The sequence below is a fragment of the Terrabacter sp. GCM10028922 genome (assembly GCF_042666095.1).
Taxonomy (GTDB): domain Bacteria; phylum Actinomycetota; class Actinomycetes; order Actinomycetales; family Dermatophilaceae; genus Terrabacter.
This window is the reverse complement of the sequence record NZ_JBHTFG010000007.1, coordinates 1-113815: the sequence shown is the minus strand read 5'-3', so window position 1 is coordinate 113815 and position 113815 is coordinate 1. Positions and strand designations below refer to the sequence as shown.

Genomic DNA, 113815 nt, shown 5'->3' with positions numbered 1-113815 from the left:
GAGCGGCAGTGCGGTGAGACGACGCAGACGGCGTACGACGTCGCCGAGCTCGTGCAGGCGGTGGAGTGCCTCGTCGCTGATGCGCGTGCCGTCGCGTCCGACCCAGCCGGGTCGTGGCAGGTCGTCGAGCGCCTCCACGAGGGTGGCCGTGTCGGCGCTGTCGGCGGCGAGGTCGCTGCCGCGCCGGTCGGCGGCCGCCGCCTGGTCCCCCACATGCCCGGCCTCACCGGCCGAGGGCGCCGCGCCCTGCTCGGACATCGCTGGTTCCGGCTCGTCGAAGCCCAGCTCTGCCTGGGTCGAGGGCGGGGCCCCGACCCGCCACGGCCGGGAGTGCAGCTCGCGCGCCCACGACCACAGGCCGGCGAGGTCGGCAGCGCCGAGGCGCACGACCGGCCCGGTGAGCAGGCGCATGAGCTGGTCACCCCGGGTGGGGTCCTGCACGACCCAGAGCGCGGCCACGAGGTCGCTCACCTCCGGTGTGACGAGCAGGCCGCCGAGGCCGACGACCTCGACGGGCAGCCCGCGGCGACGCAGCGCCTCGAGGACGAGAGCGAAGGACGAGCGGCGCCGGCAGAGCACGGCAGCCGAACGACCCGTGCGTCGACCGCTCGGGCTGAACCAGTGCGCGGCGACCCAGCCGGCGAGGTGGTCGGCTTCGTCCTCGGCGGTCTCGAGCCGCGCCACGTCGATCGCCCCCACCCCTGCACCCGGCCGCGGGCGCAACGGCTGCACGTGCGCGGTGGCCAGCGGTGCGGCCACGGCGTTGGCGGCCTGGAGGATGAGCGCGTCGTTGCGCCAGCTCGTGGAGAGCGGCAGCACGTCGGCGGGCCCGTCGTCGCCGGCGAACTCCCCCGGGAATCGCAGCAGCGTCGTCGCACTCGCCCCGCGCCAGCCGTAGATCGACTGGTTGGGATCGCCCACGGCCGTGAGCGCGACACCACGATGATGAAAGAGCGAGCGGAGCAGCTCGAGCTGCGCCTCGGACGTGTCCTGGAACTCGTCGAGCAGCACCGCCCGGAACCGCTCGCGCTCGATCTGCCCCACTGCGGGCACAGAACGCGTCAGCCGGGCGGCGACGGCCATCTGGTCGGCGAAGTCGAGGGACTCGCGCTCGCGCTTGAGGTCGAGGAACCGCTCGACGATCGGGAGCACCGTGCGTCGCTCGCGCAGCACCGTGATCGCGTCGCGCGCCGCCGTGAGCGAACCGCGGCCCTCCCCGTCGGGCAGGGCGTCAAGCCGAGCAAGGACCGAGTCGAGGTGGTCCATGACCTCGGCCGGCGTGCGGACGTGCTCGGCCATCTCGCCGGCGAGCGCCATCACGGCCTGGATGACCGTGGCCTCGCTCTTGACGACGTCGTCCATCGGGCCGTCCCAGCGCGACACCGCCTCGGCCGCGAGCTGCCAGGCCCCCGCCTCGGTGAGGACGCGGAACTCCGGCTCGATGCCCACCCGGAGGGCGTGCTCGCGGACGAGGCGACCGGCATACGCGTGGTAGGTCGACACGGTCGGAGTGCCGCCGAGCACCTCGGCGCCCGTGCCGTCGTCGGCGGCGGGTGTCCAGATGCCGGCCCGCTCGAGACCTCGCAGGCGCTTGCCGATGCGCTGCGACAGCTCAGCGGCGGCCTTGCGGGTGAACGTCAGGCCCAGCACCTGGTCGGGGTCGACGAGGCCGTTGGCGACCAGCCACACGACGCGCGCGGCCATCGTCTCCGTCTTGCCGGAGCCGGCGCCCGCGACGACGAGCAGCGGCCGCGCGCCCGCCTCGATGACGGCCGCCTGCTCGGGCGTGGGCGGCGGCATCTCCAGCGCGGTCGCGATGTCGAGCGCGCTGTGCCGCACCCCGAGGGCGGGGCGGGTGTCGGTGGCAGTCACAACGCGTCGCCCTCCGGCTGGACGGGACATGACGACCGCACGGGGCAGGTCTCGCAGGCCTTGCCCTGGGCCGCGCGGAACTCGGCCGCGCCCATGCCCTCGGCGGTGGCCTCGACGAGCGAGCGCGCCCACGTCGGGTCGTCGCTGCTCGAGAGCGGCTCCTGGGTCAGGACGCTCGGCTTGAGCCCGGTCAGCCCTCCCTTGCCGATGAAGACGAGCGCGGCCCCGGCGCTGCGGTCTCCGAGGTCGGGGAAGCCACCCTCCTCGACGGCGACCTGGTACGCGCCGAGCTGGCCGTGCCCGGCGAGCTCGGCGCGCGTCGGCTTCGACTTGCCGGTCTTGAGGTCGACGATGCGCACCCGCCCCTCGGCGTCGCGCTCGATGCGGTCGACGCGGCCGGCCACCACGGCGCGCCCGACGGGCACCCGGAAGTCGGTCTCGATGCCCACGCGCCGCCAGTCCTTCTCGGCGCCGTCGCGGTATGCCGTGAAGCGGGCGACCATGTCGTGAGCCTCCTTGCGGGTGCGCTCGGTGACCCACCCCGGCGCCAGGCCCAGACGCCCCCAGCGCTCGTCGACCTCGAGGCGAAGCTCCTCGAGCGGGGCGTCGGGCAGCTCGGCGACGATGTCGTGGACGAACGTGCCCACCGAGGCGGCGCCCAGCGACACGCCCTCCCCGCCGACGGACGTGAGGAACCAACGCAGGCCGCACTCGGCGAAGTAGGTCACCTTCGACGGCGACACGGGAACCGGCTCGTCCGGCCGCCGGACGGGCCGGTCGCTCGTCACCGGCCGCAGCGCCCACCAGGTCCGCGGGTCGGCTCCGCGCACACCCGCACGGGCTGCAGCAGCCAGGAGGTTGAGCGCGGGCTCGGCGACACCCGGGTCGGCGCTCACCACGTCGCGCCGCAGCTCGCCGACGAGCCCAGGCAGGGTCAAGGTCCGGGCCACCTCCGTGTGCGGGCGCACCTCGTCGGCCAGGCGCATCGTCTCGGGAGGGTCGACCAGGTCGAGGTAGACCGACGGTTGCTCGTCCTCGTTGCCGACCGCCGTGACGAGGAGCCGCTCGGTGGCGCGAGTGACCGCGACGAGGAAGAGTCGCGTCTCGTCGTAGCGCACGGCCGCCTGCGCTGCGCGGAAGCCCAGCGGGCGCTGTGCGACGACGTCGACGAGGTCCTCGGAGCCGAGGACCGAGCCGCGCAGCCGCAGATCGGGCCAGACGCCCTCCTGGACGCCGGCGACCACGACGATGCGCCACTGACGGCCGGCCGCCGTCTGCGGCGTGAGCAGCGAGACCCGGCCGCCGGCCTGTCCACCCACGAGAAGGGTGTCACCCGGCACGTCCTGGCCCTGGATGTGCTCGAGGAACGTGTCGGGACCGGCGGTCGGCAGGCGGTCGACGAACGCACCGGCGGCGTCGAAGAGCGCGAGGACTGCGTCGAGGTCGCGGTCGGCACGCTCGCCGGACGCACCCCCGCTGAGCGCCGTGCGGCGCCAGCCCTCGGCGACGCCGGCCCCCTGCCAGATCGCCCACAGCACGGACTCTGCCGTGACCCCGCGAGCCCAGCGTGCGTCGTCGCCGATACGCGCGGCTGCCACACCCGCCGCCAGCGCCGCGGCGATGCGCGCCGCGGGGCGGGCCGTCGAGCCGAGCAGCGTGGCCCTCGGTGCCTCCTGCAGCAGGTCGGCGAGCAGCTCGTCGCTGGATCGCTCCCCGCCCGAGGCGAGCTCGTCCTGGCGCAGCAGGCGCCTCAGCCGTCGCAGGCTCACGGTGTCCGAGCCACCGATGGGCGAGAGCACGAGGTCGGCGGCACGGACCGGGTCGATGACGTGCTGCTGACCGTGGTGCTCGGCTCGGGCCACCGCGAGGCTCTCCTCGAGGAGGTGGAGCAGCGGTCTCACGGCGCTCTCGTCACGGACCGGTGTCTCTGCAGTGCCCGCCTGGATGGGAACCCCCGCCTGCCCGAGGAGCCGTCGCATGGTGTCGGCGCGGCCCGACCCGCGGACGATGACGGCCATGTCGGTCCACGGCACGCCCTCGACGAGGTGCGCCCTGCGCAGCAGGGCCGCCACGTGCGCGGTCTCCTGGGCAGCGGACCGCAGCAGTGCGACCTCGACCGTGCCCCGCTGCGGCGCGGATGCCGCGGAGGTGAACCGACGCTGCTCTCCCCCACCGAGCGCGCCGATGCGACGGGCGACGCGGTCGGCGGCGGCTGCGAGGGCCGGCCCGAGCCGGTGGGAGCGGTCGAGGACGACGGTCTCGCTCGCGGCCGGTGACACGACCGGCGGCGCGAGCTCGAGCAGGGACGGCGCGGCGCGGACGGCATACGGCCCGGGCGAGCTGTCGGCGAGGTCGGCCCACCCGTCGGCGAGGAAGCGTGGATCGGCCCCGCGGAAGGCCTGGACGGCGACGTCGGGGTCTCCGAGGAGGACGACGCGCGGGCCGCCGCCGCCGGCGACGACACGCAGCAGGCGGGCCGCCGCGGACGTCAGCTCCTGGGCCTCGTCGACGACGACGAGCCGGATGCGCTCGTGGAGCCGGTCGAGTGCCGAGTGGTCGTCCTCGAGGAGCTCGGCGGCGGCCGTGAGCACCCAGGCGGGGTCGTAGGAACCGTGCCGGCTGAACGAGGTGACCTGGTCGTACTCACGCAGCACGTGCGCGGCCGCCACCCACTCGGGCCGCTCGTGCTGGGCGCCGAGGTGCGCCAGGTCGTCGGGCCCGAGGCCGTGCTCGACGGTGCGCATGAGCAGGTCGCGCAGCTCGTTGCGGAAGCCTCGGGTGCGGAGCGCCTCGCTCAGGCCGTCGGGCCAGGTCGGCCCCGGGACCTCGCCGGACGCGTGCCCGGCGAGCAGGTCACGCAGGATGACGTCCTGCTCGGGGCCGTTGAGCAGACGCGGCGCCGGGCGCCCCCGCAGCGCAGCCTCGGCGCGCAGGACCCCGAAACCGAACGCCTGCCACGTGCGGGCCAGCGACTCGGTGGAGGTGCCGTCGAGGCGGGCCGTGACCTGCTGCCGCAGCCGCGCCGCAGCACTGCGGCTCGACGTGACCATGAGGCAGGCGTCGGCGCGCAGGCCGTGCGTGCGCACGGCGTCGACGACGAGCTCGACGGCCAGGGTCGACTTGCCCGTGCCCGGCCCGCCGAGGACGCGCAGGACTCGAGCGGTCGAGTCGAGCGCGGCCTGCTGACGCTGGTCGAGCCGCACCGCCGCCGAGGTGAGGGCGGGAGCGCGACGCAGGATGACCACCGGAGGATTCCATCACGTCGGACCGACACCCGCGCGACCGGAGACGGCGAGGGGCCCGGGCGGCTCGATCGCCGGCCCGGGCCCCTCATGCGTCGGTCAACGCGTCACGTCAACCGTCACGTCCAACATCACGTCAACGTGTCACTTCACGTCGAAGCGGTCCGCCTCCATGACCTGCGACCACGCGGCGACGAAGTCACGGACGAACTTCTCCTTCGCGTCGTCGCTGGCGTAGACCTCCGCGAGCGCGCGCAGCTCGGAGTTCGAGCCGAAGACGAGGTCGACGCGGCTACCGGTCCACGTCTGCTGGCCCGCGGCGTTCGTCGCCGTGAACTCGTCGGCGGCCTCGGACCTCGGCGTCCACGTCGTGCCGAGCTCGAGCAGGTTGACGAAGAAGTCGTTCGTCAGGGTGCCGGGCCGGTCGGTCAGCACGCCGACGGTCGAGCCGCCCGTGTTGGCGCCGAGAACGCGCAGGCCTCCGACGAGGACGGTCAGCTGCGGGGCCGAGAGCCCGAGCAGGTTCGCCTTGTCGACGAGGAGGAACTCCGCGGGGACGTTGCTGCCCTTGCCGAGGTAGTTCCGGAAGCCGTCGGCGCGCGGCTCGAGGTAGCCGAACGACTCGACGTCGGTCTGCTCCTGCGACGCGTCGACGCGACCCGGACGGAACGGCACCTCGACGGTCACGCCACCGGCCGCGGCCGCCTGCTCGACCGCGACGTTGCCGCCGAGGACGATGAGGTCCGCGAGCGACACCTTGCGGGTCGACTGGCCGTTGAAGTCGGCCTGGACACCCTCGAGGGCGCGCAGCACCGTAGCGAGCTCCGCCGGGTCGTTGACGTCCCAGCCGGCCTGCGGCTCGAGGCGCACCCGTGCACCGTTGGCACCGCCACGCTTGTCGCTGCTGCGGAAGGTCGAGGCCGAGGCCCAGGCGGCCTTGACGAGCTGCGTGACGCTGAGGCCGGTGTCGGCGATCCGCTGCTTGAGCGCGGCGACGTCCTCGGCGGTGACGGGCTCGCCCTGCGCCTCCGGCAGGGGGTCCTGCCAGAGCAGCTCCTCCTGCGGCACCTCGGGACCGAGGTAGCGCGCCACGGGGCCCATGTCGCGGTGCGTCAGCTTGAACCAGGCCCGCGCGAACGCGTCGGCGAACTCGGCGGGGTTCTCGTGGAAGCGGCGAGAGATCCGCTCGTATGCCGGGTCGACCCGGAGTGCCAGGTCGGTCGTCAGCATCGTGGGCAGACGCTTCGCACCGCCCTCGTCGGGTGCCGGGATGATCGCCTCGGCGTCCTTGGCGACCCACTGGTGTGCGCCGGCAGGGCTCTTGGAGAGCTCCCACTCGAAGCCGAAGAGCACGTCGAAGAACGTGTTGTCCCACTGGGTCGGCGTGGGCGTCCAGGTCACCTCGAGGCCCGAGGTGATGGCGTCCTTGCCCTTGCCGGTGCCGTAGGACTGCTTCCAGCCCAGGCCCTGCTCCTCGAGCGGGGCGCCCTCGGGCTCGGTGCCGACGTACTTCAGCGGGTCGGCCGCGCCGTGTGTCTTGCCGAAGGTGTGGCCTCCGGCGATGAGGGCGACGGTCTCCTCGTCGTTCATCGCCATGCGGCCGAACGTCTCGCGGATGTCGCGGGCCGAGGAGAGCGGGTCGGGGTTGCCGTTGGGGCCCTCGGGGTTGACGTAGATGAGGCCCATCTGGACCGCGGCGAGCGGGTTCTCGAGGTCACGCTCGCCCGTGTAGCGCTCGTCGCCCAGCCACTCGGTCTCGGAGCCCCAGTACACGTCGTCGTCGGGCTCCCAGACGTCCTCGCGGCCGCCGCCGAAGCCGAAGGGCGTGAACCCCATCGACTCGAGGGCGACGTTGCCGGTGAGGACCATGAGGTCGGCCCACGAGATGCTCTGGCCGTACTTCTTCTTGACCGGCCACAGCAGGCGGCGGGCCTTGTCGAGGTTGCCGTTGTCGGGCCAGCTGTTGAGCGGGGCGAACCGCTGCTGGCCGGCGCCCGCACCGCCGCGCCCGTCCTGGACGCGGTACGTGCCGGCGCTGTGCCACGCCATGCGGATCATGAACGGGCCGTAGTGGCCGAAGTCGGCGGGCCACCAGTCCTGCGAGTCGGTCATGACGGCGGCGATGTCGGCCTTGACCTCGGCGAGGTCGAGGCCGTTGAACGCGGCGGCGTAGTCGAACTCCTCGCCGAGGGGGTTCGCGACGGCGGGGTTCTTCGCGAGGACCTTGAGGTTGAGGCGGTTGGGCCACCACTCACGGTTGCCCGTGCCGGCGGGCCGGGTGGTGCGGTCCCCGCCGAAGGGGCACTTGGCCGCCTCCGGCTCGTTCATCTCGCCGACCTCGGCGTTGGGGTGGTGCAGCTCAGACACGGGAACGTCCTTCTTTTCGTGGATGGGCAACTTCAGGAGGCGACCGTGGTGGCGCACTGCGGGCACGTGCCCCAGTACGTCACCTCGGCCTGGTCGATCACGAATCCGTGGTCGTCGGATGCCGTGAGACAGGGGGTGTGGCCGACGGCGCAGTCGACGTCGGCGATGGAGCCGCACGAGCGGCACACGACGTGGTGGTGGTTGTCGCCGACGCGCACCTCGTAGCGCGCGACGGACCCGGCCGGCTGGATGCGGCGCACGAGGCCCACCGCCGTCAGGGCACGCAGGACGTCGTAGACGGCCTGGTGCGAGACGTCTCCGACGGCCTCGCGGACGCGCTGGATGATCGAGTCGGTGTCGGCGTGGGGGTGGTCGCTGAGGACCGTGAGGACTGCGACGCGGGGGCGTGTGACGCGCAGGGCCGAGCGCCGTAGCAACGCTTCGACATCGATCCCGGCCATGCGGCGAGTGTGGCGCGTTATCTTGAACAAATCAAGTCTTGACTCGCCCCTCGAAACCGCGAACTCGCGGCCGGCCCCCTCACCCCGCGACGAGCTCGACCTCGAAGCCTTCGCCGCTCTCGAGGTAGGCCGCGTAGTGCTGCGGTCCACCGGCATACGGGTGCGTGTCGGCGAACATGAGCGTCCACCCACCCTCGCCACAGGCATTCGCGACGGCATCGACCTCCGCACGGGAACCGCCATGGAACGCAAGGTGGTTCAGTCCCGCACGCTTCCGCTCGTGCCGGCCCTTGACGACGTCGGGACCCGACTCGATGACGACATAGAGCGAACCGAGCTCCCACGCCTGCCCGTGGCCCCAGTCGTCGCCGAGGTGGTAGCCGAGCCGAGCGAGCAGCCAGCCCCACTCACGGCCGGCCGAGACGATGTCGTCGACCCAGATCTCGACGTGGTGCAGCCCGCCGCGGGACCCGGCACTCCTTGTGGCGGCGGATCCCCCGAAGTCCCACCGTGCTCGCCCCATGTCGGCGCGGCCGCCGTCGACGAGCCCGCGCACCATCGGCGTGCCCTCGGCGCGCCAGTGCTCGACGGCCTCGTCCTCGAGCCCCTGCGGCGGCCTGCCGTCGGAACGGATGACGCGCCACCAGGGCACGTCGGAGCCATACCTGCTCATCACGGTCCCGACCGTGCGCGCCCCCATGCCACCGAGGCGCTTGGCGATGTCGCCGTAGGCCAGAACCCGCCCCTCGGGGATCGTCGCGACGAGGTCGAGGACGCGCTCGGCGTGGTCCTCCAGCGACACGGGCGTCCTCTCACAGTCGTCCTCGTCGGTACGCAGCCGGCTCAGTACTCCGGCTGGGTCGGGTCGATCTCCCGCAGGTACGCGAGTATGCCGCCCTCGACGTTCGCGACGTCGGTGAGCCCCGCCCGCAGGGCCAGTCGCGTCGCCTCGGCCGAGCGAGCGCCCACCTTGCAGTGGATCAGAACCCTTCTGTCCGAAGGCAGCTCGTCGAACGCCTCACCAGACCGGAAGCGGTCGAGGTGGATCGGGACGGCGCCGGGGATGGATGCGATGGCGCGCTCCTCCTCGCCACGCACGTCCACGAGAAGCGGCGGGTCGGTGGCCGCGAGCTCGTCGGCCATCTCGCGCACCGTCACCGTCGGCAGGTCACCCTCGTCGTGCGCCGCCGCGCCGGGCACGCCGCAGAACTCGACATAGTCGATGAGCTCGGTGACCGTCGGGTCGTCACCGCACACAGGGCACTCGGGATCCGCGCGCACCGTCAGGGTGTCCCACGTCTGGCGCAGCGCGTCATGGACCATGAGCCGGCCGACGAGCGGCTCGCCGATGCCGAGAAGCAGCTTGATCGCCTCGGTCGACTGGACCGAGCCGATGGCTGCACAGAGCACCCCGAGCACCCCACCCTCGGCGCACGACGGCACGGACCCGGGCGGTGGCGGGTCGGGGAAGACGCATCGGTAGCAGGGCCCGTGCCCGGCCCACCACACCGAGACCTGCCCGTCGAAGCGCAGGATCGAGCCCCAGACGTGGGGCTTGCCGAGCATCACGCACGCGTCGTTGACGAGGTAGCGCGTCGGGAAGTTGTCGGTGCCGTCGACGACGAGGTCGTAGCCGCCGATGATCTCGAGGGCGTTGGAGGAGTCGAGGGCGACGTCGTGGCGCACGACGGCGACGTGCGGGTTGACGAGGCGCACCGCCGCCTCGGCCGACTCCGTCTTGGGACGGCCGATGTCGGCGTCGGAGTGGATCACCTGGCGGTGCAGGTTCGTCAGGTCCACGACGTCGGCGTCGGCCACGCCGATCGTGCCGACTCCGGCCGCCGCGAGGTAGAGCAGGGCAGGCGATCCGAGGCCGCCCGCACCGACGACGAGGACCCGCGCGGCCGCGAGCCGCTCCTGGCCGTCACGGCCCACGTCGGGCAGCAGGACGTGACGCGCATACCTCGTCGTCTCGGCCTTGCTGAGGGCCCGACCCGTCTTGACCAGCGGATCCGTCGACATGCCCACACCGTACTGCTCGGTATGGTGAGAAACGACAGGGTCGTCCCGCGGGGGCGGGCGCCGAGCACCGACGAGAGACGCGTGGGCCCAGCAGGCCACACGCAGAGGATCCGCATGGCAGACGAGACCATCGCCACCGGCCGCGGCCAGCGGCTGCCCCGATCGGAGCGGCGTGCCCAGCTGCTCGACGCCGCCCTCGGCGTCTTCGTCGAGAACGGCTACCACGCGGCCGCCATGGACGACATCGCGGCGCGGGCCGGGGTCTCCAAACCGGTCCTCTACCAGCACTTCCCGGGCAAGCTCGAGCTCTATCTCGCCCTCATCGACCAGCACACGGGGGAGCTGGAGCAGCTCGTCCGTGACGCGCTGACGCTCCCGGACAACAAGGCGCGCATCAACACGATGACTCGCGCCTACTTCGACTTCGTCGGTCAGGAGGGCGCCGCCTTCCGCCTCATCTTCGAGTCCGACCTCGCCAACGAGCCCGAGGTCCGCAAGCGCCTCGACCAGATCGACCTCACGTGCGCCGAGGCGATGGCGGAGATCATCCGCAGCGAGACCTCGATGGACCAGGAGGAGGCCGTCCTCGTCGGCGTCGCCTTCGTCGGCCTCGCCCAGACGTCGGCGCGGCACTGGCTGACCCACGAGGCGACCTTGTCCAAGGAGACCGCCGTCCGCATCACGGCCGCGCTCATCCGCCGCGGCTTCGGCGCCTTCCCGGCTGTCGGCAAGACCGACAGGACCGACGGCGAGAGGGCCGGCGAGGCGACCCGGGAATCCGTCGGCACCGGCGCTGGTTAAGGTGACGACTGGACGCGGCCGACCGCGTCCACCCGAACTGAGAAAGCAGGTTTGACGTGGAGGTCCGCATCGGCGTGCAGAACGTGGCACGCGAGATAACCTTCGAGACGACGCAGACGACCGACGAGATCTTCGCGGCAGTCAGGGCAGCTCTCGGGTCCGACGCCCTCGAGCTGACCGACGACAAGGGCGGACGCGTCATCGTCCCGTCCGCCTCGATCGGCTACGTCACGACGGGTGCCGAGCGCAAGGCCGGCGTCGGATTCGGCGCCCACTGACGGCATACGAGGAGCACACTCCCGCAAGCGAACCCGCCCCAGCACGCGGTACGCCACGGGTCATCCAGGCCGCCGACCGGTTCCGGTCGGCGGCCTCGTGCATGCCGCGCCGTCGTGTCGACCGGTCGACGGCCGAACGCCCGGCCGTCCGGGCGTGGGACATCCGTGCGCGGCGGGTACGTGTCGTCTGAGAACGAGCCGGGACCACCGGATCGTCGCCGCCCGCCCGCCGGGCTTCGAAGGAGGAAGCGAAGACATGATCGGAACCATCCTGATGGCCCTCGTCGCGGGAGCGATCGTGGGACCGCTCGCCCGACTCGTGCTCCCCGGCAGGCAGGACATGAGCGTGCTGCTGACGGTGATCCTCGGCGCCATCGGTTCGCTCATCGGCGCCTTCATCTACTACAAGGCCACCGGGGTCGACGACACCAAGGGCATCGACTGGATCTCCGGCCTCATCGGCGTCGTCGTGGCGGCCGCGCTCATCGTCGGCTACGGCATGGTGACGGGCAACCGCCAGACCCGCTGACCCCGGCCGGTGCCAGACCGTCCCACCGCTGGGGTGTGCTCGCCGGAAATGGCGGGGCCACATCCACCACTCCAGCCCCAAGCAATGGCACATTGAAGATGTAGGAAGTGATGTCCGCCACCCCTTGCGGACCGAGCGGTCGCCAACCGCGACCAGAAGGAGCGTCACATGATCGGAACCATCATCGGGGCTATCGTCGTGGGTGCCATCATCGGTGCCCTCGGTCGACTGCTCGTGCCCGGCAAGCAGGACATCTCGCTCGTCGTGACGATCCTCATCGGCATCGTCGCCAACGTCCTCGTGACCCTCATCGTGCGGCAGTTGGGCTACTCCAACCAGAGTGGCATCGCCTGGATCCCGCTGATCCTCGGCGCGGTCGTCGCCGCCGTGATCATCGTCATCTACGGACGTATGACCAACAAGGCCGTCTGACCCACTGGATCACGAGCGAAGGGCCCGGCCGCCGGTCGGGCCCTTCGTCGTTCGCCAGGGCAGGACGAATGCGGTCCGCCCGGTCGGGCCCGCCGGCGGCCGCCGCGGGACGGCCGGGTCAGGCGGACAGCCCGAGACGTTCCATCCGTCGGGAGTGCTCGTCGGTGAGCCGGGCGAACATCCGGCCGAGCTCGGCCAGGTCGGCCCCGGCCCGGCCGGGGGCACCGACGAGGATGCTCGCGAGCGCGTCGCGTTCGACGCCGACCCGCTGGGCCTGGGTGATCGCCTCGCCCACGAGACGACGACCCCACAGGGCGAGCCGGCCGGCGACGCGGGCGTCGGCGGTGATCGCCTCACGCACGACCGTGACGGCGAAGTCGGCCTGCCCGGTGTCCTCGAGCACGCTGACGACGAGGTCACGGGTGTCGTCGTCGACGTAGCGCGCGATCTCGCGGTAGAAGTCCTGGGCGATGCCCTCGCCGACGTAGGCCTTGACGAGGCCCTCGAGCCAGTCGTTGGCGCTCGTGCGCTCGTGGAAGGCGTCGACCGCGGGCACGAAGGGCTCCATCGCCGCCTCGGGCTCGACCCCCAGCGACCGGAGGCGCTCGGTGAGCACGGTGTAGTTCTTCAGCTCGTGCGCCGCGAGCAGCGCCACTGCCGACTTGTGGCGCAGCGTGGGCGCGAGCTCCGCATCCTTGGCCAGCTGGCTGAAGGCTCGCAGCTCGCCGTACGCGAGCGCTCCGAGGAGGTCGGTCACCGCGGCGAGGTAGCCGGGCTCGTCGGTCGGTTCGGGCGTCGCGTCGTCGCTCATGCGCCCAATCTAGTGATTGGTTTCAGGCCTTCTGCCCGCTTGCCGGTAGAGTGGGCTTGACAACTCGGTGCCCGGTCGGCCCGATGGTTTGCCCAGATGGTGCTCGCGGACTCCCCGCGCACCGGTGGAGCCCGCACCGCGAGAGCCACCCACCGTCCCTGACAGTCTCCGATCGGCCCGTCACGCGCCACTGAGCTCCCGCTAACACCCGGGGTGCTCGTGCCGATCGAGAGATACCCATGACCCAGCCCCATGAGACCCCCGCCGAAGCAGGGGTCGCCACGGACGCGCCCGAGCCCACCGTCAGTGAGACCGTCACCGACACGGTCAGCGACACGGGAGCCGAGACTCCTGCCGACGTGCTCGACGTGGAGGACGATGCCGACGAGAGCGCTGCTGGCCTGCCGCCGGAGCCTCCTGCCGAGCCCGTCGTTCCCGCCCCGACCTTCGCCGACTTCGACGTCCACCCGGACATCGTCGCCGCCCTGGCCGAGGCCGGCATCGTCACGCCGTTCCCGATCCAGGCGATGACGCTCCCAGTAGCCCTCGGGGGCCACGACATCATCGGCCAGGCCAAGACCGGAACGGGCAAGACGCTCGGCTTCGGCGTGCCGATCCTCAACCGCGTCGTCGCCCCGGGCGACGACGCCTTCGAGTCGCTGACGCGCCCCGGCAAGCCGCAGGCGCTCGCCGTCGCACCGACGCGCGAGCTCGCCGTCCAGGTCTCGGGCGACCTCGAGCGAGCCGGCCGCAAGCGCGGCATCCGTGTGCTGACGGTCTACGGCGGCCGCGCGTACGAGCCCCAGATCGAGGCCCTCAAGACCGGGGTCGAGGTCGTCGTCGGCACCCCCGGGCGCCTCATCGACCTGGCCAAGCAGGGCCACCTGGACCTGTCGCAGGCCCGCACCGTCGTGCTCGACGAGGCCGACGAGATGCTCGACCTCGGCTTCCTGCCCGACGTCGAGACCCTCATGTCGCTCACCCCGGGCTCGCGCCAGACGATGCTCTTCTCCGCGACGATGCCGGGCGCGATCGTCGCCCTCGCGCGCCGCTACATGTCGCAGCCCACCCACATCCGCGCCATGGGCGACGACACCGAGAACGCCCACACCGTCAAGGCCGTCGAGCAGTTCGTCTACCGCGCGCACGCGATGGACAAGGTGGAGATGCTCTCGCGCATGCTGCAGGCCAACGGCCGCGGACTGACGATCATCTTCAGCCGCACCAAGCGTACGGCCGCCAAGGTCGCCGACGAGCTCGTGGAGCGTGGCTTCGCGGCCGCGGCGATCCACGGCGACCTTGGCCAGGGCGCGCGTGAGCAGGCGCTGCGCGCCTTCCGCAACGGCAAGGTCGACATCCTCGTCGCCACTGACGTCGCAGCCCGCGGCATCGACGTCGAGAACGTCACGCACGTCATCAACTTCCAGTGCCCCGAGGACGAGAAGACCTACCTGCACCGCATCGGTCGCACGGCCCGCGCCGGCAACACCGGTGTCGCGGTGACGTTCGTCGACTGGGACGACCTGCACCGCTGGGCGCTCATCAACAAGACGCTCGACCTCGGCATCCCAGACCCGCAGGAGACGTACTCGAGCTCGGACCACCTCTTCTCCGACCTCGACATCCCGACTGACGCCAAGGGCCACCTGCGCAGGTCGCAGCAGAAGCTCGCCGGCCTCGGGGCCGAGGAGATCGAGGACCTCGGCGAGACGGGCAAGCGCCACGGCCGAGGTGCCGGGCGCGGCGCGACCGGCCGCGGCGGGCAGCGCGACGGCGGCCAGCGCGATGGTGGCCACCGCGACGGGGGTCACCGCGAGGGTGGCCACCGCGATGGTGGCCGCTCACGCTCGGCTGAGCACGGTCCTGCCGAGGGTGACGCGTCCCCCGAGTCCGACGAGAGCCGTCCGCGCCGGAGCCGCAACCGCCGGCGTACGCGTGGCGCCGGCGCCGCCGCTGCGGGGGCCGCGGGCGAGGGCACGCCGGGTGACGAGTCGTCGGCCCCCGCGGGTGCGAGCTCCGACGACGGCGAGGGCCAGTCCCGTCCGCCTCGCCGGCGTCGCCGGCGTGGCGGAGCCGGCCGCGGGGAGTCCGCTGCGGCGACCAGCTCGGCGGAATGACACTCGGCTCGCCGCTGAGGTGAGCACGTGACGGGCCCGGGCCGGCCGCGCACCTCTGGGTGCGCGGCCCCCGGGCCCTCGCACGTCCCGGCCGGGTCGAGCCCCGTCGACCGGTCCACGGTGCGGTCGGCGCCGTGGCTGGATGGCGCGGTGCTCCTACGCTGACGGGGACGAGCACCCGAGGCACACCGGGGAGGCACCGAGATGAAGCTCCACGAACGCATCGACGGGCGACTGCGCGCCTTCATCGAGGCGCAGCACCTGTTCTTCGTCGCGACCGCGCCACTATCTGCCGACGGACACGTCAACGTCTCGCCCAAGGGCCTCGACACGTTCCGGGTCCTCGGTGAGCACGCGGTCGCATACCTCGACCTCACCGGCAGCGGCTCGGAGACGGTCGCGCACCTGCGCGAGAACGGTCGCGTCACGATCATGTTCTGTGCGTTCGAGGGCCCGCCCAACATCGTGCGGCTGCATGGCAGTGGCCGCTACGTGGCCTTGGAAGACGCCGAGTTCGACTCGTACCGAACGCTCTTCACTCACCACCCCGGCGCGCGTGGCGTCGTCGTCGTCGAGGTGGAGCGGGTCTCCGACTCCTGCGGCTACGCCGTCCCGTTGATGAGCCATGACGGGGACCGCGACCTGCTGACCCGCTGGTCCGAGAACCGCGGCGACGACGGCCTCGCCGCCTACCGCGCGACCAAGAACGCGGCATCCATCGACGGTCTCCCCGCCCTCGGCTGAGCGCCCGCGGCTGAGAGCCCTCGGCTGAGACCGCCTTCCCTCGAAACACACCGAGAAACACGCAACACCCCGGGTCCAGGACCCGGGGTGTCGGCAGCTATTCGGTGTGTTGCGCAGGAGTGCGTCGAGAACGTCGATCAGGCGGGTCACAACCGTGCGAGCAGTGAGGCGGCGACGTCGCGGTAGGCCTGGGCGCCCTTCGACGTGCGGGCCGTGGAGAGGATCGAGCGGCCCACCGCCGGGGCCTCGGCGAAACGCACCGTCTTGGGGATGGGCGGTTCGATCACGGGCAGGTCGTAGCGCTCGCCCACGTCGGCCAGCACCTCGCGCGCGTGGTTGCTCCGACCGTCGAAGAGCGTCGGCAGGATGCCCCAGACCTCGAGGTCGCGGTTGAGGATCTTCTGCACGTCGGCAACGGTGTCGAGCAGCTGCCCGACACCGCGGTGGCTGAGCATCTCGCAAGGCATCGGAATGATGACCCCGTCGGCCGCTGTGAGGGCGTTGAGGGTCAGCACTCCGAGGCTTGGCGAGCAGTCGAGCAGGACGACGTCGTATGCCGTGTCGGCCCCTTCGAGGGCCGAGCGCAGGACGTACTCGCGTCCGGGTCGTGGCAGCAGCATGGCCTCTGCGCCGGCGAGGTCGATGGCGGACGGGACGAGGTCGACGCCCTCGTCGCAGGTCAGGACGACCTCGTCGACGGCGGCGGCGCCGGTCAGGACGTCGTGGATGGACCGCTCCACGGTGTCGGGGTCGACGCCGAGCGAGAAGGTGAGGCACGCCTGCGGGTCGAGGTCGACGAGCAGGACCTTCAGCCCGTGCTCGGCGAGGGCGGCTCCGAGACTCGCGACCGAGGTCGTCTTGGCGACACCACCTTTCTGGTTGGCGAGCGCGATCGTCGTCGGTGCGCGACCGTCTGGGCGGGGCGCGGCGGGCGCGCTCTTCGGGGGGCGTGGCACCATGCGGCCCAGTCTGTCAGGCACTCGTGACGGGGACGAACAGGACGTCCGTCGTCCGCGTGAGCGTCCGGACGTCGAGGGAAGCCCCCGCGAGGTCACGGGTCTCGTAGCCGAGGTCGATGAGCCGGTCGAACACGACGAGCTGCTCGCTCCACGCCGGGTGGGTCGGGCCCCACCCGATCTCGCAGAGGATGAGCGGACGGCGCGACCACAGGTGGATCGATGGCAGCAGGCCACGCAGCACCCGGTACTCCGCGCCCTCGACGTCGATCTTCACAAGGTCCGGCACTGCGTCCAGGCCGAGATCGCTGTAGCGCACCACGTCGATCTCGAGGGCGGCCATCGTGGCCGGGTGGGCCTTCTCCGCGACGAGGGTGTTCCACCCGAGGTTGCCGTCGCCGGCGACGAAGATCCGTGCCGTGCCGGTCTCGTCGCCGAGCGCCACCCGGTGCACCACGGCTGTGCACGGCAGGGTGCGGGCCGTCTGCGCGCAGAGGTCGGCCAGGTTGGGGACGGGCTCGAAGAGGTGGACGGTGCCGCGGAACCCGGCGCGCTCGGTCAGCACCACCGTGAAGAACCCGATGTTGGCTCCCACGTCGAGCACCACGCCGTCGCGGGGCAGGTAGCCGGCGACGGCGTCGACGAGCGCCTCGTAGGTCGGCCGCCTCGCGTCGAACCAGGCCCGGGCCGTCGCCAGGTCGACCATCATGGGAGAAGCCACCGCGCGCGACGAGGACGTGGAGGCCGCACGCGCGCCCGACACAGCGCTGGCACCGCCGCGCCGTCTGTTCACCCGGCGGCGCCACCACCTCCGCCCCGCATGCAGCACACCCCGCAGGCCCCGACGCGCGTAAACGTCTCGGATCGCCGCCAGGCTGGGCACCTGCCCACCGTAGTGGTCGGTGGGGCGGGCGTGGCGCGTTCCGGCGGGTACTGGTGCGCTGGCGATGCGTTCAGAAGGCGGAGATCGAGCCGGCGGACCGCTCCGACCGGGTCAGTGCGGACACGACTGCGCCCTGGCCGTGGCGCCGGACCGCGAGCCCGGTGAGGAGCCTGAGTACGGGCTCGAGCACGGAGTCGGGCAGGGGCGGCGACTCGAAGCCGACGCTCGCCGCCACATCCTCGCCGTGCACGACGACCTCCATCATCCGTCCGGTGAGGAAGTCGTCGCGTCGCAGCGCCCAGCCTGCCCACGGGATGAGCACTGCCCGCTCGGCCGGCTGCGACGCGAGCAGCTCGGGCAGCACCTCGCGCGCCGCCAGCACGCCGGCGAGCACCTCGTCGCGGCCGAGAGCCGCCTGCTCGTCACCTCCCGCCCGGATCGACACGTTGACCTCGTCGTCGAGGGCGGCCGAGACCCACGCGGACCTGGCGTAGTGCTCGCTGAGGGCAATCGCGTCGGTCGCCGGCTCCGCCCTGAGGAGCCGCACCGCTGTGGCCGGCTGGCTCGCGAGGTGCGCGACGAGCCCGCCGACGCTCCACTCGGGCAGGGCACTCGGCTGGTCCCACGCTGCGGCGACGTCGTCGCGGGAGACGATCGCGACGACGTGGTCGGTGGCCGCGAGGAAGGCAGCCCGCACGTCCCGGACGTCGGGCGCGGTTGCGGTCGCGTCGAGGTCAGGCATCGTCACGCTCCTGTGGAGTGGCATCCGGGGTGGCGTCGTAGCCGGCGGGTTCGAGCCCGGCCCAGTCAGACTTCTCGGGTCCCATCCGCTGACCCTCGGGACAGTGGGCGCGGAAGTCGCACCACGAACAGATCGCGGACGTGCGGGCCTCGAAGCGCGCCGACTCGACCCCCACGTCCTTGAAGTCGGCGTCGGCTCGACGCAGGTCGGAGGCGATCGACTCGGCCTCGGCGACCTTGCGGGCCAAGGACTCGTCGGTGTGCTCGTGCACGGCGACGGTGCCGCTCGGCACGTGGTGGAGCTCGACCCGATGGCACGGACGTCTGAACATCCGCGAGGACGCGACGGCATACAGCGCGAGTGGCAGTGAGGTGCGTGCGTCGTCGTCGGTGGGCACCTGCCGACCGGTCTTGTAGTCGACGACGACGAGCTCACCGTCACGGTCGTCGAGGCGGTCGACGCGTCCCGTGACGGCGATCTCGTCGGTCTTGAGCGACACGCTGCGCTCGATGCCGACGGGCTGGCGCTCGCGGTCGCTGCGGCGGAGGTACTCCGTGACGGCGTCACGCACCCGCAGGCGCCAGGCCGCGGACTGCTCGGGGTCGCGGAAACCGACGTCGATCCACGACGTGCGCACGAGCTCCGCGACCCCGGCCGGCGTGCGCTGGGACGCCGGGAGGTCCCAGAAGTCACGCAGGACGTTGTGGGTCGCGATGCCGACCGAGGTGTGCGCCCGCTGCGCACGAGCCTGCGGACGGGGCCGGTCGAGGTACTGCATGCGGTATCGCCGTGGGCAGTCGAGCCAGGCGAGCAGTCGCGACGGGGAACCCGAGTAGAGCGGCGTGGGCATGCCCGCGAAGCTCGTCTGCTCGGCCGGCGCGTTCCTCACGCGGCCACCCTACGTCGGAGCGGCGACACGCCGACGGACCCGTGCACAGGCGTCACGGCCCGATCGCCGGACCCGCAGCGCGGGAAGAGCGGGCGCCTCGTCGGTGTCAGCTCTGTCCGGAGACGAACGCCCGAACCGAGTCGGCCACCATCTGCACGGCGATGGCCGAGAGCAGCAGACCGGCGATGCGGGTCAGCAGCATCGTGCCGCTCTCGCGGAGCAGCCCGCGCACCTGTCCCGCGAAGCGCAGGACCAGGTAGACGAGGAGCATCGCGGCCACCAGCGCGGCTGCGACGGCGACGTACTCGCTTGCGGCGTCAGACCGCTGGACGGCGAGCATCGTCGCGACGATGGCGCCGGGGCCGGCCAGCAACGGCGTGCCGAGCGGCACGAGCGCGACGTTCACACCGGCATCCGCGAGGGAGTCGGACTCCTTGCCGGTCAGCAGCTCGAGCGCGACGAGCAGCAGGAGCAGCCCGCCGGCGCCCTGGAGGGCGGCGATGGAGATGTGCAGGTAGTCGAGGATGCTCTGGCCGAAGAGCGCGAACATCGCGATGACGAACACCGCGACGAGCGAGGCGCGCCGGGCTGCGACGTTGCGCTGCGTCTTCGTCAGCGACCCGGTCAGTGCGAGGAAGATCGGTACGGCACCCGGCGGGTCGAGGATCACGGTGAGCGTGATGAACGTGCTGACGAAGATCGTCATGTCGAACCAGCTCACGGGCTCAGCACCTCCGTGACCCCGCTGGAGGCGGCCACCACCGCATCGAGGACCTCTGGGCGAGTCGTGTTCTCCGCGAGTCGGTTTCGCTTGCCCTTGCCGTGGTAGTCGCTCGATCCCGTGAGCAGCAGGCCGAACCGGTCCGCGAGCCCGGTGGCCCGAGCGACCTCCGCCTGCCCGTGGTCACGGTGGTAGGCCTCGAGCCCCGCGAGCCCCGCCTCGCACATCCGCTCGACGAGGGTGTCGTCCAGCCCGCCCGACCGCGTTCGCGTGAAGGGGTGGGCGATGACCGGCACGCCGCCTGCGGCGCGGACGAGCTCGACGGCCCGGACTGGTTCGGGCGCGTAGTGGCCGACGTAGTAGCGCGAGTCGTCACCGAGCCACTCGCGGAACGCCTCGTCGCGGTGCCGGATGGTGCCGTTGGCGATGAGTGCGTCGGCGATGTGCGGCCGCCCGGGAGTCGCGCCCGGCGCGACCTGCGCGAGCACCTCCGCGTAGGTCAGGGGTATGCCGTCCGCCGCCATGAGCGAGACCATCCGCGCCAGGCGCGTGGACCGTGAGCTGCGAGCCCGGGCCAGCTCGGCCATGAGCGGCGGGTCGTCCGGATCGGTGAGGTAGCCGAGCAGGTGGATCGAGGAATGTCGCCACGCGCAGGAGATCTCGATGCCACGCACCAGCGCCACGCCATGCCGCGCGGCGGCCTCGGCGGCCTCGTCCCAGCCGGCGACCGTGTCGTGGTCGGTGATGGCGAGCACCTCGACACCCGCAGCGGCCGCGGCCGCGACGAGCTCAGCGGGCGTGTCGGTGCCGTCGCTGGCCGATGAGTGCGTGTGCAGGTCGATGACCGGTCTCGCGCCGGCATCGGCCGGCCTCCCCGTCGGTGTCACGCCCCAAGCGTAGGGGCGTGAGGTGCCTGTGCCCGCCACCGACGACACCGCGCCCAGAACCCCGCAACACACCGAGCAACCACCAGCGCACCGGGATCGGATGCCGGTGCGCTGGATGTTGCTCGGTGTGTTGCGATGAACCGCGTGTCACGAGCCGCTCAGGCGGCCGGTGAGGCGGTCGGTCAGGCGGTCGGTCAGGCGGTCGGTCAGGCGGTCGTTCAGGCGGTCGGGCGGTGGCTGGCGCGGACGGTGGTGGCGCTCGCGGCGCGGATGCGGGCGCCGATCAGGCCCGGTCGGGCGAGCTCGCTCCACACCACGCGTTCGAAGGGATGGCCCAGGCGACGCACGCGGTCCTCGCGGAGCTTCTCGAGCCAGAGGACCTCGGACGGGTCGGTCGCGGCCTCGTCCTGCTCGTCCCTCGCCCTCTCGTACTTCAGGCGCCCGTCGAACTCGAGCACGACCCCGTTGACGAGGAAGTCGACCCGCGCGACGAACCGCCCGTCCGGATCGGTGATGACGACCTGGCTCTCGTGCGCCAGTCCGAGGTCGTCGAGCACGAGCCGGGTCCGGGACTCCCCCACCGACTCGGCGCGCCCGTCCATGCTGAGCACGGCCTCCAATGCGCGCCGACGCCCCTCGTGCGGCGACACGCGCGCCACCTCCGCCAACAGCTCCGCACGGTCCACCAGCCCTCGATGCAGGGCTGCATCACCAGCAACCACGGCGCAGTCACGACCCATCGTGAGCGCCGACCGGACGACCGCCCTCGCCGGCGACACGACCGCGAGGCCACCGACGTCCTCCCCCGTCGTCCCCGACGCCGGATGGACCCAGACCGCACCTCGACGCACCGCCTGTCGCACCGACGACAGAAGGTCGATGCGGCCGGAGTCGTGGTCCCACAACGGCAGCCCGTGCACGGCCAGGGCGGCGTGGTGGCTCAACACGTCACCGGGTCGCGACCTGGCGACGGCGAGACACGTCAGGCGGTACCTCTCGTCTGTGTCGGCGTCCGCCCAGACACGGGCCGCGACGTACGCCCCGCGCCTGACCCGGACGAGCTCGCCGACCCGGACCGACCGGTGCAGGTCACGCTCGTCACAGCCGATCGAGAGGGCCTCGCCCGCCGAGAACGCGCCGGACTGCCGGCCGGCCAGAGCCTGAAGTCGCTCGTCCATGGCGCCAGCGTCGACGGCATACCCGGGGCTTGCCGCGCCCACGCTGGACCTGTGGACAGGCCAGGCCACCCGACAAGGGCTGTGGACGACCGCAACACACCGAGCAACCCGCTACACACCCGGGTCCGATCGCGGTGGGTTGCGGGTTGCTCGGTGTGTTGCGGGGTCAGGGGTTGCGGGGTCAGGGGTTGCGGGGTCGGGGTGGCGGGGATCAGGGCTAGGTGGGGTCAGGGCTCGGTGGGGGCACCCGGTGTGGCGGCGGGGCCGGGCCAGTTCCGGTCCGGCACGGGGGTCGGGCGGCCGGGCTGCTCGCCTCCCCGGGCCTCGAGGTAGCTCGACTTCGGCACCATGACCTTGCGCCGGAAGATGCACACGACGGTGCCGTCCTGCTTGTAGCCGATCGTCTCGACGTGCACGACGCCACGGTCGTCCTTCGAGGTCGACTCCCACTTGTCGAGCACGGTCGTCTCGCCGTAGATCGTGTCGCCGTGGAAGGTCGGCGCGACGTGCCGCAGCGACTCGATCTCGAGGTTCGCGATGGCCTTGCCCGACACGTCCGGCACCGACATGCCGAGCAGCAGCGAGTAGACGTAGTTGCCGACGACGACGTTCGCGCCGAACTGCGTCGTCTCGGTCGCGTAGTTGACGTCGAGGTGCAGCGGGTGGTGGTTCATCGTCAGCAGGCAGAAGAGGTGGTCGTCGTACTCGGTGACCGTCTTGCCCGGCCAGTGCTTGTAGACGGCCCCGACCTCGAACTCCTCGTAGCTGCGCCCGAACTGCATGTCCACTCCTCACCCACGGAAAGCCAACGGCCCCTAGCCTGCCCGAGCGCACGGCATACGAACACAGCCGTATGCCGTGTGCTTGCTCACGGTCGCTCGGTGGCCCCCGGCTCGGGCTCGGAGGACGCCACGACCCCGGTCAGGTCACCGGTGTCCGAGAGCACGGGCGCGGTGCTGACTCCGGCGACGGGCTCGGGGTCGACGAGCAGGGTCGCGCCGGCGGCGGGGCGGGGCCGCACGCCGTGGCGCTTCGCGACGAGGAGTCCGGCGAAGTAGGTGCCGAGCGAGACGCCGGCGGCGAGGCCGAGGCCGAGGCCGAAGGCCTGGACGAGGCTCGGGACCCCGACCGCGAAGCCGTTGCCGTCGGGGTCGGTGACGACCTGCGAGATGCCCACGTAGGCCATCCGCCCCGGCAGCAGCGGCACGATCGCGGCGGTCGTGACGGCCAGCGCGGAGATGGTGAGCCGTCGCGCGACGAGCCGGGCCGTGAAGCCGACGACCAGCGCGGCGGTCGCCGACCCCGTCACGGCGCCGAGCTGGAGCACCCGCTCCGCGAACGCGAGGATGGCCCAGCCGAGGCCACCGGCCACTCCGGCGACCACGACGGCCCTGCCGCTCGAGTAGGACATGACGGCGAAGGCGACGGCGATGACGACCGCGCAGCCGATCTGGATGCCGATGTCGTCGGTGAGCAGGGTCTGCGAGCTGATCGCGATCGGGTAGTCGAGCCGTTTGCCGAGCGACAGCACGATCGAGATGCCGACGGCGATGCCCAGCGACAGGACGACGACCTCGAAGGCCCGCGCCCCGGCCGTGACGTAGTAGCCGGCGAGGGCGTCCTCGGCCGCACCGACGACGGAGAGCCCGGACAGGAGCAGCACGATGCCCGACGCGACGACGAGCGAGGGTGAGACGTCCCCGAAGACGGTGACGCCGGCGGACTGCGCCACGACGACGAGGGTCGCGACCGCGGTCGGGATCGCCGCGCCGACGATCTGGGCGAAGAAGGCCGCGACGCCTGCGCCGGTGAGCCACGTCAGCACCCGGCCGACGACGGTCGCCGTGACGAAGCTGAGCGCCACGATGAAGACACCGGCCCCGACGAGCGCCGCCGCCCCGGCGGCGAGGACACCGCCGGCCACGGTGACGAGCCAGCGCCGGTACGGGTGGGGTGCGGTGATGACGGAGTCGAACCGCACCCGTGCCTCGTCGACCGCGACGGGGTCCTGGGACAGGTCGACGATGAGGCTGCGCAGCCGTTCGAGCCGGGTGTAGTCCTGGACGCGGAAGCGGACGATGCGCAGGACGGTGATCGGGTCGGCGTTGGGTCCGCGGTGGTACGACACCGTGACCGAGGTGTACGTGACGTCGACGTGAACCGAGCTGAGACCGTACGCCTTCGTCAGCGTCAGCACGGTCGCCGTGACGTCGGCCGCGGCGGCACCGGTCGCGATCATCGCGACCCCGGCCCGCATCGCGAGGTCGATGACGGCGAGCGCCGTGTGCGCGTCGACGCCGTCGGGGCTGGTCCAGATCGGGATCTCGTCGGTGGGGGGCCCGCTCGGTCTCATCGCCCGCCTCGTGCTCGCCCGCAGCGACGGCAGGCTGCGGTGGGCGGTCGTCGGCCGGGACGTTCGGTCGATGGTGGCCACCCCCAGACTGTATGCCGCGCGCCTTCCCGCGCCGGTACCCCCACGGGGTGCCGGGGCACCGGTCTCCAGCAGTCACGCACCGTTGGGAGCGACCGAAAACCGGGTGCGGCGGCTCTTCGGCTTCGTGACACGATGTCGGGGTGATGAGTGAAGACCAGAAGAGCTCTCCGAGCCGCAAGCGCCCGACGACCGAGGAGTTCCGGGCGTTCGTCGCGAGCGGCTGGGCGCCTCGCAGCACCGAGGTGACCCCTCGGGCCGAGGTCGCCGACCACGCAGCGCGTCGCCGTGACGCCGTGAGCGCCGCCTTTCCGGGCGAGCGCATCGTCGTCCCGGCCGGTGGCCTCAAGGTGCGCAGCAACGACACCGACTACGTGTTCCGGCCGCACAGCGCGTTCGCGCACCTGACCGGCCTGGGCAGTGACCGCGAGCCCGACGCCGTCCTCGTCCTCGAGCCGCGCGACAGCAACGGCGAGGGCACGGGCGGCGCCGATGGCAGCGGCGGCACCGGTGGGCACGAGGCGATCCTCTACTTCCGCCCGCTCGCCGACCGCGACACCGAGGAGTTCTTCGGCAACTCCCGCTACGGCGAGTTCTGGGTCGGGGCACGCACGACGCTCGCCGACATCGAGTCCGAGCTCGGCGTCACGGCCCGCCACATCGACGAGTTCGACGACGCCGTCGGCAAGGACGCCGGCGCGGTCACGGTCCGCGTCGTGCGCGACGCCGACGTCGACATCGCGGCCCAGGTCGACCGGGCCCGCGATGCGGCCGCGCAGACGGAGGGGTCCGCGGAGTCCGAGGCCCGCGTCGACCGCGAGCGCGAGGCCGACGAGCAGCTCGCCCACTTCCTGTCGACGTTGCGCTTCGTCAAGGACGAGTGGGAGGTCGAGCAGATGCGCGACGCCGTCGACGGCACCCACAAGGGTTTCGACGCCGTCATCGCCGACCTGCCCGAGGCGGTCCGGCGCGGCCGCGGCGAGCGCTGGGTCGAGGGCGTCTTCGGTCTGCACGCCCGTCACCACGGCAACGGCGTCGGTTACGACTCCATCTGCGCGAGCGGCGACCACGCCAACACGCTCCACTGGATCAAGAACACCGGTGACATCAAGGACGGCGACCTGCTGCTCCTCGACGCCGGGGTCGAGGTCGACTCGCTGTTCACCGCCGACATCACCCGCACGCTGCCCGTCGGCGGCACGTTCACCGACGCGCAGCGCACGATCTACGACGCCGTGTACGCCGCCCAGGAGGCGGGGATCGCCGCCTGCAAGCCCGGCAACATGTTCAGCGACGTCCACGCAGCAGCCATCCGTGTCATCGCCGAGCACCTGCACGAGTGGGGCCTGCTGCCCGAGGGCGTCGACGTCGAGGGCACGCTCGACCAGGACCACGGGCAGTACCACCGGCGCTGGATGGTCCACGGCACGAGCCACCACCTCGGCCTCGACGTCCACGACTGCGCTCTCGCCACCCGCGAGGAGTACTCCGACGCCGAGCTCGTGCCCGGCATGATCCTCACCGTCGAGCCGGGTCTCTACTTCAAGGCGGACGACGAGCTGGTCCCCGCCGAGTTCCGCGGGATTGGCGTGCGCATCGAGGACGACGTTCTCATCACCGAGGACGGCTGCGAGAACCTCTCGGCCGCCATGCCGCGCAGCAGCGCCGACGTCGAGCAGTGGATCGCCGGCATCTGGTCGGCCTCCGCGCAGGGCTGACCACAGACCCGAACGCCGCGTTCGGTGCGTCAGGGGGCGGGCGGTCAGCGCGTCATGGGGACGTCGCTCGGTGGTGCCGGTTCCATGCCGGGGTTGCCGCCCGTGCCGCCGCCCGTCGAGCCGGGCGCCTCGGTCGTGGCGTCGGGAGCGCCCGGGGCCCCGGGAACCACCGAGCCGTCGGACGAGACGGAGCCGTTCGGGTCGGGTCCGGGGATCGGCGGGCTCCACTGCTCGACGAGCTCCACGAGGTCGCCCGCGTCGACGCTCTCGAGGTTCGAACCGAGGACCGCGGGGTCACACTCGGGGTCGACGTTGATGCGCACGGCCGGCCCGACGGCATACGTGAGCACGAGCGAGAAGCGGGAGTCCGTGGCCTTGCCCGAGCCCTCGCAGGTCTGGCCCGTCGGACGCGTGGCGAGCGCGCGCAGCGCGTTGACGACCTCGGCCGACTGCGAGCCGTCGAGCTGGGTCGCCTTCGTCGCGCCGCTGGCCGACGTGCGGCAGACCGTCACCCGGGGGTCGCCGTCGGGGGCGAGGGATCGGTCGTCGCCGAGCCGGCCCCACGACCAGGTGTTGCACGCACCCGCGACCTCGGACGGTGGGCGCCGCGCCCCGAACATCCCGTCGAGCGTGACGCCGAGCGGAGCGCCCGACGTGAAGTCGCCGTTGGTGGACGTGGAGCAGGAGTTCGCGTCGGCCTTCGCCGCCACCCACACGATCGCGTCGCCGTACGCGACCCCGACGAGGTATGCCGTCTCGTTGCCGGCCATCGCCGTGCACGCGCGGGGCAGCTTGTTCCACCGCGGGGCCCAGGTCAGCGCGTCGACGACCTCGGCGCGCTGGGCCTCGGTGGCGACCGTTCGCTTCTGGAGCCTGAAGGGGGCGGCGAGGGGCCTGGTCGCCATGACGTCCATGACGGGATAGCCACAGACGACCAAGGACTGCGGCTTGCGGTCGGGCAGCAGCCGCGCGGAGCCGTCGACGCCCTGGGGCTTCTCCGGGACCGTCATCCCTTCTGCCGACGCGAGCGAGGCGGGACAGTCGAGGGCGCCGTCCGGGCCCATCGGCTGGGTCGTCATCGGACGAAGCGTCCCGACGGCGTCCCCGGTCGCGCCGGGAGTGGGGGTCGATCCGCACGCCGTGAGGGCGAGGACGCTGACCGCCGCACCTGTCACGAGGACGTGGCGCACGGCATACGGCGTGGAGCTGCGGGACTGCATCGGGGACTCCTTCGTCGGGGATCCGTCACCCAGAAGGACACACGAGGTGCCCGGTTCGTTGCAGCCGCACCGAGCGGGGCGGCGGCCCGTGCGGGCTTCAGCCGGCCGGCGGCGGACCCGGCTCGTCGGTGCGCGTGGCGGGCGGCGTGACGGGCGGCGTCACGGGAGCGGTGCGGAAGCTCGCACCGCCGCCGACGGCGATACCGGCGTCGGCCAGGATCTGCCGGCCCTGCTGGGCGAACTTGTGCTCGACGAAGACCTCGTAGCGCGTCGCGACGACCTGGCTGACCGACGCGAAGTCACGCGCGCCACGGGTGAAGGCGTAGCCGACGACCGACCAGACGAGGCCGAAGACGGCGCCGTAGAGGGCCGTGAAGAGCAGCAGCGTGACCGGACTGGTCGGGCGGGAGAACAGCGAGAGGATGAGCCCGACGAACAGGCCCAGCCACACCCCCGACAGCGCACCGCCGAGGGCGACGCGACCCCAGGTGAGGCGCGCCGTGACCCGCTCGAGCTGCTTCAGGTCGGTACCGACGATGAGGCAGTTCTCCACCGGGAACTGGTTGTCGGAGAGGGTGTCGACAGCGCGTTGCGCCTCCTCGTACTTCTCGAAGACCCCCAGCGACATGGGGTACTCCAGGGACAGCGTCGCGAATCCCTGCCGTCCCCCCGGACCCTTCGGTTGCAGGCTCATGCATCCATCCTCGCACTCCGCCCGGCGCGCAGAGGGGACCCTCAGGACTTGAGCTTGTAGTCCTCGACGAGGCGTCGGCCGATGATCATCCGCTGGATGTCGGCCGTGCCCTCGCCGATGAGCAGCATCGGCGCCTCGCGGTAGAGGCGCTCGATCTCGTACTCCTTCGAGTAGCCGTAGCCGCCGTGGATGCGGAAGCTGTCCTCGACGACCTGCGAGCAGTACTCGGACGCAAGATACTTCGCCATGCCGGCCTCGAGGTCGTTGCGCTGACCCGAGTCCTTCTTGCGCGCGGCCTTGACCATCATCTCGTGCGCCGCCTCGACCTTGACGGCCATGTCGGCGAGGCGGAAGAGGACGGCCTGGTGGTCGACGATCTTCTTGCCGAAGGTCTCGCGCTGCTGCGCGTAGGACACACCGAGCTCGAATGCCCTTCTCGCGACACCACATCCGCGGGCGGCGACGTTGACGCGGCCGACCTCGACGCCGTCCATCATCTGGTAGAAGCCCTTGCCCGGCTCACCGCCGAGGATCTGCGCGTCGCTCGTGCGGTGACCGTCGAAGATGAGCTCGGTCGTGTCGACACCCTTGTAGCCCATCTTGTCGATCTTCCCGGGCACGGTGACGCCCTGGGCCGTCTCGCCGAAGCCGGCCTCCTTGTCGATGAGGAAGGTCGTCATGTTCTTGTAGACGGAGTCGGCGCCGGTGTCGGTCTTGACGAGGACGGCGACGAGGTTGGCCGAGCCGCCGTTGGTCAGCCACATCTTCTGGCCGTTGATGGTCCATTCTCCGTCGCCGCCCCTGACGGCCTTGGTCTTGATCGCCGAGACGTCGGAGCCGCAGCCGGGCTCGCTCATCGAGAAGGCCCCGCGGATCTCGCCCGTCGCCATCTTGGGCAGGTAGTGCTGCTTCTGCTCGTCGGTGCCGTGCTGGAGCACCATGTACGCGACGATGAAGTGGGTGTTGATGATGCCGCTGACGCTCATCCAGCCACGGGCGATCTCCTCGACGCAGAGCGCGTAGGTGAGGAGCGACTCGCCGAGGCCGCCGTACTCCTCGGGGATCATCAGCCCGAAGATCCCCATCTGCTTCATCTGCTCGACGATGGACATGGGGTACTCGTCCTTGTGCTCGAGCTCCGTCGCGACGGGGATGATCTGCTCGTCGACGAACTCGCGGACGAGCTTGAGCAGCTCCGTCTGCTCCTCGGAGAGGCCGTCGGTCTGCTGGAGTCGGGACATGCGCGGATCGCCACCTTGCGTCTGGGCCGTGCGTCGGGCTTCGGTCAACTGCGACCGAGTATGCCGCCGCGCCGCCCACGCGGTCAGCGCGCTCGCGTGTGAGTACCGACACCTGTGTCGTCGCTCACCGGGGTCGGGACCCCGGCCGGCTACCAGGGCTGGCCGAACCCGACCTTCTTCGACTTGACCGGGCCCTCGAGCGTCGAGCGCTGGCTGAAGTCGCCGTTCTTGAGTCCGGTGGTGACGGTACGCAGCAGCTCGGTGCGGGTCGCCGTCGGCGAGTCCTTCATGGCCTTGAGGAAGAGGTAGGTGAACGCGCCGTTGGAGCGGCCGTCGAAGGTCGCGTCCGACGCCGTCTGGTCGGGCTTGCAGGCGGCGAAGAGCACCGGCTTCGAGGCCGTCGACCGGCTCCTCACGAGCTCGACGAGGGCCTTGCGGTCGACGGTGCGCACCGGCGTTGCCGCTCGGAGCGAGCGGGTGCGCTCCAGCCCCCGACGGGTCGGCGCGGGCAGGAAGCGGGGCCGGCGGCCGAGCAGCTGCGCCTGGAGGATCTCCTCGAGGTCCTTCAGGCCCGTGCCGCTGTGGCAGGTGTCGAGGAGCACCTCGAGCAGCACGCCCGACGGAACGCGAGCGAAGAGGTCGCGCAGCTCGTCGTCGACGATGACCGTGTCTCGGTCCCATTGGTCGCCCTTCTGGCGGATGTCGTAGCAGGCGAAGGCCTCGTCGAGGTCGTCCGCCTCCTGGTCGCCGCCGGGCTCGTTGGGCACCTGGGTGCCGTGGCTCGACAGCGTGAAGACGAGGTGGTCACCGGGCTTCGCCGACCCGACGAGCTTCTCGAGGGCGGCCATGACGTTGCGCCGGGTGGCGTCGGCATCGGTGAGAACCGTCGTCGAGCGAGCGGTGAAGCCGAGCGGTCTCAGCGCCTTCACGATGTCGTTGGCGTCGTTGACACAGCCGGCGAGCCAGCTGGTGTGCGGTAGTGACTCGAACTCGTTGATCCCCACGCACAAGGCCCTGCGTGCCATGACCGTTCCTTTCCTGGGTACAGAACCCCTCGGGTGAGTGGGTTCGACTGCGTCGTAGCGGGTCACACCGCCCGGAGGACGGCGTCGGGTCTCGCGTAGACGACGTAGGCCAGCCACGTCGGGTCGTCGGCGTCACGCGCGGCGGCCCGCGCCAGGGCGCTCGCGCGCGACATCGGCGTCCCCTTGAGCAGCTCCTCGTAGAGCGTCTCGACGAAGACCCGGGCGGGCTCCTCCTGCACGGACCACAGGCAGGACACGAAGGCGGAGGCGCCGGCGTCGAGGAACGCCTTGGCGAAGCCGCCCACGGTCGTGAAGAGCTCACCCGAGCGGCCGGTCTGGCAGGCGTTGAGCACGACGAGCGGGCCGGGCACGCCTGGGTCGGTCCAGTCGACGTTCTGCGAGACGTCGGTCGAGCTGAGGAACTGCTCGCGCACCGTCGAGCCGCGCCGTTGGCCCCTGAGCAGCACCTTCGCGTCGGCGATGGCGTCGCTGCGGGCCGCACCGTGGCCGGAGAAGTGCAGCAGGTCGAAGCCGCCACCGCGCAGGAGGCGTTCGACACCGCGGGGTGTCGCCGTGACCGGCTTGGCACCGAAGCGCTCACGGAGGTAGCCGGCCTCGGCGACGCCGACGTCGTTCTTGAACATCGGGTTCGCGTAGACGGGGCAGATCGAGCGAGCCCTGCCGCGCCGGACGTGAACCTCGCGGGGCGGGAAGCTGCCCAGCTGCCACCGCACGAGACCACCGGAGGCGAGAAAGCGCGGCTTGGTGCCGCGCTTGCCACGCGGGGGCTTGAGGTGCACCAGCTCCCACGGCACGAACGGCTCGTCGGTGTAGACGATGAGGTCGTGCACGCGGTCGCGGTGCTTCCAGAGGTAGGCCTGCATGTCCTCGGGGAAGAACTGGTCGAAGAGCAGCGTGCCGGTGTTCTGCAGCTGGGTGAGTCGCTGCCGTGCCGTGAGGTCCGGGTCCTTGATGACCCGTTCGACCTCGCCGATCCGGTCGCGCACGAAGTCGTCCCGGCCGACGATCGGCGCGGACTCGAAGACCCGTTCCGGCTCGCCTGGGACGAGGCGAAGGGCGTAGCTGTACACCCGCTCCCCCGTGACCCGGCGACCCTCGACGATGTCGAGGCAGGCGAGCCCGTCGAGCTCCGGGGCGTCGATGCCGGTGTGCACTGCAGCCGTGGCAGGTGCCGGTGCGAGCATGCCGGCCGCAGCAGCCGTCGCCTCGAGAGCCACCGTCGCGACGGGCACCCAGCCCTGGCGCAGCACGATCGACACGCGTATCGGCCCGGCGGCCAGCGCCCGTGCCCGGAAGGTCAGCTCGCTCGCCCAGTCGCCGCTCGGCAGCCCGAAGACCTTCGCGTCGGTGTCGAGGACCGTGACGTTGTCCTTGGCGTAGACCTGCACGCTGATCGGCCGTTCGGCGACGACGTGGACCGTCTCCGCCACGTGGACGGTGCCCTCCGTCGGCGCGAGCTGGGTCCGGGCGAGGCGTACGCGCACGGTGAAGTCCGCGCCCGGCGTCACGGTGGAGGGCATCTCGGCCGCGAGCTCGGCCGGAGTCGTCACCTCCGCCCGGGCCGCCCCCACTCCTTCGACACCGGCGGCCGCAGGGCTGGTCTTCTTGGCCGTCGCCTTCGTGGCGGTGGCCTTCTTGGCGGTCGTCTTCTTCGCCGTCGGCCGCCGTGCCGCGGTGGGAGGTCGCGGCGGCGCGTCGCCTGACGGCGGGGCGGACGGCGGCGGAGGTGGCGGCAGCGCCGGTGGCAGCTCCGGTGGCTGCTCCGGCATCGCGCCGAGCTCGTCCCCGCCACCGTCAGCCATCTCGAGCCCGCGGTCGCCTCCGGCTTCCGCGCCGAGGACCGGGCCGGCGGTCATCCAGTCTGGCAGGACCGCCTCGGCGTCGGACGCGCCGAGCCCGAGCGGCAGCCACTGCGAGATGGCCCCGATCACCGACAGCTGCGAGAAGTAGTTGACGTGGTGCACGACGTCGTTGGTGCCGAGCGAGAACGTGTCGCGCACGTAGCCGCCGGACGGACCTCCGATGGCCGCCATGGCGTCGGTGTCGACGACGAGGTCGTTGCCGCCGCGGAACAGCCCGTCGACGAAGCCCTCGGCGAGGCGCACGGCCAGCTCTCGCGGGAACTCCGGGGGGTTGTGGTGGTCGTCGAAGAGGGACACGTGGAAGTCGGACGAGACGACGAACCAGTTCGTCCCAGGTCCCGGCTGTCCCTGCTGGTCCTCGTTGAGCTGGGACACGAAGGGCCCGTCCGGCCTCATCGCGGCCAGGCCGGGCACGCCGTCCCCGTCGGCGGCATACGACACGAGGTACTTCACGAGTGCGCCGATACCACGCACGACGCCGCTGACGATGGCCGCGAAAGGAGCGCCACCGGGCACGAGCGACAACCCGGCCGAGGTCGCCATGACGAGGTTCGTGTAGAGGTCGACGAGGTCGTGCCAGCGGGCCGGGTCGGCCAGGTGGGTGCCGCCGTTGGTGGAGGCCACGAACACGATCGAGTCGACGGTGGCCCGCAGGCCGGACCCGGGCAGCACCGTCTCGACGAAGGACCGTGTGACGAGCCCGCCGCGGCTGTGGGTGATGACGTCGATGACGAGCTCGCCGTCGTGCGGCTCGAGCAGCGCCAGGAGGTCGCGCGCGTTGCGCTCGGGGTCGACGCTCAGGGTCCTGTGGTCGAACCCGAGCACTGCGTCGTACGCCGACACGACGGTGTCGACGAAGCCTTCCGCCCCAGGGGTCACCGCGAGTGCACCGAAGGCCCCGGTCGTCGAGGAGAACGTGCCGTGCACGAGGAGCAGGACGCGCGCGGCGCGGTCGGTCGGCAGGCCCACCTGCCCGATGTCCTGGACCGGTCGCCAGGCCTGGAGCGTCCCGCCGGTGACGTGCACGAGGCCGGTACGGACGTTCGACTCCAGTCGCTCGACGACCTTTCCGACGATGACGGGTGCCGCGAAGCGCAGGACGATGGCCTGCACTGCGCCGTGGGCGAGGTCGCCGAGGAGGCCACGGTCCGCACCGGCGCCCGGCGCCCGGCGCGTGCGGGGTCGACGCGTAGGTCGAGCCGGAGGCTCCGGCTGCACGGAGAGCGAGAACGAGACGGTCCGCGGGCCGGGGTCGAGGGAGCGGGTGCGCTCCTGTGCGTCGACGGGCAGGTGCCATGAGTAGACGCCATCACGCTCGAGGAGCACGACCGCGTCGTTGCCGGCGGGGACGTCGACGTCGAGCGAGACGGTGCCTCGCCGGTTGGGCGGTGCCGGCTCGTCGAGGCCGCGGGTTCGCTGTGGTGTCACGTCGATCCGGTCGACCACGACGAAGTCCTCTGTCCTCAGGGCCTCGACGAGCGCCGACCGCTCGGCGGCCCGCAGGTCGCCCGGCGACAGGTCCCGGTCGGAGCGGTCGGTCGCCGCCGTGGCGTCGTAACCGTGCGGCGTACGGACGCGCACCGCTCCCCCACCGAAGGACGCGGACGGCATACGTGGCTCCCCTCCGAGCTCGACCAGAGACGTGGACCTCCCGTCACCGTAGAGCCGTGAGAGCGGCCCGTGATACCGATCCGGCCAAATCGGTACCGCGTAATTGCGTTGCGCCCGCCGACGCCGGTGCGGGACCCTCGGTGTCGACCGCGACGGTGGACGACCGACGCACCGACCCAAGGAGGGTGACATGTCGATGACGGCCCCGGGCATGCCTGCCCACATCACTTCTTCCTTGGAGTCACGTTGTCATTCAATGCTTTTCACGAAGACGAGTACGAGGTCTACGACGCCCGACTGACCGACGGGCGGCTGGCGGACCTCGACCTCGAGCAGTACGCGGTCGACACGCAGCCCGACGCCCCTCCGGAGGGCGAGCGGTGGTCGAGCTGGGACGGTGCCACGCACGGCCCGAAGCCGCGACCAGACTGGGTCATCACCGACCTGGGTGCGGTCGAGGCGGACCTCGGGGTCCTCAAGACCGGCAAGGAGGCCGACGTCCACCTCGTGCGCAGGTGGGTGCCCGGTTCCCCCGACCGGGACGTGCTCATGGCCGGCAAGCGCTACCGGTCGAGCAAGCACCGCCTGTTCCACCGCGACTCGGGCTACCTCGAGGGACGGCGCGTGCGGAAGTCGCGCGAGACGCGGGCCATGCGGACCCGAACCTCGTTCGGCAAGGAGCTCATCAGCGGCCTCTGGGCCTTCGCGGAGTTCCAGACGCTGGTCAGGCTCTGGGGCGAGGGTCTGCCTGTGCCCTACCCGGTGCAGATGTCCGACGACGAGATGCTGATGGAGTTCATCGGCACCCCCGACGGACAGGCCGCACCGCGTCTCGCCCAGTCCAGGCCCGACCCCGAGCTGCTGCCCGGGCTCTTCGAGCAGCTCCGCGAGGCGATGCTCCGGCTCGCCGAGCTGGGGTGGGCGCACGGCGACCTGTCGCCGTACAACGTGCTCCTCGCCGGCGAGGGAGACGACACGCGGCTCGTCATCATCGACTGGCCGCAGGTCGTCGACGTCATCGGCAACCCGCACGGCCCCGAGTTCCTCGAACGTGACACGCGCAACATGTGTGAGTGGTTCACTCGCCGTGGGTACGTGGTGGACGAAGGTCTGCTCTTCGGTGACCTCGTCGCCGCGGCCACGTCGCGCTGGTGAGCAGCGAGGCCGAGGAGTTTGCAGGCGTGACGGAGGCCACCCGTTCGTGGGGTGGCCTCCGTCCGCGTGCCGGGCCGGCTTCCTCGCGCGGTAGGCCAGGGCCTGAGGTGTGTTGACTCAGTCGGTGAGGAAGTCCGCAGGATGGCCGAACTTGCCCGAGTGGACGAACGCCTCGAGCGTCAGGCGGGAACGTGGGAGACGGGCACGGGTGCGCACCCAGTCGGGCATCTCCGCGTCCCCGTCGGGACCGGCCGGCAGGCCGAGCGCGATGCCGGTCGTCACGGCCCAGTGCGGCGGCACGGCGAACGCCTCGGTCGCGGCGCGGTGGTCGAAGCCACCGAACTGGCGCACCTGCAGGCCCATCGACCGGGCCTGCACGGTGATGTGGGCGACGGCCTGTCCGAGGTCGAACATGGCGTAGTCGCTGTAGGCGATCTCGTGGTCCTCGTCGGTCGCCACCTGGTGGAGCGTGAGGATGATGGCCGACGCCGACGGGGCCCACACCTGGTTGGCCGACGACAGCACCTCGACCATCGCCGCGTGGGTGTCGTCGCCGCGCAGCCCCACGATGAAGCCCCACGGCTGGGAGTTGCCCGCCGACGGTGACCAGCGCGCCGCCTCGAGGATGGCGCGCAGGGCGTCCGGACCGATGGTGTGCGTGCGGTCGTAGACCATGACGCTCTCGCGGTCGCGCAGCAGGGGCGTCAGGATCTCCGGCTGCGCCTCCCGGGCCGGCTCGTGCGGGCTCGCCGTCATCAGTACGCCCTCCCCACGACCGCGAGGACACCGTCGTCGGACTCCGAGGCGGGCACGGACCCGTCCGGCATGGTCAGGCAGCGCACCGTCACGGCGGACTCGGCGAGCAGCGCCTCCCCCTCCGGCCCGATCGTCGACCAGGGCACCGTCGCCCACCCGGTGCGGGCCGCCTCGGCGGCCTCCTCGAGGGTCGTGGCCTCGGAGGTGTGGGCGTCGCGGTGGGCCAGCGCGGCGGCATACAACGCCTCGTGGTCGTCGACGAGCGCCCCTTCGACCGCCTCGGCGACACGGGCGAGCTGGACGGCTGACTTGCCCCCCGCGATGCGCCGGGCGACCGTCACGCTCCCCTCGGCGAGGTCGCGGGGCCCCATCTCGACGCGGATCGGGATGCCCTTGAGCTCCGCGTCGACCACGCGACGGCCGAAGGGCGTGTCGAGCCGCGCATCGAGCTCGGCCCGGACTCCACGCGCCACGAGGTCCGCGAGGACCTGCTGCGCCGCCTGGAGGACTCCCTCGCCGTCCTTGACGACCATGACGAGTGCCTGGACCGGCGCGAGCCGGGGCGGAACGCGCAGGCCGTCGTCGTCGCCGTGACACATGATGAGGCCGCCGAGCATGCGGGTCGAGGTGCCCCACGACGTGGTCCAGCACAGCTCGTGGTTGCCCTGCTCGGAGAGGTACGAGATGTCGAAGACCTTCGCGAAGTTCTGGCCGAGCTCATGGCTCGTGCCCATCTGAAGGGCCTTGCCGTCGCGCATCATCGCTTCCAGGGCAAGGGTGTTCGTCGCGCCGGCGAAGCGCTCTCGCGCCGTCTTGCGACCGAGGACGACCGGCATCGCGAGCATCTCCCGCATGAACGTCGCGTAGACGTCCTTGTGGATGTGCGTGGCGTAGCGGCGCGCGTCCTCCTCCGTGGCATGCGCCGTATGCCCCTCCTGCCAGAGGAACTCGCTCGTGCGCAGGAAGATCCGCGGACGCAGCTCCCACCGGACGACGTTGGCCCACTGGTTGAGCAGCAGGGGCAGGTCACTGTAGCTCTGCGTCCACTTCGCCATGAACTCGCCGATCACGGTCTCGGACGTCGGGCGCACGACCACCGGCTCCTCGAGCTCCTTGCCGCCGGCGTGCGTGACCACGGCGAGCTCGGGGCTGAAGCCCTCGACGTGCTCGGCCTCACGGGTGAGGTACGACTCGGGGATGAACAGCGGGAAGTACGCGTTGCGCGCGCCGGCGTCCTTGATGCGCCGATCCAGGTCGGCCTGCATGCGCTCCCAGATCGCGTAGCCGTACGGGCGGATCACCATGGTGCCGCGCACCGGGCCGTTGTCGGCGAGCTCGGCCTTGGCGACGACGTCCTGGTACCAGCGAGGGAAGTCCTCGGTCTGGGGCGTGAGCACGGGCTGGGCCATGGCCTCGATCCTACGGTCGGCACCCGCCGGTCCCGACCGGCGTGACCCGGTTCACGTCTGCCTACACACGCTCCATCGTCGCCACCATGAACGCCTGCCACGCCTCGCGGGACTCGGCGAGCTCGCCCGGCCCGCCGACCTGCTCGAGGATGCGGGTCGTCGCATCACGCGTCACGTCGTCGAAGTCGCCCGTGATCTCGACGTCGGTGCGCCCCCACACGTGTCGGCACATGGCCTGCACGGCCTGGACCTGCGCGTTGGAGCGGCGGATGAGGCGAGGCTGCTCCGGACCGAAACGCCCGATGTCGACGTGGATGTGGTTGGCGTGCGCACCGTCGAAGAGATACGTCAGCACGTCGGCGAACTCGTGGTGCAGCCCGGCAGCCGTGCCCCAGTAGAGCCGGAGACGCCGGCGCAGCTCGCTCGCGGGTGCGTCGCGCCACTGGTCGTAGCGCAGCGACGTCAGGTCGCGTCCGGCGGCGCGCAGCCGCGCGATGTCGATCGCCTCGCCCGAGCTGTGCCACGACGTCGAGGAGCCGCGCACCCACGCGCCGAACGACCGGATCTGGTCGGGCGCCTGCCCCACGTGCCGCCGGTGCAGGGCGAGCCACCGGTCGAGCCGGGCCCCGAAGGGCTCCGTGACGTAGTAGGTCGCATGACGCCCGTTCACCTCGTAGACGTATGCCGCCTCGCCGATGCGTCGGCGGGCCTGCAGGTCCGTGAAGTCGACGGGCTGCGGGTCGATGCGCAGCTCACGCGGTGGCGGCTCGCCCAGACCCGGGATCAGCGGGACGGACGGGAGGCCGGGACCGCGCGACACGGCATACACCCCGCCGGCGGCGACCGCGCCGACGGCGCCGAGCGTCAGGAGGCGGCGGCGCGTCAGGCCCGTGCGTTGTCCCGGGGGGCCGCCTGCGTCATCGACGGACCGGGCCGGCGACGCGGGCGCAGCGGGCTCCCCCGGCCTCGTGACCTGCCTCATGTCTGGTCCAACGCACGAGGGAGCCAGAGGTATCCCGCACGGTCGAACCGATGGGGCAGACTCGCAGGGAGCGACCAGTCCCACGTGGTGACCTCGTGGGGCATCGGGCCGCGACCGATCCGAGGAGGGTTGACCATGGCCGAGCAGAGGAGACGCCTGATCCCGATGGTGCCGGTGCGCCCCACTCCGGCGCCGACGCGTGACGTCGACCCTACGGAAATCGAGCGGTCACGGCTGCGTTCGAAGGCGGGCGGCCTTCCCGCCATCGCCGTCACGGCCCAACGCGGCATGGAGCAGATGGGCGCCCGTCGCTCGTTCGCGACGCTGCGCCGGATCAACCAGGCCGACGGCTTCGACTGCATGGGCTGCGCGTGGCCCGACCCACACCCGGAGGAGCGCAGCGTCGCGGAGTTCTGCGAGAACGGCGCCAAGGCGGTCGCGGAGGAGGCGACGCTGCGCCGGGTCGACCCGGAGTTCTTCGCCAGGCACTCCGTCACCGAGCTCGCGGGCTGGACCGACTACCTGCTCGGGCAGCAGGGCCGGCTCACGCACCCGATGGTGCTGCGCGAGGGAGGCAGCCACTATGAGCCGATCTCGTGGGACGACGCGTTCGCGCTCATCGCTGACCGGCTGCGCGGTCTCGCGAGCCCCGACGAGGCGGTCTTCTACACGAGCGGGCGCGCGTCCAACGAGGCGGCGTTCGCGTACCAGCTCTTCGCCCGCGCCTTCGGCACGAACAACCTGCCCGACTGCTCGAACATGTGCCACGAGTCGACGTCGGTGGCGCTCGCCGAGGTCATCGGCATCGGCAAGGGGTCGGTGACCCTCGAGGACCTCTACGAGGCCGAGCTCATCGTCATCGCCGGGCAGAACCCCGGGACGAACCACCCCCGCATGCTCACCGCCCTCGAGAAGGCCAAGCGCGGCGGTGCGACGATTGTCGCCGTCAACCCGCTCCCGGAGACCGGGCTGCGTGGCTTCGACAACCCCCAGACCGTCCGGGGCCTGACGGGCGTCGGCACCGAGCTCGCCGACGAGTTCCTCGCGATCCGCCTCGGCGGCGACCTCGCGCTGTTCCAGGCGATCGGCTCACTGCTCGTCGCGCGCCACGACGCCGGTGAGGACGTGCTCGACCGCGACTTCATCGAGCGGCACACCGCCGGCTTCGAGGAGTGGGCCCAGCACGTCCGCGAGCTCGACTGGGACCTCGTCGCCGAGGCCACCTCGCTCGACCGGGCCCAGATCGAGAGGGTCGCCGAGCTCTTCGCGCGCTCGCGTCGCACCGTGCTGTGCTGGGCGATGGGCGTCACGCAGCACCGGCACGCCGTCGCGACGATCAAGGAGATGGCCAACGTCGCGCTCGTCCAGGGCAACCTCGGCAAGCCCGGCGCTGGGCTGTGCCCGGTCCGCGGGCACTCGAACGTCCAGGGCGACCGCACGATGGGGATCTGGGAGAAGCTGCCGCCACACTTCGGCGACGCGCTCGATGCGGAGTTCGGCATCACCGTGCCGCGTGAGCGAGGTCTCGACGTCGTCAACGCGATCCGGGCGATGCGCGACCACGAGGCGAAGGTGCTCATCGGGCTCGGCGGCAACTTCGCTGCGGCGACGCCCGACACGGAAGTCACCCACGAGGCCCTGCGCACCGTCGGACTCGTCGTCAACATCTCGACGAAGCTCAACCGCTCCCACGTCGTCGTCGGCCACACCTCGCTGATCCTGCCGACGCTCGGCCGCACCGAGCGCGACGAGCAGCGCAGCGGCCTGCAGGGCGTCACCGTCGAGGACAGCATGTCCAGCGTCCACCTCTCGCGCGGCCGGCTCGAGCCCGCGAGCCCGCACCTGCGCTCGGAGGTGTCGATCGTCTGCGGCATCGCGGCGGCGACCCTCACCGGGCCGGGCGCCGCGGGCGAGATCGACTGGGCCGCAATGGCCGATGACTACTCCGTCATCCGCCGGCACATCGAGCGGGTCGTGCCCGGCTGCGCAGCCTACGACGAGAAGGTCCACCGGCCGGGCGGCTTCGTGCTCCCCCACCCGCCGCGTGACTCGAGGATCTTCGAGACGCCCTCCGGAAGGGCACTGCTGACGGTGAGCCCGCTCGAGATGGTGTCAGCCCCGGAGGGGCACCTCGTGCTCCAGTCGCTCCGGAGCCACGACCAGTTCAACACGACGATCTACGGGCACGACGACCGCTACCGGGGCATCTCCGGTGGGCGCGAGATCGTCATGGTCCACCCCGACGACCTCGCCACGCTCGGGTTCTCCGACGGCGACCGCGTCGACGTCGTCGCACCGTGGCCCGACGGGACCCAGCGCGTCGTGCGCAACTTCCGGGTCGTGGCCTACCCCACGGTCCGTGGCTGCGTCGCCGCCTACTACCCCGAGGTCAACCCGCTCGTCGCGCTCGAGTCGACGGCTGTCGGCAGCAACTGTCCCGTGTCCAAGGCGGTCATCGTGCGGCTCGTGCCGGCAGGCTCGGCCGACCAGCACTCGGCCTCCGACGACCTCGATGCCGGCGACGACTCGGAGAAGCGCAGCGACGTCACGCCGCACCACCTCAGCTGAGCCCGCACCACGTGGCGCGGGGTTCGTGGCACGGGCTGCGTGGCACGGGCTGCGTGGCACGGGCTGCGTGGCACGGGCTGCGTCTCGGCCGACGGGCGACGGTTCGCCATGCAGTCCGTGGCCCGAAACGCAGGTCGTGCCCCAGACGGGCAATCTCCCGGGGGCCACCGAAGGTGACGGCGGCGGCGATGTCACACCTGAGGCGGTTCGCGTGTCCACCTCCTGACGGCGCCGACCACCTGGCGCCCACCACCACGGAGGAGACCGAGATGAGCACTCGCCCAGCCGCCCCCATCGCCCCCATCGAACGCACGAGCTCGGCCCGGATCCCGCTCGAGCACCGCCAGACGCTCTTCGTCCGGCTGGTGTCCGGGTGGAGCCGGCGCCGCTACGGCGCCGTCCTCGAACCGGGACTCGCGATGCTGCACAACCGACGCGTGCTGGTGTCGGTGTCGCGCTTCGAGATGGCCGTCGAGAAGTGGTCGAGCGTCGACCAGGGGCTCAAGGACCTCGCGTGCGCTGCGGTCGCGGCCCAGATCGGCTGCAGCTGGTGCATGGACTTCGGCTGGTACGTCTCCCGAGACAAGGGGCTCGATGTCGCCAAGCTCGAGCACCTCTCCGACTGGCGCGAGGCCGACGTCTACACGCGCCTCGAGCGGTCGGTGCTCGCGTACGCCGAGGCGATGACCGCGACACCGCCGGAGGTGACGGACGAGCTCGTCGCCGACCTGCGCGAGCAGCTGACCGACGAGCAGCTCGTCGAGCTCACTGAGATGATCTCGTTGGAGAACCTCCGCTCCCGCACGAACTCGGCCCTGGGCCTCACGAGCCAGGGCTTCAAGGACCACTGTGAGGTGCCGGCACCGTGAACCGTCCAACCGCTGACGAGCAGACCGCGCTCTTCGAGGAGCACCGACGCCTCCTCGTCGGCGCGGCCTACCGCCTGCTGAGCAGCCACTCCGACGCCGAGGACGTCGTGCAGGAGGCGTGGATCCGATGGAGCGGCGTCGACCCGGAGACCATCGACGAGCCACGTGCGTACCTCCTCACGATCACGACGCGTCTGGCCCTGAACCGCTTGCGGCAGCTGCGAACTCGTCGTGAGAGCTACATCGGGCCGTGGCTGCCCGAACCGGTCTCGAGCGATCCTCGAGGCGACGGCGCCGCCGCGGCGGAGCTCGCCGACGACGTGTCGATGGCGATGCTCATCGTGCTCGAGTCGCTGAGCCCGCTGGAACGTGCCGCGTTCGTGCTCTCCGACGTCTTCGGTATGCCGTCCGGCGAGGTCGCGGGCGCGCTCGACCGCTCACCCGCCGCCGTCCGCCAGCTCGTCCACCGTGCCCGCTCGCACGTCGAGGCGCGGCAGCCGCGGTCGGTCGTGGACGCCGCGCGGCACCGCGAGGTGACGGAGCGGTTCATGGCCGCGGCGGCGACCGGTGACCTCGACGGTCTCATGGAGGTCCTCTCGCCCGACGTCGCGCTGGTCACCGACGGCGGCGGGGTGCGCAAGGCCGCCCTGCGGCCGATCCACGGCGCAGAGAAGGTGATCCGTTGGCTGCTCGGCGTGCTCGGGCGCCCCGATGTGGAGGGCCTGGCGCCGCACCTGCGCACCGTCAACGGCGAGCTCGCGATCGTGACGACGTCGGTCGAAGGCGTCGACTCGGTCCTCTTCCTGACCGTCGAGGACGACCACATCACGGCTCTCCACGCCATCCGCAACCCCGACAAGCTCGGCGCCGTCACCTGACGGCGGTTTGAGGCGTCGGTCGCGCTCAGCAGCGCCGGAGTACTCCGGCGTCGCTGAGCGGGAGCCCTCCCGATCGGCGACGTCCGGGTCCTCAGGACAGTGCGGCGATGGCCTCGGCCGTGGCGAGCACCTTGTGGGCCGAGTCGACGTGGAGGTTCTCGATGAGCCGGCCGCCCAGAGTCGCGACGCCCCTGCCCTCGGCCTGGGCGGCCTCGAAGGCCGCGATGACGGCCCGGGCCTCCTCGACCTGGGCGGCGCTCGGGGCGAAGACCTCGTTGCACGGCTCGACCTGACCCGGGTGGATGAGGGTCTTGCCGTCGAAGCCCATCTCGCGACCCTGCCGGGCCTCGGCGAGGAAGCCGTCGGCGTCCTTGACGTCGTTGTAGACACCGTCGACGACCGCGACGCCCGCCGCCCGTGCAGCGAGCAGCACGAGCTGGAGGCTGGTCGCGATGGCAGCACGTCCGGCGGCGAACGTCGCGCCGAGCTCCTTGTAGAGGTCGTTCGTGCCGAGGACGAGACAGGCCAGCCGGTCCGAGGCCCGCGCGATCTCCTCGGCGTGCAGCACCGCGAGCGGCGTCTCGACCATGGCCCACAGGCGCGTGTGCTCTGGGGCGCCCGCCCCTTCCATGGCAGCCACGAGCCGGCGCACCTCGTCGGCCGAGCCCACCTTCGGTACGACGATGGCGTCGGGGCCGGCGGTGCTGGCTGCCGCGACGTCTGCCTCGTGCCACTGCGAGCCGAGCCCGTTGACGCGAATCGTCAGCTCGCGGCGGCCGAAGTCGCCGGACTGCACTGCGGCACAAGCGTTCTCACGTGCCGCGTCCTTGGCGTCGGGCGCCACGGCGTCCTCGAGGTCGAGGATGAGCGCGTCGACGGGCAACGTCTTCGCCTTCTCCAGGGCGCGCTCGTTGGAGCTCGGCAGGTAGAGCACCGAGCGTCGCGGCCGGTAGGCCGCCCCGTTGACGGCATTCGTCGGCTCCGGCACGGGATCAGCCTTCCTGCGGGGCGGGCTTGGCGGCATACAGCTCGGCGAGCGCCGGGTCGGACTTCGAGAGGCGCTCGGCCAGCTCGACGATGACGAGGCACTGTTTGAGGCTGGCGTCGTCCTCCATCTTGCCGTCGAGCATGACGGCCGCGCTGCCGTCGCCCATGGCGGCGACGACCCGTCGGGCGTGCGCGACGTCCTCGGCCGAGGGGCTGAAGACGCGCTTGGCGATCTCGATCTGCACCGGGTGCAGCGACCACGTGCCGACGCATCCGAGCAGGAACGCGTTGCGGAACTGGTCCTCGCACGCGACGACGTCCGCGATGTCGCCGAACGGGCCGTAGTACGGGTAGATGCCGTGCATCGCGCAGGCGTCGACCATGCGCGCGATCGTGTAGTGCCAGAGGTCCTGCTGGGCTGTGGCGCGCGCACCCGTGATGTCGCCGCCGACCGCGTCGGCGCGCACGAGGTAGCCGGGGTGTCCCCCGCCGACGCGCGTCGTCTTCATCCGGCGGTCGGCGGCGAGGTCGGCGGGCCCGAGCGAGAGGCCCTGCATGCGCGGGGAGGCCCCGCAGATCTCCTCGACGTTGACCATGCCGCGGGCCGTCTCGAGGATCGCGTGCACGAGGATGGGGCGGGTCAGACCCGCTCTCGCCTCGAGCTGGGCGAGCAGGCGGTCGACGTAGTGGATGTCCTCGGCCCCCTGCACCTTCGGCACCATGACGACGTCGAGCTTGTCGCCGATCTCGGTGACGAGCGTCGTCAGGTCGTCGAGGGCCCACGGGCTGTCGAGGGCGTTGATGCGAGTCCAGAGCTGGGTGTCGTCGCCGAAGTCGGTCGCCTTGGCGATCTCGACCAGGCCGGCGCGCGCTGCCTCCTTGCGATCGGCCCTCACAGCGTCCTCGAGGTTGCCGAGCAGCACGTCGACGGTCCCGACGAGGTCGGGCACCTTGGCCGCCATCCTGGGGTTGCTGGGGTCGAAGAAGTGGATGACCCGGCTGGGGCGGGCCGGCACCTGGGTCAGAGGGGCCGGCGCGCCGACCGCGAGGGGACGGAAGAAGTCCTTGGCGCTGCGCATGGGCGTCAACGTAGCAACGCCCTCTTGCGCCGCGTTATGACGACAGTCACGCGTGCCACCGATGAGGGCGGGATCACTATGGTGGCCGTGTGACCGAGCCCCGGACCGAGTCCCCGAGCGACTCTCAGAGCGAGTCTCAGAGCGAGTCTCCGAGCGAGCCGTCGAGCGAACCCTCGAACGAGCCCTCCCGCCAGCCGGAGGCAGCGACGGCCGCCGCCCTGCTCGGCGAGGCAATGACCAAGTCCGGCCTGCTCTGGATCGAGGTCGCCGGCGACCGCACCTGGCCCGCGTGGCACGTCTGGGACGACGGCGCAGCTCTTGTCGTCAGTGGCCCGGGCGAGCAGCCGCTGCCGTGGCTGCCGAAGGAGGTCCGGCTCATCCTGCGCAGCAAGGACACGGGGGGCCGGCTGCTCACGGTGCGCGCGCACGTGCACGTCCTCGAGCCCGGAACGCCTGAGTGGCAGCGCGCCGCCGACCTGCTCAAGGCCTCGCGCCTCAACTCCGTCGACGACTCCCTAGCCCGCTGGGCCGCCGAGTGCACCGTCAGCGCGCTCGTGCCGTTCGACAGCCCCCTCGAGTCCCCCGGGGCGTATGCCGCCCACGACCACCGCCAGCCCCCGGCCCGCACCGCCGCGACGACCACGTCGTGGCGACCGTGGCACTGGGGCGGCCGTGGCGAGGAGAAGGCGGAGCGCAAGCGGGCACGCGACGAGGCGAAGGCGGCTCGTCAGGCCGCGAAGGAGCGCGCCAAGCTTCGCAAGAAGCACCAGCGACGTGGCACCCGGCGACGCGGACGCTGACCCCATAGCCTTGGGGTCATGAGTGCGAGCACCCGCGTCTTCGTCGCGCGCCTGACCGGCCTCGCCGTCTTCGACCCGCTCGGCGACCAGGTCGGACGCGTGCGCGACGTCGTCGTGATGTTCTCCGCCAACCGTCCCGAGCCGCGCGTCATCGGCCTCGTCGTCGAGGTCCCGGGCCGCCGCCGCGTCTTCGTGCCGATGACCCGGGTCACCTCGATCGACGCCGGAGCCGTCATCACGACGGGCCTGGTCAACATGCGCCGGTTCGAGCAGCGCACCAACGAGGTGCTCGTCGCAGCCGAGCTGTTCGACCGCACGGTCCGGGTCACGACCCCCGAGGCCGTCGAAGCCGGTTTCGCCGACGCCCTCGTCGAGGACCTCGCCATCGAGCAGGGCCCACGACGCGACTGGCTCGGCACGCGCGTCTTCGTCCGGCAGGCCCCGGCCGGGGTCTCCCCGGCGTCCAAGGCCATGTCACGCCTGACCCGGCGGCGCTCGGGCAAGACGATGCTCGTCGACATCCGCGATGTCGTCGGGCTCCACGAGCAGGCGGGTGCTCAGAGCGCCGAGCGCCTCCTCGAGACCTACGACGACCTCAAGGTCGCAGACCTCGCCGAGGTCATCCACGACCTCAACCCGAAGCGGCGGGCCGAGGTCGCCGCGGCCCTCGACGACGAGCGGCTCGCCGACGTCCTCGAGGAGCTGCCCGAGGACGACCAGGTCGAGATCCTGGCCGGCCTCGCCAGCGCGCGCGCCGCCGACGTCCTCGAGGCGATGGAGCCCGACGACGCGGCCGACCTGCTCGCCGACCTGCCGCCCGAGCAGGCCGAGGAGCTGCTCCAGCTGATGGAGCCCGACGAGGCCGCTCCCCTGCGACGGCTGCTCACCTACGACGAGAACACCGCCGGCGGCATGATGACGACCGAGCCCGTCGTCCTCGGCCCCGAGGCCACCATCGCCGAAGCCCTCGCGACGGTTCGCCGAGAGGAGCTGGCGCCTGCCCTCGCCTCGATGGTCTACGTCTGCCGTCCCCCGCTCGAGGCGCCGACCGGGCGTTACCTCGGACTCGTCCACATCCAGCGCCTGCTCCGCGAGCCGCCGCACGCCGCGGTCGGTTCGATCATCGACAAGGAGATCGAGCCCGTGCCCGCGACCGCGTCGCTCGAGACGGTGACGCGCACGCTCGCGACGTACAACCTCGTCTCGCTGCCGGTCGTCGACGACGACGGGCGGCTCATCGGCGCGGTCACCGTCGACGACGTGCTCGACCACATCCTCCCCGAGGACTGGCGTGAGGAGCGGCACGAGCTCGGGGTCAAGCCGTGAGCGAGCGGACGGAGCGCCGCACGGGCGCGCGGGCCGTGCGTGGCGACAAGCTCGACCAGCCGCAGGAGCAGCGGGCCCGAGTGCTGCCGCGACTCTCCTTCTCGCAGGAGGCCTTCGGGGTCCTGTCCGAGCGGTTCGCGCGCCTCATGGGCACGGCGGGCTTCCTCATCGGCATGACCGTCTTCGTCGCGGCCTGGATCGTGTGGAACACCCTCGCTCCCACCGACCTCGTCTTCGACGAGTTCCCCTTCATCTTCCTGACGCTCATGCTGAGCCTGCAGGCGTCGTATGCCGCCCCGCTCATCCTTCTCGCGCAGAACCGGCAGGCCGACCGCGACCGCGTCGCGCTGGAGCAGGACCGTGCACGCGACGAACGCAACCTCGCCGACACCGAGTTCCTGACCCGCGAGGTCGCCTCACTGCGCCTGGCCCTCCGCGAGCAGGCCACCCGCGACTTCGTCCGCTCCGAGCTGCGCGGCCTCCTCGACGAGCTCGAGGACCGGGCGCTGCTGCACCGGGTCGATGACAGCTCGGCCCCGACTCCCCCGCAACCCACCGAGTAGTCGCCCACACACCGGGACCGGAAGCCGGTGTGTCGGCCGTTTCCGGGTGTGTTGCGGTAGACAGCGGGCGTGGTCGGGGCGCCCGGTGGGTCGGCATACGATGGAGGACATGTCCGTCCCTGCACTGCCCAGCCGTGACGTCATGCTCACGGCGCTGTCGAAGGTCAACGACCCCGAGATCCGCAAGCCGATCACCGAGCTCGGCATGGTCAAGTCGGTCGAGATCGACGACGCGGGCAAGGTGGCGCTCGCGATCTTCCTCACGGTCTCGGGCTGCCCGATGAAGGAGACCCTGACCCGCGACACCTCGAACGCCCTCCTCGCGCTCGACGGCGTGACGTCGGTCGAGGTCGAGCTCGACGTCATGAGTGACGAGCAGCGCGCCGAGCTGCGCTCGCAGCTGCGCGGCGGGGCCCCGGAGAAGGAGATCCCCTTCGCGAGGCCCAACAGCCTCACGCGCGTGTATGCCGTGGCGTCCGGCAAGGGCGGCGTCGGCAAGTCGTCGGTGACCGTCAACCTAGCCGTTGCGATGGCCGAACAGGGGCTGCGCGTCGGCGTCGTCGACGCAGACGTCTACGGCTTCTCCGTGCCGCGCATGCTCGGCGTCGAGCAGCACCCGACGCAGGTCGACGACATGATCCTGCCGCCCATCAGCCACGACGTGAAGGTCATCTCGATCGGCATGTTCGTGCCCGGCAACCAGCCCGTGGTGTGGCGTGGTCCGATGCTCCACCGTGCGCTCCAGCAGTTCCTCGGTGACGTCTTCTGGGGCGACCTCGACGTGCTGCTCCTCGACCTGCCCCCGGGCACCGGCGACATCGCGATCTCGGTCGCCCAGCTCATCCCGACCGCCGAGATCCTCGTCGTCACGACGCCGCAGCAGGCGGCCGCCGAGGTCGCCGAGCGGGCCGGCGCGATCGCCCTGCAGACCCACCAGCGGGTCGTCGGTGTCATCGAGAACATGTCGTGGCTCGAGCTGCCGGATGGCACGCGCCAGGAGATCTTCGGCTCGGGTGGCGGTCAGGCGGTAGCCGACTCGCTGACCAAGAGCATCGGTGCACCCGTCGAGCTGCTCGGCCAGATCCCCCTCGACACGCGCCTGCGTGAGGGCGGCGACAGCGGTACTCCGGTCGTGCTCGGTGAGCCCGACTCCGCGGCCGCCGTCGCGCTGCGCGGGATCGCGCGCAGCCTCGGCTCACGTGCCCGAGGCCTCGCCGGCCGCTCCCTCGGCCTCACGCCCGCAGGACGCTGACCACCGGCGCCGGCCCCTCACCCGTCGAGAGGCCAAAACCTGCGTCTCCGCGTGGTCGAGAGGCCACTGGCCGCCGCCAGGAACTGGCCACTCGACAGGGCCGCCACCGCACGGATGTTGGCCACTCGACGGGCGCCACTGCACGGATAGTGGCCACTCGACGGGCGCCACCGCACGGAAGTTGGCCACTCGACGGGTCAGGTGGCTTCGCTGTCCCAGGGAGTCGGCAGCGAGGGGTCGTGACCGCGGGGCGTGCTAAGGGGCTTGTCGACGGTCGGCTCGGGTGCGACGTCGTCGTCGGCCGGCGCGGCGAGGGCATCGCGGACGATCTTGCGCGGGTCGTACTGGCGGGGGTCGTAGGCCCTCCAGTCGACGTCGGAGAACTCCGGACCCATCTCGTCCTTGAGCTGCTGCTTCGCCCGGTCGGCCATCGTGCGGGCCTGTCGCACGAAGCGGCCGAACTTCGCGGCGTACTCGGGCAGCCGCTCGGGACCCAGGATGAGGATGGCGAGCAACCCGAGCAGGAGCAGCTCCCACCCGTTGATGTCGAACACAGTTCCTCGCTTCCACGCGTTCCGGCTGCGCCATCCTACGGTGGCGGGTTGGGGCCTAGCTGGCCGGATCGGCTTCCAGCGTCATCCGCAGCTCGAGCTGCTGCCCGTCACGCTCGATCCTGAGGCTCACGGTGTCGCCGACCGCTCGGGCGCGAATGGAGACGATGAGCTGGTCGGCTGCGCGGATGCGCTTTCCCTCGAAGGCGATGATGACGTCGCCGGCCTTCACGCCGGCCTTGGCGGCAGGCCCGCCCGCCGTCACTGCGTTGGGCTCGTCGATCACCCGGGCGCCGTCGCCGACGAACGTGCGGTCGAGCTTGACGCCGATGACCGGGTGCGTGGCCTTACCGGTCGCGATGAGCTGGTCTGCGGTGCGGCGCGCCTGGTCGCTCGGGATGGCGAACCCGAGGCCGATGCTGCCGCCGGTGGCCCCGCTCGTGCCGGGCACCCGGGCGATGGCGCTGTTGACGCCGATGACCTTGCCGTTGAGGTCGAGCAGCGGCCCACCGGAGTTGCCGGGGTTGATCGCCGCGTCGGTCTGGATGGCGTTGATGTAGGACGACTCCCCGGGGTCGCCCGGCGTCACGGGCCGGTTGAGCGCGCTGACGATGCCCGTCGTGACGGTCTGGTCCAGGCCGAGCGGGGCGCCGACGGCGATGACCTGGTCGCCGACGACGACCTTGTCGGACGGTCCGAGCTGGAGCGGCGTGAGGCCGGTGCGCTCGATCTTCAGCACGGCGAGGTCGTAGCTGGCGTCGCGCCCCACGATGGTCGCCTTCTCGGTGTCACCGTTGCTGAGCACGATCTCGATGTCGCCGCCGACGCCCGGTTCGACGACGTGGTTGTTGGTCAGGACATGGCCCTTGGAGTCGATGACGAACCCGGAACCGGTTGCCGAGCCCTCGCTGCCGGCGTCGACCTTGATGGTCACGACGCTCGGCAGCACCTTCGCGGCGATGCTGGCAACCGAGCCGGGCGGGCGCTGCGTGGCCCCGGGACCGGGCTCGGGAAGGGTCGACGCTCCGGTGTTGATGCGGTCCTCGGCGAGCTGGCCTGCCACCCCGCCGACCACGCCGGAGAGCAGGCACAGGCCTGCCACGGCCGCGACCATCCTGCCTCGCCCCTTGCGCCGGCCAGCGGGTCGAGGCTCGTCGGTGAGCAGCACGCCCGGCGGCATGGGTCCGCCTGCCGCTGCGGCCTGCTCGCCTGCAGGCGCCGGCGGCACCGGACCGGCGTATGCCGGCTGGCCCGGCCCGCCGGTTCCGCTCGGCTGCGTCGTGGCGGCATCGGGCTCTGCAGCCGGCTCGGCACCCGGCGCCATACCGGCAACCGGATGGGACACCGGGCCTGACGTCTGAGCCGGTGCGCTCGCGCTGATCGGCGCCTGGTCGGCCACGGGCGGCGCGTACGCGGAGCGGTGCGCCTCCTCGGCCAGCGCGTCGGCGCGGTCGCTGCCCCACGAGGCATCGGCCCGCACCGGGACGCCTGCGCCGTCGGCCGGGTGCTCGCCACCGAAGACGTCGAACCACGCGTCCTCGCGGTCGTCGGACCGCGCGCCGGACGGTGCCTGCGGGGTGGCCGGCACGGGGTGGGTGGGCGCCGGCTCGCGAGGAATGGCCTGCGTGTCGTGCACGTCGATGATGCCGGTCTGCTCGGGCTCCGCTGCCCGGGTGGGCTCGGGAGGTGTCGTCGGCTCGGGGTCCGGCGTCCTCGGCTCGTCGCTCATGGACTCGATTGTGCCGAACCGACGTTGGAGACGCGGAGCGGGGCTGCGATACCGCCGGCGCTCGGCGCGCTGTTGGCGGCGCGGGTCGACACGACCCAGTAGGGCACGTTGCCGGCACCGACGTCGGAGCGGGACTCACGCGTGGCGGACGAGACCCGGTTGCCCGGTATGACCGACCCACCGACGTTGACGGCGCTCATCGTGCTGGCCCCGAAGCTCGCGACAGGGGTGCGAGCCGCGGGCACTCGCGAGCCGGGCGAGCCGGCGACCGGCGACACGGTCAGGCCCCAGGCCGCAGCCACCGACGCGCCTGCTGCGATCGAGGCCACGACGGCGGCGCGCATCGGAGAGCGGTGCAGGGCAGGAGCCGTCGGGCGCACGGTGGGCACAGGGTCGTAGGACGGGGCGGACGGCATACGGAAGCCGAGGGGCGGCATCGGGATGCGTGGGCCGGCGCCGGCCGGAGCGGACTCCAGTGGCGGGCTCGCCGCGAGACCCATGAGCGAGGTGCGCAGGCTCATCGGTACGCCGGTGTCGGCGCGGAGCGAGGCGACGATGCGTCGCTCCTGCTCAGCGGCGGATCGGCACATGGCGCAGCAGACGAGGTGACGGTCATAGACGTGCAGCAGCGCCGGGGGCAGCGCGCGGTCGACGTAGGCGCGCACGTGGCCCTTGAGGTGCGGCGTCACTCGATCACCCCCGCACCCATCAGCGTGTGCTCGCGGCGACGCGGCGGCCCGGAAGGCGCAGGCCGGGACGGGACGTGCGGGAGTCGGGCTTGGCAGCCGCCGAGGCGACCGCCTCGGGTGCGCGGTGCGCGAGCGCCTCGCGCAGCTGCGCGCGACCTCGGTGGATGCGCGAGCGGACGGTCCCCAGCTTGACGCCGAGCGTGGCGGAGATCTCCTCGTAGGAGAGCCCCTCGATGTCACAGAGGACGACGGCGGCCCGGAACTCAGGAGCCAGGGCGTCGAGGGCGCGCTGCACGTCGTCGTCGAAACGGCCGTCGTGGTAGGTCTGCTCGGGGCCCTTCTCGGTGCTCGGAAGGCGGCCGGCGGCGTCCTCGGGCAGCGCGTCGAAGCGGATGCGCTGCTTGCGGCGCATCTTGTCGAGGAAGACGTTGGTCGTGATGCGGTGCAGCCAGCCCTCGAACGTGCCGGGCTGGTACGAGTGGAGCGACCGGAAGACCCGGACGAAGACGTCGTGCGTCAGGTCCTCGGCGTCGTGCGGGTTGCCCGTGAGGCGGTACGCCAGCCGGTAGACGCGCGCCGAGTGCTGCTCGACGATCTCCTCCCACGTGGGAGGAGTCCACGCCGAGTCGGCCTGCTCCACCGAGGTGGGAGAGGTGGACGTCACGCTGGTGCTCACTGGGGGCTTGGCCTTTCACGGGGAGGGTTCAACGACAGAACGCCGTCAGTGCTGGTTTCGTTCCCTCGATCGTCTCGGAGTGTGCTGTCCGAGCACCAGCCGGAACCTGTGGATCCGCTGTGGATCGGTCACAGGGCCTGGTCGCTCCCGTCGCGCGGGGTGGCCTCGTGGTGGCGCCGGCCGTGCGTGCGGCGGTCCTCCTTCATCTCGGCCTCGTAGAGGTGCCGACGCCCGTCGACGAGGTCCTTGCGCGCGGCCGCCTCGAGATCCTTGAACGTCGCGTAGTAGCCGTCGTCGTACTCCTCGACGACCTGGAACGTCCACCGGCCCTCGAGGACGTTGCGCCCGACGAGCTCGGTCTGCAGCCGGTCCGCCACGTCGCCGTGACCGGCCGTGCGGAACATCTCGACCGCCTCGCCCAGCGCGAGGTCGGCCGTGCCGGTCAGGCGGTGGAAGCGGTACAGGTGGCCCCGGGCGTCCTCGATCACCTCGAAGGCCTCGGACAGCTTTCCGAGCGCCTCGACCGTCGCGTCGTCCACACCCTCCGGGCGGCGGTGCTCCGGGGTCGGCACGTCGTTGTCATCCATGACCCGATCCTTACCCCTTCGAGCGCGACGGCGTGCCGAATCCACCCGGTTCGTCACAGTAGGGTGACGACCATGAGCACCCAGAAGGTCGCCGCATGGTCGCACGCCGAGGAGTTCGTCGCCCCGAGCGAGCACGTCGAGGAGGCGAGCCGCCGTGGCGAGGAGCTCGGTGCCCAACCCGTCGGCAACGGTGTCGGCGCCGTGCTCCAGCTGCTCGCGGCCGCGACGGGCGCCAAGGCTGTCATGGAGATCGGCACCGGCGCCGGCGCCTCGGGCCTGTGGCTGCTCGGCGGCATGCCCGCCGACGGCATCCTCACGACGATCGACCTCGAGACCGAGCACCAGCGCGCCGCTCGCGACGCGTTCGCTGCCGCCGGTATCGCCCACCAGCGCACCCGCGTCATCGCCGGTCGCGCCCTCGAGGTGCTCCCCCGCATGACCGACGCCGCCTACGACCTTGTCGTGATCGACGCCGACAAGGAGGAGTACCCCGACTACCTCACGCAGGCCACCCGCCTGCTCCGGCCCGGCGGCACCCTCGTGCTCACGTGGAGCGACAAGGAGTCCGATCCGGCCAACCGCGACGCCGAGACGCGCACGCTGCGCGAGGTCGGGCGCACCATCCGCGACCACGACCAGTTCACCGTCGCGCTTCTCCCGGTGGGCGAGGGCCTGCTCGTCGCCGTCAAGCGCTGACGCGCTCCGGACACGTATGCCGTCCGGCCGGCCGGACGGCATACGTCCTGTCGCCGGGACGCGAAACGGCCCCCGACCGGGTGGTCGGGGACCGTCGAACCTGGATCAGGCGAAGGGGTCAGCTGACGCCGTCACAACCCTGGATCGCGTCACGCAGAGCTGCAGCCTCGTCGGGGGTCATCTCGACGACGAGACGCCCGCCGCCCTCAAGGGGCATCCGCAACACGATGCCGCGGCCCTCCTTGACGACCTCGAGCGGTCCGTCGCCGGTCCTCGGCTTCATTGCTGCCATGGTTCCCCTTCCCTAGGAATCCTCGGTCTTTGGTCCCATTATTCCGTGTCTCGTTTGCGAGACCTAATTGGGGATGTGACAGATGGCACGTCCTCCCAGATCAGGGGGTGCCGCCCTTCCCCGCCGGGATGGATTGGGACAGAGTGGCGGCCATGACGGAGAGCCCCGCGACCCCCGAGACACCCGCGACGCCCGACTCCACCGCCTCGCCGCTCCTCGTCGAGGTCGACGACGGCATCGCCTGGCTCCGGCTCAACCGGCCCGAGGCGATGAACAGCCTCGACGACGCTCTCAAGGGCGCGCTGGTCGCGGCGCTGCGCGAGGTCGGCGAGGACCCGGCCGTGCGCTGCGTCGTGCTCACGGGGTCGGGTCGCGCGTTCTGCGTCGGGCAGGACCTCAAGGAGCACGTGCGCAACCTCGGCGACCCGACCTCGACGCTCGCGACGACGGTCACCGACCACTACAACCGGATCGTCACGTCGCTCGCGACGATGAACAAGCCGGTCATCGCCGCCATCAACGGAGTCGCCGCCGGGGCGGGACTCAGCTTCGCGCTCGCGTGCGACTTCCGTGTCGCGTCGGACCGCGCGGGGCTCAACACCTCGTTCGCCGGCATCGCGCTCTCGTGCGACTCGGGCGCGTCGTGGACCCTCCCCCGCCTCGTCGGCCCCGCCCGCGCCAAGGAGCTGCTCCTCCTGCCGCGCACCGTGGGCGCCGACGAGGCCCTCACGCTCGGGCTCGTGACGAAGGTCGTGCCTGCCGACGCGCTCGATGCGGCAGTCGCCGACCTCGCTCGGACGCTGGCGGACGGGCCGACTCTCGCGTACGGCTCGATCCGCCGCGCGGTCGCCTACTCCGCGAGCGCCGATCTCGCCGACGCGCTCGCCAACGAGGCCGAGCTCATGGCGCTGACGGGTCGCAGCAGCGACCACCGGGCAGCGGTCGACGCCTTCCTGGCCAAGCAGAAGCCGACCTACAGCGGAACCTGAGCCGGCTCGCCCGGGTGGCGTTGTCGGGGTGGCGTTTGTCGGCGTGACGACGCCGGGGCCGCGGTCGGGGGCCGCTGTCGCCATGCGCGTCTAGCGTGAGGGCATGGCACAGCAGTTCCGCGACCAAGACCTCAGCGAGGCCCTCTTCCACGACGTCGACCTCAGCCGCGCGACGTTCCGTGAGGGCGACCTCTCGGGCGCCCGGATGCTCGGGGTGGTCGCGATCGGCCTCGAGATCGACGGCCTCGTGAAGGACCTTGTCGTCAACGGCGTCGAGGTGACCGGCTACGTCGAGGCCGAGCTCGACCGGCGCCACCCGGAGCGGCTGCTGCTGCGCTCGGACGAGCCGGCCCTGCTCCGAGAGGCGTGGTCGTGGCTCTCCCGACACTGGGACGAGACGGCGGCGCGAGTCGCGGCGCTGCCCGAGGCGGACCAGCACCGGGGGGTCGACGACGAGTGGTCGGCCGTCGAGACGATGCGCCACCTCGTCTTCGTCACCGACTCGTGGTTCACGCGCGCCGTGCTCGGCCGGGCCGGCGCCTTCCACGCGACCGGGCTCGCATCCGGGTTCGTGCCGCACCAGCCCGAGATGGGGCTCGACCCCACGGCGTCGCCGAGTCTCGACGAGGTGCTCGAGGTACGCCGGCGCCAGCGCACCGAGGTCAGCGACTTCCTCGCCACGGTGACGCGTGACGACCTCGCGCAGCGCGGCTGGGACGCGACGGAGCCGGGCTGGCCGCTCGACCCGACGGAGCGCACGGTCCTCGAGTGCCTGCACACGCTGCTCAACGAGGAGTGGGCGCACCGCTGCTTCTGCGAGCGGGACCTCGACCGGCTCGCAGCGGCAGGCTGATCACGCGCGAGATCGCGCACCTGCTGTCGCCGAGACGCATCGGGCGCGCGATCAGGCGCCCGATCCGGTGCTCTGCCGGATGCTCGGACGCGCGCGAGTCAGGTCAGGGCGGGTAGTCGCTCGGTGGCACGAAGCGCCACAGCACGTCGGCCCAGTAGTACTGGCCGACGACGAACGCGATGAGCAGGGGCACGGCGCGCACCAGGAGCCGCGTCCACGTGTTGCCCCTCCGGTCCGCCCACCCGGCCCCGAGCAGCACGACGAGGAGCGGGAAGAGCGGGATGAGGTAGCGGAAGATGCTGGTGAACGGGTCGAGCGTCGCGACGAGGTAGGCCGTGTAGCCGAGCGTCCACGTGCGCAGGTCGGCGCCGAGGTTGCGGGCCCACGGGCCGGCGACCATGAGCAGCACGACGACGGGGCCGCCGACGAGCCAGGGCCCCCACGACGGGTCCTGCACGCGGTCGGCCCACGGCACGAACAGCTCGATGCTGCGGTAGCTGCGCCACGCCGCCATCGTGTCGGTGTAGGCCGAGCTGACGCCGGTGCGCCACCACGCGATCGCCGGCCACAGCAGCCCCGCGACACCGCAGCCGACGAGCGCGGCGAGCATCGCGGCATACGTCCCCCCGGTGATCGGGCGCTCGCGCCGACGTCGCCACCGCACGAAGACGACGACGAGTGTCACGAGCCCGAGCGGCGCCGCGATGGGTCTCGACAGCCCGATGAGCACGGCGACCGCCGTGGCCACGAGCCACCGTTCGCGGGCGAGGGCGTAGAGGTAGCCGACGAGGAGCAGCATCGCGAGCGACTCGGTGTACGCGAGCTGGAGCGTCACCGACGCGGGGAAGCTCGCCCAGAGTGCGACGACGACGTATGCCGCCGGGTCGCCGACGCGCTCGCGCAGCAGCAACCCCATGACCACCGCCGCGCCGGCCCCGCACAGCAGCGCGATGCTCGAGGCGACGGTGGCGAAGTCGAGGCCGGTCAGGGCCATGCCGACACGGGCCATGAGCGGGAAGAGCGGGTAGAACGCCCACGGGTTCTCGCCGACCTTGCCGGTGTCGGTGACCGGCAGGACGTCGGGGTAGCCACCCTCGGCGACCCGCAGGTACCACTGACCGTCCCAGAGTGCCGTGAACGGGAAGTAGGTGACCGGCACGTCGTCACCACCGGTCATGCCGCTCGGCACCTGATGCTGCATGACGACGAGCAGGATCGTCGTCGTGACGACGCGCGCGAGCGCATACACCGCCAGGACCCACGCCACGAAGACCCGGCGCGGCCGTGGGGAGACCACCTCGGTCATGTGGTGCGTTCGCGGCTGACCGTCGTGTCGGACGGTTCGTCCTCCGCCTGGCCGGCCTCGGAGGGCTCGACCTGCGATGGCGTGCCCTCTCGCTGTCCGGCCTCGGAGCGCACCCGCTCGCCGGCCACGGGCTCGGTGGGCGCGACCTCTGAGGCACCGGTCTCGGGCCGGTCGGGGCGCTCGTCGGCGTCCACGGTCCGGCCGGCGGCGGGCTCGCGCACGACGGCCGGGTCCTCGCCGCGCAGCACGGCGATCTCCTCGTCCTTCTCGCGCAGCTCGCGTCGCAGCCGGTCGATGACGCCGTCGACCTGGCTCATCCGGTAGCCGCGGGCCCCGACGTCGAAGACGAGGTCGTCGAAGTCGGCGTCCCGGATCGGCTCGTCGGGCAGCGGCTCGTGGCTCAGCGAGGCGCTCGTGCGCCCGAGCCCGCCGCCGGCAAGGCCCAGGACGAGCGCGACGACGAAGCAGACGACGACGATTCCGACGAAGAGGAAGAGCCACTTCACGGCCGCGGCTCCTCGTAGGTGCGGATCGCCTTGACGGCCTCCTCCGGGTCGTCGGTGAGGATGAGCCGGTCGATGTCGGCAGGGCCGATCATCCCGTTCTCGAGAACCGTGTGGCGCAGCCAGTCGATGAGTCCCTGCCAGTAGTCGACGCCCAGGAGGACGACGGGGAACTCGGTGACCTTCTGGGTCTGCGCCAGGGTCACGGCCTCGAAGAGCTCGTCGAGGGTGCCGAAGCCGCCCGGTAGCACGATGAACCCGCGCGAGTACTTGAGGAACATGACCTTGCGGGCGAAGAAGTAGCGGAAGTTGATGCCGAGGTCGACGTACTCGTTGAGCCCGGTCTCGAACGGCAGCTCGATGCCGAGCCCGACCGACGTGCCCTTCGCCTCGAAGGCTCCCCTGTTGGCGGCCTCCATCGCACCCGGGCCGCCGCCCGTGATCACCGCGTAGCCCGCCTCGACGAGCCGGCGACCCACCTCGACCCCCCGGGCGTATGCCGGGTCGTCTGATCGGGTGCGCGCCGAGCCGAACACGGCGACCGCCGGCCCGAGCTCGGACAAGGCGCCGAAGCCCTCGACGAACTCCGACTGGATCCGCATGACCCTCCACGGGTCGGCGTGCAGCCACTCGCTGGGCTGGTGCGCCTCGAGCAGCCGCTGGTCGGTCGTCGTCTGCGGCACCTTGTTACGGCGCAGCGTCACCGGGCCGGTCTGGCGCCGGTCCTCGTGGGGGCTCCCCGGTGTGGCGGGCACGGGCTGTTCGTCGCTCACAGCGCCACCCTATGCGGACGTGTCAGCCGAGCCAGCGCAACAGGGCGGCTTCGGCGTCGGCGTACTGCTGCACGGGGCAGTGCTCGTCGTCCATGTGCGCGAGGTTGGGGTCGCCCGGCCCGTAGTTCACGGCCGGGACGCCGAGGGCCGAGAAGCGTGCGACGTCGGTCCAGCCCTCCTTGGGGTTGACCGGCACGTCGAGCGCGTCGATGAAGGCCTTGGCCGCCGGAAGGAGCAGACCCGGGCGCGCGCCGTCCGCAGCGTCGGTGAGCCTCACCTCGAAGCCGTCGAAGACGTGCTGGACGTGAGCGAGCGCCTGCTCGGTGTCCTTGTCGGGCGCATAGCGGTAGTTGACGGTGACCGTGCACGTGTCGGGGATGACGTTGCCGGCGATGCCACCGCTGATCCCGACGGCCTGGAGGGCCTCGTGGTAGTCGAGCCCGTCGACGTTGATCGTCTCGGCCTCGTACGCCGTGAGGCGTGCGAGGAGGACACCTGCGTCGTGGATCGCGTTGTGGCCCTTCCACGGCCGCGCGGAGTGGGCCGCGATGCCCTTGGTGACGACCTCTACCCTCAAGGTGCCCTTGCACCCGCCCTCGATGGCGCCGTTCGTCGGCTCGAGCAGGACGGCGAAGTCGCCCGCCAGCAGGTGGGGTGTCGTCTCGGCGACCCGTGCGAGACCGTTGAACCTGCCGTCGATCTCCTCGCACTCGTAGAAGAGGAAGGTCAGGTCGCGGCTCGGCTCGGTGACCTGTGCGGCGATGCGCAGCATGATGCCGATGCCGCCCTTCATGTCCACCGTGCCGCGTCCCCACAGCTCGTCACCGACGCGTCGGGTCGGCAGGTTCGGCACGGTCGTGAGCGGCACGGTGTCGATGTGCCCGGCGAGCACGATCCGCTCGTCGCGGCCGAAGGTCGTCCGGGCGACGATGGTGTTGCCGTCGCGGATGACCTCGAGGTGCGCGAGAGGTCGCAGGGCCTGCTCGATGGCATCGGCGAGCGCCTTCTCGTCGTGGCTCACGGACTCGATGTCGCAGACCGCCGCTGTGAGCGCCGTGACGTCGGCGGACAGGTCGAGGGTCGCCTCGCGGATGACACCCTCGGCGGTGGACGGGTCGGTGGGCAGCGGGCTGGACGGCATACGGGAAGGCTAGCGGGCGGTCGCCGCGGGTTTGTCCGCGCTCCGGGTCCGCGCTTCACGGTCGTGGCCCGGCCCCATATCCTTGCGGCCATGTCGGAGCGCAACGCCTGGGGATACGGACTGACCACCATCACGGACGACGGGCAGGTGCTCGACACGTGGTTCCCGCAACCGGCCGTTGGGCTGCGTGCTGCCGACGGGGCGGCGCCCGAGGGACTCGAGGCCCTGGCCGGGGCCGACGCGGCCCGCGCCGTGCGGACCGAGGTCAGGCTCGTCGAGATCGACCTCGACGCGGCGCCCGCCGACGCCCCCGACGCGTACCTGCGCCTGCACCTGCTCTCGCACTGCCTCGTGCGGCCCAACACGATCAACCTCGACGGCATCTTCGGCGCCCTGCCCAACGTCGTGTGGACGAGCGCCGGCGCCTGTGCCGTCGACGGCTTCGAGCAGACCCGGATGCGGCTGCGTGGCCGCGGTCAGCACGTCGCCGTCTACGGGGTGGACAAGTTCCCGCGGATGACTGACTTCGTCGTCCCGCAGGGCGTGCGCATCGCCGACGCCGACCGGGTGCGGCTCGGCGCGCACCTGTCTCCCGGCACGACCGTCATGCACGAGGGCTTCTGCAACTTCAACGCCGGCACGCTCGGCACCTCGATGGTCGAGGGCCGCATCGTGCAGGGTGTCGTCGTCGGCGACGGGTCCGACATCGGCGCGGGTGCCTCGATCATGGGCACGCTCTCGGGCGGCGGCACGGAACGCGTGAGCATCGGCGAGCGTTGTCTCGTCGGAGCCAACGGTGGCATCGGCATCGCTCTCGGCGACGACTGCGTCGTCGAGGCCGGGCTGTACGTCACCGCGGGGACCAAGGTGATGCTGCCCGACGGGTCCGTGGTCAAGGCGAAGGAGCTGTCAGGGTCGAGCAACATCCTGTTCATCCGCAACAGCGTCAGTGGCGCCGTCGAGGCTCGTGACCGAAAGGGCACGGGGATCACCCTCAACGCCGCGCTCCACGTCAACGACTGACCTCAGCCGCACGCCGGCTGTCCCAGCAGCCGACCCTTCGAGGACACCATGCCGACGAACCGACCGGGCGCGACTCTCGCCGAGTCCCGCGAGCGCGCTCCCGTGCGTCGCCGACGCGGCGCCGTGACGCTCCTGGTCGTGAGCGCGCTCCTCGTTGCCGGCGTGTGGTTCGGCGGCCGGTTCCTCTACTCGAGCGTCGTCAACCCGAGGTGCACCATCACCGCCTCCGGCGTGACGGAGACCTTCGACCCGGACCAGACGGCCAACGCGGCACTGATCTCGGCCCTGTCGGTCAAGCGCAAGATGCCGCCGCGAGCGGCAACCATCGCGTTGACGACGGCCTTCCAGGAGTCGAAGATCCGCAACCTGCGCTACGGGGACCGCGACTCGCTCGGGCTGTTCCAGCAGCGGCCGAGCCAGGGCTGGGGCACCGAGAAGCAGATCCTCGACCCCGTCTACGCGACCAACAAGTTCTACGACGCGCTCGAGAGGTACAAGGGCTACGAGACGGCCGACATCACGAAGATCGCCCAGCGCGTCCAGAAGAGCGGCTACCCCGAGGCCTACCGGGACCACGAGGGGCAGGGCCGGGTGCTCGCCTCGACGCTCACGGGCCACTCCCCCGCAGGTCTGACCTGCCGGCTCGACGACGCCACGTCGTCGGCGCCGCCCGCCCGGATCGCGAGCGACCTGGCCGAGCAGATGGGCGTCACGTCGGCGCGAGCCGGTGACGGCTTCCTCACCGTGTCGGCCGCGGACGCCACGACCGCGTGGGCGGTGGCGCACTGGTCCGTCGCGCGGGCCGAGCTCTACGGCGCGACGACGGTCAGCATCGGCGAGCGGTCCTGGGACCGCGGCACCGGCGACGAGGGCTGGTCGGACGGGACCGCAGGGACGACGGTCACCATCACCCTCGCCTGAGCCCGCGGCATCAACCGGTCGCGCGGTCGAGGTGCTGGAGCAGGTCGTGCGCGGCGAGCTCCACGTCCTTGTGGCGCCACTCCGACGCCCGGTAGACGCAGGCGATGAGCGCCGTGCGGTGCACGCGCCGGAAGTCGCCGTAGACGAACGCGTAGCGCGCCTTCGTCTCGTCGTTCGCCCCCTCGGTGAGCCCGAGGTGCCAGGCCGCGTAGTCGTCCCACGAGTGGTTCTCGAGGTATACGTTCTGCGCCGCCGCGTCGGGCTGCACGTCTCCCCAGTCGCTGTCGAGGACGTACTGCCGCTTGTCGATGAGCTCGCGGCACCGGGCGACGGCCGCGTCGTTGACGAGGTACTTGGCCATCGCCCCATCATGACCCAGCCGGACGGCATACGGGCAGATGCACGTGCGTCTGACATCGACGATGGGCTGCACGCGAACGGCCCGCCCCGCGTGGTGCGGGACGGGCCGGAGGCGTACGGACGTGACGGAGCCGAGGCTCAGCCGGGATAGGAGCGCTCGGCCTCGCCCGTGTAGATCTGGCGCGGGCGACCGATCTTCGTCTCGGGGTCGGTCATCATCTCGCGCCACTGGGCGATCCAGCCCGGGAGACGGCCGATGGCGAAGAGCACGGTGAACATCTTCGACTCGAAGCCCATGGCCTTGTAGATGAGACCCGTGTAGAAGTCGACGTTGGGGTAGAGCTTGCGCTCGACGAAGTAGTCGTCGGCGAGGGCGATCTCCTCGAGGCCCTTGGCGATGTCGAGGAGCGGGTCGTTCTGTCCGAGCTTCTCGAGGACCTCGTCGGCGTACTTCTTGATGATCGCCGCGCGCGGGTCGTAGTTCTTGTAGACGCGGTGCCCGAAGCCCATGAGGCGGACACCGTCCTCCTTGTTCTTGACCTTCTCCATGAACTTCTTCGGGTCATCGCCCGAGGCGTGGAGCTTGCCGAGCATCTCGAGGACGGCCTGGTTGGCGCCGCCGTGGAGCGGGCCGGACAGGGCATGGATGCCGGCCGAGACCGAGTTGAAGAGGTTCGCGTGGGCCGAGCCGACGAGGCGGACGGTCGAGGTGGAGCAGTTCTGCTCGTGGTCGGCGTGCAGGATGAAGAGCAGGTCGAGGGCCTTGGCGACGGTCGGGTCGACCTCGTAGGGCTCGACGGGGTAGCCGAACGTCATCCGGAGGAAGTTCTCGACGAACGACAGCGAGTTGTCCGGGTACATGTACGGCTGACCGACGCTCTTCTTGTGCGCCATCGCAGCTATCGTCGGCAGCTTCGCGAGGAGGCGGACCGTCGAGATCTCGACCTGCTCCTGGTCGAACGGGTCGAGGCTGTCCTGGTAGAACGTGCCGAGCGCCGAGACGGCCGAGCTGAGCACCGGCATCGGGTGGGCATCGCGGGGGAAGCCGTTGAAGAAGGCTCGGAGGTCCTCGTGCAGCATCGTGTGCCGGCGGATGAGGTCCTCGAAGCGGGTCAGCTCGTCGGGGGTCGGAAGCTCACCGTAGATGAGCAGGTAGGCGACCTCGACGAACGAGGACTTCTCGGCCAGCTGGTCGATCGGGTAGCCGCGGTAGCGCAGGATGCCCTGGTCGCCGTCGATGTAGGTGATCGCGCTCTTGCACGACGCCGTGTTGACGAAACCGACGTCGTAGGTGACGAGGCCGGTCTCCTTGAGCAGGGAGCCCACACCGAGCCCGTCATTGCCGACCACGGCGTCGACGCCCGGGAACGTGAGTTCCTTGTCTGCGACCTTGAGTGTCGCGTCCACTGCCTTCGTCACTGTTCCTCGCCTCCTGTAACTCCGGCCCAGACGTCGCCGGACGTATCGCGAGCGACGTTACCCCAGCGTCGACCCCCCTGAGAAAACAGGTCCATCCCCTGTACCACGGCCCGGACACGCCCCTCACACGGCCCGGGAGACGGCCAGCGAGACGACCCCGGAGCCAGCCCTGCAGGCTGGCGTGGAGACGTCTCGAGCCCTCGCCCCGACGCGCGCGGACGAGGGCTGCGAGGTGAGGGGTCAGAACCGGGCGCAGGCGGCTGCGACGCGTTCGTCGCTCGCGGTGAGCGCGATGCGCACGTGCTGCGCGCCCGCGACACCGTAGAAGGCACCCGGAGCGACGAGGATGCCGCGGTCGGCGAGGTCGGAAACTGTTGTCCAGCAGTCTTCCTCGCGTGTTGCCCACAGGTAGAGGCCCGCCTCGGAGTGGTCGACACGGAGGCCCGCCCGGGTGACGGCGGCGAGCAGCTGCTCGCGCCTGCGGGCGTATGCCGTGCGCTGCGCCTGCACGTGGGTGTCGTCGCGCAGGGCGGCCGCCATCGCGTGCTGGACGGGCGCGGGCATGATCATGCCGGCGTGCTTGCGCACCTCGAGGATCGCACCCACGAGGGCCGGGTCACCGGCGAGGAACGCTGCTCGGTAGCCCGCGAGGTTGGACTGCTTGGACAGCGAGTACACCGCGAGGAGGCCCTCGTGGGAGCCGTCGCAGACGTCGGGGTGCAGGATGCTCGGCGTGGACGTGCCCACCTGGCCGTCGCGCCAGTCGAGCTCGGCGTAGCACTCGTCGCTCGCGACGACGACGTCGTGCTGGCGGGCCCACGCGACCACCTTGCGCAGGTGGTCGACCCCGAGGACCTGCCCGTTCGGGTTGCCGGGGCTGTTGAGCCACAAGAGCTTCGGTGTCGTGGCCGCCGTCAGCGGGCCCAGGCTCGTCAGCGACTGCGCGACGACACTCGTCGCGCCCGCGATGCGGGCGCCGATGTCGTAGGTCGGGTAGGCGACGGCGGGGATGCCGACGACGTCACCGGCGCCCAGGCCGAGAAGCGTCGGCAGCCACGCGACGAGCTCCTTGCTGCCGATGGTCGGCAGGACCGCGTCGACCCCCAGACCGCGGACGCCACGGCGCCGCTCGAACCACTCGCAGATCGCCGACCTGACGTCGGCCGTGCCGACCGTCAGCGGGTAGCCCGGCGCATCTGCCGCCTCGGCCAGCGCCCGCCGGACCACCTCTGGGGTCGGGTCGACGGGCGTGCCGACCGACAGGTCGACGATGCCCTCCGGATGCGCGACCGCTCGCGCCTTGTAGGGCGCGAGCAGGTCCCAGGGGAAGTCAGGAAGGTGGAGTCCTCTTCGGGGCGTGGTCACTCGTCGTGTTCCTGAGGCGGCAGCGCCTCGATGAGCGGGTGGTCCTTGTCGATGACGCCGAGCTTCGCGGCGCCGCCGGGGCTGCCGAGGTCGTTGAAGAACTCGACGTTGGCGTTGTAGTAGTCGGCCCACTGCTCGGGGACGTCGTCCTCGTAGTAGATCGCCTCGACGGGACACACCGGCTCGCAGGCACCGCAGTCGACGCACTCGTCGGGGTGGATGTAGAGCGACCGCTTGCCCTCGTAGATGCAGTCGACCGGACACTCCTCGATGCAGGCACGGTCCTTCAGGTCGACGCAAGGCTGGGCAATGACGTAGGTCATGGGGAGCGGACCTCCTGCTGTGGAGCGTTCGGGAGCGGATGCTGCACCGCCTAGTATGCCGGAATGAACGGCGAGCCCACGCACGGCCCCACCGATGAGACCCTCCACGAGAGCGGCTCGAGGCACCACCCCGGGCAGGGCTCCCTGGGCAGCACGGACACCCCGGGCCACCGGCTCACCGCCGGCCTGACGATCGGCAGCCGAGTCGTCGTGCGCTACCGGCTCGAGGAGGGGTCGCAGGCCGCCGCGACCGACTTCCTGGGCGAGCTGGTGGCCCGTGACAACGACTTCCTCATCGTCGACACGAGGACCGAGCGGGTGAAGCTCATCCGCGCCGACGTCATCGCCGCCAAGGACGTCCCGCCACCCGCGAGCCGCCCGGGCCGGGCCCACCGGCGCATCTCGGCCGACGACCTCGAGAAGGTCATGGCCAAGGGCTGGCCGGCCGTCGACCGCGGCGGCCTCGGCGACTGGGTGCTGCGCGCGTCGGGCGGCTTCACCGGCCGGGCCAACTCCGTCCTCGTCGTCGGCGAACCGAGCCTGCCCCTCGACAAGGCGATCGACTTCGTCGAGAGCTGGTACGCCGAGCGGGGCCGCCCGCCGCTCTTCCAGGTGCACGGCGAGCCCGGCTTCGTCCCCGAGGACCAGCCTGCCGTCGCGGCCCTGCTCGCCCGCGGCTACGCCGTCGGCGGCGGCAACGAGGGCTGGGAGCGGGTCCTCGTCATGACCGGACTGTCCGCAGCGGTGCCGCCGCTGACCGAGCAGTCGGCCCCGGTGGTCGCCGATGCCGAGCTCAAGCCGGACTGGCTGATGGCCTATGGCGAGCAACGCTCCATCGTGCCGGGCTCCACCGAGGCGGTCCTCACGGGCAGCGAGGGTCAGCTCTTCCTGTCGGTGCGCCACCCGGAGACCGACCGCATCATCGCCCTGGCCCGCCTGTCGATCCACCCCGGCTGGGCCGGCATCTTCGGTCTCTGGGTGCACCCGGACCACCGCCGGTCCGGCCTCGGCACGACCCTGGTGTCGGCAGCCGCGATGGTCGCACGCGAGAACAACATGCCCGCGATGTACATCCAGGTGTCGGGCGACAACACGACCGGCGTCTCCTTCTGGGAGGACCTCGGCTTCACCGTGCACCACGAGTACACCTACCTCGCACGCCCCGGCTCCTGACGCTGCCGCTTCGTCACGGCGGCGTGGCGTCGGGGTTCGTGCAGATGATGCGGTCCTCGGGGTCGTAGTGCGTCGACACGCTCTCGCTCTTGACGAGGGTGCTCGACCCGGGCCGGTACCACTGCCGGGTCACGGTGACGTCGAAGCCGGGGTTGGCCTGCTGCGGGTAGCACTTGAGGCTGTCGCTGCGAATCGTCTTGGGAGGCACGACGTTTCGCCGCGGGCCCTTGATCGACTTGATGTCCCAGGTCTTCGTGCTCCAGACCCGTCCGTGGACGTACCCGTCCTCGACCCAGGTCTGCAGGAGCATCCCGTACGGGGTGTCGTTCCTCCACCTGTTGTCGATCGAGGGCCAGTAGACGGTCGCCTCACGGCCCTCGGGATAGCGGGGGATGAAGAACGCGTGCGGGCTGAACTCGAGGAAGTCGACGCCGGCGAAGTAGGCCATGTTGTAGATGACGGTCGAGACCTGGCTGACGCCGCCACCGATGCCCCGCGTCAGGCGCCCGTTGATGATGACGGTGCCGTCGGCGTACCCCTTGGCCTTCGTGCGCTCGCCGAGGATCCCGTTGAGGCTGAAGGTCCCTCCTGGTTTCACGTACGTGCCGTTGATCCGCTTCGTGGCGACGACGAGGTTGTGCGTGCGGGTCGTGTCGTTGGTGGGGAAGGGCGACGTGAAGTCGACGACGAGCGTGGTGACGCCAGCCTTCTGGGCGTCCTGGGTCGTGAAGGCCGGGCGGGTGATCGTGGGCCGCACGTCGACGGTGCGGTTGGTGCCCGAGATCGCGGCGACGACCCGCTTGGTCACGGCGCGCTCGTCGACTGCGGCGCCGTCGACCGACGGCACGAGACGCGGCCGGCCGTTGCCCGGCTCGAAGACCCAGTGTGCGTTGCGAGCAGTCCGCGTCGTCACCTTGAGCTTGCTCGCGACGAGCGCGGCCAGGCGGGGCTCGTCGAACTTCGGGGTGAGGCCTCCCGCCCCGTCCGGCTCGACGGTCACCATCGGGGCGTACGCGGCAGGGGGCAGCAGGACCTTGCTCGTCCCGGCGACCAGGGTGAGCGGACGGGACATCGCGGTGCTGCCGAACTGCGAGGCGACCCGCTGGAGCGTCTCGGCGCTGACGCGGGGGTCCACCTCGCGAACAGCGGCCGTGGCCTCGGTGCGGTCGGGGAACGCCTTGCGCAGCGCCATCTTGGTCCCGGCGATGTCCAGGGTCCGGCCGGGCACGGGCATGTCGACGGAGACGACACCCCCGGGAAACGTCACCTTTCCCTCGACCGGCACGCGGGCGACGGTGGGGGCGAGCCTGCCGAGGTAGGCCGTGAGGGCGTCGTCGTCGGCGCTCGTCAGCAGCGGTGCCTCGATCGAGCCGGTGAGCTTGTCCCAGACAGTCCGCGGGTCGAGCGTGAAGCCGGTCAGCCCGTCGAGCGAGCGCTCCGCGTCGACGCGTAGCCCGGCCTCGCGGGGCACGACCGTGACGGGTTGGGCACGACCGGGCACCGTGAGCGCGATGGGAGTGAGGAGCACCGACCGCGACCCCCTGTCGATCGCGGCGCGGGCGGCCTCGCTCGTCATGCCCCCGACGTGGATGCCACCGACCGACACCGTTGCCGGCACGTGCTGGGACGACCACGTGCACAACCCCGCATACCCTCCGCCGAGGATCACCGCTGCCACGACGAGGCGCACCACGGTCGAGCGTCGCTCGCGACGGTTGTCGTCGTACCAGTCGTCGGACATCAGGTCTCCGGGCGCCGGGAACATGTGCGCACAAGGTAACCCGCGCGGTCCCCGAAGTCGCCGAATCGGGAGCCCGGTGTCGCCGCCGTGACGAGATCGTTGCCCAGCCGCTCAGTCGAGCAGGTCGCTCCCCCGCCGGCCCGTCGGTTCCCACGTGCGGGGGTCGACCTGTCGGAAGCCCTCGCGCCCGGTCGTGCGCACGGCCACGAGGTTGGAGAGGGCGTGGACGTCCTCGCTCGCGACGATGACCTGCGTCGCGTGCGCCCGCAGGGCGGCGTTCTTGGCGGACCGGGCCTCGTCGTCGTGCACGACGTGCGTCACGAGGTCGTCGTCGACGACGGACGGCGGGAACGGGTCGTCGGCGGCGGGCAGGACGAGACGAGGCGGCGCCGGAGCGTCGGCGCCCGAGGCGCCGAGGTCCTGCTCGCGCCACCACACGGCGGTGTCGAGCAGGTCCGGGTCTGCGTTGCAGAGCCACGCACGGTCCTCGCGCGCCCAGCCGACCGGCGTGAGGATCTCGTAGGTGCGGGCCGGAAGGTCCTCGTCGCCTAGCAGCTGCAGGGCCCGACGTGTGACGCGGTGCGTCTGGATGTGGTCGGGGTGCCGGTACCCGCCGTGCTCGTCGTAGGTGACCACGACATCGGGGCGCAGCTCGCGCAGCACGGCCGCCACGAGAGCCCCCGCGTCGTCCGGGCGGGCAGCGGCGAAGGCCTCCGGGCGCCGGGCCGCGGGCGACCCGGCCATGCCGGAGTCACGGTAGCGGGACAGGCGTCCGGCGGCAGGGTCGGCGCCGAGCACGTGCCCCGTCACGCCGAGCGCCCGGAGGGCCCGGGACAGCTCGCCGTGGCGGTACGGTCCGAGGCCGTCGGCCGGGTCGCCCTCGAGGTGGGCCAGGCCCGGCGGGACGACCTCGCCCTCCTCGCCGAGCGTGCACGTGAGCACGTGCACCTCGTCACCACGCGCGACGTGGTGGGCCATGGTCACCCCGCACGTCAGGGTCTCGTCGTCGGGGTGGGCATGGACGAAGAGCAGGCGGGCCACGGGAGTCCTCTCGGTCAGGTCGTCAGCGCACGGACACGGTGGCGAGGTCGACGATGCCGCCGACGCTGTGGTCCTCGTAGAACTTCACGCCGGCACCGTGCAGGTGCAGGGCCTTCGTCGCGGAGAGCGCGATGTAGCCGCCCTGGTCGCGGATGGCCCGGTCGGCCTGCTCCCACACCTTCGCGCGGGCATCGGTGTCGGCCGTCGCGTCGGCCTTGTCGATGAGAGCGTTGACGGCGTCGCTGCTGAAGTAGCCGACGTCCTGACCGGGCCCCGACGAGTCGATGTTGATGCGCGGGTCGAAGAGCGCCGGCAGCACCCCACCGGCCGACGGCCAGTCAGGGGTCCAGACCCCACGGAACACGTCGTAGGTGTCGACCGACGTCGGCTTCTCGATGGTCTCGTAGTACTCCTCCGGCGGCACGCCCGTGAGCTGCACCTCGAAACCCGCACGCTCCCAGCCTGCGGCGAGGGCGGCATACGCCTTGTCGGCCAGCACGGACCGCGCGTGCACGACCCGCAGCTTGACGGGCAGCTTGACTCCGGCCTTCTGGAGCAGGCTCCGCGCAGCCTCGGGGTCGCCCTCGACACCGGCACCGGCCGGTGGCGTCACCGACTCGGGGTCGACGGACGGAGACAGGATCGACCACGTCGGCGTGCCCGCGCCCTCGCCTCCGGTCGCGGCGACGTAGGTGGCGCGGTTCGTCGACAGGGCCAGCGCCTTGCGGACCGCGGGGTCGGCCATGACCTTGCTGCGCATGTTGACGGCGAGGTAGTCGACGTTGCCCGTGTAGGGGAAGGTGAGCCGGGCCTGCAGGTCGGTGCCGGCCTGGTTGCGCAGCGTCGGGCTCGCCTGGACCCACGACACGGCGTACGCGTCGTCGTCCTGCTGGTTGAGCAGCCGCTGGATGACGGCCGACTCGCCGAGCCCCGACGTCACGTGGATCTCGTCGGGGTACGCCTGGCGGATCGGGTCGGTGCGGGGGTCCCAGTGCTCGTTGCGCACGAACGTGCCGCCCTTGCCGACGGTCCACGGCTCCCTGAGGCGGTACGGCCCACTCGACATGACGGCATACGACGCCTTGTCGGACCTGGTGTCGGCGGACGCCTTGCGCGGCGCGAACTCCGGGAGCGCGACGATGTGCGCGAAGTCGGGCTCGGCGTCGCGCAGGCGGAAGGTGACGGTGCGGCCCTTGCACGAGACGGCGCGGTCGAAGTCCTTCTGGTTGGCCTTGTCGGTGGGGCCCGCGTAGACCGGCTTCTCGAGCCCCTCCGCGGTCACCTTCGTCGGCATGTCGAGCAGGTAGCTCGCGTAGTTCGTGCCCCCGACGTGGGTGCGCCGGTCGAACGTGCGGGCCACGCCTTGGCGCACGTCGTCGCACGTGATCGGCGACCCGTCCTGCCACTTCAGGCCTTCGCGCAGCGTGAACGTCCACGTGCGCCCGCCGTCCCCGGGTGTGCCGGTGTCGGTGGCGAGGTCGGCCTCGACGTCGCGCTGGTGCTCACCGGTGCCGTACGCCGTGAGGCCGCGCACGAAGGTGCGCTGGGCGAAGAACGCCTCGGGCCCCACGTACATCAGCTGCGGGTCCCACGTCGAGATCGTGCCCGCGACGAGGACCTGGAGCATGCCACCCGGCTGGGGCTGCCCGGCGGGGCCGGCCGGAGCCGTGCCGATGGCGCCCTGCGTGTCCGAGGTGTCGGGCGAGCCCGTGCACGCCGCTGCACCGGCTGCCAGGAGGGCGGTACCGACCCCGATGGCCATCGCCCTCCTCAGCCTGCGCACCACGCCGCGCACCCTCCTGTCAGCCCTCGGCCTTCGCCGCCGCCCGGATGCGGGAGGCGGTGCGCGCGCGCTCGTTGGCGTCGAGGACGACCTTGCGGATGCGCACGGCGTCCGGCGTCACCTCGACGCACTCGTCCTCGCGGCAGAACTCGAGGCTCTGCTCGAGGCTGAGCTTGCGCGGCGGCACGATCTTCTCGAAGTTGTCGGAGGAGGACGCGCGCACGTTGGTGAGCTTCTTCTCCTTCGTGATGTTGACGTCCATGTCGTCGGCTCGGGAGTTCTCGCCGACGATCATGCCCTCGTAGACCTCGGTGGTCGGCTCGACGAAGAGGACGCCGCGCTCCTGGAGGTTGACCATCGCGTACGCCGTGACGACACCCTTGCGGTCCGAGACGAGCGAGCCGCTGATGCGGGTCGTGATCGTGCCGAACCAGGGCTCGTAGTCCTCGAAGACGTGGTGGGCGATGCCCGTGCCGCGGGTCTCGGTGAGGAACTCCGTGCGGAAGCCGATGAGTCCACGGCTCGGCACGAGGAACTCCATGCGGATCCAGCCGGTGCCGTGGTTGGTCATCTGCTCCATGCGCCCCTTGCGCGCGGCCATGATCTGGGTGATCGGCCCGAGGAACTCCTCGGGGGTGTCGATCGTGAGCCGCTCGACCGGCTCGTGGACCTTGCCGTCGACCTCGCGGGTCACGACCTGGGGCTTGCCCACGGTCAGCTCGTAGCCCTCGCGACGCATCTGCTCCACGAGGATGGCGAGCGCGAGCTCACCACGGCCCTGGACCTCCCAGGCGTCGGGGCGCTCGGTGGGCAGGATGCGCAGCGACACGTTGCCGATGAGCTCCTTGTCGAGGCGGTCCTTGACCATGCGGGCCGTGACCTTCGTGCCCTTGGTCGCCCCGCGTCCGACGAGCGGGCTCGTGTTGGTGCCGATCGTCATCGAGATGGCCGGCTCGTCGACGGTGATGAGCGGCAGCGGGATCGGGTTCTCGGCGTCGGCGAGGGTCTCGCCGATGGTGATCTCGGGGATGCCGGCGACGGCGATGATGTCGCCCGGACCGGCACTCTCGGCGGGCTTGCGCTCGAGGGCCTCGGTCATGAGCAGCTCGGTGATCTTGACCCGCTGCTGGGAGCCGTCGTGGCGGCACCACATCACCTGCTGGCCCTTGGTGATGGTGCCGTTGTGGACGCGGAGCAGGGCGAGGCGGCCGAGGAAGTTCGACGCGTCGAGGTTGGTGACGTGCGCCTGCAGCGGGGCCTCGTCGTCGTAGGTCGGGGCGGGGATCGTCTCGAGGATGGTCGCGAAGAGCGCCTCGAGGTCGTCGCCCTCCGGCAGGCCGCCGTCAGCGGGGCGCTCGAGCGAGGCGCGGCCGGCCTTGGCCGACGCGTAGACGATCGGGAAGTCGATCTGGTCCTCGGTGGCGTCGAGATCGAGGAAGAGCTCGTACGTCTCGTCGACGACCTCGGCGATGCGCGAGTCGGGCCGGTCGACCTTGTTGATGCAGAGGATGACCGGCATCTTCGCGGCGAGCGCCTTGCGCAGCACGAAGCGGGTCTGCGGAAGCGGGCCCTCGGACGCGTCGACGAGGAGCACGACACCGTCGACCATGGACAGGCCTCGCTCGACCTCACCGCCGAAGTCGGCGTGGCCGGGCGTGTCGATGATGTTGATCGTCACGCCGTCGCCCAGGCCGCGGTCGGAGGCAGCCTTGCCGTTGTAGTGCACCGCCGTGTTCTTGGCGAGGATCGTGATGCCCTTCTCACGCTCGAGGTCGCCGGAGTCCATCGCGCGCTCGTCGACGTGCTGGTGCTCACCGAACGCACCCGACTGCCAGAGCATCTTGTCGACGAGCGTGGTCTTGCCGTGGTCGACGTGGGCGACGATGGCGACGTTGCGGATGTCCGCACGGGTCTTCATGGGCATGAGGGACAGTCTCTCAGGGATTCGAGGGTGGTTCTGACCACGCGCGAGGCGTATGGAGGGGCGGCGCGCCGAGCGGCTCAGGTGCCCTTCGGGCCCCGGAGCATCGTCGCGAGCGTCTCGACGATGGGCAGGTCTGCGGGGAGCCACCCGACAGCGCGAAGGTCGTCGAGCCGGAGCCAGCGCAGCTCGTCGTGGTCCTCGATGGGTGCCGGCTCCCCCTCGACGACCTCGGCGAGCCACACCAGCATCTCGTACCTGTCGCCGAGCGGCCAGGTGGCACCCGGCAGCGGGCCCGGCACGTGGGCACCCAGCCGGATGCGTACGCCGAGCTCCTCGAGCACCTCACGGTGCAGCGCCGACAGCGGTGACTCCCCGTCGTCGACCTTGCCACCGGGCAGCTCCCAGCCGCCGGCCAGTGCCGACGGCTCGGTGCGCCGCGCCGACAGCAGCTGGGCGGGGCGCTCGAGGTCGTCGACGATGGCGGCCCCGACGACGAGGCGGACCGGCGTGGGGTCAGTGGTGCTCATGGCGACCTCGATGGTGCCACAGCGACAAGGACGACGACCGCTCGAACACCCGCCCGGGCGGGGTTCAATGGGGTACATGACACGACTGCTGGACGACGAGGAGATCGAACGCCAGCTGGGCGACCTGCCCGACTGGACCCGCGACGGCGACACGATCCGGGCCTCCTACGAGGCCCCGGAGTTCCTCGCCGGTATCGCCCTGGTGCAGGAGGTCGCGGCCGCGGCCGAGACGATGGACCACCACCCGGACATCGACATCCGGTGGCGCACGGTGAGCTTCGCGCTCTCCACGCACTCGGAGGGTGGCCTCACCCAGCTCGACATAGAGCTGGCCCACCAGATCAGCCAGGAGGCCGTGCGCCGGGGCGCCAGATCGGCCGGGTGAACGCCGTCACGCGTCACCTAACATTGCCGCATGCGATCGCACTCACGCTCCGGCTCGCGCGCCGAGTCCCGGGAGGGCCATAGTCCCTGGCCGGACCCGGTCCGGCCGTCCCCGTCCCACCACTCGCTCGCCCGGGTGGTGATCGCATGAGCACCGCCCTCGGCATCTGCCTGGGCATGGTGCTGGTCCTCGCCCTGACCGCCGCGACCGGCTACTTCGTGGCCCAGGAGTTCGCGTACGTCGCCGTCGACCGCAACGCGCTCAGGGAGCTCGCCGAGCACGGCGACGCCGCCGCCACCCGAGCCCTGCGGGTCACCTCGCAGCTGTCGTTCACGCTGTCGGCGGCGCAGTTCGGCATCACCGTCACCGCGCTGCTCGTCGGCTACGTCTCCGAGCCTCTCGTGGGTGAGGGCCTCGCGCAGCTGCTCGACCCGTCGATGTCGTATGCCGCCCGGCTCAGCCTGTCGGTCACCGCGGTGCTCGTCTTCTCGACGGTCGTCCAGATGGTCTTCGGCGAGCTGGCCCCCAAGAACCTCGCCATCGCCCGCACGGTGCCGCTGGCACGCTCGCTCAGCCGCTCGACCCTGATCTACCTGACAGTCGCCGGCCCGGTCGTCCGCCTCTTCGACCGCGCCTCGACGGCACTGCTGCGCAAGGTCGGCATCGAGCCCGTCGAGGAGCTCGAGCAGGGCGCGACCGCCGAGGACCTCACTCGCATCATCGACGAGTCGCACGCGGGCGGCCTCCTCGACGACGACCTCTCCGGCGTCCTCGAGGGCGGCCTGCGCTTCCGCGAGCTGGACGCCGGCGACGTCATGACGCCGCGCGTGCGCGTCACGACGATCCACGCGGACGCCACCGTCTCCGAGCTCGTCGAGCTGCTCGACAGCGGCTGGTCACGCTTTCCCGTCACGGGCCGCGACGGCGACGACATCGTCGGCGTGGCCGGGATCGCCGAGGTGCTCTCGGTCGAGCCGGCCCGGCGCGCGGCGACGCCCGTGGGCTCTGTCGTGTCCGACCCGACGGTCGTGCCGACCAGCGCTGCGCTGCCCCGCGTGCTCGAGCAGATCCGTGCGGACCACCGCCAGATGGCAGTGGTCGTCGACGAGCACGGCGGCTTCGCCGGGGTCGTGACCCTCGAGGACATCGCCGAGGAGGTCGTGGGCGAGATCCTCGACGAGGACGACCTCCCCGAGCCCGGTGTCGTCGAGGCCGGTCCGGACGCCTGGGTCGTGCCCGGCCACCTGCGCCTCGACGAGCTCGACACCGCCACCGAGCTGCGGCTCGAGAGCAGCGACGAGTACTCCACGATCAGCGGGCTCATCCTCGAGCACCTCGGTCGCACGGCCGTCGTCGCCGACGAGCTCGTCGTCGACGCGCGCCGTGAGGTCGTCACCGAACGACACCACCGTACCGCCGACGCCGTCCACGACGCCTCCGACGACGGGTCCGCTTCTGCCGCAAGCAGTCCCGTCGTGTCCGTGCGTCTCACCGTCGAGGCCGTCGAGCGGCACGTGCCCTCGAGCGTGCGGGTGCAGGTGCAGGGCCTCCAGCGGTCGGAGGCCGGCCGATGATCACCGCACTCCTCGTCTCGGTCCTGCTTCTTGTGCTCAACGCCTTCTTCGTCGCCGCGGAGTTCGCGATCGTCGCCAGCAAGCGCCACCGGCTCGAGGACCTCGCCGAGCGCGGCAGCCTCGCGGCACGGGCCGCCGTGCGCGCGAGCCGTGAGCTGTCGCTCATGCTGGCCGGCGCCCAGCTCGGCATCACGCTCTGCACGCTCGGGCTCGGCTCGCTCGCCAAGCCGGCGGTGGCGGAGCTGCTCACGCCGGTGTTCACGTTCGCGCGCGTTCCGGACGCGGCGGCATACGTCGTCTCGCTGGTGCTCGCCGTCGGCATCGTCGTGTTCCTCCACATGGTCGTCGGCGAGATGGCCCCCAAGTCGTGGGCCATCGCGCACCCGGAGCGCTCGGCGGTGCTGCTCGCGCTGCCGTTCCGCGCGTTCGCCCGGGTCGCCCGTCCTGCGCTGTGGATGCTCAACGCGATGGCCAACGGATGCCTCCGCCTCCTCGGCGTCACCCCACAAGACGAGCTCGGCCAGGTCCACGGCCCGAAGGAGCTGCAGCTGCTCATCGCGAGCTCCAGGGCCCACGGCATGCTCGCCGAGCCGGAGCACCGCGTGCTCGCCGGGGCCATCGACCTCGACACGACGCCGCTCACCGATGTCCTCGTGCCCATCGACCGCGCCATCGGCGTCCCGACGACGGCGACGTGCGCCGAGGCCGAGGCGCTGTCGCGCGACAGCGGCAGGTCGAGGCTCGTCGTCAGCGAGGGGGACGAGCCCGTCGGCATCGCGCACGTGCGTGACATCGTCCGGGCGGCGCCCGGGACCCCGGTGGCGGCCGTCACCGCCCCCGCCGTCCACGTCGCCACGACGCTCTCGCTCCTCGACACCGTGTCGCTGATGCGGGCGCGGCACGCGCAGCTCGTCCTCGTCGACGGGCCCTCTGGCCCGGTCGGGTTCGTGACGATGGAGGACCTCCTCGAGCGCGTCCTCGGACGGTTCGACGACGAGACCGACGCCTGACGCGCGACGCGACAGCACTGCCCGACGGGGTCCGGACCAGCGGCCGGGCCCCGTCCCGGCCTCAGCAGCGTGCGACAGGCCCACCGCGAGCGGACGGCGCGAGCGGGCAATCTTCCCGCGCCACGCGCAAGGTCGCCGGAAGATATCCAGCGCGTCACGATTCGGCCACGTCGGTTGCTGACCGTGACATGCCGCTGAAAGATGGGGCGCGCGGTCGTGGGGAGGGTAGGTTGCGGCTGCTGATGAGCATGTTGGAGGGCCGACCCGGTCTCCGGCACCGATCACGACCCGGAGGTGACGGCATCCATGAGCACTCCCCTTGAGCTCGAGCCCGGCGCAACCTCGGCACAGCCCGAGGCGATGCTCCAAGGCGCGGGACGGATCGAGGGGCGCTCGCTCGGGCAGATCGCCTGGACCCGCCTGAAGCGTGACAAGGTCGCCCTCGCAGGCGGGTTCGTCGTCCTCTTCCTCATCGCCGTGGCCGTGTGCGCGCCACTCATCGTCGGCCTCCTCGGCCATCCGCCGGACGAGTTCCACCAGCAGCTCGTCGACGCCGACCTCCAGATCCCGACCTCGCCCTTCGGCGGCGTGTCGTGGGACTTCCTCTTCGGCGTCGAGCCGGTCAACGGCCGAGACATCTTCAGCCGCGTCGTCTACGGCTCACAGATCTCGTTGCTCATCGCCTTCCTCGCGACCCTCCTATCGGTCGTCATCGGCACCGCGCTGGGCACCATCGCCGGCTACTTCGGCGGGGTCGTCGACACGCTCATCAGCCGGGCGATGGACATCTTCCTCGCGTTCCCGATCCTGCTCTTCTCCCTGGCGCTCGTCGGTGTCGTGCCCAACGAGGCGTTCGGGCTCAAGGGCGAGGCCCTGCGGATCGCGCTCATCGTCTTCATCATCGGCTTCTTCAACTGGCCGTACATCGGCCGCATCGTGCGAGGACAGACGTTGTCGCTGCGCGAGCGTGAGTTCGTCGACGCGGCGCGCAGCCTGGGCGCGACCGCGCCCTACATCCTCGTCAAGGAGATGCTGCCCAACCTCATCGCGCCGATCCTCGTCTACGCAACCCTGCTCATCCCGAGCAACATCCTCTTCGAGGCCGCGCTCTCCTTCCTCGGTGTCGGCGTCCAGCCGCCGCGCGCCACGTGGGGCGGCATGCTCAGCGACGCGACGCAGTGGTACCAGATCGACCCGTGGTTCATGATCCCGCCCGGCCTCGCCATCTTCGTGACGGTGCTGGCCTTCAACCTCTTCGGGGACGGCCTCAGGGACGCCCTCGACCCGCGGTCGCGGTAACCTCCGCAGCCCGCATTTCCGCTACACCGAAGGAGTGCAACCACTCATGAAGAACACACGTGTGATGGTGGTCGCTACCGCGGCCGCCCTCGCCCTGGGGTTGTCCGCCTGTGCGGGCAGCCAGACGCCGGGCACGTCGCCCACCGGTGGTGGTGGCGGTGGCGGTGGAGGTGCGGCTGCACCTGCAGCCAATGCGGCGGCCACCGCGATCTTCAACCCCTCGAGCGAGAAGGGTGGGACGCTCCGGTTCGGCATCTCGAGCGACTGGGACTCCGTCGACACCGGCGACACGTACTACGGCCTCTCGTGGAACCTGCTGCGCAACTACGCCCGCACCCTCGTGGTGTTCAAGTCGGCTCCGGGCCAGGAGGGCACGCAGCTCGTCCCCGACCTCGCGACCTCGCTGGGCAAGCCGAGCGCCGACAACAAGACGTGGACCTACACGCTGCGTGACGGCCTCAAGTACTCCGACGGCACGCCGATCACGAGCAAGGACATCAAGTACGGCGTCGCGCGCCAGCTCGACAAGGACACGTTCCCGAACGGCCCGACCTACTTCAACGACTTCCTCGCCGACGTCCCCGAGGGCTACTCCGTCTACAAGGACAAGAACCTCGACAACCTCAAGTCCATCGAGACGCCCGACGACAAGACGATCGTCTTCAAGCTGAAGACCCCCTTCTCCGGCTTCGACTACCTGGCCCAGCTGCCCGCCACCGCCCCGGTGCCGCAGGCCAAGGACACCGGCACGAAGTACAAGGAGACGTACGTCGCCAGCGGCCCGTACAAGTTCTCGGCCTACCAGCCCGGCAAGCGCATCGAGTTCGTGCGCAACGAGAACTACGACCCGGCCACCGACCCCGACAGCGGGCGCAAGGCCCTGCCGGACAAGATCACCGTGGAGATCGGCGTCAACGCGGCCGACCTCGACAACCGCCTCATGTCAGGTGACCTCGACATCGACCTCGCCGGCACCGGCGTCTCGGCCGCCGCGCAGGGCAAGATCCTCGCGGACCAGGCCCTCAAGGCCCGGACCGACAACATCAAGGTCGCGCGCTCCAACTACACGCAGATCAACCCGCTGGTCGCGCCGTTCGACAACATCGAGTGCCGCAAGGCCGTCATCCTCGCCTACGACAAGACGGGCTACCAGCGCGCCTACGGTGGCGGTACGGGTGGCGACATCGCCACGAGCCTTCTGCCGCCGGCGATCCCGGGCTACCAGGAGATCGACCCGTTCAACCTGAAGGCCAAGCCCGAGGGTGACGTCGACGCCGCCAAGGCCGCTCTCGCCAAGTGCGGCAAGCCGGACGGCTTCGAGACGAACGTCTCCTACCGCCCGGAGCGCCCGAAGGAGAAGGCGGTCGCCGAGGCGCTGCAGCAGTCCCTTGCCAAGGTCGGCATCAAGCTGACGCTGAAGGGCTACCCGGCTGGTGACTACTTCAAGCTCTACGCCGGCAAGCCCGACTTCACGAAGGCCAACAACCTCGGCCTGCTCATCATGAGCTGGGGTTCGGACTGGCCCGACGGCTTCGGCTTCCTCCAGCAGGTCGTCGACAGCCGGTCCATCCGCCCGGCCGGCAACACGAACCTCGGCATCAAGGTGCCCGAGATCGACGCCGCCATCGACAGGGCCCTGAAGGAGAACGACAAGACGAAGCGCGAGGCGATCTGGGCCGAGATCGACAAGCTCGTCATGGACAACGCCGAGATCCTTCCCGGCATCTGGGCCAAGTCGCTGCTCTTCCGCCCGGAGAACCTGACGAACGTCTTCGTCAACGACGGGTTCAACATGTACGACTACGCGTCCGTGGGCGTCGCCAAGAAGAGCTGACCCCGTGGCCTGAGAACCAGGCCACCGGACCACTTCCCTGCCACCGAAAGTAGGTGAAGGCGTGGAGGTGGTGGTGGGCCCGACCGGGCTCGCCACCACCTCCGGCCGAGCAACGTGCTGACATATCTCATCCGGCGCCTGATCGGCGCCATCGTGCTGCTCTTCATCGTGTCGGCCGTCGTCTTCGCCATCTTCTTCCTCGTGCCCCGCATCGCCGGGGCCACCGCCGACGACCTCGCGTCGCGCTACGTCGGCAAGAGCGCCGGCGCCGAGCAGATCCACCAGACGGCGGTCCGCCTCGGCTTCACCGACCCGGTCTGGGTGCAGTACGGCCGCTTCGTCAAGGGCATCGTCGCGGGCGCGGACTACGACACCGGCGCGAGCATCGACCACTGCCCCGCGCCGTGCCTCGGCTACTCCTTCATCACGCAGAACCCTGTCCTGCCGGACCTGCTCGACCGACTACCGGTCACGCTCATCCTCGCGGCGGGCGCAGCGTTGCTGTGGCTCGTCGGCGGCGTCTTCACGGGCGTCGTCTCTGCGCTCAGACGCGGCAGCGCCCTCGACCGCAGCCTCATGGGGGTCGCCCTCGCTGGCGTCTCCCTCCCGATCTTCTTCACCGGCCTGCTGTCGCTGTCGATCTTCAGCTACGGCCTCAAGTGGACGTATGGCGGTGGGTCCAGCCCGCTCGACGCGACCAGCCCGCTCGACCTCGTCCACCGCATGCTCCTGCCGTGGATCACCCTCGCGTTCCTCTACGCCGCGGCCTACGCGCGGCTCACCCGCGCGGGCATGCTGGAGACCATGGGCGAGGACTACATCCGCACGGCACGTGCCAAGGGCCTCAGGGAGCGCGACGTCGTCGTCAAGCACGGCCTGCGAGCGGCCCTGACCCCGATCCTCACGATCTTCGGCCTCGACCTGGGCCTTCTCCTCGGCGGTGCCATCCTCACCGAGACGACCTTCTCCCTGCCGGGCATCGGCCAGTACGCCGTGCAGGCCATCACGAACAACGACCTTCCCAAGGTGCTCGGGGTGACCCTCCTCGGAGCCATCTTCATCATCGTGGCCAACCTCGTCGTTGACCTCCTGTACGCCGTCGTCGACCCGAGAGTCCGCACCTCATGACCCAGTCAACGCAGCCGCCCGCCGCCGGGCCCGCCGGCTCGCCCGCCGACGCGCCTGCCAAGCCCCGACGCCGCAAGGGCGACACGGCGTCCGTCAACGCCCTCGACGGCATCGGCGGGCTCGGCGCACCGGCGCCCGACGCGTTCCTGTCCGTACGCGACCTCCGGGTCCACTTCCCCACCGACGACGGCATCGTCAAGTCGGTCGACGGCCTCTCGTTCGACCTCGCGCGTGGCAAGACCCTCGGGATCGTCGGCGAGTCCGGCTCGGGCAAGAGCGTGACGAGCATGTCGATCATGGGCCTGCACAAGCCGGGCACCGTCCGGATGACCGGGTCGATCCGGCTCGGCGGCGAGGAGCTCATCGGCGCGAGCCCCGAGTCGGTGCGCTCGTTGCGCGGCAAGCGCATGGCGATGATCTTCCAGGACCCGCTCTCGGCGATGCACCCGTTCTACACGGTGGGCCACCAGATCATCGAGGCCTACAAGGTCCACCACCGCGTCAGCACGTCCGTCGCGAGGAAGCACGCGATCAGCATGCTCGACCGCGTCGGCATCCCCCAGGCGAACAGCCGCATCGACGACTACCCGCACCAGTTCTCGGGCGGCATGCGCCAGCGCGCGATGATCGCCATGGCCCTCTCGTGCGACCCCGACCTGCTCATCGCCGACGAGCCGACGACCGCGCTCGACGTCACGGTGCAGGCGCAGATCCTCGACCTCATCCGTGACCTGCAGCACGAGTTCAACTCCGCGGTCGTCATCATCACGCACGACCTGGGCGTCGTCGCCGAGCTCTCCGACGACATCATGGTGATGTATGCCGGCCGGTCCGTGGAGTACTCCCGTGCCGAGGACGTCTTCGAGAGGCCGCAGCACCCGTACACGTGGGGCCTGCTCAGCTCGATGCCCCGCCTCGACCGGGTGCGCACGGAGCGCCTGCGGCCGATCGTCGGCACCCCGCCGAGCCTGATCAACGTGCCGTCCGGCTGCCCGTTCCACCCCCGGTGCGCGTACCGCGACCGCAACCACGGCCTGAGCCAGTCGCAGCGTCCGCCCTTCGCCGAGACGGTTCCGGGCCACTACTCGGCCTGCCACCTCACCGAGGCGGACCGCAGGACCATCTGGGAGAACGACATCAGGCCGACGCTGTGACAGGCATCCCGTCCGTCCACGCCGCCCCGTCCGGTCGAGCCTCGCGAGACCTCAGCACAGGAGCCCCATCGTGACCACCACCCGCGTGACGCCGACCGCGTCGAAGCACCTGGGCGAGTCGCTGCTGCAGGTCACCGACCTGACGAAGCACTTCCCGATCCGCCGGGGCCTGCTCCAGCGCCAGGTCGGCGCGGTCCAGGCCGTCGACGGCCTGACCTTCGACGTGACCCGCGGCGAGACGCTCTCGCTCGTCGGCGAGTCGGGATGCGGCAAGACGACGACCGGTCGCATGCTGACGCGGCTGCTCGAGCCGACCGCCGGCTCGATCCTGCTCGAGGGCGAGGACATCACGCACTGGTCCGCCGGGAAGCTGCGTCCGTTGCGTCGCGACGTCCAGATGATCTTCCAGGACCCGTACGGCTCGCTCAACCCGAGGCACACCGTCGGCACCATCGTCGGGGCGCCCTACCGCCTGCAGAACATCAAGACCGAGAAGGGCATCAAGCGCGAGGTCCAGGACGTGCTGGAGCTCGTCGGGCTCAACCCCGAGCACTACAACCGCTACCCCCACGAGTTCTCGGGCGGCCAGCGTCAGCGCATCGGCATCGCCCGGTCGCTCGCACTCAAGCCGAAGCTCATCGTCGCCGACGAGCCGGTCTCTGCCCTCGACGTGTCGATCCAGGCCCAGGTGATCAACCTGCTGGAGGACCTCCAGGACGAGCTCGGACTGACCTACGTCGTCATCGCCCACGACCTGTCGGTCGTGCGGCACATGTCCGACCGGGTGGCCGTCATGTACCTCGGCAAGCTCGTCGAGATCGCCGACCGGGACGAGCTCTACACCCGGCCGATGCACCCGTACACGACCGCGCTCCTCTCGGCCGTACCGATCCCCGACACGCAGCGGCGCACGAAGCGCGAGCGCATCCGGCTCGAGGGCGACGTCCCGAGCCCGGTCAACCCGCCGCCCGCGTGCCGTTTCCACACACGGTGCTGGAAGGCGCAGGAGATCTGCAAGACGCAGGAGCCCCCGCTCGTGGAGCTGGCGCCGCGGCACCAGGTCGCCTGTCACTTCCCCGAGAACCTCGACGTGCCCCCGCCCCAGCCGGACGCGCCGCTCGGCGACGTCGTGCCCGACGACGCTCCCACTGCGGGCGCCGGGGCCCCCGCCGACGACACGGCATACGGCGACCGACCGAACCCGCGCCCCTGAAGCCCGGCCCGCGCCGGGGAAGCAAACGCTGACCGGGATGGTTGAGCGTTGCATGAAGGTCGAGATCTGGTCTGACATCGCGTGCCCCTGGTGCTACATCGGCAAGCGCCGTTTCGAGAAGGCGCTCGACGCGTTCCCGCATCGTGACGACGTCGAGGTGCACTGGCGCAGCTACCAGCTCGACCCCACGCTTCCCGACCACCACGACGGCACCGAGCTCGACTACCTCGTGCAGCGCAAGGGCATGTCGCGCACGCAGGTGAGCCAGATGTTCGACCAGGTGACGGCCATCGCCGCCGACGAGGGCCTGCGCTACGACTTCGGCTCCGTCGTCGTGGCCAACAGCTTCGCCGGCCACGAGCTGCTCCACCTCGCCAAGGCGCGCGGTGCCGGAGATGCCGTCAAGGAGGCGTTGCTCTCGGCGCACTTCGAGCACGGTGAGGACATCGGCGACCGCGACGTCCTCGTCCGCATCGGTACCGAGGCCGGTCTCGACGCGGACGAGATCAGGCGTGACCTCGACGCACACACGTGGCGTGACGCCGTCGGCGCCGACATCAGTGCCGCCCACCAGCTCGGCATCCGCGGCGTGCCCTTCTTCGTCCTCGACGAGAAGTACGGCGTCTCCGGCGCCCAGCCCACGGAGCTGTTCGCCCAGGCTCTCGAGCAGGCCTGGCGCGCGTCGCACCCGCTCGTCATGGTCCAGGCGGGCGCGACCCCCGGTGGCGCTGGCGCCACCGGCGCCGGACAAGACGCCGCTGCGTGCGGCCCCGACGGCTGCGCCATCTGACTCTCGGGGCCGAGCCGGCGCCGTCCTGGACGCGGTCCCGCCGACCTCGCGCGGCTCCGTCACTGCTCCTCCCCACGCAACAGTGACGTAGCGCGCCTGCGTGGAGGCGGGCACGGAATGGTCCTGGACGCGCTGCTCGTCGAGGGCATCGCGCTCTCCGACGAGGCGGTCGGCCTGGCGGTCGCGACCGTCGCGGCACGGCCACCGACCGCACGGGCTGAGGACGCTCCTTCGCGGTCCCGACCCGGACGCAAGGAGAGGCGCCACTCGCTCGGGGGTTCGAGTGGCGCCTCTTCACCTGCACCATCGGCGGAGGCGGCCTCCGCGTTACACGTCGGTTCATGAACCGGTTCTCACACCGGTTCGCACACCGCCTCGGACAACGCCCTGGGCGATGGCGCCGTGGGGAGAAACCGAACAGTCGGGACACGCCACCACAGATGGGCACCCTTGTCCCACGCCGGTCCCGACGGACCATTGCCGACCTCACGACCCGGTGGGACCGTGTTGTGATCCACCTCACACGCAACTCACATCGAGGACGTCAATGAGAACTCCACGGGCGATCTCCATCGCCGTTGCCGCGACCGCAGTCGTCGCGGCCCTCCTTGTGGCAGTTCCGTCCCAGGCCGCGCCCAGCGCGGGGCCGGTGGACCGAGGCCACATCGACGCGTACACCGCGACCGTGACAGCCGAACAGCGCAGCCAGCTCGCGAAGCTCGGTCACGACCTCAGCGAACAGGGGCGCGCCAAGGACCAGGTCCAGCTGTACCTGACACCGGGTCAGCGAGACGACATGCGCAAGCTCGGGATCAACCCGCAGCTCACGAGAGTCAAGGGCGGCAAGACCGTCCGGGAGTTCGCCGCCCAGCAGGCCGTGAACGGCTTCACCGTCTGGCGCTCGTACGACGAGGCCGGTGGCATCCGCGACCAGATGTACGCTGCCGCCGCCGCCAACTCATCCGTCGCCAAGCTCGTCAAGCTCGGCACCTCGGTCCAGGGCCGCGAGATCCTCGCCGTCAAGCTGACCCAGGGCGCACCGGGCCAGGCCGACGGCAGCCGACCGGCCGTGCTCTACAGCTCGACGCAGCACGCCCGCGAGTGGATCTCGACCGAGGTCAACCGCCGACTCATGAAGTGGTACATCGACAAGTGGAGGGCCAACGACCCCGGGGTCAAGGCCCTGCTGCAGACCACCGAGCTGTGGTTCGTCCTGGTCGCCAACCCCGACGGCTACCAGTACACGTTCGAGCACGAGCGCCTGTGGCGAAAGACGTTGCGAGACAACAACGGTGACGGCCAGATCACGGTCGGCGACGGTGTCGACCCCAACCGCAACTGGCCGAACCACTGGGGCTATGACAACGAGGGCTCGTCCGACATCACGTCGAGCGAGACCTACCGCGGCACCGGCCCCGTGTCCGAGCCCGAGACGGCGGCGCTCAAGGGCCTGCTCGACCGGATCGGATTCGCCTTCCAGGTCAACTGGCACTCCGCCGGCCAGTGGCTGCTCTATCCCGAGGGCTGGCAGATCGCCACACCGACAGCGGACGACCCGATCTACTACGCCATGTCCGGCAACCTCGACAAGCCGGCCATCGAGGACTTCCACCCCGGCCTGAGCTCGGACGTCCTCTACGTCACGAACGGCGAGACGACGGACTACGCGCACGCCGTGACCGACGCCCTCGCGTGGACGCCGGAGCTCTCGGAGGGCTGCGCGGGCTGCGGGTTCGTCTTCCCCGACGACGACGCCCTCGTGCAGGAGGAGTTCCTCCGCAACCTGCCGTTCGCCGACTCCGTGGCGCGATCGGCGCTCGACCCGGACGATCCGGTGTCCGTCGTCGGACTCGACACCGAGCCCTTCTACATCGACAGTGCCGACCCGTACAAGCGCGGGGTTCCCGGCACGCAGCTGAGCTTCGCCTACTCCTACGGGGATCCCCAACCCGTGGCCGTCAACGCCAAGCGAAGCCTCGGAGCCGTGACCGCGAAGTACCGCATCAACGGAGGCCCGGTGAAGTCGGCCCCCACCGCGGAATGGGCAGGCGGCGAGACCTCCACACCGGCGTCGGTGTACTACCACCAGATGCGTGGACAGGTGAAGGGCACCAGTCCCGGTGACTCGGTCCAGGTGTGGTTCGAGGGTGGCGGCGAGGTCAGTCCGTCGTTCACGTACCGAGCCGTCTCCGAGAGCAGTGACCGGGTGCTCGTCGTCGCGGCAGAGGACTACACCGGCGCATCGCCGGTGCAGAACACCAACGGCCCGCACTACGCGAGCTACTACACCGCGGCGCTCACCGCGAACGGCATCGCCTCGGACGTCTACGACATCGACGCCCGTGGACGCACCGCACCCGACGCGCTCGGAGTGCTGAGCCACTACGACACCGTCGTGATGGAGACCGGTGACGACGTCATCACGCGGCGCGCCGGGTGGGGTCCCGGAAACGCCGACCGTCTGGCCCTGGACGAGCTGCTCGAGCTGCGCGCGTACCTCAACGAGGGTGGCACCGTGATGTATGCCGGCGACTTCGCTGGTCAGCAGTACGCCAGCAGCGTGACCGAGCAGCTCTACGACCCACAGGGCGAGATCCAGTGCGACACGGTGCCTGCTCCCTCGGTGGATCCGCGCCGCTGCCTGTTCCTCTCGGGGTCGGGTGACGGGACGAACGACGTGCTGCAGTACTCCTTCGGCGCCTTCCTCGTGGTCTCCGAAGACGGCCTCGACGCGCGCGGCCGTGCCTTCGACTCGGTCGGCATCGACACCCCGTTCACCGGGTTGACGTGGGGACTCAACGGTGGCCAGAGCGCGAAGAACCAGGACATCACGGCGTCGTTCCTCGCGACGAGCGCGATCCTGCCTGTGTCCGACTTCCCGCAGTTCGAGAGCTGGCCGTCGTCACGCTGGGTGAAGCCGGGCGGCCCCTTCGAGCCGCACACCGGCACGCAGTACGTCTATTCGCAGGTCGCGGACGTGACGTACAAGCGGCTGACGCGGCAGGTGGCGGTGCCCGCCGGCGGAGGTTCCCTCTCGTTCTGGACGTCGTACGACACCGAGCAGGCCTGGGACCACGTGTTCGTCGAGGCCCGCACTCCGGGCGGCGACGACTGGACCACCCTGCCTGACCTCAACGGTCACACGACCACCGCGACGGGCGACAGCTGCCCCGAGGGGTGGCAGGACCTGCACCCGCACCTGGCGCACTACCAGACGTTCACCGACAACCCCGAGCCCGCGGACGACACCTGCACGTCCACCGGTACGACGGGGTCGTGGAACGCCGCGTCCGGCAGCTCGGGTGGCTGGGTGCAGTGGAACGTCGACCTGTCCGCGTGGCAGGGCAGGACGGTCGAGATCTCGATCGCGTACGCCAGTGACTGGGCCGTGCAGGGCGTCGGCGCCTTCGTCGACGACATCACGTACCCGAACGGGACGACGGAGTCATTCGCGACGGACCTCGGAGGATGGGTCGCCGGGCCGGCTCCCGCAGGTAGCGCCGCCAACGCCAACACGTGGATACGTACGGACGCCAGCGGGTTCAAGGTCGGCAACTCGGTCACGACCCCCGACACCGTGATCCTCGGCTTCGGGCTGGAGGGAGTGACGTCCGCGGCCAAGCGCACCGCACTGATGGGTGCCGTCATGGGTCACCTGCTGCAGTGAGGCGACCCGGCCGGTGACAGGAGAGAGGCGCCACCCGATCGGGTCCGGGTGGCGCCTCCTCTGCACGTCTCATCGGACGAGAGGGCCGCGGCGTTACCGGCACCTGCGGATGCGGTGGGCGTCGGTCTCGTGGTTCCCGACCTCGACCGCGCTGAAGGACCGCGTCAGCTGCGTCCGTGCTCCTGTCTGGCCTCCTCGACCAGGCGCCTCGCGTCACGACGGCCGGATTCGACTGACGCCGTGCGACTCCCGCCCCAGAATGGGAGCCGAGCAGCATGGTGGTGAGGAGATCGCGACGATGACCGAGAGCGTGGACGGACGGAGGATCTCCGACGTCGTCGACCGGATGACGGTGCTTCTCGACGCCATGCCCGCGCACCTGGCGGCGCGTCGTACGTTCCTCGCGACCTACCTGCGCACCACCCGCGCCGTGGCGAGCGCGGTCGAGAGTGCCGCCTTCGAGGATCCCGCGTGGGTCGCGGCCTGGGACGTCGTCTTCGCCGACCTCTACCTCGACGCCCTCGACGCAGATCTCGCCGCCGACCCCGCGCGGCCGGCGCCTCGTCCGTGGCGGCTCGCGTTCGCCGCGCCGCCGGACCTGCCGCCCCTGCGCCAGGTGCTCCTCGGCATCAACGCGCACATCAACTACGACCTGCCCCAGGCCCTGCTCGGCGTCATCAGTGACGAGGAGTTCGCCGATCCGCGGGTGGTCGACAAGCGGCGCCGCGACCACGAGCGCATCGACGCCGTGCTGGCCGGCAGGGTCGCCGCTGAGGACGACGAGCTGGCCGCGCAGTCGGCGCGGAGCATCGTCGACCGTCTGCTGACCCCGCTCAACCACCGCGCCTCGGCGCGCTTCCTCCGCGAGGCGCGGAACAAGGTGTGGCACAACACGATCGAGCTCCAGCACGCCCGCATCGCCGGTCCCGAGGCGTATGCCGTCCGGCTCGCCGAGCTCGAGGTGCTCAGCGCCGCACGGATCGCCGACCTGCTCGCGCCGGGGCAGGTGCTGCTGCGGCTCGCGGTTGCGGGGTTCGGCGTCCTCCTCCCGCCGGCGGCGTGAGGCGGCGTCACCGCCAGCGGGTCACTCCGCGAGGAAGGCGGCGACCCGCTCCTTGGGCCGTCCGATGATCGCGCGGTCGCCGCGGACCACCACCGGGCGCTGCAGGAGCCTGGGATGCTGCGTCAGGACCGCGACGACCTGCTCGCGCGTCTCGACGTCCGCGTCGGTCAGGCCGAGCTCGCGGAAGTGGGTGTCACGGCGCACCAGGTGGGTCGGGGCGTCCTCGAGCTTGTCGAGCAGGTCCTCGAGCTGGGCCGCGTCGAGCGGGTGGCGCAGGTAGTCGACGACGTCCGCAGACACCTCCGCCTCGCCGATGCGCTCCATGGCCGCACGGGAGGTGGAGCAGCTCTGGTTGTGCAGGATCGTCACGTCGCTCATGGTCCAGACCCTAGCCGGGGCACTCGCCTTCAACGCCGGCCCGGTGCGCCCACGGCGCACCCGACGACCGCAACGTGTCGCTCACATCGGCGCAACCGGCCGGACACGTCCGTCGGGCACCGTGGGGTCACCAGGCCCCGACCCGAAGGGCAGCACCATGGAGACGACCGAGCGAGGGATTGCCCTCGTGGCCCATGACAACAAGAAGCCCGAGCTGCTCCGCTGGGCCGCGTTCAACAGCGAGACGCTCGCCAGGCACCGGCTCTTCGCGACGGGCACCACGGGAACGCTCCTGCAGTACGAGCTCGGCCTCCCCGTCACGCGACTGCTCAGCGGACCCGTCGGCGGCGACCAGCAGATCGGTGCACGCATCGCCGAGGGCACGATCGACCTGCTCGTCTTCTTCTGGGACCCGCTCGAGCCACAGCCGCACGACCCCGACGTCAAGGCACTGCTGCGCGTGGCCGCCGTCTGGAACACCGCCGTCGCGTGCAACGTGGCCAGCGCGGACCTCATGATCTCCTCCCCGCTCCTGTCGGGCGACTACACGCCGGTCCGCCCCGACTTCGGCGACCGAGTGCTGACGGGCGACATGTCCGCAACACCCGACGGCCCCACCCTCGTCGCCTGACGAAACGCCGTCACCGCTGGGTGCCGCCAGCTCGTCGCGGATCACCCAGACCACCGGCATCGGAACCGTGGCGGGAATCCTGCGGGCTCGAGAGGCTCATCGCCGCAACCATCCAGCCACGGCGGGGTGAATGCGGCCGCCCGCGCAGGAAAGAGGCTACGCCCCACGTCCGGATCGTCACGTACTCCTATGTGATGTAGATCACAGTGCGACACCCGCAGTCGTCAGGTCATACTATGACCCAATAACCCGAGCGATCGGGCCATGAAGTCGATGGAGACGGAGCGCGCGACATGCAGGATGCGACAAGGACGACGCAGACCCGGGTGGGGGTCATCGGCCTCGGGGCCATGGGCTCCGGCATGGCGGCGTCGGTGAGACGCGCGGGCTATCCCGTCGCTGTCTTCGACGTGCGCCCCGAGGTCGCCCGCGCGTTCGCCCGTGAGGGCGGCACGGCGCACTCCTCCCCCGCCGAGCTCGCGACGACCGTGGACGTGCTCGTCAGCGTCGTCGTCAACGCGGCCCAGGTCGAGGACGTCCTCTTCGGCGCCGACGGCGCGGCCGACCGCCTGCGCGAAGGTTCCGTCTTCGTCATGTGCTCGACGGTCGACCCGAGCTGGTCCGTGGCCCTCGAGGAGCGCCTCGCCGAGCGCGGCATCCTCTACCTCGACGCTCCCATCTCCGGCGGCGCGGTCAAGTCGGCCGCGGGCGAGCTGACGATGATGACGTCGGGTTCGGCCGCGGCATACGCCGTGGCGGCGCCGGTGCTCGACGCGATGAGCGGCACCGTCTACCGGCTCGGCGACCGCGCCGGCAACGGATCCAAGGTCAAGATCGTGAACCAGCTGCTCGCAGGCGTCCACATCGCTGCGGCCGCCGAGGCCATGGCGCTCGGCATCAAGGCGGGCGTCGCCGCCGACGACCTCTACGAGGTCATCACGCACAGCGCCGGCACCTCGTGGATGTTCGAGAACCGGATGGCGCACGTGCTCGCCGGCGACTACACGCCCCTCTCAGCCGTCGACATCTTCGTCAAGGACCTCGGCCTCGTTCTCGACGCCGCCGGGCCGACCCGTTCACCGCTGCCGCTTGCTGCCGCCGCGCACCAGATGTTCCTCCAGGCCTCGGCCGCGGGCCTCGGCCGCGAGGACGACAGCGCCGTGATCAAGATCTTCCCCGGCATCGAGCTGCCGACGCCCGTCGTGGACGCCGACACCGTCGACGGCCTGGGTGCCTGACATGTCGGTCCGACTCGGCTGCATCGCCGACGACTTCACGGGCGCCACCGACCTCGCGAACAACCTCGTGCGCGCAGGCATGCGGGTGGTGCAGACCATCGGCACCCCCGACGGGTCAGCCGCCGACATCGCGGACGCCGACGCCGTCGTCATCGCGCTGAAGTCGCGCACGGTGCCGGCCGCCGAGGCGGTCGCGCTCTCGCTGGAGGCCCTCGACTGGCTCCGCACGGCCGGTGCCGAGCAGATCTACTTCAAGTACTGCTCGACCTTCGACTCCACGGCGGCCGGCAACATCGGGCCCGTCACCGAGGCGCTCATGGCGGCGCTCGAAACCGACTTCACCGTGGCCACGCCGGCGTTCCCGGACAACGGACGCACCGTGTTCAAGGGCCACCTCTTCGTCGGTGACGTGCTGCTCGAGCGCAGCGGCATGCGGCACCATCCGCTCACCCCGATGACGGACTCGAACCTTGTGAACGTCCTTGCGGCGCAGTGCTCTTGCCAGGTGGCACTCATCGACCACCGGGTCGTCGCCGACGGGCCCGAGGCGGTTCGGGCCCGCATCGAGCAGCTGCGCGCCACCGGCGTCGGCATCGCCGTCGTCGACGCCGTCAGCAACGACGACCTTCTGCGGCTCGGGGAGGCCCTCGCGGGCCTGCCACTCGTGACGGCCGGTTCGGGCGTCGCCATCGGCCTGCCGGCGAACTGGGGCATCGCACCGTCCGAGGAGGCTGCGACCCTGCCTCCGGCCACAGGCCGGCAGGCCGTGGTCTCGGGGTCGGTGTCGGTCGCGACGAACGGCCAGGTGGTCGACTACCTCGGCCGCGGGCTCCCCGCCTACACCGTCGACCCCCTGCGCATCGCCGCCGGTGAGGACGTCATCGGCGCGGCGCTCGACTACGCCGACGCCCACCTCGGCTCCGGGCCCGTGCTCGTCTACTCCACCGAACAGCCGGATGCCGTCCGCTCGGTGCAGGGCCGACTCGGCGCTGCCGAGGCCGGCGAGCTCGTCGAGCAGACCCTCGCCGGCATCGCCCGTGGGCTCGTCGAGCGCGGCGTGCGCCAGCTCGTCGTCGCCGGCGGAGAGACGTCCGGCGCGGTGGTGCAGGCGCTCGGCGTCGACCGGCTGCGCATCGGGGGGCAGATCGACCCCGGCGTTCCCTGGTGCGCGGCGCCCCTGCCGGGCGGCGAGACGCTGCACGTCACCCTCAAGTCGGGCAACTTCGGCACCCCCGACTTCTTCACGAAGGCACTCGCCGCTCTCGAGGGGAGCACGTCATGACCAGCCACGCCGTCGACGAGACCGCCACAGCGACAAGCTCGCCCATCGGCAGCGCCGGCGCGGTCGCCACCGCCCGCGCAGAGATCGTGCGGGTGGGCCGGAGCCTGCACAGCCGCGGCTACGTGCACGCGAGCGCCGGCAACCTCAGCACCCGCGCCGGCGACGACGTGCTCATCACCCCGACCGATGCGACGCTCGGCTTCCTCGAGGCCGAGCGGATCTCCGTCGTCGCACCCGACGGCCAGCAGCGCTCGGGAGACCGGGCGAGCAAGACCCTCGCCCTGCACCGAAGCATCTACGCCGGCTCGGCCGAGGCCGGGTTCCTCATCCACACGCACTCGACGCACCTCGTGGCGCTGACCCTCTCGGGCGTCTACCAGCCGGGCGACATCCTGCCGCCACTCACGCCGTACTACGTCATGAAGGTCGGCCACGTGCCGCTCATCCCCTACCACCGCCCCGGGCACCCCGCGGTCGTCGACCTCGTCGAGCAGGCGATCGCGGATGCCGCTGGGCGCGGCACCCCGATCCGCGCCGTCATGCTCGAGCGCCTCGGGCCCGTCGTCTGGGGCCCGACCGCCGACGCCGCCATGGCGGTGCTCGAGGAGCTCGAGGAGACCGCGCGGCTGTGGCTCCTCACCGACCGCCGACCCGAGCCGCTCCCGCCCCACGCCATCCAGGAGCTGAAGGACACCTTCGGCGCCACGTGGTGACCTGCGTCTGACGAACGACCGTCTCGACGCGCGAGAAAGTTCCGCACCACCAGCACACCCAGCACCGCCTGCAGCAACCAGCACAGCTCGTCCCACCACCTCAGGCATCCTGAGCGACAAGGAGGTCGCAATGTCCACGTCCGTCTCCCCTCCCCCCACAGCGGTCGACCAGCAACGCGAGAACGTGGTGTTCCGCAAGGTCGTCCTTCGGATCGTCCCGTTCCTCATGCTCTGCTACGTCGTCTCCTACCTCGACCGCGTCAACGTGGGCTTCGCCAAGCTGCAGATGTCATCCGACCTCGGCTTCAGCGAGGCGGCCTTCGGCCTCGGCGCGGGCCTCTTCTTCATCGGCTACTTCATCTTCGAGGTGCCCTCGAACGTCCTGCTCCAGAAGGTCGGCGCGAAGATCTGGATCGCCCGCATCATGATCACGTGGGGCCTGGTGTCCGGTGCCTTCATGTTCGTCAACAGCGAGGCGACGTTCTACGTCCTGCGGTTCCTGCTGGGCGTCGCCGAGGCCGGCTTCTACCCCGGCGTCATCCTCTACTGCACCTACTGGTTCCCGTCGCAGCGTCGCGCGAAGGTCATCGCGATGTTCATGTCGGCCATCCCCGTCGCCGGTATCTTCGGCAACCCGCTGTCGGGCTGGATCATGAACACGTTCGACGGCCTCAGCGGCCTCGAGGGCTGGCAGTGGATGTTCGTCATCGAGGCGGTCCCCGCGCTCATCATCGGCGTCGTCACGCTCTTCTACCTCGACAACAGCGTCCGCAGCGCGACGTGGCTCGACGAGTCGGAGAAGCAGGTCATCGAGCGCGCCATCCGCGAGGACAGCGCCCACAAGGAGAACCACGGCCCGGTGTGGGCGGCCTTCAAGGACCCCAAGGTCTGGCTCATGTGCGGCATCTACTTCTGCTTCGTCATGGGCCAGTACGCCCTGACCTTCTGGATGCCGACGTTCGTCAAGTCGACGGGCATCGACAACGCCCTGACGATCGGCGTGCTGAGCGCCATCCCGTACGTCGTCGCGCTCGTGGCGATGAACGCGTTCGGCTGGTCCGCCGACAAGCGGCGCGAACGTCGCTGGCACCTGGTGATCCCCGCTCTGCTGGGCACGGTGGGCTTCTGCCTCACCGCGCTGTGGAGCGGCTCGACCATCCTGTCGCTCGTCGCCCTGTCCGTGGCCGCCGCGGGCGTGCTGACGTGCGCGCCGTTGTTCTGGTCGCTGCCGACGTCGTTCCTCGGCGGCGCGGCCGCCGCCGCGGGCATCGCGGTCATCAACTCGGTGGGCAACCTGGCCGGCTTCGTCAGCCCGTACATGATCGGCTCGATCAAGGACGCCACAGGCTCGATCCACCTGCCGATGTACGTCCTCGCGGTCGTGCTCGCGATCGGCGCCGCGGCCGTCCTCACCACCCGCAAGAGCCTCGTCAACCGCTGACGTCCCGCCCCATCGACGACCGCCTCCGCACGAAGGAGCAGCAGTGCCCAGATTCGCCGCCAACCTGTCGATGATGTACGTGGAGCACGACTTCCTCGACCGGTTCGCCGCCGCAGCAGCCGACGGCTTCACCGGGGTCGAGTACCTCTTCCCGTACGAGCACCCCGTAGCCGAGCTGCGCCGGCGCCTCGAGGAGAACGGGCTCGAGCAGGTGCTCTTCAACGCTCCCCCGGGTGACTGGGCGGCCGGGGAGCGCGGGATCGCGTCGCTCCCCGGTCGGGAGGCCGAGTTCCGGAGCGGTTTCGCCGTCGCGCTCGAGTACGCGGCAACCCTTGCCTGCCCGCGCGTGCACGTCATGGCGGGGCTCGTACCGCCCGGCGCAGATGTCGCCGACCGCCACCAGCGCCGGCACCTCTACGAGACGAATCTCGCCTGGGCGGCCGCGCACGCCGCCCAGGCCGAGCTGGACGTGCTCGTCGAGCCGATCAACCAGCGTGACATGCCCGGCTACCTCATCTCGCGTCAGGGCGAGGCCCACGAGCTCGTCCAGCGCGTCGGCGCGCCGAACCTCAAGGTGCAGCTCGACCTCTACCACTGCCAGATCACCGAGGGCGACCTGACCACCACGCTCCGGCGTGACCTGCCCACCGGCCGCGTCGGGCACCTGCAGGTGGCCGGTGTGCCCGACCGCAACGAGCCCGACTCCGGAGAGCTCGACGTGGCGCATCTGTTCCACGTCGTCGACGACGTGGGCCACGACGGGTGGGTCGGCTGCGAGTACCGACCGAGAGGCGGCACGAGCGAAGGCCTCGGCTGGCTCGCCGCCTGGCAGGGGGCGTCGGCATGAGGATCGTCATCACCGGCGGCTTCGGCTTCGTCGGTGTGCAGCTCGCAGCCGAGCTGCTCCGGCGCGGGAGCTTCCGCGGCCGGCCGCTGACCGGCCTGGTGCTGGCCGACCGCTTCGTGCGCGATGGCCTGCCCGTGACGCTGGACCGACGCGTCAGCGTCGTCGAGGGCGACCTGCTCGACTCGCTCGACGAGGTGTTCGCCGAGCCGGTCGACGCCGTCTTTCACCTCGCCTCGGCCGTCTCGGCAGAGGCAGAGGCCGACTTCGACCTCGGCATGCGCGCCAACCTCGAGACGACGTCCGCGCTCCTGGCCGCGGCCCGCCGTCAGGGCGAGGCCGCGGGCCCGGTTCCCCTCGTCGTCTTCTCGAGCAGCGTCGCCGTCTACGGCTCGGATGCCGCCCTGCCCCTCCGCTCACCCGTCACCGAGGCGACCCTGCCCACACCGCAGTCGAGCTACGGCACGCAGAAGTACGTGTGCGAGCAGCTCATCGCCGACTACACGCGCAAGGGCTTCATCGACGGCCGGGTCGCCCGGCTGATGACGGTCGCCGTGCGACCCGGCCGGCCGAACGCCGCCGCCTCCGGCTTCCTGTCCGGCATCGTCCGCGAACCGCTGGCCGGCATCCCGGCAACGTGCCCGGTGAGCCCACAGCTACGGGTCGCCCTGGCGTCTCCACGAGCGACGGTCGAGGGCATCCTCCGAGTTGCCGAGGCGCCGCGAGGCAGCCGCCCCGGCGAGCTCACGGGCCGGCTTCCGGTCAACCTGCCTGCACTCACCGTCACGGTCGCCGAGATCATGAGCACCGTGCGGCGCGTGGCCGGTGACGACGTCGCCGACCTCGTGACCTTCGCCCCCGACCCTGCCGTCGAGGCCATCGTGGGGTCCTGGCCGTCGCACTTCGACAACTCGCGGGCCTCGACCCTTGGCCTGCATGCCGACTCGGACTTCGAGTCCGTCGTGCTCCAGTACGTCGCGGACCACCGCGACGACGTGGCGCCGGGCACGCTCACAGTCATCGAGACCGCACTGCACCGCAGCTAGACTGCGATGGTGCTGTCCAAGGTGAGGGGCCCAGTCCGGTTGGCCGACCAGGTCGCCGGGCTGCTCACCGAGGAGATCCGCTCCGGACGGCTTGCCGTCGGTGACAAGCTGCCGACCGAGGTCGAGCTCGTCAAGCAGCTCGGAGTGAGCCGCACCGTCGTGCGCGAGGCCGTGTCCCAGCTTCGGACGGCCGGCCTGCTCGAGCCGCGCCAGGGCCTCGGCGTGTTCGTCATCAAGCCCCGGATGGAGCCTCTCGACCTCTCGCTCGAAGCCTCAGAGACCCGGACCAAGGTCGTGCACATCGTCGAGGTGCGCCGGGCGATCGAGGCCGAGGCCGCAGCCCTCGCAGCCACCCGGGTCACACCCGACGACATCACCCGGATCCGCGGCGCCCTGCTCGCCATCGACGAGGCGGCCGCGGCCGGTCGTGACGGTGTCGACGAGGACCTCGCCTTCCACCGCTCCGTCGCGGAGGCGACGGACAACCCCTATCTCGTCGCCACGGTCCGCTACCTCGGAGAGGTGATGCGCAGCGGCATACGGGTGACCCGAGCCAACGAAGCCCGGCGCGACGACTTCATCCAGCAGGTCCGCCGCGAGCACCACGCGATCATGGACGCCATCGAGTCGGGCGACCCCGACTCGGCCGCGGCTGCGGCGCGCGACCACATGCGGCACGCCGAGGAGCGGTTGCAGGACGCCGGAGACAGCTTCTGGAACGAGGCCCCGGACGTCCCGGTGGATCTCGACGAGGCGAACTGAGGCGCGACCGCGAGACCCTCGGGCCTTGTCCCGCGCGGCCCGGCGCGCTACACCTCGGGAGAGGTGATCGACATGACCAGGTTCGTGGACCGCAGCGACGCGGGTCGGCAGCTGGCCCGACGCCTCGAGCACCTGCGCCACGCCGACCCCGTGGTACTCGCCCTACCCCGAGGCGGAGTACCGGTGGCCCACGAGGTCGCGGCGTCGCTCGGCGCACCGCTCGACGTGCTCGCCGTACGCAAGCTGGGGGTCCCCGTGCACCCGGAGCTCGCCATGGGCGCCATCGGTGAAGGCGGGGCCCGCGTGCTCGACCGTGCCCTCATCCGCCGGTTGAGGGTGACCGAACAGCAGGTGCAGGCCGCCGAGCAGCGCGAGCGCCAGGTCCTGGCCGCGCGGGCCGCACGGCTCCGGGCCGGCCGGCCCCCCGTCGACCTGACCGGCCGTACGGTCGTCATCGTCGACGACGGCATGGCCACCGGCGCCACCGCGCGGGTCGCCTGCCAGGTCGCTCGGGCGCGCGGCGCGTCCCGGGTCGTGCTCGCCGTCCCCGTCGCCGCCGCGAAGGTGGCGAAGGGGTTCGCGGACGCCGACGAGGTCGTGGTGGTCGACACGCCACCTCACTTCCGTGCCGTCGGTCTGCACTATGCCGACTTCCGGCCGACGACGGATGCCGAGGCAGCTCGGCTGCTCGCGGACGCCCGACGCCGGGCGCCGTCCGGGGCCGCGGACCCCGTCACCGCCGACCACCCGGTCGAGTCCGACGTCGGCTCCGACGCCGGCTCCGACGTCGAGGTCGTGGCCGACGGGGTGGTCCTGGGTGCGCACCTGACCGTCCCGGCCGGTGCGGAGGCAGTGGTCCTGTTCGCACACGGGTCCGGGAGCAGCCGGCACAGCCCGCGCAACCGCTTCGTCGCCTCCTCGCTGCACGACGTGGGCCTCGGCACGCTGCTGCTCGACCTGCTCACCGCGGACGAGGAGACCGATCGCGCGAAGGTCTTCGACATCCCGCTGCTGGGTCGTCGTCTTCTCGCGGCGACCGACTGGGTCCTCGCGCAGCGTCGGGACACCGTCACGGGTCTCGGCTACTTCGGGGCGAGCACCGGCGCCGGTGCAGCACTGTATGCGGCGGCCGTCGCCGGTGACCGCGTGGGCGCCGTGGTCTCGCGCGGTGGGAGGCCCGACCTGGCGATGGAGTGGCTCGACCGCGTCACCGCGCCGACCCTGCTCATCGTCGGCAGCCGCGACCCCGCCGTCATCACGCTCAACGAGCAGGCCCGGGCCCGGATGCAGTGCCCGACACGGCTCGCGGTGGTTCCGGGAGCGACGCACCTCTTCACCGAGCCCGGAGCCCTCGAGCGCGTGGCCCAGCTGTCACGCGACTGGTTCAGCAACAACATCCAGACGTTTCAACGCGCCACCGGCGGCCGTCGATGACGCGGGCGCAGGACGTCTCTGGCGACGCAGAGCGAGTCAGCCCGGGCCCAGGCGACCTGCAGGTCTACACGTTGAAGCGGAACTCCACGACGTCGCCGTCGGCCATGACGTAGTCCTTGCCCTCGATGCGGACCTTGCCGGCAGCCTTGGCGGCGTTCATGGAGCCGGCCGCGACGAGATCGTCGAACGAGACGACCTCGGCCTTGATGAAGCCGCGCTGGAAGTCGGTGTGGATGACGCCGGCCGCCTGCGGCGCGGTCCAGCCCTTGCCGATGGTCCACGCGCGCGACTCCTTGGGGCCGGCCGTGAGGTAGGTCTGCAGGCCGAGCGTGTGGAAGCCGGTGCGGGCGAGCTGGTCGAGGCCCGACTCCTCGGCGCCGAAGCTCTGGAGCAGCTCGAGAGCCTCGTCGGCCTCCATCTCCATGAGGTCCATCTCGAGCTTCGCGTTGAGGAAGACGGCGTCGGCCGGGGCCGCGAGGTTGCGCAGCGACTCCTGCAGCTCGGCGTCGGCGAGCTGGTCCTCGTCGAGGTTGAAGACGTAGATGAACGGCTTGGTCGTCAGCAGACCGAGCGACTTCGCCTCGGCCAGGTCGACCCCGGCCCTCGGCCCGGCGGCATACAACGTGTGGCCCTCCTCGAGGACCTTCTGCGCGGCCTGGGCGAGCTCGAGCGCGGCCTTCTTGTCCTTGTTGATCCGCGCCTCCTTCTCGAGCCGCGGCACGGCCTTCTCGAGGGTCTGCAGGTCGGCGAGGATGAGCTCGGTGTGGATCGTCTCGATGTCGCTCGCCGGGCTGACCTTGCCGTCGACGTGGACGACGTCGCCGTCCTCGAACGCGCGCACCACCTGGCAGATCGCATCCGCCTCGCGGATGTTGGCCAGGAACTTGTTGCCGAGGCCTTCGCCCTCGCTCGCGCCACGCACGATGCCTGCGATGTCGACGAAGCTCACCGTCGCAGGGAGCACCTTGTCGGAGCCGAAGATCTCGGCGAGCGCGCCGAGGCGGTGGTCTGGCAGCGGCACGACGCCGACGTTGGGCTCGATGGTGGCGAACGGGTAGTTCGCGGCGAGCACGTTGTTCTTGGTCAGCGCGTTGAAGAGCGTCGACTTGCCGACGTTGGGGAGACCGACGATTCCGATGGTGAGTGCCACGAGGACAAGAGTTTAGTGGCGTTCGGGCAGGCTCCCGACCACGCCGGCCCGAATGCCGGGTGGCCGGCCCGCGCACGCCGCGCGGTCAGGCACGTGGCTGGCGCACGCCGCAGAGCTGTCGGGACTGGGCCACGAGGTTGCCCTCGGAGTCCCAGATCATGGCGTCCTCCTCCATCATCCCGCCACCGAGCGTCTCGCTGGAGAGCGAGACCCGTAGCCAGCCCGGCGCGGGGCGACGTCGGACGTGGCCGGTGAACTCGAGGGTCGGTGTCCAGCCGAAGAGCCCGAGGTCGAACGCGACGGGGGGCAGCGCGTCGAGCGCCATCATCAGCATCGTCGTGTCGGGCTCGCGCCCGTCGCGCAGCCGAAGCCAGCCGCGCATCACACCGCGCATGGAGGGCTTGCCGAGGGCCCAGCCGGCCGTCGTCGGGTCGAGCCGCAGGTCGACACGCTCGAGGAACTTCGCATGGGCGAGGAAGTCCGGCGGTGCCTGCTCGGCGGACACGCACTGCTCCGGCGGGGGCAGGTCGGGCGCGCTCGCCTGACGCTGCACGTCGAGGTCGGTGAGGTTGCCGAAGGACCCGATGGCGCGCATCCGCTCGACCGGCCGGCCGTCCTCGCCCGGCTGGTGGATCGTCATCTGCCCGGTCGAGAGCTTGCGGCCACAGCGCATGACCTCCGTCGTCACGGTGAAGGGCCCCGGCTGCGACGCGGTCATGAAGTACGCCGACAGCACCACGGGGTCGACGTGCTGGGTCGTCTCGGTCGGGTCGGCGGCCAGGTGCTCGCCCAGCGCGCGCAGGGCGGCCGTCATGACGAGGCCACCGTTGACGGCGTTGCCGATCATCCACTCCTCGTGGAACGTTCCGCGCCGTCGGGTCGGGTCGTCGCCGGCTTCGAGCCGCGTCGCGTCGTCGTACTCGCTCACGGTCAAGGTCTAACAGACGACCCCGACGCGATGTCCGCCGGGACAACCTTTCGGGGTCGTGGAAGCGTTGTAGAGGTGATGTAACGGCACAATCGTGATGTATGCACACGGCCCACGCGGGCCGTGCCGGTACTCGTCATCACCGGACGACCACCTTGCCGCCCGGCGCCACGGGACCCGACACGCCCTCGCCGGACCTCGACGAAGGAGGATCCATGCGCTTTTCCCACCGGCGCGGAGGTATCGGTCTGGCCGCCCTGGCCACGGCCCTCACCACGGCCCTGACCGTCACGGTCGCGGCGCCCACGACCGGCCCCGGCCCAACGGCTGCGCCCTCGCCTGTCACGGTCGATGCCGTCCCGGTCGCCACCGTGGCCGCGACGACCGACCCGATCCGTGCGACCGCGCGCCCGGTCACCGCCGCCGATGTCCGCTACACGTGGCGTTCCGGCTGCCCGGTCGGGCCGAGCAGGCTGCGCGTCGTCGAGATGAACTTCCGCGGGTACGACGGCATCATCAGGCGCGGCATGCTCATCGTGCGCTGGGACAAGGTCGGCCAGACCGCGGCCATCTTCCGGGCCGCCTACCTGGCCGGGTTCAAGATCCGGCGCATGGACAACCCGAACCGCTGGTACGGCAACGACGAGGAGATGATGAAGGCCGACAACACGTCTGCGTTCAACTGCCGTCGGGTCACCGGCAACAGCACCCGGATGTCGCCGCACTCCTACGGCACGGCCATCGACGTCAACACGATGCACAACCCGTACAAGGCCGCGAACGGCGTCTGGTACCCGCCGAACGGCCTGCGCTGGATCAACCGCAACCTGCGCGACCCCGGAATGATCTGGAGCTGGTCGACCATCACCAAGCAGGTCATCTCGCGTGGCGGCATCTGGGGTGGCTACTGGACGTACAAGGACTACCAGCACTTCGAGCTCGGCTGACGGGTCGCGGACTCCAGCAGGCGGCCCTGGCGGGGCCGGCGGCCGACGCCGGGCAAGCGCGTCGGTCCCGGCTCCTGTCGGCGGCGTCTGGGACGGTGAGCGCATGGACACCACCGCGCTGCTCGTCGGCCTCGTCGTCGGAGGTCTGCTCGGCGCTGCCCTCGCGTGGCTCGCGGCCCGCTCGTCCCTCCTGGCCCGCTCCGCAGCGGCGGAGGCCGAGCGCGACGTCCTGCGCGAGCGTGTGCTCGACCTGGAGTCCGCTCGCGACCTCGACGACACGACGGCCAGCCTGCTGGCGCCGTTGCGCGACACCATCGGCCGCGTCGAGCGTCAGGTGGGTGCGCTCGAGCGCGACCGGTCCCAACAGTTCGGCCAGCTCGGCGAGCGCCTCACCGAGGTGAGCCGGTCCACCGAGTCGCTCCGCTCCGAGACCGCCACCCTCGCGAGCGCCCTCAACGCCTCGACGGTCCGTGGTGCCTGGGGCGAGGTCCAGCTGCGCCGCGTCCTCGAGCTCTCGGGGCTCATCGCGCGCTGTGACTTCGACGAGCAGGTGACACGCGTGAGCCGACACGGCGCGGCCGTCCGCCCCGACGCCGTCATCAACCTCCCCGGCTCGCGGCACGTCGTGGTCGACTCCAAGGCGCCGATGGCCCACTTCCTCCAGGCCCACGGCGACACCGTGTCAGAGGTCGAGCGTGCCGAGCTGCTGGCCGCCCACGCGACGGCGCTGCGCCGGCACGTCGAGGCGCTGGCGGCGAAGGCGTACTGGACGGCGTTCACCCGCTCCCCCGAGGTGGTCATCTGCTTCGTCCCGGGTGAGGCCATCCTCGCGACGGCCCTCGCCGATGACCCCGGCCTCTACGAGCACGCCCTCTCCCGCAAGGTCGTCCTCGCCTCTCCCGGCACGCTCTTCGCCGTGCTGCGCACGATCGGGGCCATCTGGCAGCAGGACGCCCTCGAGCAGAACGCGCGCGAGCTGCTCGCCATCGGGCAGGACCTCTACAGCCGGCTCACGACACTTGGCGGCCACGTCACGACGATGGGCCAGTCCTTGGCGCGTTCAGTCGAGCAGTACAACAAGTTCGTGGGCACGCTCGAGTCACGGGTGCTCGTCACGGCGCGACGGATGCACGAGCTGCACCTCACGAGCGAGCGCCCGCCTACGCTCGAGCCGCTCGAGGCCTCGCCCCGCTCGCTCAGCGCCCCCGAGCTCACCGACGACCTGGGCCGAAGCGCCCGTGACGCCGCGTTCCTCGAGCGTGCGACCGGTCAGGCGGCCACACGCGAGCAAGACCCGGCCGACGACCCCGCGCGGACGGACCACGGCCACGAGCAGTCCGCCTGAGCGCGACGCGAGACGTCCGCGTCTGGGCGGACGCGGCAGGACCGTGGGTGCGCCCCACGTCCGACGATCCGGTCGATGACGGATATGTCGGGTGTGTCCGCGAAGTGGACACCCACTGAGGCTCCCCGGACAATACGCCCCGTGGGATCGAGCAGAGGGTGACCGGGGCGGGGGGCCCGGGTCCGGAGGACGTCGACACGCCGCGGCGCAGGATCGGACCGTACGAGCAGAGCCTGCGCGAGTCGCGCGCACGCGTCGAGGCGGCCACGCGCCAGCGTGCCCGCAGACGGCGGCGAACGCGTGTCGTCGCGTCTCTCGCGGCCCTTGTCGTGGCCGCGGGTCTCGGCTACGGCGCGTTCCGCCACGTCGGCAACCGTGAGGTGCCGACCGCCCTGCCGACGAGCGCAGCCCAGCCGACGTCGTGCAGTGACCCCGTCAAGGTGCGCGTCTCGGCCGCTCCGGCGATCGCTCCTGCCGTTGCGGCAGCCGCGGAGGCCCTCGCGGCCCGCTCCGACGGACCGTGCGCCGCCTACACGATCGAGGCCGAGGAGCCCTTCGCCGTGGCGGGCTCGCTCGCCGGTTCCGGACGCCCCGACGCCTGGATCACCGACTCATCCGTCTGGGTCAGGCGCGCCGACGCGGTCTCCCGCTCCACGGTCGAGCCCGGCGAGCCCTTTGCGTCGAGCGCCGTGCTCGTCGCGATGAAGGACCAGTCCGCGGCAGCGCTGGCGAACCGGCTCGGCTGGGCGGACCTGCTCGGCGGCGCCGTCCCGATGCGCATCCCCGACCCGAACCGCTCGGCGATCGCGCGGGTCGCCCTCGGCGTCGCGTCGGCGTCCCTGCCCGAGGCGAAGCTCCGCGCGCTCGCCACGACGTCGGCCCCGCACGCGACGGGGAGCGTCAGCCTCGACGGCATCGCGCAGGCCGACGGGCGCGTCGGGGCGGTCGTGTCCCAGGCCCAGCTCGTCGCGTGGAACACCGTCCACCCCGACGAGGCCCTCGCTGCGGTGGCTCCGGCCGAGGGCGCACCGGCGCTCGAGTACTCATTGGTGCCTCTCACCACGGATGCCACGAAGGCGCCGTTCGTCAGAGCCCTCCAAGAGCATCTGCTGTCCCTGGAGGCGCGAAAGATCCTGCAGGACAGCGGGTTCCGCACGTCGGATGGTGACCCCGCGGCTCCGTCTCCCCTCTACGGCGAGATCCGGGTCGAAGGCCGCGCGGAGGGCGCCGGGCTCAACCGAGCCGCGGCCCTCTGGAACGCGGCGGCGAAGAAGACGCAGGCCCTCATGGCCGTCGACGTGTCCGGCTCGATGCTCGAGCGCACCGACGGCGGCACCCGCCTCGCGATCCTCCAGAAGGCCACCGTGCGCTCAGCGGCCGCCGTCTCGACGACGACTGTCGCGTCGCTGTGGATCTACTCGCTCCACGTCGGCGACCGGGGTGACGACTACCGTCAGCTCACCGACTACGGCGGACTCGGCGTCAGCAAGAACCTCGGCGCCCTCGACGACGCCGTGGCCGGCCTCGACTCGTTCGTCGGCGGAGGCAGCGGACTCTACGACACGATCGCAGCGGCGTACGAGCGCGCGAAGAGCCGCTGGAAGCCCGGCTACGCGAACACCCTCATCGTCGTGGCCGACGGTCCCAACGAGGACGACTACGGCCTCACCCTCGGCCAGCTCACCACGCGACTGTCCGAGGCGAAGGACGCAAAGCGGCCGGTCCGCGTGGTGGTGCTCGGCATCGGCGACCGCGTCGACGCCAAGGCCATGCAGCAGGTCGTGGCGACCACCGGCGGGCAGTACGTCGCGACGGACTCGGTCGCGGAGCTGCAGCCGGTCCTGACGACGGCACTCGGCGGCTAGCGCGCCTCGCGCACGGCGAACGTTCGGTGAACGAGGCACGTCGTCAGGGTGAAGCGGTCCAGTGGCAACCAGACGCAGGTAGGACGCGCCCCGCCGAATTCGCCTCTGTGGCAACCGATCCACGGTAGGCGAGTTGGCGAAGTGGTGTGCTGCTTCGACAGTGCCCGCCATTCGGCGACCGTTTGGGCGCGCCGGGACCGACGCAACATACTCCCGGTCGTGACGACCGAAGGCCAGATGACGGATGACCGAGGCGGCGACCAATATCTGCCACCACCCCCGCCCGCGCAGCGTCGGGTGGGGCCGTACGAGGCATCCCTTCTCGCGAACAGGGAGCGCGCCGAGCGTGCCGCCCGGCAGCGCCTCACGCGACGGCGCCGCACGCTGGTCGCCGCTGGCGCCGCGGCGACGGCGGTCCTCGCGGCGGCAGCTCTCGGCGCGTGGACGTGGCTCGACCGCCCCGGATCAGGCACCATGGCCGGCGTCGCGCCGGTCGCCACGGCACAGAGCCACGTCGACCACGGCTGCCCCACGCCGCCCATGCTCACGGTTGCCGTGCCCGAGGCCCTGGGGACGACCTTCTCCGACCTCGTCCACGGGTTCCAGGCCCTGCCGGACGCGCCCTGCGCGAGCTTCACGGTCATGCCCCGGGCCTCGAGCACCGTGGCCCAGTCCCTCGCCGGCCCGGTGCGACCCGATGCCTGGGTCACCGATGCCGCCCTCTGGCTCGACCAGGCGAACCATCGTGCGGGCCTCGGCCTCGCGGCGGACGAGCCGTTCGCCACGTCCCGGGTCGTGCTCGCCGCACGGACGGACGTGACCCCCCGAGCTGCCGTGTCATGGGCGGAGCTCGCGGCGGGCGAGATCCCGATCACCCTCCCCGACCCGGCCACGTCGACCGCCGGCCTCTTCGCCCTGGCCGCTGCCTCGGGGCGCTGGTCCTCAGCGCAGCTCCGACAGGTGGCTGCGAGGTCTCGGCAGCTGGCGCCCGGCGCGTCGGCGCTCGGACTGCTCGATGACCCCCACAAGGACGCAGCGGCACCGGTCGCCGAGCCGGAGCTCGCCGCATACAACGCGGCGAACCCGTCGGCGCAGCTGACAGCCGTCGTGCCGTCGGAGGGGGCCGTGGCTCCGCTCGAGTACTCCTTCGTCCCCGTGGCCGACGGGACCGTGGCGTCCAAGGTGCTGCGCTCCCTCGCTGACTACCTCGGTTCCGACGCCGCGCGTGCGGTCATCGCCAGGCACGGCTTCTCCGCACCCGGCGCCGCCGTGTCGCCCGCGCCACCGACCCCCGCGGCGGCGGGCGCGCTCCGTGAGGAGTGGGCCGACGTCGACCCGGCCCCACGGGCGGTCGTCGCGCTCGACGTCTCTGCCTCGAGCCTCTCGCGCCTGGACGGCGAGACCATCCTCGACTGTCAGGCCGAGTCGACGCAGCTCGCCGTCGCGTCGCTGCCCGACCGGTCGAGCGTGGCCCTGTGGTACTTCGCCCAGCATCTCGGACCTCGCGGCGAGGACCACCGCGTCGTCGCCGACAGCGCCCCGCTCACCGCACCAGCCCAGATCCACACCATCGCCCGGGGTCTCGGCGGGATGTCGGAGGTCGCCGGCGGTGACCGGGGCCTCTACGACACGATCGTCGCAGCCCGTCAGGCCGCGGCGGCCACGGCTGTCGCGGGACGCCCGGGCACGGCAGTCATCGTCACGACCGGGCCGAACGACGACGACGTCAGCGCCTCGCTGACCGCGGTCACGTCCGCGGTCGCCAAGGCCGACCCTGCGAAGCCGGTCCAGCTCGTGATCATCGGGATCGGGACCAAGCCCGACGGCGCCGTGCTCACCGAGATCGCGAAGGCGGGCCGTGGTCAGTACGTCGCCGTCACGACGCGCGAGGAGCTGACCGCCGCGCTCACGCGAGCCCTGTCCGGTCCCACCTGAACGTCGCACCTGAACGTCCCACCTGAACGGGGATGGGCCGGGGCGTCTAGTGGAGCGAACCGGCGTCCTCGAAGGCGGCGTCGTGGCGCACCGTGCCGCCATCCTCGCCCTTGCGGGCCTTGAGGTCGCGGCGCAGCTCGTTGGGCAGTGAGAAGAGGAGGGACTCCTCGGCGGCGATGACCGCCTCGACCTCGCCGTAGCCCCGCTCGGCGAGCCAGGCGAGCACGTCACGCACGAGGACCTCGGGCACGCTCGCGCCGGACGTGACACCGACGGTGGTCACGCCGTCGAGCCACTCCTCCTGGATCTCGTCGGCGAAGTCGACGAGGTGCCCGTCGCGGGCGCCGTGCTCGACGGCGACCTCGACGAGGCGCACGGAGTTCGACGAGTTGCGGGACCCGACGACGATCATGAGGTCGGTGTCCTTGGCCATCTGCTTGACGGCGAGCTGGCGGTTCTGGGTGGCATAGCAGATGTCGTCGGAGGGCGGGCTCTGCAGCGCGGGGAACTTCTCCTTGAGTCGCGCAACGGTCTCCATGGTCTCGTCGACCGAGAGGGTCGTCTGGGAGAGCCAGACGACCTTCTCCGGGTCGCGCACCGTGACGTTCTCGACGTCATCGGGGCCGTCGACGAGGGTGATGTGCTCCGGAGCCTCGCCGGACGTGCCGACGACCTCCTCGTGCCCCTCATGGCCGATGAGCAGGATGTCGAAGTCGTCGTCGGCGAACCGGACCGCCTCGCGGTGCACCTTCGTGACGAGCGGGCACGTCGCGTCGATGGTCTTGAGGCTGCGGGCCCTCGCCTCCTCGTGGACGACAGGGGCAACGCCGTGCGCCGAGAAGATGACGGTCGCCCCCTCCGGCACCTCGTCGGTCTCGTCGACGAAGATCGCGCCGCGCTTCTCGAGGGTGTTGACGACGTGCTTGTTGTGCACGATCTGCTTGCGGACGTAGACCGGTGGCCCGTAGAGCTCGAGCGCCTTCTCGACGGTCACGACGGCCCGGTCGACGCCGGCGCAGTAGCCGCGCGGCGCCGCGAGGAGGACCTTCTTGTCGGACGACTGGTCGGCTGGCTCGCTCATGGGCCCATCGTAGAGGGCACCACGAACCCTCCCGGTTCGCCGTGGGCCCGTTGGGGGGCGCCACCCGTCTAGGGTGGCGCGCGTGAGCATGACGAGCCCGCTGCCCGAGAAGGCCGCCGACACGACGGCGGAGCAGCCGTGGCCGGTGCGGGTGCTCAGCCTCAAGATCTCGGACTACGTCGACCGGATGAGCCAGCTCTGGGTCGAGGGCCAGGTCGTGCAGTTCAACCCGCGCGGTGGCACCGCGTTCCTCACGCTGCGCGACCCCGACGTCGACATGTCGCTCTCGGTGTCCGTGCCGATGAACGCGGTCAACGCGATGCCGATCCCGCTCGCGCAGGGCGCTCGCGTCGTCCTGCAGGCCAAGCCGACCTTCTGGACCAAGCGCGGCACCCTCCAGCTCGAGGCTCGTCAGATCCGGCCCGTCGGCATCGGCGACCTGCTGGCCCGGGTCGAGATCCTCAAGCGGACGCTCGCTGCCGAGGGTGTCTTCGACGCCGAGCGCAAACGGCCGATCCCCTTCCTGCCACGACGAGTCGGGCTCATCACGGGCCGCAGCTCGGCGGCCGAGAAGGACGTCGTCGAGAACGCCCGGCGGCGCTGGCCGGCCGTCGTGTTCGAGATCCGCGAGGTCGCCGTGCAGGGCAGCACCGCAGTCACCGAGGTCGTGGACGCGCTGCGCGAGCTCGATGGGCTGCCGGCCGTCGACGTCATCGTCATCGCGCGTGGCGGTGGCGCCCTCGAGGAGCTGCTGCCCTTCTCGAACGAGGCCATGATCCGCGCGGTCGCGCGGGCGCGCACTCCTGTCATCAGTGCCATCGGGCACGACGTCGACCAGCCGCTGCTCGACCTCGTCGCCGACTGGCGCGCCTCGACGCCGACGGACGCCGGCAAGAAGGTCGTTCCCGACGCGGCGCGCGAGCGAGCGCTCGTGGACACGGCCCGCGAACGCGTACGCCGGGCCGTCGCGCGCCGGATCGAGGCGGAGCGGTCGGGGCTGCGATCGCTCGTCTCACGCCCGGTCATGGCCGACCCCGTCGCGCTCGTGCGCGTGCGGCGCCAGGAGATCTCGGCGCTCCGGTCCCGCGCGGCGACGCGCATCGAGGCGCGGCTGCACCGTGCCGGCGACGAGGTGGAGCACCTCCGCCGACAGGTCGTGGCCCTCTCGCCCCAGTCGACGCTCGAACGCGGGTACGCGGTCGTGCAGCACCGTGACGGGCGCGTCGTCATGGACCCTGCCGACGTCGGCGTCGGCGAGCTGCTGCGCGTCCGCGTCGCGGGCGGTGACTTCGGGGTCCGCCCGGTCGGTGCGGGTGCCGAGGACCCTTCCCTGGGTGCGGACGACGCGAACACGGCGGCGCCGAAGGCTGCACCGAGGAAGGGCCCACGCAGGAAGGCCGCAGCCGCTCCCAAGGCCGCTCCCGACCCGACGACCGCGAGCAGCACCTCGACCCCGGCGACCCCGACCCCGGCGACCCCGACCAGGAGGGCCACGTCCAGGCCGAGGCAGCGCGACACCGGCGGGCCGCAGCCGCCCGACGCGCCGTCCGACACCGACACCGACACGTCGTAGGGTGACGCCCATGGCTGACGCGACACCCACGGAGGGCTCGTTCCCCGACATCGCCGGGATGCGCTACGAGGACGCTCGCGAGGAGCTCATCGCCATCGTCGCGAAGCTCGAGGCAGGCCAGGCGCCTCTCGAGGACTCGATGCACCTGTGGCGTCGCGGCGAGGCTCTCGCCGCTCACTGCGGGACCTGGCTCGACGGGGCCCAGTCGGAGATCGAGCGTGCGGCCCGCCCGCAGGCCGCGCCCGGCGCCGTACCAGCCGCGCCCCAGGGCGCCGACGACGCCATCTTCGACGAGGACGAGGACGACGAGTCCTGAAGACGGTGGCTCAGCCGGGTGCCGACGTCGCCGACGACGGGAACGTCAGCGCGAGGATGCCGCAGCCACCGGCGCGAGCGCGGCGACGAAGGCCTTGAGCTCGTCCTCGGGAGCCGTGCCGCTGGCCACGAGCGTCACGTCGGTCGGACCCTCGCCGCGCACGACGTAGCCGATCTGTCCTGCACCGTCGGCGACGAAACGCTCGAACGTCCGGCCCGCGACCTGCACCGTCCCCGACGCCTCGCCGTCGTCCACCGACCTGCTGATCCAGCCGTTGGTCGCGCCCGCGGCCTGCTTGAGCGCGATGTCCGCGCCGCTCGGCGTCGACCAGACCGTCGTAAAGGTGGGCACCTTCTCCGTGCCGGGCGCGAACGTCGCGACCGTGGGGACCCAGCCGTCGCCGAGCCCTCTGGGCAGCTGCAGGGACCACTTCGTCTGGGCGGCCACCTGGCTCGCCTTGGCGGCCGCGTCGACGGCCGTGCGCGGCACCTGGCTGGTCCGCGGGACGATGGCGACCAGGGCGAGCACGAAGAGCCCGATGACGAGCATCGAGCGCAGCATGTTGGGCAGCGTGCCCATCGAGTAGCGGCTGCGGGGCTGGACGGACGCCTCCTGGGCCTGAGCCTCGGCGCCAGCCTCACCGGCCCGCGGGTGACCCTGGGGAGTGGCACCAGTCGCAGGAGTCGCAGGAGTCGCGGGAGTCGCGGGAGTCGACGGCGTCGAGGGTGTCGAGGGTGTCGACGGGCTGCTCATGCGCCCATCGTCCCCGACTGGCGGACGCGGTCCAAACCGGGCCGGCGCCACCGATAGGCTGGCGCGGACTCGTTCTGCGCCGACGGAGGACCTTTGATGAAGCACAGCCAGCCGGATCGCAACCTCGCTCTCGAGCTGGTTCGAGTCACCGAGGCGGCCGCGATGGCCGGAGGCCGTTGGGTGGGCCGCGGTGACAAGAACAAGGCCGACGGCGCAGCCGTCGAGGCGATGCGAGCGATGATCTCGACCGTGAGCATGCGCGGGGTGGTCGTCATCGGCGAGGGCGAGAAGGACAACGCCCCGATGCTCTTCAACGGCGAGCAGGTCGGCGACGGCACCGGTCCCGAGGTCGACGTCGCCGTCGACCCCATCGACGGGACCACCCTGACCGCAAAGGGGATGAACAACGCCGTCGCCGTCATGGCCGTCGCCAACCGCGGTGCCATGTACGACCCGTCCGCGGTCTTCTACATGGACAAGCTCGCCACCGGCCCGGAGGCCGCCGACGTCGTCGACATCCGGTTGCCCGTCGCGGAGAACATCCGGCGCGTCGCCAAGGCGAAGAAGGAGACACCTGCCGACGTCACCGTGGTGATGCTCGACCGCCCGCGTCACGACCACATGGCCGAGGAGATCCGCGAGACGGGCGCCCGCATCCGCTACATCGTCGACGGCGACGTGGCCGGCGCGGTCATGGCCGCCCGCCCGGGCACCGGTGTCGACCTGCTCCTCGGCATCGGGGGCACGCCCGAGGGGATCATCGCGGCCTGCGCCATCAAGTGCATCGGTGGCGTCATCCAGGGCAAGCTCTGGCCCAAGGACGACGAGGAGCGGCAGAAGGCGCTCGACGCCGGGCACGACCTCGACCGCGTGCTGTCCACCGACGAGCTCGTCGTCGGCGAGTGCTTCTTCGTCGCGACCGGCATCACCGACGGTGAGCTGCTGCGGGGCGTGCGCTACGGCGCGAAGTCCGCCCGCACCAACTCGCTCGTCATGCGCTCGCGCAGCGGCACCATCCGCACGATCGACAGCGAGCACCGCTTCGACCGGCCCGGCTGGTTCGGCAGCACGGACATGATCGACGAGTGAGGGCCCGGACGTGAGCGACGCAACGGCCCCCACCCGCACCCTTGTCGTCGGCGAGGCCCTCATCGACGCCGTCACGAGGCCCGACGGCGCCACCGAGGAGCACGTGGGCGGCAGCCCCGCCAACGTCGCCTTCGGCCTGGCGGCCCTCGACCACCGGGTCGACCTCGCCACCTGGATCGCCACCGACGAGCGCGGTCGGCGCATCGAGGAGGTATGCCGTGAGCGCGGCGTCGCGCTCACCGCCGGCTCGCAGGGAGCACCTTTCACGTCCGTCGCCCACGCGACCCTCGACGCGTCGGGCGCGGCCAGCTACGTCTTCGACCTCGAGTGGCAGGTGGCCGCGGTCCCCGGCCTCACGGCATACGGCCACCTCCACACGGGCAGCATCGCCGCCGTGCTCGAGCCCGGCGGCGGGCAGGTGCGCGAGATCCTCGCCGCCGCGCGAGAGCTCGGGGCGACGGTCTCGTATGACCCCAACGCCCGCCCGTCGCTCATGGGCCTGCCCGACCAGGCCAGGCGCACCATCGAGCGCTCGATCATGCTGTGCGACGTCGTCAAGGTCAGCGACGAGGACATCGAGTGGCTGTGCCCGGGCGAGTCCCATGCCGACGTGCTGCGCGCCTGGGGCGCCTTGGGTCCGGCGGTGGTCGTCATGACCCGCGGCGGTGACGGAGCCGTCGTGCACGTGACCCGCACCGGGGAGCAGCAGGCCCTGCCCGCTCCCAGCGTCACGGTCGTCGACACGGTGGGCGCCGGCGACTCGTTCATGGCAGGCCTGGTGTCGGGCCTGCTCGACGCCGGGCTCCTCGGGGGGCCGGAGGCGCGGGTCGGCCTGCACGCCGCGGACCTGGCCGACATCGTGCCCGCGGTGCGCCGCGCCCTCGCCACCGGGGCCCTCACCGTCGGGCGCGCGGGCGCCCACGCACCCGGTCGACCGGACCTGACCTGAGCCCGGCAGGGACAAATCGGACATTCGACAAGACCGCCCGGGGTCGGGCACCATTCTGCGCGGACCGACCGGTAGTTTTGGCCGGTGGTTCACCCTGACGCCCCGGTGCCGGGGCGTCCTCATGTGAGGAAACCCCGTGTCCAACCCCACCCCTCCACAACGCCGAATCGGACCGTACGAGCAGAGCCTCCTCGACAGCCGCGCCAGTCGTAAGGCCCTCGAAGCCAAGATCGCCGCGGCGCGCCGCAACCGCATCATCGCGGCGGTGCTCGGAGTCGTGCTGCTCGCGGGCGCCGGCGTCGGTGGGTTCGCCTGGTGGAACGGCCGGGAGGTCACACCGGTCGCAGCCCTGACTGCAGCGCCCGGCAAGTCCTGCCCCGACCGCACTCCCGTCTCGCTGTGGGTCTCGGAGGCCGCGCAGCCGGCCGTGCTCGCTCTGGCCAAGGAGTACCAGGCCGATCCCGCGTCGCCGTGCGTCGACTACGTCGTGCGTGGCAAGGCGCCCATGGAGGCGATGATCGGGCTCGGCCAGGGCCAGCCCGACCGCCCCGACGCCTGGATCCCCGACTCGCCCCGCTGGGTCGAGCGCGTCAACGCCGCCGCCAAGCTCAACGCCAAGCCCGCCAAGGCGTTCGCGAAGAGCCCTCTGGTCATCGCGATGGACCCGACGGAGGCCAGCAAGCTCGAGGGCCAGCCGAAGTGGCTCGAGCTCGTCGCGTCCGACAACCCGATCCGGATGAGCGACCCGCGCTCCACGACGGCCGGCATGCTGACGCTGGCCTCGGCCCTGCCACAGCTGTCCGGCGAGCAGGGCCGCGTCGTGATCCCCAAGCTGGCCAAGCTGGCCGCCCCGTCGATCGACGACCTCTTCAGCACCTACAACGCGACGCCCGAGCAGGCTCAGGCCTTCCCAGTGGCCGAGGCGGACCTCATCGACCACAACCGGCTCTATCCCGCCCACAAGATGGTCTCGGTGACGCCGAGCGAGGGCACGCCGGCATTCGAGTTCTCGCTCGTCAACGTCGCCACCGACCCGGTCAGGGACCAGGCGGTCGAGCTGCTCCGCGCGTACCTCATGACGCCGGCGGCGGCGAAGATCTTCGCCCAGTACGGCATCCGCTCGACGGCCGTGCCCGTCACCATGCCGACCCCGCAGGGCAGCGTCGGAGAGGTCAAGATCGGGCCCACGCCCGACGCCGAGACCGTCGCGGCGACCACCGACCTGTGGCAGTCGGCCACGACGGACTTCTCCATCCTCTCCGTCTTCGACGTCTCCGGCTCGATGAAGGACAAGGTCGGCAAGACGACTCGCGTCGCCATCACCCAGGAGGCGGCGGGCATCGCCCTCGCGGCCCTGCCCAAGTCGACCAAGCTCGGCCTCTGGATCTTCTCCATCGGCATCGGCGCGGGCGGGGCCGACTACCGCGAGCTGGCCCCGATCGGCCGGCTCGACAACGACAGTCACCGGGCGCTCGTGGCGACCGCCGCGGGCAACCTGGCCAAGAGCGTCGGCGGCGGCACGGGTCTCTACGACACCATCTGGGCGGCCTACCAGAAGGTGAAGAAGGAGTACGACCCCAACCGCGTCAACGCCGTGGTCATCCTCACCGACGGCCGCAACGAGGACCCCAACGGCCTCTCCCTCGAGCAGCTCAAGGCCAACCTGCGCGCTGCCGGCGACCCGAACAAGCCGATCGCCATCACGACCATCGGCATCGGCCCGGACGTGGACCCGAACGCCCTGTCGCAGATCTCGAAGATGACCTACTCCGACTTCTACGCGGCCCCCTCCCCGTCCGACATGACGACGGTGCTCGCGCGGGCGCTCTTCGACCACGACTGCAAGAACGGCCGCTGCGTCTGAGGAACCGGGCCCCGCACGGCGACAAAGGCCCACAGCGACAACGGAAGGGCCGTGGCTCCCGGGGGGAGCCACGGCCTTCCTGCGTGCCGGGCGGGGCGGTGGGGGCGGCTAGCCCTTGACCGCTCCGGAGGTCATGCCGCGGATGAAGTACCGCTGCAGGGAGAGGAAGACGATGACCGGCACGATGATGGTGATGAAGCCGGCTGCGGGGATGAGTTCTCGTCCTTGTCCGGTCTGGCCCTGCAGGCCCTGCAGGGCCACGGTGGCGACGGTGTTGTCGCCGCGGCCGAGGAAGATCAGGGCCACGAGCAGGTCGTTCCAGACCCAGAGGAACTGGAAGATCGCGAAGGAGGCGAGGGCGGGTGTGGAC

General features: G+C 71.3%; 100 protein-coding genes and 1 pseudogene (1 of these 101 cut by a window edge). 50 read left to right on the top strand and 51 right to left on the bottom strand.

Going from position 1 to position 113815, the window contains the following annotated elements; genetic code table 11:
* From ACFQU3_RS08020 to moeB, 6 genes are all read right to left on the bottom strand, one after another.
* A protein-coding gene (locus ACFQU3_RS08020; protein ID WP_385908482.1) for an ATP-dependent helicase crosses the window boundary here: on the bottom strand, positions 1-1872 show its 5' portion. Its footprint begins 1572 nt before the window's first position; 1872 of the gene's 3444 nt are visible here — the first part of the coding sequence; the start codon lies at positions 1870-1872; its stop codon lies off the left edge, out of view.
* Positions 1869-5117, bottom strand: coding sequence for an ATP-dependent helicase (locus tag ACFQU3_RS08015; RefSeq protein ID WP_385908481.1), 3249 nt, complete (start codon positions 5115-5117; stop codon positions 1869-1871). The genes ACFQU3_RS08020 and ACFQU3_RS08015 overlap by 4 nt, the downstream gene beginning before the upstream one ends.
* Positions 5118-5258: 141 nt before the next feature.
* Positions 5259-7442 (bottom strand): catalase/peroxidase HPI, encoded by a 2184-nt coding sequence (katG, locus tag ACFQU3_RS08010; RefSeq protein ID WP_385908613.1) that lies wholly within the window; start codon positions 7440-7442, stop codon positions 5259-5261.
* Between the two features lie 71 nt (positions 7443-7513).
* Positions 7514-7942 (bottom strand): Fur family transcriptional regulator, encoded by a 429-nt coding sequence (locus tag ACFQU3_RS08005; protein ID WP_385908479.1) that lies wholly within the window; start codon positions 7940-7942, stop codon positions 7514-7516.
* 79 nt (positions 7943-8021) lie between these two features.
* Positions 8022-8744, bottom strand: coding sequence for an MGMT family protein (locus ACFQU3_RS08000; protein ID WP_385908477.1), 723 nt, complete (start codon positions 8742-8744; stop codon positions 8022-8024).
* Positions 8745-8785: 41 nt separating this feature from the next.
* The gene (gene moeB, locus ACFQU3_RS07995) at positions 8786-9964 is read right to left on the bottom strand and encodes a molybdopterin-synthase adenylyltransferase MoeB (protein ID WP_385908475.1); all 1179 of its coding nucleotides are present in this window, start codon (positions 9962-9964) and stop codon (positions 8786-8788) included.
* A gap of 114 nt (positions 9965-10078) precedes the next feature.
* On the opposite strand from moeB, the gene ACFQU3_RS07990 reads away from it, so the two are divergent.
* The 4 genes from ACFQU3_RS07990 to ACFQU3_RS07975 all read left to right on the top strand — a co-directional run bounded on the left by ACFQU3_RS07990 (position 10079) and on the right by ACFQU3_RS07975 (position 12004).
* A complete protein-coding gene (locus ACFQU3_RS07990; protein ID WP_385908473.1) occupies positions 10079-10765 on the top strand; it encodes a TetR/AcrR family transcriptional regulator in 687 nt (228 codons plus the stop codon).
* 56 nt (positions 10766-10821) lie between these two features.
* The gene (locus ACFQU3_RS07985; RefSeq protein ID WP_385908471.1) at positions 10822-11043 is read left to right on the top strand and encodes a DUF3107 domain-containing protein; all 222 of its coding nucleotides are present in this window, start codon (positions 10822-10824) and stop codon (positions 11041-11043) included.
* A gap of 256 nt (positions 11044-11299) precedes the next feature.
* Complete coding sequence (locus tag ACFQU3_RS07980) at positions 11300-11572, top strand: GlsB/YeaQ/YmgE family stress response membrane protein (protein ID WP_385908469.1); 273 nt, start codon at positions 11300-11302, stop codon at positions 11570-11572.
* 168 nt (positions 11573-11740) lie between these two features.
* Entirely contained in the window at positions 11741-12004 is a 264-nt protein-coding gene (locus ACFQU3_RS07975) for a GlsB/YeaQ/YmgE family stress response membrane protein (RefSeq protein WP_385908467.1), read from the top strand.
* 118 nt (positions 12005-12122) lie between these two features.
* Here ACFQU3_RS07975 and ACFQU3_RS07970 read toward each other — a convergent pair whose 3' ends face one another.
* A complete protein-coding gene (locus ACFQU3_RS07970; RefSeq protein ID WP_385908465.1) occupies positions 12123-12815 on the bottom strand; it encodes a ferritin-like fold-containing protein in 693 nt (230 codons plus the stop codon).
* A gap of 239 nt (positions 12816-13054) precedes the next feature.
* Between ACFQU3_RS07970 and ACFQU3_RS07965 the strand changes: the two genes are divergently transcribed.
* Together ACFQU3_RS07965 and ACFQU3_RS07960 are read left to right on the top strand one after the other, a co-directional pair.
* Positions 13055-14932 carry a DEAD/DEAH box helicase gene (locus ACFQU3_RS07965; protein WP_385908463.1) on the top strand — a complete coding sequence of 626 codons (1878 nt, stop codon included), beginning with the start codon at positions 13055-13057 and terminating at the stop codon, positions 14930-14932.
* A gap of 204 nt (positions 14933-15136) precedes the next feature.
* Entirely contained in the window at positions 15137-15676 is a 540-nt protein-coding gene (locus ACFQU3_RS07960; RefSeq protein WP_385908461.1) for a pyridoxamine 5'-phosphate oxidase family protein, read from the top strand.
* Positions 15677-15822: 146 nt separating this feature from the next.
* Here the strand turns inward: ACFQU3_RS07960 and ACFQU3_RS07955 are convergent, their stop codons facing one another.
* From ACFQU3_RS07955 to ACFQU3_RS07915, 9 genes are all read right to left on the bottom strand, one after another.
* Complete coding sequence (locus ACFQU3_RS07955) at positions 15823-16635, bottom strand: ParA family protein (protein WP_385908459.1); 813 nt, start codon at positions 16633-16635, stop codon at positions 15823-15825.
* A 13-nt stretch (positions 16636-16648) separates the two neighbouring features.
* Entirely contained in the window at positions 16649-17341 is a 693-nt protein-coding gene (locus ACFQU3_RS07950; protein ID WP_385908457.1) for an FkbM family methyltransferase, read from the bottom strand.
* Between the two features lie 244 nt (positions 17342-17585).
* Positions 17586-18257 (bottom strand): maleylpyruvate isomerase N-terminal domain-containing protein, encoded by a 672-nt coding sequence (locus tag ACFQU3_RS07945; RefSeq protein ID WP_385908455.1) that lies wholly within the window; start codon positions 18255-18257, stop codon positions 17586-17588.
* The gene (locus ACFQU3_RS07940) at positions 18250-19146 is read right to left on the bottom strand and encodes a RecB family exonuclease (RefSeq protein WP_385908453.1); all 897 of its coding nucleotides are present in this window, start codon (positions 19144-19146) and stop codon (positions 18250-18252) included. The genes ACFQU3_RS07945 and ACFQU3_RS07940 overlap by 8 nt, the downstream gene beginning before the upstream one ends.
* 106 nt (positions 19147-19252) lie before the next feature.
* Positions 19253-19867: a MarC family protein gene (locus ACFQU3_RS07935; RefSeq protein ID WP_385908451.1), complete on the bottom strand. Its 615-nt coding sequence runs from the start codon at positions 19865-19867 to the stop codon at positions 19253-19255.
* Positions 19864-20754: a PHP domain-containing protein gene (locus ACFQU3_RS07930; protein ID WP_385908449.1), complete on the bottom strand. Its 891-nt coding sequence runs from the start codon at positions 20752-20754 to the stop codon at positions 19864-19866. The genes ACFQU3_RS07935 and ACFQU3_RS07930 overlap by 4 nt, the downstream gene beginning before the upstream one ends.
* Before the next feature lie 218 nt (positions 20755-20972).
* Positions 20973-21932: a type IV toxin-antitoxin system AbiEi family antitoxin domain-containing protein gene (locus ACFQU3_RS07925; RefSeq protein ID WP_385908447.1), complete on the bottom strand. Its 960-nt coding sequence runs from the start codon at positions 21930-21932 to the stop codon at positions 20973-20975.
* Positions 21933-22159: 227 nt separating this feature from the next.
* Positions 22160-22714: a MaoC family dehydratase gene (locus tag ACFQU3_RS07920; protein WP_385908445.1), complete on the bottom strand. Its 555-nt coding sequence runs from the start codon at positions 22712-22714 to the stop codon at positions 22160-22162.
* 86 nt (positions 22715-22800) lie between these two features.
* Complete coding sequence (locus tag ACFQU3_RS07915) at positions 22801-24366, bottom strand: threonine/serine exporter ThrE family protein (protein ID WP_385908443.1); 1566 nt, start codon at positions 24364-24366, stop codon at positions 22801-22803.
* Between the two features lie 143 nt (positions 24367-24509).
* Between ACFQU3_RS07915 and ACFQU3_RS07910 the strand changes: the two genes are divergently transcribed.
* Positions 24510-26081 (top strand): aminopeptidase P family protein, encoded by a 1572-nt coding sequence (locus ACFQU3_RS07910; RefSeq protein WP_385908441.1) that lies wholly within the window; start codon positions 24510-24512, stop codon positions 26079-26081.
* Positions 26082-26125: 44 nt separating this feature from the next.
* On the opposite strand, the gene ACFQU3_RS07905 is transcribed toward ACFQU3_RS07910, so the two are convergent.
* The 5 genes from ACFQU3_RS07905 to ACFQU3_RS07885 all read right to left on the bottom strand — a co-directional run bounded on the left by ACFQU3_RS07905 (position 26126) and on the right by ACFQU3_RS07885 (position 33755).
* A complete protein-coding gene (locus ACFQU3_RS07905; RefSeq protein ID WP_385908439.1) occupies positions 26126-27301 on the bottom strand; it encodes a hypothetical protein in 1176 nt (391 codons plus the stop codon).
* 97 nt (positions 27302-27398) lie between these two features.
* Entirely contained in the window at positions 27399-27995 is a 597-nt protein-coding gene (locus tag ACFQU3_RS07900) for a general stress protein (protein WP_385908438.1), read from the bottom strand.
* Between the two features lie 41 nt (positions 27996-28036).
* Positions 28037-29236 (bottom strand): acyl-CoA dehydrogenase family protein, encoded by a 1200-nt coding sequence (locus ACFQU3_RS07895; RefSeq protein ID WP_385908437.1) that lies wholly within the window; start codon positions 29234-29236, stop codon positions 28037-28039.
* A 149-nt stretch (positions 29237-29385) separates the two neighbouring features.
* Positions 29386-30261 carry a caspase domain-containing protein gene (locus tag ACFQU3_RS07890; protein ID WP_385908435.1) on the bottom strand — a complete coding sequence of 292 codons (876 nt, stop codon included), beginning with the start codon at positions 30259-30261 and terminating at the stop codon, positions 29386-29388.
* Positions 30262-30323: 62 nt separating this feature from the next.
* A complete protein-coding gene (locus tag ACFQU3_RS07885) occupies positions 30324-33755 on the bottom strand; it encodes a CHAT domain-containing protein (RefSeq protein ID WP_385908433.1) in 3432 nt (1143 codons plus the stop codon).
* A 246-nt stretch (positions 33756-34001) separates the two neighbouring features.
* Between ACFQU3_RS07885 and ACFQU3_RS07880 the strand changes: the two genes are divergently transcribed.
* Positions 34002-34910, top strand: coding sequence for a serine protein kinase RIO (locus ACFQU3_RS07880; RefSeq protein ID WP_385908431.1), 909 nt, complete (start codon positions 34002-34004; stop codon positions 34908-34910).
* 117 nt (positions 34911-35027) lie between these two features.
* Here the strand turns inward: ACFQU3_RS07880 and ACFQU3_RS07875 are convergent, their stop codons facing one another.
* The 3 genes from ACFQU3_RS07875 to ACFQU3_RS07865 form a co-directional block, all read right to left on the bottom strand.
* Complete coding sequence (locus ACFQU3_RS07875) at positions 35028-35666, bottom strand: nitroreductase family protein (protein WP_385908429.1); 639 nt, start codon at positions 35664-35666, stop codon at positions 35028-35030.
* The gene (gene proS / locus ACFQU3_RS07870) at positions 35666-37075 is read right to left on the bottom strand and encodes a proline--tRNA ligase (RefSeq protein WP_385908427.1); all 1410 of its coding nucleotides are present in this window, start codon (positions 37073-37075) and stop codon (positions 35666-35668) included. Before proS ends, ACFQU3_RS07875 begins: the two co-directional genes overlap by 1 nt.
* A 61-nt stretch (positions 37076-37136) precedes the next feature.
* Positions 37137-38057: an extensin family protein gene (locus ACFQU3_RS07865; protein WP_385908425.1), complete on the bottom strand. Its 921-nt coding sequence runs from the start codon at positions 38055-38057 to the stop codon at positions 37137-37139.
* A 135-nt stretch (positions 38058-38192) separates the two neighbouring features.
* On the opposite strand from ACFQU3_RS07865, the gene ACFQU3_RS07860 reads away from it, so the two are divergent.
* From ACFQU3_RS07860 to sigJ, 3 genes are all read left to right on the top strand, one after another.
* A complete protein-coding gene (locus tag ACFQU3_RS07860; RefSeq protein WP_385908423.1) occupies positions 38193-40625 on the top strand; it encodes an FdhF/YdeP family oxidoreductase in 2433 nt (810 codons plus the stop codon).
* A gap of 269 nt (positions 40626-40894) precedes the next feature.
* The gene (locus ACFQU3_RS07855) at positions 40895-41494 is read left to right on the top strand and encodes a carboxymuconolactone decarboxylase family protein (RefSeq protein ID WP_385908421.1); all 600 of its coding nucleotides are present in this window, start codon (positions 40895-40897) and stop codon (positions 41492-41494) included.
* Positions 41491-42372: an RNA polymerase sigma factor SigJ gene (gene sigJ, locus ACFQU3_RS07850; RefSeq protein WP_385908419.1), complete on the top strand. Its 882-nt coding sequence runs from the start codon at positions 41491-41493 to the stop codon at positions 42370-42372. The genes ACFQU3_RS07855 and sigJ overlap by 4 nt, the downstream gene beginning before the upstream one ends.
* A 91-nt stretch (positions 42373-42463) precedes the next feature.
* On the opposite strand, the gene ACFQU3_RS07845 is transcribed toward sigJ, so the two are convergent.
* Positions 42464-43360 carry an HpcH/HpaI aldolase/citrate lyase family protein gene (locus ACFQU3_RS07845; RefSeq protein ID WP_385908417.1) on the bottom strand — a complete coding sequence of 299 codons (897 nt, stop codon included), beginning with the start codon at positions 43358-43360 and terminating at the stop codon, positions 42464-42466.
* Between the two features lie 4 nt (positions 43361-43364).
* On the bottom strand, positions 43365-44438 hold the full coding sequence (locus ACFQU3_RS07840) for an HpcH/HpaI aldolase/citrate lyase family protein (protein ID WP_385908415.1): 1074 nt from the start codon (positions 44436-44438) through the stop codon (positions 43365-43367).
* 89 nt (positions 44439-44527) lie between these two features.
* Between ACFQU3_RS07840 and ACFQU3_RS07835 the strand changes: the two genes are divergently transcribed.
* The 4 genes from ACFQU3_RS07835 to ACFQU3_RS07820 all read left to right on the top strand — a co-directional run bounded on the left by ACFQU3_RS07835 (position 44528) and on the right by ACFQU3_RS07820 (position 48379).
* Entirely contained in the window at positions 44528-45238 is a 711-nt protein-coding gene (locus ACFQU3_RS07835; RefSeq protein WP_385908413.1) for a hypothetical protein, read from the top strand.
* Positions 45239-45256: 18 nt separating this feature from the next.
* The gene (locus tag ACFQU3_RS07830) at positions 45257-46564 is read left to right on the top strand and encodes a magnesium transporter MgtE N-terminal domain-containing protein (RefSeq protein WP_385908411.1); all 1308 of its coding nucleotides are present in this window, start codon (positions 45257-45259) and stop codon (positions 46562-46564) included.
* On the top strand, positions 46561-47127 hold the full coding sequence (locus ACFQU3_RS07825) for a DUF1003 domain-containing protein (protein ID WP_385908409.1): 567 nt from the start codon (positions 46561-46563) through the stop codon (positions 47125-47127). Before ACFQU3_RS07830 ends, ACFQU3_RS07825 begins: the two co-directional genes overlap by 4 nt.
* A 109-nt stretch (positions 47128-47236) precedes the next feature.
* Positions 47237-48379 (top strand): Mrp/NBP35 family ATP-binding protein, encoded by a 1143-nt coding sequence (locus ACFQU3_RS07820; RefSeq protein ID WP_385908407.1) that lies wholly within the window; start codon positions 47237-47239, stop codon positions 48377-48379.
* 197 nt (positions 48380-48576) lie between these two features.
* On the opposite strand, the gene ACFQU3_RS07815 is transcribed toward ACFQU3_RS07820, so the two are convergent.
* The 5 genes from ACFQU3_RS07815 to ACFQU3_RS07795 form a co-directional block, all read right to left on the bottom strand.
* A complete protein-coding gene (locus ACFQU3_RS07815; protein WP_385908405.1) occupies positions 48577-48933 on the bottom strand; it encodes a twin-arginine translocase TatA/TatE family subunit in 357 nt (118 codons plus the stop codon).
* 55 nt (positions 48934-48988) lie between these two features.
* Positions 48989-50659, bottom strand: a complete 1671-nt coding sequence (locus tag ACFQU3_RS07810) for a trypsin-like peptidase domain-containing protein (protein ID WP_385908403.1) — start codon at positions 50657-50659, stop codon at positions 48989-48991.
* Positions 50656-51348, bottom strand: coding sequence for a hypothetical protein (locus tag ACFQU3_RS07805; RefSeq protein ID WP_385908401.1), 693 nt, complete (start codon positions 51346-51348; stop codon positions 50656-50658). Before ACFQU3_RS07805 ends, ACFQU3_RS07810 begins: the two co-directional genes overlap by 4 nt.
* 19 nt (positions 51349-51367) lie before the next feature.
* Positions 51368-52012 carry an RNA polymerase sigma factor SigE gene (gene sigE / locus ACFQU3_RS07800; protein WP_385908399.1) on the bottom strand — a complete coding sequence of 215 codons (645 nt, stop codon included), beginning with the start codon at positions 52010-52012 and terminating at the stop codon, positions 51368-51370.
* Positions 52013-52152: 140 nt separating this feature from the next.
* Complete coding sequence (locus tag ACFQU3_RS07795) at positions 52153-52611, bottom strand: hypothetical protein (RefSeq protein ID WP_385908397.1); 459 nt, start codon at positions 52609-52611, stop codon at positions 52153-52155.
* Between the two features lie 72 nt (positions 52612-52683).
* Here ACFQU3_RS07795 and ACFQU3_RS07790 point away from each other — a divergent pair, with 72 nt between their 5' ends.
* On the top strand, positions 52684-53307 hold the full coding sequence (locus tag ACFQU3_RS07790) for an O-methyltransferase (protein ID WP_385908395.1): 624 nt from the start codon (positions 52684-52686) through the stop codon (positions 53305-53307).
* A gap of 118 nt (positions 53308-53425) precedes the next feature.
* On the opposite strand, the gene ACFQU3_RS07785 is transcribed toward ACFQU3_RS07790, so the two are convergent.
* A complete protein-coding gene (locus ACFQU3_RS07785; RefSeq protein ID WP_076262632.1) occupies positions 53426-53599 on the bottom strand; it encodes a DUF3117 domain-containing protein in 174 nt (57 codons plus the stop codon).
* A 152-nt stretch (positions 53600-53751) separates the two neighbouring features.
* Between ACFQU3_RS07785 and ACFQU3_RS07780 the strand changes: the two genes are divergently transcribed.
* Positions 53752-54588 (top strand): enoyl-CoA hydratase/isomerase family protein, encoded by an 837-nt coding sequence (locus ACFQU3_RS07780; RefSeq protein WP_385908392.1) that lies wholly within the window; start codon positions 53752-53754, stop codon positions 54586-54588.
* Between the two features lie 103 nt (positions 54589-54691).
* Positions 54692-55441 carry a DinB family protein gene (locus ACFQU3_RS07775; RefSeq protein WP_385908390.1) on the top strand — a complete coding sequence of 250 codons (750 nt, stop codon included), beginning with the start codon at positions 54692-54694 and terminating at the stop codon, positions 55439-55441.
* Positions 55442-55544: 103 nt separating this feature from the next.
* Here the strand turns inward: ACFQU3_RS07775 and ACFQU3_RS07770 are convergent, their stop codons facing one another.
* Genes ACFQU3_RS07770 through dapE form a run of 4 tightly spaced genes read right to left on the bottom strand, consistent with a single transcriptional unit; the run spans position 55545 to position 59164 of the window.
* Positions 55545-56747, bottom strand: a complete 1203-nt coding sequence (locus ACFQU3_RS07770; protein WP_385908388.1) for a hypothetical protein — start codon at positions 56745-56747, stop codon at positions 55545-55547.
* Positions 56744-57253, bottom strand: a complete 510-nt coding sequence (locus tag ACFQU3_RS07765) for a cell division protein DivIVA (RefSeq protein WP_385908387.1) — start codon at positions 57251-57253, stop codon at positions 56744-56746. Before ACFQU3_RS07765 ends, ACFQU3_RS07770 begins: the two co-directional genes overlap by 4 nt.
* The gene (locus ACFQU3_RS07760) at positions 57250-58023 is read right to left on the bottom strand and encodes a TIGR00730 family Rossman fold protein (protein WP_385908385.1); all 774 of its coding nucleotides are present in this window, start codon (positions 58021-58023) and stop codon (positions 57250-57252) included. Before ACFQU3_RS07760 ends, ACFQU3_RS07765 begins: the two co-directional genes overlap by 4 nt.
* A gap of 22 nt (positions 58024-58045) precedes the next feature.
* Positions 58046-59164, bottom strand: coding sequence for a succinyl-diaminopimelate desuccinylase (dapE, locus tag ACFQU3_RS07755; protein ID WP_385908383.1), 1119 nt, complete (start codon positions 59162-59164; stop codon positions 58046-58048).
* 90 nt (positions 59165-59254) lie between these two features.
* Here dapE and dapD point away from each other — a divergent pair, with 90 nt between their 5' ends.
* Together dapD and ACFQU3_RS07745 are read left to right on the top strand one after the other, a co-directional pair.
* Entirely contained in the window at positions 59255-60187 is a 933-nt protein-coding gene (gene dapD / locus ACFQU3_RS07750; protein ID WP_385908381.1) for a 2,3,4,5-tetrahydropyridine-2,6-dicarboxylate N-succinyltransferase, read from the top strand.
* Between the two features lie 48 nt (positions 60188-60235).
* Complete coding sequence (locus tag ACFQU3_RS07745; protein ID WP_385908379.1) at positions 60236-61108, top strand: hypothetical protein; 873 nt, start codon at positions 60236-60238, stop codon at positions 61106-61108.
* A 10-nt stretch (positions 61109-61118) separates the two neighbouring features.
* Here the strand turns inward: ACFQU3_RS07745 and ACFQU3_RS07740 are convergent, their stop codons facing one another.
* The 4 genes from ACFQU3_RS07740 to fdxA all read right to left on the bottom strand — a co-directional run bounded on the left by ACFQU3_RS07740 (position 61119) and on the right by fdxA (position 64575).
* Positions 61119-61469: a hypothetical protein gene (locus ACFQU3_RS07740; RefSeq protein ID WP_385908377.1), complete on the bottom strand. Its 351-nt coding sequence runs from the start codon at positions 61467-61469 to the stop codon at positions 61119-61121.
* 137 nt (positions 61470-61606) lie between these two features.
* Complete coding sequence (locus ACFQU3_RS07735) at positions 61607-62887, bottom strand: citrate synthase (protein WP_385908375.1); 1281 nt, start codon at positions 62885-62887, stop codon at positions 61607-61609.
* A gap of 240 nt (positions 62888-63127) precedes the next feature.
* Entirely contained in the window at positions 63128-64252 is a 1125-nt protein-coding gene (gene dapC / locus ACFQU3_RS07730) for a succinyldiaminopimelate transaminase (RefSeq protein ID WP_385908373.1), read from the bottom strand.
* Positions 64249-64575, bottom strand: coding sequence for a ferredoxin (gene fdxA, locus ACFQU3_RS07725; RefSeq protein ID WP_020143133.1), 327 nt, complete (start codon positions 64573-64575; stop codon positions 64249-64251). The genes dapC and fdxA overlap by 4 nt, the downstream gene beginning before the upstream one ends.
* A 63-nt stretch (positions 64576-64638) precedes the next feature.
* Between fdxA and ACFQU3_RS07720 the strand changes: the two genes are divergently transcribed.
* Positions 64639-65748 carry a GNAT family N-acetyltransferase gene (locus ACFQU3_RS07720; protein WP_385908370.1) on the top strand — a complete coding sequence of 370 codons (1110 nt, stop codon included), beginning with the start codon at positions 64639-64641 and terminating at the stop codon, positions 65746-65748.
* A 13-nt stretch (positions 65749-65761) separates the two neighbouring features.
* On the opposite strand, the gene ACFQU3_RS07715 is transcribed toward ACFQU3_RS07720, so the two are convergent.
* The 5 genes from ACFQU3_RS07715 to ACFQU3_RS07695 all read right to left on the bottom strand — a co-directional run bounded on the left by ACFQU3_RS07715 (position 65762) and on the right by ACFQU3_RS07695 (position 72764).
* Positions 65762-67513: a VanW family protein gene (locus ACFQU3_RS07715; protein WP_385908368.1), complete on the bottom strand. Its 1752-nt coding sequence runs from the start codon at positions 67511-67513 to the stop codon at positions 65762-65764.
* Positions 67514-67600: 87 nt separating this feature from the next.
* On the bottom strand, positions 67601-68530 hold the full coding sequence (gene mshB / locus ACFQU3_RS07710) for an N-acetyl-1-D-myo-inositol-2-amino-2-deoxy-alpha-D-glucopyranoside deacetylase (RefSeq protein ID WP_385908366.1): 930 nt from the start codon (positions 68528-68530) through the stop codon (positions 67601-67603).
* A gap of 22 nt (positions 68531-68552) precedes the next feature.
* A complete protein-coding gene (locus tag ACFQU3_RS07705) occupies positions 68553-70292 on the bottom strand; it encodes an ABC transporter substrate-binding protein (RefSeq protein WP_385908364.1) in 1740 nt (579 codons plus the stop codon).
* A 40-nt stretch (positions 70293-70332) separates the two neighbouring features.
* Positions 70333-72237: a translational GTPase TypA gene (gene typA / locus ACFQU3_RS07700; protein ID WP_385908362.1), complete on the bottom strand. Its 1905-nt coding sequence runs from the start codon at positions 72235-72237 to the stop codon at positions 70333-70335.
* A gap of 77 nt (positions 72238-72314) precedes the next feature.
* Entirely contained in the window at positions 72315-72764 is a 450-nt protein-coding gene (locus tag ACFQU3_RS07695; RefSeq protein WP_385908360.1) for a (deoxy)nucleoside triphosphate pyrophosphohydrolase, read from the bottom strand.
* 76 nt (positions 72765-72840) lie between these two features.
* On the opposite strand from ACFQU3_RS07695, the gene ACFQU3_RS07690 reads away from it, so the two are divergent.
* The 11 genes from ACFQU3_RS07690 (at position 72841) to ACFQU3_RS07640 (ending at position 87881) form a co-directional block, all read left to right on the top strand.
* On the top strand, positions 72841-73149 hold the full coding sequence (locus ACFQU3_RS07690; protein WP_385908358.1) for a 4a-hydroxytetrahydrobiopterin dehydratase: 309 nt from the start codon (positions 72841-72843) through the stop codon (positions 73147-73149).
* Positions 73150-73295: 146 nt separating this feature from the next.
* Positions 73296-74723: a hemolysin family protein gene (locus ACFQU3_RS07685; RefSeq protein ID WP_385908356.1), complete on the top strand. Its 1428-nt coding sequence runs from the start codon at positions 73296-73298 to the stop codon at positions 74721-74723.
* Positions 74720-75733 carry a hemolysin family protein gene (locus ACFQU3_RS07680; protein WP_385908354.1) on the top strand — a complete coding sequence of 338 codons (1014 nt, stop codon included), beginning with the start codon at positions 74720-74722 and terminating at the stop codon, positions 75731-75733. The genes ACFQU3_RS07685 and ACFQU3_RS07680 overlap by 4 nt, the downstream gene beginning before the upstream one ends.
* Before the next feature lie 306 nt (positions 75734-76039).
* Positions 76040-77032 carry an ABC transporter permease gene (locus ACFQU3_RS07675; RefSeq protein ID WP_385908352.1) on the top strand — a complete coding sequence of 331 codons (993 nt, stop codon included), beginning with the start codon at positions 76040-76042 and terminating at the stop codon, positions 77030-77032.
* 46 nt (positions 77033-77078) lie between these two features.
* Positions 77079-78866: an ABC transporter substrate-binding protein gene (locus ACFQU3_RS07670; RefSeq protein ID WP_385908350.1), complete on the top strand. Its 1788-nt coding sequence runs from the start codon at positions 77079-77081 to the stop codon at positions 78864-78866.
* Positions 78867-78980: 114 nt separating this feature from the next.
* Positions 78981-79994: an ABC transporter permease gene (locus tag ACFQU3_RS07665; protein ID WP_385908348.1), complete on the top strand. Its 1014-nt coding sequence runs from the start codon at positions 78981-78983 to the stop codon at positions 79992-79994.
* On the top strand, positions 79991-81148 hold the full coding sequence (locus ACFQU3_RS07660; RefSeq protein WP_385908346.1) for an ABC transporter ATP-binding protein: 1158 nt from the start codon (positions 79991-79993) through the stop codon (positions 81146-81148). Before ACFQU3_RS07665 ends, ACFQU3_RS07660 begins: the two co-directional genes overlap by 4 nt.
* 67 nt (positions 81149-81215) lie before the next feature.
* Positions 81216-82361, top strand: coding sequence for an ABC transporter ATP-binding protein (locus ACFQU3_RS07655; protein WP_385908611.1), 1146 nt, complete (start codon positions 81216-81218; stop codon positions 82359-82361).
* 52 nt (positions 82362-82413) lie between these two features.
* Positions 82414-83151 (top strand): DsbA family protein, encoded by a 738-nt coding sequence (locus ACFQU3_RS07650; protein ID WP_385908344.1) that lies wholly within the window; start codon positions 82414-82416, stop codon positions 83149-83151.
* A 547-nt stretch (positions 83152-83698) separates the two neighbouring features.
* A complete protein-coding gene (locus ACFQU3_RS07645) occupies positions 83699-86818 on the top strand; it encodes a M14 family zinc carboxypeptidase (protein WP_385908342.1) in 3120 nt (1039 codons plus the stop codon).
* Positions 86819-87116: 298 nt separating this feature from the next.
* The gene (locus ACFQU3_RS07640; protein WP_385908340.1) at positions 87117-87881 is read left to right on the top strand and encodes a DUF5995 family protein; all 765 of its coding nucleotides are present in this window, start codon (positions 87117-87119) and stop codon (positions 87879-87881) included.
* Positions 87882-87902: 21 nt separating this feature from the next.
* Here ACFQU3_RS07640 and ACFQU3_RS07635 read toward each other — a convergent pair whose 3' ends face one another.
* Positions 87903-88259, bottom strand: a complete 357-nt coding sequence (locus tag ACFQU3_RS07635) for an arsenate reductase family protein (RefSeq protein ID WP_385908338.1) — start codon at positions 88257-88259, stop codon at positions 87903-87905.
* A 157-nt stretch (positions 88260-88416) separates the two neighbouring features.
* Here ACFQU3_RS07635 and ACFQU3_RS07630 point away from each other — a divergent pair, with 157 nt between their 5' ends.
* The 9 genes from ACFQU3_RS07630 (at position 88417) to ACFQU3_RS07590 (ending at position 97650) form a co-directional block, all read left to right on the top strand.
* On the top strand, positions 88417-88890 hold the full coding sequence (locus ACFQU3_RS07630) for a methylglyoxal synthase (RefSeq protein WP_385908336.1): 474 nt from the start codon (positions 88417-88419) through the stop codon (positions 88888-88890).
* A gap of 293 nt (positions 88891-89183) precedes the next feature.
* A complete protein-coding gene (gene ltnD, locus ACFQU3_RS07625) occupies positions 89184-90128 on the top strand; it encodes an L-threonate dehydrogenase (RefSeq protein WP_385908334.1) in 945 nt (314 codons plus the stop codon).
* A gap of 1 nt (position 90129) precedes the next feature.
* Positions 90130-91410: a 3-oxo-tetronate kinase gene (gene otnK, locus ACFQU3_RS07620; RefSeq protein WP_385908332.1), complete on the top strand. Its 1281-nt coding sequence runs from the start codon at positions 90130-90132 to the stop codon at positions 91408-91410.
* The gene (locus ACFQU3_RS07615) at positions 91407-92123 is read left to right on the top strand and encodes an aldolase (RefSeq protein ID WP_385908331.1); all 717 of its coding nucleotides are present in this window, start codon (positions 91407-91409) and stop codon (positions 92121-92123) included. The genes otnK and ACFQU3_RS07615 overlap by 4 nt, the downstream gene beginning before the upstream one ends.
* A gap of 130 nt (positions 92124-92253) precedes the next feature.
* A complete protein-coding gene (locus ACFQU3_RS07610; RefSeq protein WP_385908329.1) occupies positions 92254-93564 on the top strand; it encodes an MFS transporter in 1311 nt (436 codons plus the stop codon).
* 43 nt (positions 93565-93607) lie between these two features.
* Positions 93608-94411 carry a 2-oxo-tetronate isomerase gene (gene otnI / locus ACFQU3_RS07605; protein WP_385908327.1) on the top strand — a complete coding sequence of 268 codons (804 nt, stop codon included), beginning with the start codon at positions 93608-93610 and terminating at the stop codon, positions 94409-94411.
* Complete coding sequence (gene denD, locus ACFQU3_RS07600; RefSeq protein WP_385908326.1) at positions 94408-95454, top strand: D-erythronate dehydrogenase; 1047 nt, start codon at positions 94408-94410, stop codon at positions 95452-95454. The genes otnI and denD overlap by 4 nt, the downstream gene beginning before the upstream one ends.
* A 9-nt stretch (positions 95455-95463) precedes the next feature.
* A complete protein-coding gene (locus ACFQU3_RS07595) occupies positions 95464-96216 on the top strand; it encodes a FadR/GntR family transcriptional regulator (protein WP_385908324.1) in 753 nt (250 codons plus the stop codon).
* A 72-nt stretch (positions 96217-96288) separates the two neighbouring features.
* Positions 96289-97650: a phosphoribosyltransferase family protein gene (locus ACFQU3_RS07590; RefSeq protein ID WP_385908322.1), complete on the top strand. Its 1362-nt coding sequence runs from the start codon at positions 96289-96291 to the stop codon at positions 97648-97650.
* 64 nt (positions 97651-97714) lie between these two features.
* On the opposite strand, the gene ychF is transcribed toward ACFQU3_RS07590, so the two are convergent.
* The gene (gene ychF / locus ACFQU3_RS07585) at positions 97715-98800 is read right to left on the bottom strand and encodes a redox-regulated ATPase YchF (RefSeq protein ID WP_385908320.1); all 1086 of its coding nucleotides are present in this window, start codon (positions 98798-98800) and stop codon (positions 97715-97717) included.
* Between the two features lie 85 nt (positions 98801-98885).
* Positions 98886-99728, bottom strand: coding sequence for a thioesterase family protein (locus ACFQU3_RS07580; RefSeq protein ID WP_385908318.1), 843 nt, complete (start codon positions 99726-99728; stop codon positions 98886-98888).
* Between the two features lie 215 nt (positions 99729-99943).
* On the opposite strand from ACFQU3_RS07580, the gene ACFQU3_RS07575 reads away from it, so the two are divergent.
* The 4 genes from ACFQU3_RS07575 (at position 99944) to ACFQU3_RS07560 (ending at position 105820) form a co-directional block, all read left to right on the top strand.
* The gene (locus ACFQU3_RS07575; RefSeq protein WP_385908316.1) at positions 99944-100675 is read left to right on the top strand and encodes a M15 family metallopeptidase; all 732 of its coding nucleotides are present in this window, start codon (positions 99944-99946) and stop codon (positions 100673-100675) included.
* A gap of 103 nt (positions 100676-100778) precedes the next feature.
* Entirely contained in the window at positions 100779-102020 is a 1242-nt protein-coding gene (locus ACFQU3_RS07570) for a DNA recombination protein RmuC (protein ID WP_385908314.1), read from the top strand.
* A gap of 158 nt (positions 102021-102178) precedes the next feature.
* The gene (locus tag ACFQU3_RS07565; protein ID WP_385908312.1) at positions 102179-103885 is read left to right on the top strand and encodes a substrate-binding and VWA domain-containing protein; all 1707 of its coding nucleotides are present in this window, start codon (positions 102179-102181) and stop codon (positions 103883-103885) included.
* Positions 103886-104104: 219 nt separating this feature from the next.
* Positions 104105-105820 carry a substrate-binding and VWA domain-containing protein gene (locus tag ACFQU3_RS07560; RefSeq protein WP_385908311.1) on the top strand — a complete coding sequence of 572 codons (1716 nt, stop codon included), beginning with the start codon at positions 104105-104107 and terminating at the stop codon, positions 105818-105820.
* A 46-nt stretch (positions 105821-105866) separates the two neighbouring features.
* Here ACFQU3_RS07560 and ACFQU3_RS07555 read toward each other — a convergent pair whose 3' ends face one another.
* The gene (locus ACFQU3_RS07555; protein ID WP_385908309.1) at positions 105867-106901 is read right to left on the bottom strand and encodes a 4-hydroxy-3-methylbut-2-enyl diphosphate reductase; all 1035 of its coding nucleotides are present in this window, start codon (positions 106899-106901) and stop codon (positions 105867-105869) included.
* A gap of 88 nt (positions 106902-106989) precedes the next feature.
* Here ACFQU3_RS07555 and xseA point away from each other — a divergent pair, with 88 nt between their 5' ends.
* Positions 106990-108474, top strand: a complete 1485-nt coding sequence (xseA, locus tag ACFQU3_RS07550) for an exodeoxyribonuclease VII large subunit (protein WP_385908609.1) — start codon at positions 106990-106992, stop codon at positions 108472-108474.
* A 10-nt stretch (positions 108475-108484) separates the two neighbouring features.
* Positions 108485-108790 (top strand): exodeoxyribonuclease VII small subunit, encoded by a 306-nt coding sequence (locus ACFQU3_RS07545; RefSeq protein ID WP_385908307.1) that lies wholly within the window; start codon positions 108485-108487, stop codon positions 108788-108790.
* Between the two features lie 45 nt (positions 108791-108835).
* Here the strand turns inward: ACFQU3_RS07545 and ACFQU3_RS07540 are convergent, their stop codons facing one another.
* A complete protein-coding gene (locus ACFQU3_RS07540; RefSeq protein WP_385908305.1) occupies positions 108836-109543 on the bottom strand; it encodes a DUF4245 domain-containing protein in 708 nt (235 codons plus the stop codon).
* Between the two features lie 96 nt (positions 109544-109639).
* Between ACFQU3_RS07540 and glpX the strand changes: the two genes are divergently transcribed.
* The 3 genes from glpX (at position 109640) to ACFQU3_RS07525 (ending at position 113445) form a co-directional block, all read left to right on the top strand.
* Entirely contained in the window at positions 109640-110632 is a 993-nt protein-coding gene (gene glpX, locus ACFQU3_RS07535) for a class II fructose-bisphosphatase (protein WP_385908303.1), read from the top strand.
* A gap of 10 nt (positions 110633-110642) precedes the next feature.
* On the top strand, positions 110643-111581 hold the full coding sequence (locus ACFQU3_RS07530; RefSeq protein ID WP_385908302.1) for a carbohydrate kinase: 939 nt from the start codon (positions 110643-110645) through the stop codon (positions 111579-111581).
* A 136-nt stretch (positions 111582-111717) separates the two neighbouring features.
* Complete coding sequence (locus ACFQU3_RS07525; protein WP_385908300.1) at positions 111718-113445, top strand: substrate-binding domain-containing protein; 1728 nt, start codon at positions 111718-111720, stop codon at positions 113443-113445.
* A 108-nt stretch (positions 113446-113553) separates the two neighbouring features.
* Here ACFQU3_RS07525 and ACFQU3_RS07520 read toward each other — a convergent pair.
* Positions 113554-113815 (bottom strand): annotated as a pseudogene (locus tag ACFQU3_RS07520) (carbohydrate ABC transporter permease); the annotation flags it as partial.

What these genes read in the sequence shown, in the direction of transcription:
- ACFQU3_RS07810 (WP_385908403.1), bottom strand. Translation starts at nt 50,659, where the DNA reads ATGAGCGACGAGCCGAGGACGCCGGACCCCGAGCCGACGACACCTCCC.
- ACFQU3_RS07555 (WP_385908309.1), bottom strand. Translation starts at nt 106,901, where the DNA reads ATGAGCGAGCCAGCCGACCAGTCGTCCGACAAGAAGGTCCTCCTCGCG.
- ACFQU3_RS07695 (WP_385908360.1), bottom strand. Translation starts at nt 72,764, where the DNA reads ATGAGCACCACTGACCCCACGCCGGTCCGCCTCGTCGTCGGGGCCGCC.
- proS (WP_385908427.1), bottom strand. Translation starts at nt 37,075, where the DNA reads ATGGCCCAGCCCGTGCTCACGCCCCAGACCGAGGACTTCCCTCGCTGG.
- ACFQU3_RS07630 (WP_385908336.1), top strand. Translation starts at nt 88,417, where the DNA reads ATGGAGACGACCGAGCGAGGGATTGCCCTCGTGGCCCATGACAACAAG.
- ACFQU3_RS07775 (WP_385908390.1), top strand. Translation starts at nt 54,692, where the DNA reads ATGGCACAGCAGTTCCGCGACCAAGACCTCAGCGAGGCCCTCTTCCAC.
- ACFQU3_RS07680 (WP_385908354.1), top strand. Translation starts at nt 74,720, where the DNA reads ATGATCACCGCACTCCTCGTCTCGGTCCTGCTTCTTGTGCTCAACGCC.
- ACFQU3_RS07575 (WP_385908316.1), top strand. Translation starts at nt 99,944, where the DNA reads ATGCGCTTTTCCCACCGGCGCGGAGGTATCGGTCTGGCCGCCCTGGCC.
- ACFQU3_RS07895 (WP_385908437.1), bottom strand. Translation starts at nt 29,236, where the DNA reads ATGTCCCGACTCCAGCAGACCGACGGCCTCTCCGAGGAGCAGACGGAG.
- ACFQU3_RS07590 (WP_385908322.1), top strand. Translation starts at nt 96,289, where the DNA reads ATGACCAGGTTCGTGGACCGCAGCGACGCGGGTCGGCAGCTGGCCCGA.
- ACFQU3_RS07675 (WP_385908352.1), top strand. Translation starts at nt 76,040, where the DNA reads ATGAGCACTCCCCTTGAGCTCGAGCCCGGCGCAACCTCGGCACAGCCC.
- ltnD (WP_385908334.1), top strand. Translation starts at nt 89,184, where the DNA reads ATGCAGGATGCGACAAGGACGACGCAGACCCGGGTGGGGGTCATCGGC.
- ACFQU3_RS07910 (WP_385908441.1), top strand. Translation starts at nt 24,510, where the DNA reads ATGAGTGAAGACCAGAAGAGCTCTCCGAGCCGCAAGCGCCCGACGACC.
- ACFQU3_RS07890 (WP_385908435.1), bottom strand. Translation starts at nt 30,261, where the DNA reads ATGGCACGCAGGGCCTTGTGCGTGGGGATCAACGAGTTCGAGTCACTA.
- ACFQU3_RS07635 (WP_385908338.1), bottom strand. Translation starts at nt 88,259, where the DNA reads ATGAGCGACGTGACGATCCTGCACAACCAGAGCTGCTCCACCTCCCGT.
- ACFQU3_RS07920 (WP_385908445.1), bottom strand. Translation starts at nt 22,714, where the DNA reads ATGCAGTTCGGGCGCAGCTACGAGGAGTTCGAGGTCGGGGCCGTCTAC.
- otnK (WP_385908332.1), top strand. Translation starts at nt 90,130, where the DNA reads ATGTCGGTCCGACTCGGCTGCATCGCCGACGACTTCACGGGCGCCACC.
- ACFQU3_RS07860 (WP_385908423.1), top strand. Translation starts at nt 38,193, where the DNA reads ATGGCCGAGCAGAGGAGACGCCTGATCCCGATGGTGCCGGTGCGCCCC.
- dapD (WP_385908381.1), top strand. Translation starts at nt 59,255, where the DNA reads ATGTCGGAGCGCAACGCCTGGGGATACGGACTGACCACCATCACGGAC.
- denD (WP_385908326.1), top strand. Translation starts at nt 94,408, where the DNA reads ATGAGGATCGTCATCACCGGCGGCTTCGGCTTCGTCGGTGTGCAGCTC.
- glpX (WP_385908303.1), top strand. Translation starts at nt 109,640, where the DNA reads ATGAAGCACAGCCAGCCGGATCGCAACCTCGCTCTCGAGCTGGTTCGA.
- fdxA (WP_020143133.1), bottom strand. Translation starts at nt 64,575, where the DNA reads ATGACCTACGTCATTGCCCAGCCTTGCGTCGACCTGAAGGACCGTGCC.
- ACFQU3_RS07615 (WP_385908331.1), top strand. Translation starts at nt 91,407, where the DNA reads ATGACCAGCCACGCCGTCGACGAGACCGCCACAGCGACAAGCTCGCCC.
- xseA (WP_385908609.1), top strand. Translation starts at nt 106,990, where the DNA reads ATGACGAGCCCGCTGCCCGAGAAGGCCGCCGACACGACGGCGGAGCAG.
- ACFQU3_RS07645 (WP_385908342.1), top strand. Translation starts at nt 83,699, where the DNA reads ATGAGAACTCCACGGGCGATCTCCATCGCCGTTGCCGCGACCGCAGTC.
- ACFQU3_RS07975 (WP_385908467.1), top strand. Translation starts at nt 11,741, where the DNA reads ATGATCGGAACCATCATCGGGGCTATCGTCGTGGGTGCCATCATCGGT.
- ACFQU3_RS07740 (WP_385908377.1), bottom strand. Translation starts at nt 61,469, where the DNA reads ATGGCCAAGTACCTCGTCAACGACGCGGCCGTCGCCCGGTGCCGCGAG.
- ACFQU3_RS07770 (WP_385908388.1), bottom strand. Translation starts at nt 56,747, where the DNA reads ATGACCGAGGTGGTCTCCCCACGGCCGCGCCGGGTCTTCGTGGCGTGG.
- ACFQU3_RS07540 (WP_385908305.1), bottom strand. Translation starts at nt 109,543, where the DNA reads ATGAGCAGCCCGTCGACACCCTCGACACCCTCGACGCCGTCGACTCCC.
- ACFQU3_RS07570 (WP_385908314.1), top strand. Translation starts at nt 100,779, where the DNA reads ATGGACACCACCGCGCTGCTCGTCGGCCTCGTCGTCGGAGGTCTGCTC.
- ACFQU3_RS07690 (WP_385908358.1), top strand. Translation starts at nt 72,841, where the DNA reads ATGACACGACTGCTGGACGACGAGGAGATCGAACGCCAGCTGGGCGAC.
- ACFQU3_RS07955 (WP_385908459.1), bottom strand. Translation starts at nt 16,635, where the DNA reads ATGGTGCCACGCCCCCCGAAGAGCGCGCCCGCCGCGCCCCGCCCAGAC.
- ACFQU3_RS07795 (WP_385908397.1), bottom strand. Translation starts at nt 52,611, where the DNA reads ATGGATGACAACGACGTGCCGACCCCGGAGCACCGCCGCCCGGAGGGT.
- ACFQU3_RS07950 (WP_385908457.1), bottom strand. Translation starts at nt 17,341, where the DNA reads ATGATGGTCGACCTGGCGACGGCCCGGGCCTGGTTCGACGCGAGGCGG.
- ACFQU3_RS07685 (WP_385908356.1), top strand. Translation starts at nt 73,296, where the DNA reads ATGAGCACCGCCCTCGGCATCTGCCTGGGCATGGTGCTGGTCCTCGCC.
- ACFQU3_RS07925 (WP_385908447.1), bottom strand. Translation starts at nt 21,932, where the DNA reads ATGGACGAGCGACTTCAGGCTCTGGCCGGCCGGCAGTCCGGCGCGTTC.
- ACFQU3_RS08005 (WP_385908479.1), bottom strand. Translation starts at nt 7,942, where the DNA reads ATGGCCGGGATCGATGTCGAAGCGTTGCTACGGCGCTCGGCCCTGCGC.
- ACFQU3_RS07875 (WP_385908429.1), bottom strand. Translation starts at nt 35,666, where the DNA reads ATGACGGCGAGCCCGCACGAGCCGGCCCGGGAGGCGCAGCCGGAGATC.
- ACFQU3_RS07965 (WP_385908463.1), top strand. Translation starts at nt 13,055, where the DNA reads ATGACCCAGCCCCATGAGACCCCCGCCGAAGCAGGGGTCGCCACGGAC.
- ACFQU3_RS07670 (WP_385908350.1), top strand. Translation starts at nt 77,079, where the DNA reads ATGAAGAACACACGTGTGATGGTGGTCGCTACCGCGGCCGCCCTCGCC.
- ACFQU3_RS07660 (WP_385908346.1), top strand. Translation starts at nt 79,991, where the DNA reads ATGACCCAGTCAACGCAGCCGCCCGCCGCCGGGCCCGCCGGCTCGCCC.
- ACFQU3_RS07780 (WP_385908392.1), top strand. Translation starts at nt 53,752, where the DNA reads ATGACGGAGAGCCCCGCGACCCCCGAGACACCCGCGACGCCCGACTCC.
- ACFQU3_RS07865 (WP_385908425.1), bottom strand. Translation starts at nt 38,057, where the DNA reads ATGAGGCAGGTCACGAGGCCGGGGGAGCCCGCTGCGCCCGCGTCGCCG.
- ACFQU3_RS07545 (WP_385908307.1), top strand. Translation starts at nt 108,485, where the DNA reads ATGGCTGACGCGACACCCACGGAGGGCTCGTTCCCCGACATCGCCGGG.
- ACFQU3_RS07905 (WP_385908439.1), bottom strand. Translation starts at nt 27,301, where the DNA reads ATGCAGTCCCGCAGCTCCACGCCGTATGCCGTGCGCCACGTCCTCGTG.
- typA (WP_385908362.1), bottom strand. Translation starts at nt 72,237, where the DNA reads ATGCCCATGAAGACCCGTGCGGACATCCGCAACGTCGCCATCGTCGCC.
- ACFQU3_RS07980 (WP_385908469.1), top strand. Translation starts at nt 11,300, where the DNA reads ATGATCGGAACCATCCTGATGGCCCTCGTCGCGGGAGCGATCGTGGGA.
- ACFQU3_RS07945 (WP_385908455.1), bottom strand. Translation starts at nt 18,257, where the DNA reads ATGCCTGACCTCGACGCGACCGCAACCGCGCCCGACGTCCGGGACGTG.
- ACFQU3_RS07840 (WP_385908415.1), bottom strand. Translation starts at nt 44,438, where the DNA reads ATGCGCAGCGCCAAGGACTTCTTCCGTCCCCTCGCGGTCGGCGCGCCG.
- ACFQU3_RS07990 (WP_385908473.1), top strand. Translation starts at nt 10,079, where the DNA reads ATGGCAGACGAGACCATCGCCACCGGCCGCGGCCAGCGGCTGCCCCGA.
- ACFQU3_RS07970 (WP_385908465.1), bottom strand. Translation starts at nt 12,815, where the DNA reads ATGAGCGACGACGCGACGCCCGAACCGACCGACGAGCCCGGCTACCTC.
- katG (WP_385908613.1), bottom strand. Translation starts at nt 7,442, where the DNA reads ATGAACGAGCCGGAGGCGGCCAAGTGCCCCTTCGGCGGGGACCGCACC.
- ACFQU3_RS07855 (WP_385908421.1), top strand. Translation starts at nt 40,895, where the DNA reads ATGAGCACTCGCCCAGCCGCCCCCATCGCCCCCATCGAACGCACGAGC.
- ACFQU3_RS07790 (WP_385908395.1), top strand. Translation starts at nt 52,684, where the DNA reads ATGAGCACCCAGAAGGTCGCCGCATGGTCGCACGCCGAGGAGTTCGTC.
- ACFQU3_RS07900 (WP_385908438.1), bottom strand. Translation starts at nt 27,995, where the DNA reads ATGAGCCTGCAACCGAAGGGTCCGGGGGGACGGCAGGGATTCGCGACG.
- ACFQU3_RS07745 (WP_385908379.1), top strand. Translation starts at nt 60,236, where the DNA reads ATGCCGACGAACCGACCGGGCGCGACTCTCGCCGAGTCCCGCGAGCGC.
- ACFQU3_RS07785 (WP_076262632.1), bottom strand. Translation starts at nt 53,599, where the DNA reads ATGGCAGCAATGAAGCCGAGGACCGGCGACGGACCGCTCGAGGTCGTC.
- ACFQU3_RS07650 (WP_385908344.1), top strand. Translation starts at nt 82,414, where the DNA reads ATGAAGGTCGAGATCTGGTCTGACATCGCGTGCCCCTGGTGCTACATC.
- ACFQU3_RS07715 (WP_385908368.1), bottom strand. Translation starts at nt 67,513, where the DNA reads ATGTTCCCGGCGCCCGGAGACCTGATGTCCGACGACTGGTACGACGAC.
- ACFQU3_RS07610 (WP_385908329.1), top strand. Translation starts at nt 92,254, where the DNA reads ATGTCCACGTCCGTCTCCCCTCCCCCCACAGCGGTCGACCAGCAACGC.
- ACFQU3_RS07960 (WP_385908461.1), top strand. Translation starts at nt 15,137, where the DNA reads ATGAAGCTCCACGAACGCATCGACGGGCGACTGCGCGCCTTCATCGAG.
- ACFQU3_RS07820 (WP_385908407.1), top strand. Translation starts at nt 47,237, where the DNA reads ATGTCCGTCCCTGCACTGCCCAGCCGTGACGTCATGCTCACGGCGCTG.
- ACFQU3_RS07640 (WP_385908340.1), top strand. Translation starts at nt 87,117, where the DNA reads ATGACCGAGAGCGTGGACGGACGGAGGATCTCCGACGTCGTCGACCGG.
- ACFQU3_RS07705 (WP_385908364.1), bottom strand. Translation starts at nt 70,292, where the DNA reads ATGGCCATCGGGGTCGGTACCGCCCTCCTGGCAGCCGGTGCAGCGGCG.
- moeB (WP_385908475.1), bottom strand. Translation starts at nt 9,964, where the DNA reads ATGTCGACGGATCCGCTGGTCAAGACGGGTCGGGCCCTCAGCAAGGCC.
- ACFQU3_RS07830 (WP_385908411.1), top strand. Translation starts at nt 45,257, where the DNA reads ATGAGTGCGAGCACCCGCGTCTTCGTCGCGCGCCTGACCGGCCTCGCC.
- ACFQU3_RS07885 (WP_385908433.1), bottom strand. Translation starts at nt 33,755, where the DNA reads ATGCCGTCCGCGTCCTTCGGTGGGGGAGCGGTGCGCGTCCGTACGCCG.
- ACFQU3_RS07720 (WP_385908370.1), top strand. Translation starts at nt 64,639, where the DNA reads ATGAACGGCGAGCCCACGCACGGCCCCACCGATGAGACCCTCCACGAG.
- dapE (WP_385908383.1), bottom strand. Translation starts at nt 59,164, where the DNA reads ATGCCGTCCAGCCCGCTGCCCACCGACCCGTCCACCGCCGAGGGTGTC.